At 64.8% G+C, this 112,607-nt stretch carries 105 protein-coding genes and 1 other RNA gene (2 of these 106 only partly in view); 75 read left to right on the top strand and 31 right to left on the bottom strand.

The features are described from left to right. The 4 genes from EN857_RS12145 to EN857_RS12160 form a co-directional block, all read left to right on the top strand. Positions 1-259: the final stretch of an ABC transporter substrate-binding protein gene (locus tag EN857_RS12145; RefSeq protein WP_127391206.1), read on the top strand. The gene continues 1,394 nt to the left of window position 1, outside the view; only the last 259 of its 1,653 coding nucleotides appear in the window; its start codon lies beyond the left edge, outside the window; the stop codon is at positions 257-259. Between the two features lie 224 nt (positions 260-483). Beyond that, positions 484-1,518, top strand: a complete 1,035-nt coding sequence (locus tag EN857_RS12150) for an ABC transporter permease (protein WP_127311412.1) — start codon at positions 484-486, stop codon at positions 1,516-1,518. A 12-nt stretch (positions 1,519-1,530) separates the two neighbouring features. Continuing rightward, on the top strand, positions 1,531-2,688 hold the full coding sequence (locus EN857_RS12155; RefSeq protein ID WP_127284821.1) for an ABC transporter permease: 1,158 nt from the start codon (positions 1,531-1,533) through the stop codon (positions 2,686-2,688). Between the two features lie 100 nt (positions 2,689-2,788). After that, the gene (locus EN857_RS12160) at positions 2,789-5,119 is read left to right on the top strand and encodes an ABC transporter ATP-binding protein (protein WP_127391207.1); all 2,331 of its coding nucleotides are present in this window, start codon (positions 2,789-2,791) and stop codon (positions 5,117-5,119) included. Between the two features lie 12 nt (positions 5,120-5,131). On the opposite strand, the gene EN857_RS12165 is transcribed toward EN857_RS12160, so the two are convergent. Further along, positions 5,132-5,728: a transglycosylase SLT domain-containing protein gene (locus tag EN857_RS12165; RefSeq protein WP_127391208.1), complete on the bottom strand. Its 597-nt coding sequence runs from the start codon at positions 5,726-5,728 to the stop codon at positions 5,132-5,134. A gap of 217 nt (positions 5,729-5,945) precedes the next feature. Between EN857_RS12165 and EN857_RS12170 the strand changes: the two genes are divergently transcribed. Together EN857_RS12170 and EN857_RS12175 are read left to right on the top strand one after the other, a co-directional pair. Further along, on the top strand, positions 5,946-7,484 hold the full coding sequence (locus tag EN857_RS12170) for a trimethylamine methyltransferase family protein (RefSeq protein WP_145968432.1): 1,539 nt from the start codon (positions 5,946-5,948) through the stop codon (positions 7,482-7,484). A gap of 79 nt (positions 7,485-7,563) precedes the next feature. After that, positions 7,564-9,990 (top strand): FAD-dependent oxidoreductase, encoded by a 2,427-nt coding sequence (locus EN857_RS12175; protein ID WP_127391210.1) that lies wholly within the window; start codon positions 7,564-7,566, stop codon positions 9,988-9,990. 26 nt (positions 9,991-10,016) lie between these two features. Here EN857_RS12175 and EN857_RS12180 read toward each other — a convergent pair whose 3' ends face one another. Beyond that, positions 10,017-10,409 (bottom strand): DoxX family protein, encoded by a 393-nt coding sequence (locus tag EN857_RS12180; protein ID WP_127391211.1) that lies wholly within the window; start codon positions 10,407-10,409, stop codon positions 10,017-10,019. A 49-nt stretch (positions 10,410-10,458) separates the two neighbouring features. On the opposite strand from EN857_RS12180, the gene EN857_RS12185 reads away from it, so the two are divergent. Then, on the top strand, positions 10,459-11,094 hold the full coding sequence (locus tag EN857_RS12185; RefSeq protein ID WP_348630822.1) for a hypothetical protein: 636 nt from the start codon (positions 10,459-10,461) through the stop codon (positions 11,092-11,094). A gap of 136 nt (positions 11,095-11,230) precedes the next feature. On the opposite strand, the gene EN857_RS12190 is transcribed toward EN857_RS12185, so the two are convergent. Beyond that, positions 11,231-12,010, bottom strand: a complete 780-nt coding sequence (locus EN857_RS12190; protein ID WP_127391212.1) for a VOC family protein — start codon at positions 12,008-12,010, stop codon at positions 11,231-11,233. A gap of 175 nt (positions 12,011-12,185) precedes the next feature. Between EN857_RS12190 and EN857_RS12195 the strand changes: the two genes are divergently transcribed. The 6 genes from EN857_RS12195 to EN857_RS12220 all read left to right on the top strand — a co-directional run bounded on the left by EN857_RS12195 (position 12,186) and on the right by EN857_RS12220 (position 17,266). Next, positions 12,186-12,920 carry a gamma-glutamylcyclotransferase gene (locus EN857_RS12195; protein ID WP_127311137.1) on the top strand — a complete coding sequence of 245 codons (735 nt, stop codon included), beginning with the start codon at positions 12,186-12,188 and terminating at the stop codon, positions 12,918-12,920. Positions 12,921-13,033: 113 nt separating this feature from the next. Beyond that, entirely contained in the window at positions 13,034-14,398 is a 1,365-nt protein-coding gene (locus EN857_RS12200; RefSeq protein WP_127391213.1) for an NAD(P)-dependent oxidoreductase, read from the top strand. 2 nt (positions 14,399-14,400) lie between these two features. Beyond that, on the top strand, positions 14,401-15,714 hold the full coding sequence (preA, locus tag EN857_RS12205; RefSeq protein WP_127391214.1) for an NAD-dependent dihydropyrimidine dehydrogenase subunit PreA: 1,314 nt from the start codon (positions 14,401-14,403) through the stop codon (positions 15,712-15,714). Positions 15,715-15,824: 110 nt separating this feature from the next. Continuing rightward, the gene (locus EN857_RS12210) at positions 15,825-16,361 is read left to right on the top strand and encodes an Rrf2 family transcriptional regulator (RefSeq protein WP_127312121.1); all 537 of its coding nucleotides are present in this window, start codon (positions 15,825-15,827) and stop codon (positions 16,359-16,361) included. A 5-nt stretch (positions 16,362-16,366) separates the two neighbouring features. Further along, on the top strand, positions 16,367-16,825 hold the full coding sequence (locus tag EN857_RS12215) for a carboxymuconolactone decarboxylase family protein (protein ID WP_127391215.1): 459 nt from the start codon (positions 16,367-16,369) through the stop codon (positions 16,823-16,825). 63 nt (positions 16,826-16,888) lie between these two features. After that, positions 16,889-17,266 carry a DoxX family protein gene (locus EN857_RS12220; RefSeq protein WP_127391216.1) on the top strand — a complete coding sequence of 126 codons (378 nt, stop codon included), beginning with the start codon at positions 16,889-16,891 and terminating at the stop codon, positions 17,264-17,266. A gap of 21 nt (positions 17,267-17,287) precedes the next feature. Here the strand turns inward: EN857_RS12220 and EN857_RS12225 are convergent, their stop codons facing one another. Both EN857_RS12225 and EN857_RS12230 read right to left on the bottom strand, forming a co-directional pair. Next, the gene (locus EN857_RS12225) at positions 17,288-18,010 is read right to left on the bottom strand and encodes an SDR family oxidoreductase (RefSeq protein ID WP_127391217.1); all 723 of its coding nucleotides are present in this window, start codon (positions 18,008-18,010) and stop codon (positions 17,288-17,290) included. After that, the gene (locus EN857_RS12230) at positions 18,007-18,852 is read right to left on the bottom strand and encodes an SDR family NAD(P)-dependent oxidoreductase (RefSeq protein ID WP_127391218.1); all 846 of its coding nucleotides are present in this window, start codon (positions 18,850-18,852) and stop codon (positions 18,007-18,009) included. Before EN857_RS12230 ends, EN857_RS12225 begins: the two co-directional genes overlap by 4 nt. A gap of 103 nt (positions 18,853-18,955) precedes the next feature. On the opposite strand from EN857_RS12230, the gene EN857_RS12235 reads away from it, so the two are divergent. Continuing rightward, positions 18,956-19,828: a helix-turn-helix transcriptional regulator gene (locus EN857_RS12235; RefSeq protein ID WP_127287331.1), complete on the top strand. Its 873-nt coding sequence runs from the start codon at positions 18,956-18,958 to the stop codon at positions 19,826-19,828. Between the two features lie 14 nt (positions 19,829-19,842). Here the strand turns inward: EN857_RS12235 and EN857_RS12240 are convergent, their stop codons facing one another. Further along, positions 19,843-20,472 carry a TetR family transcriptional regulator C-terminal domain-containing protein gene (locus tag EN857_RS12240; RefSeq protein ID WP_127391219.1) on the bottom strand — a complete coding sequence of 210 codons (630 nt, stop codon included), beginning with the start codon at positions 20,470-20,472 and terminating at the stop codon, positions 19,843-19,845. 254 nt (positions 20,473-20,726) lie between these two features. Between EN857_RS12240 and EN857_RS12245 the strand changes: the two genes are divergently transcribed. The 4 genes from EN857_RS12245 to EN857_RS12260 all read left to right on the top strand — a co-directional run bounded on the left by EN857_RS12245 (position 20,727) and on the right by EN857_RS12260 (position 25,272). Continuing rightward, complete coding sequence (locus EN857_RS12245) at positions 20,727-22,055, top strand: aspartate aminotransferase family protein (RefSeq protein WP_127283263.1); 1,329 nt, start codon at positions 20,727-20,729, stop codon at positions 22,053-22,055. A 70-nt stretch (positions 22,056-22,125) separates the two neighbouring features. Next, the gene (locus EN857_RS12250; RefSeq protein ID WP_127283264.1) at positions 22,126-23,376 is read left to right on the top strand and encodes a Zn-dependent hydrolase; all 1,251 of its coding nucleotides are present in this window, start codon (positions 22,126-22,128) and stop codon (positions 23,374-23,376) included. 64 nt (positions 23,377-23,440) lie between these two features. Continuing rightward, positions 23,441-24,892 carry a dihydropyrimidinase gene (gene hydA, locus EN857_RS12255; protein ID WP_127393106.1) on the top strand — a complete coding sequence of 484 codons (1,452 nt, stop codon included), beginning with the start codon at positions 23,441-23,443 and terminating at the stop codon, positions 24,890-24,892. Positions 24,893-24,894: 2 nt separating this feature from the next. Next, positions 24,895-25,272: a hypothetical protein gene (locus EN857_RS12260; protein WP_187331268.1), complete on the top strand. Its 378-nt coding sequence runs from the start codon at positions 24,895-24,897 to the stop codon at positions 25,270-25,272. 23 nt (positions 25,273-25,295) lie between these two features. On the opposite strand, the gene EN857_RS12265 is transcribed toward EN857_RS12260, so the two are convergent. Next, complete coding sequence (locus tag EN857_RS12265) at positions 25,296-25,700, bottom strand: cupin domain-containing protein (RefSeq protein ID WP_127283266.1); 405 nt, start codon at positions 25,698-25,700, stop codon at positions 25,296-25,298. A 130-nt stretch (positions 25,701-25,830) separates the two neighbouring features. Here EN857_RS12265 and EN857_RS12270 point away from each other — a divergent pair, with 130 nt between their 5' ends. The 4 genes from EN857_RS12270 (at position 25,831) to EN857_RS12285 (ending at position 29,821) form a co-directional block, all read left to right on the top strand. Next, positions 25,831-26,622: an ABC transporter ATP-binding protein gene (locus tag EN857_RS12270; RefSeq protein ID WP_127311868.1), complete on the top strand. Its 792-nt coding sequence runs from the start codon at positions 25,831-25,833 to the stop codon at positions 26,620-26,622. Between the two features lie 156 nt (positions 26,623-26,778). Continuing rightward, a complete protein-coding gene (locus EN857_RS12275; protein WP_127393107.1) occupies positions 26,779-27,657 on the top strand; it encodes an ABC transporter permease in 879 nt (292 codons plus the stop codon). Then, positions 27,654-28,808, top strand: coding sequence for an ABC transporter permease (locus EN857_RS12280; RefSeq protein ID WP_127393108.1), 1,155 nt, complete (start codon positions 27,654-27,656; stop codon positions 28,806-28,808). Before EN857_RS12275 ends, EN857_RS12280 begins: the two co-directional genes overlap by 4 nt. 41 nt (positions 28,809-28,849) lie before the next feature. Further along, complete coding sequence (locus tag EN857_RS12285) at positions 28,850-29,821, top strand: ABC transporter substrate-binding protein (RefSeq protein WP_126053856.1); 972 nt, start codon at positions 28,850-28,852, stop codon at positions 29,819-29,821. A 40-nt stretch (positions 29,822-29,861) separates the two neighbouring features. Here EN857_RS12285 and EN857_RS12290 read toward each other — a convergent pair whose 3' ends face one another. Next, on the bottom strand, positions 29,862-30,320 hold the full coding sequence (locus EN857_RS12290; protein ID WP_127394149.1) for an Lrp/AsnC family transcriptional regulator: 459 nt from the start codon (positions 30,318-30,320) through the stop codon (positions 29,862-29,864). Between the two features lie 122 nt (positions 30,321-30,442). Here EN857_RS12290 and EN857_RS12295 point away from each other — a divergent pair, with 122 nt between their 5' ends. Both EN857_RS12295 and EN857_RS12300 read left to right on the top strand, forming a co-directional pair. After that, entirely contained in the window at positions 30,443-31,726 is a 1,284-nt protein-coding gene (locus EN857_RS12295; protein ID WP_135858679.1) for a cystathionine gamma-synthase family protein, read from the top strand. A gap of 144 nt (positions 31,727-31,870) precedes the next feature. Further along, positions 31,871-32,311, top strand: coding sequence for a CHRD domain-containing protein (locus EN857_RS12300; RefSeq protein WP_127391926.1), 441 nt, complete (start codon positions 31,871-31,873; stop codon positions 32,309-32,311). Between the two features lie 106 nt (positions 32,312-32,417). On the opposite strand, the gene EN857_RS12305 is transcribed toward EN857_RS12300, so the two are convergent. From EN857_RS12305 to EN857_RS12315, 3 genes are all read right to left on the bottom strand, one after another. Beyond that, positions 32,418-34,067 carry a thiamine pyrophosphate-binding protein gene (locus tag EN857_RS12305; RefSeq protein WP_127391925.1) on the bottom strand — a complete coding sequence of 550 codons (1,650 nt, stop codon included), beginning with the start codon at positions 34,065-34,067 and terminating at the stop codon, positions 32,418-32,420. Further along, positions 34,064-35,239: a CaiB/BaiF CoA-transferase family protein gene (locus EN857_RS12310; protein WP_127391924.1), complete on the bottom strand. Its 1,176-nt coding sequence runs from the start codon at positions 35,237-35,239 to the stop codon at positions 34,064-34,066. The genes EN857_RS12305 and EN857_RS12310 overlap by 4 nt, the downstream gene beginning before the upstream one ends. 81 nt (positions 35,240-35,320) lie before the next feature. Continuing rightward, positions 35,321-36,253, bottom strand: coding sequence for an alpha/beta hydrolase (locus EN857_RS12315; protein WP_135858681.1), 933 nt, complete (start codon positions 36,251-36,253; stop codon positions 35,321-35,323). 188 nt (positions 36,254-36,441) lie between these two features. Here EN857_RS12315 and EN857_RS12320 point away from each other — a divergent pair, with 188 nt between their 5' ends. Then, positions 36,442-37,452, top strand: coding sequence for a ribonuclease (locus EN857_RS12320; RefSeq protein WP_127391922.1), 1,011 nt, complete (start codon positions 36,442-36,444; stop codon positions 37,450-37,452). A gap of 35 nt (positions 37,453-37,487) precedes the next feature. Here EN857_RS12320 and EN857_RS12325 read toward each other — a convergent pair whose 3' ends face one another. Then, a complete protein-coding gene (locus EN857_RS12325; protein WP_127391921.1) occupies positions 37,488-38,768 on the bottom strand; it encodes a GGDEF domain-containing protein in 1,281 nt (426 codons plus the stop codon). Positions 38,769-39,033: 265 nt separating this feature from the next. Here EN857_RS12325 and ettA point away from each other — a divergent pair, with 265 nt between their 5' ends. The 4 genes from ettA to EN857_RS12345 all read left to right on the top strand — a co-directional run bounded on the left by ettA (position 39,034) and on the right by EN857_RS12345 (position 43,260). Continuing rightward, positions 39,034-40,683 (top strand): energy-dependent translational throttle protein EttA, encoded by a 1,650-nt coding sequence (gene ettA / locus EN857_RS12330; protein ID WP_127283276.1) that lies wholly within the window; start codon positions 39,034-39,036, stop codon positions 40,681-40,683. 35 nt (positions 40,684-40,718) lie between these two features. After that, entirely contained in the window at positions 40,719-41,489 is a 771-nt protein-coding gene (gene tam, locus EN857_RS12335; RefSeq protein ID WP_127391920.1) for a trans-aconitate 2-methyltransferase, read from the top strand. A gap of 201 nt (positions 41,490-41,690) precedes the next feature. Continuing rightward, positions 41,691-42,026: a hypothetical protein gene (locus EN857_RS12340; protein WP_127391919.1), complete on the top strand. Its 336-nt coding sequence runs from the start codon at positions 41,691-41,693 to the stop codon at positions 42,024-42,026. Positions 42,027-42,138: 112 nt separating this feature from the next. Continuing rightward, positions 42,139-43,260: a beta-ketoacyl-ACP synthase III gene (locus EN857_RS12345; RefSeq protein WP_127391918.1), complete on the top strand. Its 1,122-nt coding sequence runs from the start codon at positions 42,139-42,141 to the stop codon at positions 43,258-43,260. A gap of 31 nt (positions 43,261-43,291) precedes the next feature. Here the strand turns inward: EN857_RS12345 and EN857_RS12350 are convergent, their stop codons facing one another. Beyond that, complete coding sequence (locus EN857_RS12350) at positions 43,292-43,876, bottom strand: isoprenylcysteine carboxylmethyltransferase family protein (RefSeq protein WP_135858683.1); 585 nt, start codon at positions 43,874-43,876, stop codon at positions 43,292-43,294. Here EN857_RS12350 and EN857_RS34675 point away from each other — a divergent pair. Both EN857_RS34675 and EN857_RS12355 read left to right on the top strand, forming a co-directional pair. Beyond that, entirely contained in the window at positions 43,871-44,041 is a 171-nt protein-coding gene (locus EN857_RS34675; RefSeq protein WP_189379643.1) for a hypothetical protein, read from the top strand. The two genes, EN857_RS12350 and EN857_RS34675, sit on opposite strands and share 6 nt — an antisense overlap. A gap of 8 nt (positions 44,042-44,049) precedes the next feature. After that, positions 44,050-44,685, top strand: coding sequence for an MOSC domain-containing protein (locus tag EN857_RS12355; protein WP_127391916.1), 636 nt, complete (start codon positions 44,050-44,052; stop codon positions 44,683-44,685). 62 nt (positions 44,686-44,747) lie between these two features. On the opposite strand, the gene EN857_RS12360 is transcribed toward EN857_RS12355, so the two are convergent. The 3 genes from EN857_RS12360 to tsaA form a co-directional block, all read right to left on the bottom strand. Next, positions 44,748-45,710 (bottom strand): D-amino acid aminotransferase, encoded by a 963-nt coding sequence (locus EN857_RS12360; protein WP_127391915.1) that lies wholly within the window; start codon positions 45,708-45,710, stop codon positions 44,748-44,750. 131 nt (positions 45,711-45,841) lie between these two features. After that, the gene (locus EN857_RS12365; RefSeq protein ID WP_127391914.1) at positions 45,842-46,159 is read right to left on the bottom strand and encodes a DUF2293 domain-containing protein; all 318 of its coding nucleotides are present in this window, start codon (positions 46,157-46,159) and stop codon (positions 45,842-45,844) included. Continuing rightward, positions 46,156-46,662, bottom strand: a complete 507-nt coding sequence (gene tsaA, locus EN857_RS12370) for a tRNA (N6-threonylcarbamoyladenosine(37)-N6)-methyltransferase TrmO (RefSeq protein WP_187331271.1) — start codon at positions 46,660-46,662, stop codon at positions 46,156-46,158. The genes EN857_RS12365 and tsaA overlap by 4 nt, the downstream gene beginning before the upstream one ends. Before the next feature lie 127 nt (positions 46,663-46,789). Here tsaA and EN857_RS12375 point away from each other — a divergent pair, with 127 nt between their 5' ends. Both EN857_RS12375 and metF read left to right on the top strand, forming a co-directional pair. Then, on the top strand, positions 46,790-47,797 hold the full coding sequence (locus EN857_RS12375) for a metalloregulator ArsR/SmtB family transcription factor (protein WP_135858686.1): 1,008 nt from the start codon (positions 46,790-46,792) through the stop codon (positions 47,795-47,797). Continuing rightward, positions 47,797-48,714, top strand: a complete 918-nt coding sequence (gene metF / locus EN857_RS12380) for a methylenetetrahydrofolate reductase [NAD(P)H] (RefSeq protein WP_127283286.1) — start codon at positions 47,797-47,799, stop codon at positions 48,712-48,714. Before EN857_RS12375 ends, metF begins: the two co-directional genes overlap by 1 nt. Before the next feature lie 499 nt (positions 48,715-49,213). Here the strand turns inward: metF and EN857_RS12385 are convergent, their stop codons facing one another. After that, positions 49,214-50,134 (bottom strand): DMT family transporter, encoded by a 921-nt coding sequence (locus EN857_RS12385; RefSeq protein WP_127393958.1) that lies wholly within the window; start codon positions 50,132-50,134, stop codon positions 49,214-49,216. 217 nt (positions 50,135-50,351) lie between these two features. Between EN857_RS12385 and EN857_RS12390 the strand changes: the two genes are divergently transcribed. After that, a complete protein-coding gene (locus EN857_RS12390) occupies positions 50,352-51,572 on the top strand; it encodes an alanine racemase (RefSeq protein ID WP_127393957.1) in 1,221 nt (406 codons plus the stop codon). Positions 51,573-51,647: 75 nt separating this feature from the next. Here EN857_RS12390 and EN857_RS12395 read toward each other — a convergent pair whose 3' ends face one another. Continuing rightward, positions 51,648-52,826 carry a lytic murein transglycosylase gene (locus EN857_RS12395; RefSeq protein ID WP_135858688.1) on the bottom strand — a complete coding sequence of 393 codons (1,179 nt, stop codon included), beginning with the start codon at positions 52,824-52,826 and terminating at the stop codon, positions 51,648-51,650. Positions 52,827-53,005: 179 nt separating this feature from the next. Beyond that, on the bottom strand, positions 53,006-53,800 hold the full coding sequence (locus EN857_RS12400; RefSeq protein ID WP_127285026.1) for a GH25 family lysozyme: 795 nt from the start codon (positions 53,798-53,800) through the stop codon (positions 53,006-53,008). Positions 53,801-54,023: 223 nt separating this feature from the next. On the opposite strand from EN857_RS12400, the gene EN857_RS12405 reads away from it, so the two are divergent. Then, a complete protein-coding gene (locus EN857_RS12405) occupies positions 54,024-55,403 on the top strand; it encodes a serine hydrolase (protein ID WP_127394156.1) in 1,380 nt (459 codons plus the stop codon). On the opposite strand, the gene EN857_RS12410 is transcribed toward EN857_RS12405, so the two are convergent. The 3 genes from EN857_RS12410 to EN857_RS12420 all read right to left on the bottom strand — a co-directional run bounded on the left by EN857_RS12410 (position 55,404) and on the right by EN857_RS12420 (position 61,230). Continuing rightward, positions 55,404-56,069, bottom strand: a complete 666-nt coding sequence (locus EN857_RS12410) for a class I SAM-dependent methyltransferase (protein ID WP_128346686.1) — start codon at positions 56,067-56,069, stop codon at positions 55,404-55,406. Continuing rightward, positions 56,069-57,310 (bottom strand): DUF3419 family protein, encoded by a 1,242-nt coding sequence (locus tag EN857_RS12415; protein ID WP_245478198.1) that lies wholly within the window; start codon positions 57,308-57,310, stop codon positions 56,069-56,071. The genes EN857_RS12410 and EN857_RS12415 overlap by 1 nt, the downstream gene beginning before the upstream one ends. A 308-nt stretch (positions 57,311-57,618) precedes the next feature. Then, complete coding sequence (locus EN857_RS12420; RefSeq protein ID WP_127393591.1) at positions 57,619-61,230, bottom strand: hydantoinase B/oxoprolinase family protein; 3,612 nt, start codon at positions 61,228-61,230, stop codon at positions 57,619-57,621. Positions 61,231-61,419: 189 nt separating this feature from the next. On the opposite strand from EN857_RS12420, the gene EN857_RS12425 reads away from it, so the two are divergent. The 5 genes from EN857_RS12425 to rnpB all read left to right on the top strand — a co-directional run bounded on the left by EN857_RS12425 (position 61,420) and on the right by rnpB (position 64,624). Continuing rightward, positions 61,420-61,620: a hypothetical protein gene (locus EN857_RS12425; protein ID WP_127285031.1), complete on the top strand. Its 201-nt coding sequence runs from the start codon at positions 61,420-61,422 to the stop codon at positions 61,618-61,620. Between the two features lie 146 nt (positions 61,621-61,766). Then, positions 61,767-62,486, top strand: coding sequence for a DnaJ family molecular chaperone (locus EN857_RS12430; RefSeq protein ID WP_127311414.1), 720 nt, complete (start codon positions 61,767-61,769; stop codon positions 62,484-62,486). After that, the gene (locus tag EN857_RS12435; RefSeq protein ID WP_127393467.1) at positions 62,483-63,250 is read left to right on the top strand and encodes an N-acetylmuramoyl-L-alanine amidase; all 768 of its coding nucleotides are present in this window, start codon (positions 62,483-62,485) and stop codon (positions 63,248-63,250) included. Before EN857_RS12430 ends, EN857_RS12435 begins: the two co-directional genes overlap by 4 nt. Before the next feature lie 186 nt (positions 63,251-63,436). Then, positions 63,437-64,150 carry a transglycosylase SLT domain-containing protein gene (locus EN857_RS12440; RefSeq protein ID WP_127311416.1) on the top strand — a complete coding sequence of 238 codons (714 nt, stop codon included), beginning with the start codon at positions 63,437-63,439 and terminating at the stop codon, positions 64,148-64,150. Between the two features lie 64 nt (positions 64,151-64,214). Next, an RNA gene (rnpB, locus tag EN857_RS12445) (RNase P RNA component class A) lies at positions 64,215-64,624 on the top strand. 60 nt (positions 64,625-64,684) lie between these two features. Here the strand turns inward: rnpB and EN857_RS12450 are convergent. Further along, positions 64,685-65,800 carry a cystathionine gamma-lyase gene (locus EN857_RS12450; RefSeq protein ID WP_127393468.1) on the bottom strand — a complete coding sequence of 372 codons (1,116 nt, stop codon included), beginning with the start codon at positions 65,798-65,800 and terminating at the stop codon, positions 64,685-64,687. Positions 65,801-66,216: 416 nt separating this feature from the next. Here EN857_RS12450 and mraZ point away from each other — a divergent pair, with 416 nt between their 5' ends. The 23 genes from mraZ (at position 66,217) to EN857_RS12565 (ending at position 93,873) form a co-directional block, all read left to right on the top strand. Next, the gene (gene mraZ, locus EN857_RS12455) at positions 66,217-66,675 is read left to right on the top strand and encodes a division/cell wall cluster transcriptional repressor MraZ (RefSeq protein ID WP_127286719.1); all 459 of its coding nucleotides are present in this window, start codon (positions 66,217-66,219) and stop codon (positions 66,673-66,675) included. Further along, positions 66,672-67,688 (top strand): 16S rRNA (cytosine(1402)-N(4))-methyltransferase RsmH, encoded by a 1,017-nt coding sequence (gene rsmH, locus EN857_RS12460; protein ID WP_128346608.1) that lies wholly within the window; start codon positions 66,672-66,674, stop codon positions 67,686-67,688. Before mraZ ends, rsmH begins: the two co-directional genes overlap by 4 nt. Before the next feature lie 4 nt (positions 67,689-67,692). Continuing rightward, positions 67,693-68,088, top strand: coding sequence for a hypothetical protein (locus tag EN857_RS12465; RefSeq protein ID WP_127286716.1), 396 nt, complete (start codon positions 67,693-67,695; stop codon positions 68,086-68,088). Further along, positions 68,085-69,812 (top strand): penicillin-binding protein 2, encoded by a 1,728-nt coding sequence (locus EN857_RS12470; protein WP_127309915.1) that lies wholly within the window; start codon positions 68,085-68,087, stop codon positions 69,810-69,812. Before EN857_RS12465 ends, EN857_RS12470 begins: the two co-directional genes overlap by 4 nt. A gap of 54 nt (positions 69,813-69,866) precedes the next feature. Continuing rightward, positions 69,867-71,321 carry a UDP-N-acetylmuramoyl-L-alanyl-D-glutamate--2,6-diaminopimelate ligase gene (locus EN857_RS12475; protein WP_127309914.1) on the top strand — a complete coding sequence of 485 codons (1,455 nt, stop codon included), beginning with the start codon at positions 69,867-69,869 and terminating at the stop codon, positions 71,319-71,321. Beyond that, positions 71,318-72,751 carry a UDP-N-acetylmuramoylalanyl-D-glutamyl-2,6-diaminopimelate--D-alanyl-D-alanine ligase gene (locus EN857_RS12480; RefSeq protein ID WP_127309913.1) on the top strand — a complete coding sequence of 478 codons (1,434 nt, stop codon included), beginning with the start codon at positions 71,318-71,320 and terminating at the stop codon, positions 72,749-72,751. The genes EN857_RS12475 and EN857_RS12480 overlap by 4 nt, the downstream gene beginning before the upstream one ends. A 26-nt stretch (positions 72,752-72,777) precedes the next feature. Continuing rightward, entirely contained in the window at positions 72,778-73,860 is a 1,083-nt protein-coding gene (mraY, locus tag EN857_RS12485; protein ID WP_127286005.1) for a phospho-N-acetylmuramoyl-pentapeptide-transferase, read from the top strand. A gap of 8 nt (positions 73,861-73,868) precedes the next feature. After that, positions 73,869-75,269, top strand: coding sequence for a UDP-N-acetylmuramoyl-L-alanine--D-glutamate ligase (gene murD, locus EN857_RS12490; RefSeq protein ID WP_127309912.1), 1,401 nt, complete (start codon positions 73,869-73,871; stop codon positions 75,267-75,269). Next, positions 75,269-76,420 (top strand): putative lipid II flippase FtsW, encoded by a 1,152-nt coding sequence (ftsW, locus tag EN857_RS12495; RefSeq protein ID WP_127392447.1) that lies wholly within the window; start codon positions 75,269-75,271, stop codon positions 76,418-76,420. Before murD ends, ftsW begins: the two co-directional genes overlap by 1 nt. 1 nt (position 76,421) lies before the next feature. Then, positions 76,422-77,549 carry an undecaprenyldiphospho-muramoylpentapeptide beta-N-acetylglucosaminyltransferase gene (gene murG / locus EN857_RS12500; protein WP_127392446.1) on the top strand — a complete coding sequence of 376 codons (1,128 nt, stop codon included), beginning with the start codon at positions 76,422-76,424 and terminating at the stop codon, positions 77,547-77,549. Next, entirely contained in the window at positions 77,546-78,952 is a 1,407-nt protein-coding gene (murC, locus tag EN857_RS12505) for a UDP-N-acetylmuramate--L-alanine ligase (protein ID WP_127286009.1), read from the top strand. The genes murG and murC overlap by 4 nt, the downstream gene beginning before the upstream one ends. Then, entirely contained in the window at positions 78,949-79,914 is a 966-nt protein-coding gene (gene murB, locus EN857_RS12510) for a UDP-N-acetylmuramate dehydrogenase (RefSeq protein WP_135858690.1), read from the top strand. The genes murC and murB overlap by 4 nt, the downstream gene beginning before the upstream one ends. 370 nt (positions 79,915-80,284) lie before the next feature. Beyond that, entirely contained in the window at positions 80,285-81,211 is a 927-nt protein-coding gene (locus EN857_RS12515) for a D-alanine--D-alanine ligase (protein ID WP_127287350.1), read from the top strand. Beyond that, positions 81,199-82,140 carry a cell division protein FtsQ/DivIB gene (locus EN857_RS12520; RefSeq protein ID WP_135858692.1) on the top strand — a complete coding sequence of 314 codons (942 nt, stop codon included), beginning with the start codon at positions 81,199-81,201 and terminating at the stop codon, positions 82,138-82,140. Before EN857_RS12515 ends, EN857_RS12520 begins: the two co-directional genes overlap by 13 nt. After that, on the top strand, positions 82,137-83,444 hold the full coding sequence (gene ftsA, locus EN857_RS12525) for a cell division protein FtsA (RefSeq protein ID WP_127312041.1): 1,308 nt from the start codon (positions 82,137-82,139) through the stop codon (positions 83,442-83,444). The genes EN857_RS12520 and ftsA overlap by 4 nt, the downstream gene beginning before the upstream one ends. 68 nt (positions 83,445-83,512) lie before the next feature. Then, positions 83,513-85,174: a cell division protein FtsZ gene (gene ftsZ / locus EN857_RS12530; RefSeq protein WP_135858695.1), complete on the top strand. Its 1,662-nt coding sequence runs from the start codon at positions 83,513-83,515 to the stop codon at positions 85,172-85,174. Positions 85,175-85,512: 338 nt separating this feature from the next. Further along, the gene (lpxC, locus tag EN857_RS12535) at positions 85,513-86,460 is read left to right on the top strand and encodes a UDP-3-O-acyl-N-acetylglucosamine deacetylase (RefSeq protein ID WP_128346179.1); all 948 of its coding nucleotides are present in this window, start codon (positions 85,513-85,515) and stop codon (positions 86,458-86,460) included. Between the two features lie 216 nt (positions 86,461-86,676). After that, the gene (locus EN857_RS12540; RefSeq protein WP_127286449.1) at positions 86,677-87,546 is read left to right on the top strand and encodes an outer membrane protein assembly factor BamD; all 870 of its coding nucleotides are present in this window, start codon (positions 86,677-86,679) and stop codon (positions 87,544-87,546) included. Positions 87,547-87,554: 8 nt separating this feature from the next. Further along, positions 87,555-89,228: a DNA repair protein RecN gene (recN, locus tag EN857_RS12545; protein ID WP_127393962.1), complete on the top strand. Its 1,674-nt coding sequence runs from the start codon at positions 87,555-87,557 to the stop codon at positions 89,226-89,228. A gap of 284 nt (positions 89,229-89,512) precedes the next feature. After that, a complete protein-coding gene (gene ligA / locus EN857_RS12550; protein ID WP_128346178.1) occupies positions 89,513-91,717 on the top strand; it encodes an NAD-dependent DNA ligase LigA in 2,205 nt (734 codons plus the stop codon). After that, positions 91,717-92,409 carry a TIGR02453 family protein gene (locus tag EN857_RS12555; RefSeq protein WP_127392276.1) on the top strand — a complete coding sequence of 231 codons (693 nt, stop codon included), beginning with the start codon at positions 91,717-91,719 and terminating at the stop codon, positions 92,407-92,409. The genes ligA and EN857_RS12555 overlap by 1 nt, the downstream gene beginning before the upstream one ends. 442 nt (positions 92,410-92,851) lie before the next feature. Further along, entirely contained in the window at positions 92,852-93,580 is a 729-nt protein-coding gene (locus EN857_RS12560) for an AzlC family ABC transporter permease (protein WP_127392274.1), read from the top strand. Next, complete coding sequence (locus EN857_RS12565) at positions 93,577-93,873, top strand: AzlD family protein (protein ID WP_126053910.1); 297 nt, start codon at positions 93,577-93,579, stop codon at positions 93,871-93,873. Before EN857_RS12560 ends, EN857_RS12565 begins: the two co-directional genes overlap by 4 nt. A gap of 247 nt (positions 93,874-94,120) precedes the next feature. Here EN857_RS12565 and EN857_RS12575 read toward each other — a convergent pair whose 3' ends face one another. From EN857_RS12575 to EN857_RS12585, 3 genes are all read right to left on the bottom strand, one after another. Beyond that, positions 94,121-95,965, bottom strand: a complete 1,845-nt coding sequence (locus EN857_RS12575) for an aminopeptidase P family protein (protein WP_127392273.1) — start codon at positions 95,963-95,965, stop codon at positions 94,121-94,123. A gap of 83 nt (positions 95,966-96,048) precedes the next feature. Further along, positions 96,049-96,921, bottom strand: coding sequence for a 50S ribosomal protein L11 methyltransferase (locus EN857_RS12580; protein ID WP_127392272.1), 873 nt, complete (start codon positions 96,919-96,921; stop codon positions 96,049-96,051). A gap of 9 nt (positions 96,922-96,930) precedes the next feature. Continuing rightward, a complete protein-coding gene (locus EN857_RS12585; RefSeq protein ID WP_127392271.1) occupies positions 96,931-97,509 on the bottom strand; it encodes an SCO family protein in 579 nt (192 codons plus the stop codon). Positions 97,510-97,698: 189 nt separating this feature from the next. Between EN857_RS12585 and EN857_RS12590 the strand changes: the two genes are divergently transcribed. The 4 genes from EN857_RS12590 (at position 97,699) to EN857_RS12605 (ending at position 100,150) form a co-directional block, all read left to right on the top strand. Continuing rightward, a complete protein-coding gene (locus EN857_RS12590; protein ID WP_127392270.1) occupies positions 97,699-98,196 on the top strand; it encodes a cytochrome b/b6 domain-containing protein in 498 nt (165 codons plus the stop codon). 60 nt (positions 98,197-98,256) lie between these two features. Next, the gene (locus EN857_RS12595; protein WP_127311565.1) at positions 98,257-98,739 is read left to right on the top strand and encodes a CreA family protein; all 483 of its coding nucleotides are present in this window, start codon (positions 98,257-98,259) and stop codon (positions 98,737-98,739) included. An 84-nt stretch (positions 98,740-98,823) separates the two neighbouring features. Beyond that, positions 98,824-99,465, top strand: a complete 642-nt coding sequence (locus EN857_RS12600) for a DapH/DapD/GlmU-related protein (RefSeq protein ID WP_127392269.1) — start codon at positions 98,824-98,826, stop codon at positions 99,463-99,465. 253 nt (positions 99,466-99,718) lie between these two features. Further along, entirely contained in the window at positions 99,719-100,150 is a 432-nt protein-coding gene (locus tag EN857_RS12605) for a low affinity iron permease family protein (RefSeq protein WP_187331272.1), read from the top strand. A gap of 9 nt (positions 100,151-100,159) precedes the next feature. On the opposite strand, the gene EN857_RS12610 is transcribed toward EN857_RS12605, so the two are convergent. Then, positions 100,160-101,020, bottom strand: a complete 861-nt coding sequence (locus tag EN857_RS12610) for an SDR family NAD(P)-dependent oxidoreductase (RefSeq protein ID WP_127392268.1) — start codon at positions 101,018-101,020, stop codon at positions 100,160-100,162. Positions 101,021-101,152: 132 nt separating this feature from the next. Between EN857_RS12610 and EN857_RS12615 the strand changes: the two genes are divergently transcribed. After that, positions 101,153-101,434, top strand: a complete 282-nt coding sequence (locus tag EN857_RS12615; protein ID WP_126053918.1) for a hypothetical protein — start codon at positions 101,153-101,155, stop codon at positions 101,432-101,434. A 6-nt stretch (positions 101,435-101,440) separates the two neighbouring features. Here the strand turns inward: EN857_RS12615 and EN857_RS12620 are convergent, their stop codons facing one another. Continuing rightward, the gene (locus tag EN857_RS12620; RefSeq protein ID WP_127286176.1) at positions 101,441-102,016 is read right to left on the bottom strand and encodes a TMEM175 family protein; all 576 of its coding nucleotides are present in this window, start codon (positions 102,014-102,016) and stop codon (positions 101,441-101,443) included. Positions 102,017-102,162: 146 nt separating this feature from the next. Here EN857_RS12620 and EN857_RS12625 point away from each other — a divergent pair, with 146 nt between their 5' ends. Beyond that, positions 102,163-103,371, top strand: coding sequence for an MFS transporter (locus EN857_RS12625; RefSeq protein WP_128346177.1), 1,209 nt, complete (start codon positions 102,163-102,165; stop codon positions 103,369-103,371). A gap of 3 nt (positions 103,372-103,374) precedes the next feature. Here EN857_RS12625 and EN857_RS12630 read toward each other — a convergent pair whose 3' ends face one another. Continuing rightward, positions 103,375-104,847: an MATE family efflux transporter gene (locus EN857_RS12630; RefSeq protein WP_135858698.1), complete on the bottom strand. Its 1,473-nt coding sequence runs from the start codon at positions 104,845-104,847 to the stop codon at positions 103,375-103,377. 232 nt (positions 104,848-105,079) lie between these two features. Between EN857_RS12630 and EN857_RS12635 the strand changes: the two genes are divergently transcribed. After that, entirely contained in the window at positions 105,080-105,871 is a 792-nt protein-coding gene (locus tag EN857_RS12635) for a L,D-transpeptidase (RefSeq protein ID WP_127393529.1), read from the top strand. A gap of 59 nt (positions 105,872-105,930) precedes the next feature. Here the strand turns inward: EN857_RS12635 and EN857_RS12640 are convergent, their stop codons facing one another. Then, positions 105,931-107,397, bottom strand: a complete 1,467-nt coding sequence (locus EN857_RS12640; protein WP_127393528.1) for an esterase-like activity of phytase family protein — start codon at positions 107,395-107,397, stop codon at positions 105,931-105,933. A 211-nt stretch (positions 107,398-107,608) separates the two neighbouring features. Between EN857_RS12640 and EN857_RS12645 the strand changes: the two genes are divergently transcribed. After that, entirely contained in the window at positions 107,609-107,923 is a 315-nt protein-coding gene (locus EN857_RS12645) for a hypothetical protein (protein WP_127286181.1), read from the top strand. A 27-nt stretch (positions 107,924-107,950) separates the two neighbouring features. On the opposite strand, the gene EN857_RS12650 is transcribed toward EN857_RS12645, so the two are convergent. Next, complete coding sequence (locus EN857_RS12650; protein WP_128276327.1) at positions 107,951-108,976, bottom strand: LacI family DNA-binding transcriptional regulator; 1,026 nt, start codon at positions 108,974-108,976, stop codon at positions 107,951-107,953. A gap of 196 nt (positions 108,977-109,172) precedes the next feature. On the opposite strand from EN857_RS12650, the gene EN857_RS12655 reads away from it, so the two are divergent. The 4 genes from EN857_RS12655 to EN857_RS12670 all read left to right on the top strand — a co-directional run. Next, positions 109,173-110,201, top strand: coding sequence for a Gfo/Idh/MocA family oxidoreductase (locus EN857_RS12655; RefSeq protein ID WP_127394014.1), 1,029 nt, complete (start codon positions 109,173-109,175; stop codon positions 110,199-110,201). Then, positions 110,198-111,106, top strand: a complete 909-nt coding sequence (locus tag EN857_RS12660) for a sugar phosphate isomerase/epimerase (RefSeq protein ID WP_127394015.1) — start codon at positions 110,198-110,200, stop codon at positions 111,104-111,106. Before EN857_RS12655 ends, EN857_RS12660 begins: the two co-directional genes overlap by 4 nt. Before the next feature lie 119 nt (positions 111,107-111,225). Further along, positions 111,226-112,239 carry a substrate-binding domain-containing protein gene (locus tag EN857_RS12665; RefSeq protein WP_127286432.1) on the top strand — a complete coding sequence of 338 codons (1,014 nt, stop codon included), beginning with the start codon at positions 111,226-111,228 and terminating at the stop codon, positions 112,237-112,239. A gap of 88 nt (positions 112,240-112,327) precedes the next feature. After that, positions 112,328-112,607: the 5' portion of an ATP-binding cassette domain-containing protein gene (locus EN857_RS12670; RefSeq protein ID WP_127286431.1), read on the top strand. Its footprint extends 518 nt past the window's final position; the window shows 280 of its 798 coding nt (coding positions 1-280); the start codon lies at positions 112,328-112,330; its stop codon lies beyond the right edge, outside the window.

Below are 112,607 nucleotides of genomic sequence, written 5' to 3' on the forward strand. Positions count from 1 at the left end.
CTCCGGCGAGGCGTGGAACGAGACGGCCTTTGCGAACGCCGACTGGGATGCCAAGCTCAATGCCGCGCTGGCCGTCGCCGACGCCGCCAAGCGCAAGGAGATGATGAAGGACATCGAGCAGATCCTGCAGGATTCCGGCGTCATCATCCAGCCCTACTGGCGCAAGCTCTACAGCCACTCGGTCAAGGCGGTGCAGAACTACAAGATGCACCCGACCTTCGAACGCGACTATGGCAAGGTCTGGCTCGACCAGGCGTGATCGGACCGATTGGGGAAGGGGCTTGCCCCTTCCCCTCACTCCCCGCACAATGCAGGAACCGGAAGCCGGCGCCTTGAGACGGCGTGGATTCATCCGGCAACGGCGTGCAACGAAAAACAGGGTTGATCGCATCCGAGGGTCCGTTTGAAAGGCAGCCCGGCCGCTAGAGGCCGATCTGGTTCGCAGACAGGCTCCAACCCCAACCAGACCGGCAGGGGGCCGCCATGCTTTCTTTCATCCTCAGGCGTCTTGGCACGATGGCATTGACGATGCTGTGCCTGACACTGATCGTCTTCTTCCTGATCAATCTCAACCCGAACCTGAAGAAGCTGGCGATCAGCCAGACCGAAATGCACACATCTGCCGAGCAGCTCGAGGACTGGCTGGTCAACCACGGCTACCGGCAGAATTTCTTCGTCCGCTATGGCCAGTGGCTGGGCGTGCTGCCCAAGCAGCCGGTGACCGACCCGGCGACGGGCAAGCCGACGCAGCGTTTCGCCTTCTGCAACGATCCGGTCGAGCCGACATTCTCCGGCGTGCTGCAGGGCGATTTCGGCTGTTCGACCAAGTTCAAGACGACCGTGGCCTCGAAGCTGTTCCCGGCGCTCAGCGCCACCGGCATCCTGATGTTATGCGTGCTTGCGGTGATGGTGCCGATCTCGCTCTTGATCGGCATCCTGGCCGGCATGCGCGAGGGCTCGCGCACCGACCGCACGCTGTCGGTCGCCTCGATCGCGTCGACGGCGACGCCGGAATATGTTTCCGGCGTCATCTTCACCGTCATCTTCGCGTCCTGGCTCGGCTGGCTGAACGGCTCGGCCGCCTCGGCTAGCCAAGGCATCACCTTCTATAATTTCACGCTGCCTGTGATGACGCTGGCGATCTACGGCATCGGTTACATTGCCCGCATGACCCGCGCCTCGATGGTCGAGGTGATGACGCAGCAATATATCCGCACGGCCCGCCTCAAGGGCCTCTCCTTCGGCAGCGTGGTGGTCAAGCACGCGCTGCGCAACGCGCTGATCGCGCCGTTCACCGTCATCATGCTGCAATTCCCCTGGCTGCTCACCGGCGTCGTCATCGTCGAGGTGATGTTCCGCTACCAGGGCTTCGGCTACACGCTGGTGGAGGCTGCCGGCAACAACGACATCGACCTTCTGCTCGGCTGCTCGCTGGTCTCGGTGTTCATCGTCTTGATCACGCAGCTCATCTCCGATGTCGGCTACGCGTTTCTCAATCCGCGCATCAGAGTTCAGTAGGGGGCGAAGCGGATGCAGCTCGAATATATCAGTGCCTTCAATGTCGTGCTCGGCGTCATCTCGCGGTTCTGGCCGGTCTGGATAGCGCTCGCCATCGTCCTGGGGGCGAGCTTCGTCTACAAAAAGAAGCTCGGCCTCTACGGCCAGCTCTTCGACAGCGGCGTCGGCATCGTCGGCGTCGGCATCTGCCTGTTCTGGCTGTTCACGGCGATCTTCGCTTCGACCATCTCGCCCTTCGATCCGCTGGCGCAGGTGCCGGTGATGAAGGACGCGCTGCCTGGCGCGATCGAGCCGACCTCGAAACTCATCTACTATTTCGGCGGCGACAAGCTCGCCCGCGACGTGTTCTCGCGCATGGTGTTCGGCAGCCAGATCGTGCTGATCATCGCGCCGGCGGCCACCGGCTTCGCGCTGATGGTCGGCATCACGCTCGGCCTGCCGGCCGGGTACTACGGCGGCAGGATCGACACATTCCTGTCCTTCCTCGCCAATCTGGTGCTCGCCTTCCCAGTGATCCTGCTGTTCTACCTGCTGGTGACGCCCGGCATCATGGACACGCCGATCCCCTATGCGATGGCCGGGCTGTTCTTCCTGTTCCCGATCATCTTCTTCAGCGTCTTGTTCTGGACCCGCTACAAGAACCGCCCCGACCGCCTCTATATCCTGCTAGGGCTGACGCTCGTCATCGGCGGCTGGATCTATGCCGGCCTTGTCTTCGACGCCGATCCGCTGAAGATCGTGCATATCGATCCCAACCAGCTCAACATCTTCGTGGCGGTGGTGTTCGCCTCCAGCCCCGGCGTGTTCCGCATCGTGCGCGGACTGACCATGGATATCAAGACGCGCGACTATGTGGCGGCGGCGCAGACGCGCGGTGAATCGCCGTGGTACATCATGCTGTGGGAAATCCTGCCCAACGCACGCGGGCCGCTGATCGTCGATGCCTGCCTGCGCATCGGCTACACCACGATCCTGCTCGGCACGCTCGGCTATTTCGGCCTCGGGTTGGCGCCAGAGAGCCCGGACTGGGGCACGGCGATCAAGGACGCCAGCCGGCTGCTGCGCTCCTTCATCCACCCAGCGCTGCCGCCGACGATCGCGCTGATGTCGTTCGTGCTGGGGCTGAACCTTCTGGCCGATTCCCTGCGCGAACAGTCGATGAAGGATTGATGGCGGGGGTCGAAGGGCCCCAAGCATGATCCCGAAAGGTGTTACCCGGTTTTCGGACTAGATCATGCTCAACTAGAGAGACCAAGGATTGGAGCGACCCATGAACGAGGCAGTTCGAAATCCCGGCAAGCCGACCCCTGGGCCGATCATCGAGATCGAGAACCTGTCGATCTCCTTCTTCACCCGCAAGGGCGAGATACCGGCCGTCATGGACTTTTCCTGCACGGTCATGCCCGGCGAGGCGATGGGCATCGTCGGCGAGTCCGGTTGCGGCAAGTCGACCGTGTCGCTCGGCATCATGCGCGACCTCTCCAACATCGGAAAGATCGTCGGCGGCAAGATCAAGTTCCAGGGCAAGGACATGGGCGAGTTGTCCGAGGATGAGCTGCGCGCCATCCGCGGCAACAAGATCGCCATGATCTACCAGGAGCCGATGGCGAGCCTTAACCCGGCGATGAAGATCGGCCAGCAGCTGATGGAAGTGCCGCTGATCCACGACAAAGTGTCGAAGGAGGAGGCCTACAGCAGAGCGCTGGAAATGGTGCGCGCGGTGAAGCTGCCGGATCCCGAGCGCATGATGCGCTCCTACCCGCACCAGCTCTCGGGCGGCCAGCAGCAGCGCATCGTCATCGCCATGGCGCTGTTGTCGAAGCCGGCGCTGCTTCTGCTCGACGAACCGACCACGGCGCTCGACGTGACGGTGGAGGCGGGCATCGTCGACCTGGTCAAGGGGCTGGGCGAGAAGTTCGGCACCTCGATGATCTTCGTGTCGCACAATCTGGGTCTCATCCTGGAGACCTGCGACAAGATCACGGTGATGTATTCGGGCGAGGCGGTGGAGACCGGCAAGATCAAGGACGTGTTCGACCGGATGCGCCACCCCTATACGCAAGGGTTGTTCCGCTCGATCCCGCTGCCCGGCGCGGACAAGAATTCCCGGCCGCTGATCTCGATCCCCGGCCAGTTGCCGTTGCCGCACGAGCGGCCGAAGGGCTGCAACTTCGGCCCGCGCTGCCACCATTTCGTCGAGGGCGTCTGCAACGCCGCCGAAATCCCGATGATCGCAGTCGATGGCCATGAGGGCCATTTCTCGCGCTGCGTGCGCTTCAACGAGATCGACTGGGAGGCGCTGCCACCGGGCGCCAAGAAGGTCAATGAGAAGGTCGAGCCCGGCGCGCCCGTGCTCAAGATCCAGGACCTCAAGAAATACTACAGGGTCGGCGGCAGCGAAGTGTTCGGCTCCAGCGAGGGCCGCGTCGTCAAGGCCAACGAGACGATCTCCTTCGAGGCGCGCGAATCCGAGACGGTGGCCATCGTCGGCGAATCCGGCTGCGGAAAGTCGACGCTGGCCAAGGTGCTGCTCGGGCTGGAGACGGCGAGCTCCGGCAGCGTGACCCTCGGCAACAAGGAGATCCAGTCGACCGGCATCGAGAGCCGCAACGTCGAGACGGTGTCGTCGATCCAGATGGTGTTCCAGAACCCGTTCGATACGCTGAACCCCAGCCACTCGGTCGGTTCGCAGATCATCCGCACGCTGGAGAAATTCAATGTCGGCAAGACGGTGGCCGAACGCCGCAAGCGGATGCTGGAGCTGCTCGACCTGGTGAAGCTGCCGCGGGCCTTCGAGACCCGCAAGCCGCGCCAGCTTTCGGGCGGCCAAAAGCAGCGCATCGGCGTGGCGCGCGCCTTTGCCGGCGATGCCAAGGTGGTGGTGGCCGACGAGCCGGTCTCGGCGCTCGACGTCTCGGTGCAGGCGGCGGTGACCGAGCTGTTGATGGACATCCAGCGCAAGAACAAGACGACGATGCTGTTCATCAGCCACGATCTGTCGGTGGTACGCTACATCGCCGACCGCGTCGTCGTCATGTATCTCGGCTATATCGTCGAGCAGGGGACGACCGACCAGATCTTCTCGCCGCCCTACCATCCCTATACCGAGGCGCTGCTGTCGGCGATCCCGATCGCCGACACCAGCGTGGTCAAGAAGCACATCGTGCTCGAGGGCGACATTCCGTCGGCGATGAACCCGCCGACCGGCTGTCCGTTCCAGACGCGCTGCGGCTACAAGAAGCTGGTGCCGGACAATCTATGCGAGACCAAGGTGCCGCCGGTGAAGAACCTCGGCGACGGCCATATGAGCCTGTGCTGGCTTGCCGATGACGTGCTGGCGAAGATGGATCAGGTGATCAAGTTCGACAAGGAGCACGCCGCGCATGAGGGCGTGCCGGAAGATGTGCACGGCGCGGGGCCGGGTTTGACAGGAACGGCGCCCAACCGACCACGTGGCAAATCGTCGACTCCCGAAGCGGACCAGATCGGCGAGGCCGTGGAGCAGGACCAGGCTGGAATGCGAGCCCGTCGCAACAAAGTGCGCGACGAGACTTCCGAAACCGGTGCTAAAAAGCCGAAAGATACGACAAGGCGGCACTAATACCGGAAGGGGCTAGTTTCCACATTGCCGTAGCTGCGCCGCATAGTCCTGCGCCATCTTGTCGGTGGCGCGGGCGTAGTTTTGCACGCCGGCATCGCCGCGATTGCCGCGACCGTAAGCCGTCCAGCCAAGATAATAGGCGAGATAAAGATTGTAGGTGTCGGTGCGGGCGACGCCGTAGGTGTCGGCGGTCTTGGAATGATACCAACCGACGAAGTCGACCGCGTCGGCAAAGCGGGTGCGGCGCGCCGCCCAGTTGCCGGTCTCGCTCTGGTACTGCGACCAGGTGCCGTCGAGCGCCTGCGAGAAGCCCGTGGCCGACGAGACGTGTTTCCACGGGATGAAGCCAAGCAGCTTGGTGCGCGGCGGCCTGGCATTGCTCTTGAAGCCGGATTCCTTGCGCACCGTCGCCATCAGCACCGGCACCGGCACGCCATATTTCTGCTCGGCGCGCTCGGCCGCCGCCTGCCAGTTGTCGAACCAGCCGTCATTCTGGTCGAAGACGGCGCAGACATCGTTGATATGGCTCGGCGGCGTCGCGCAGGCCGAAAGCGCCAACGCCAGCAGCACGGTGAAGGCTACAATTTTACTAAAACTCGACCTACGCATCGGCAGACGAATAGGCCGAAAACATAAAGGGATTCTTGCGGCGTTTCTTAACGGCTGGGGAGCCACCGTCGCCGCTCCGGGCCGGTATTATAATTTCGACTCTCGATGTCGCTTTTGTCGCAATGGAATTCCAGAAATGCCGCCTTGGCTAAAATCACGCCCGCAAACGGCGGATTTCTGACAGCCGCGCTTTCGTGCCGGCGCTCTGATGTGCGGCATGACCGAACCAAGACGCAAGCGCGGCACTGAGCGAACCAGCAACCGGGGGCCGTCCGCGATCCCGCAATTGCCGGCAAGGCGGGTGACCAACCCCTATCCGCCGATGGCGCTGCTCTCGGCCGACCAGATCGAGGCGATCCATGAAGCCTCGATGCATATCCTTGAAAATTTCGGCATCGAGGTGATGAGCCCACGGGCGCTGGCGCTGTTCGAAAAGGCGGGTGCCAGGGTCGATCACGCATCGATGAATGTCCGCATCGATCGCGGCATGGTCGCCGAGGCACTGAAGACGACGCGTGCCAGCTACGCGCTTACCCCACGCAACTCGGCCCACGCCATTCATCTCGGCGGCAACACGATCAATTTCACGCTCGTCGCCGGGCCGCCCAACGTGCACGACATGGAGCGTGGCCGCCGCGCCGGCAATTTGCGCGACTATCAAGACCTCGTGCGGCTGGCGCAGCATTTCAACTGCGTCCACATGCTCGGCAACCAGGTTTGCGCGCCGATCGAACTGCCGGCCAATTCGCGCCATCTCGACACCTACTTCGCCAACCTGACGCTGACCGACAAATGCTTCCATGTCTCGGCGATCGGCCGGGGGAGGGCGCTCGACGGCATCGAGATGATGGCGATCGCGCGCGGGCTGACGCTTGATCAGATGCGCGACGACCCGGGCATCGCCACCATCATCTCGGTCAACTCTCCGCGCCGTTTTGACGAGATGATGGCCGAGGGTCTGATGACCATGGCCGAGTTCGGCCAGTCGGTGGCGGTGACGCCGTTCACGCTGATGGGGGCGATGAGCCCGGTGACGCTGGCCGGCGCGCTGGCGCAGCAGAACGCCGAGGCGCTGTTCGGCGTCGTGCTGACGCAGCTCGTCCGGCCCGGCGCGCCGGTCATGTATGGCGCCTTCACTTCCAATGTCGACATGAAGTCGGGCGCCCCGGCCTTCGGCACGCCGGAAAACACCAAGGCCAACATTGCCTCCGGGCAATTGGCGCGGCGCTATGATTTGCCGTACCGCACGACGCCGGGTTCGGCCTCCAACGCCGCCGACGCGCAAGGCGCCTACGAGACGCTGATGGCGCTATGGGGCGCGGTGCTCGGCCACGGCAACCTCGTCTACCACGCCGCCGGCTGGCAGGAGGGCGGGCTGACGGCATCGTTCGAGAAGTTCATCATCGACGTCGAGATGATCCAGCACATGATGGAGTTTCTGCGCCCGATCGTTGTCGACGAAGGGGAACTCGCGGTCGAGGCATTGGGCGCGGTGCCGACCGGCGGCCATTTCTTCGGCGAGCCGCATACGCTGGAGCGCTACGCCACCGCCTTCTACCAGCCGATGCTTTCCAACTGGCAGAATTACGAAGCCTGGCAGGAAGCCGATGGCCTCGACGCGACCGCGCGCGCAACGCGGCTGTGGAAGAAGGCGCTGGAGGAGTATGCCGAGCCGGCGATGGATCCTGCCGTGCGCGAGGCGCTCGAAGCCTATATGGCGCGCCGCAAGGAAGCGATCGGGCAGGGCGAGCCGTGAGTTCCTTGGCGTCGGCGCGAGGCGCTGCCTTTCCGATTCATCTTATCTTCCCAACTCACTGAAATAACGAGAAAACCCCATGAAATCGCATGCAAAGGTCGTGGTCATTGGCGGCGGTGTCGTCGGATGCTCGGTGCTGTTCCATCTGGCCCGGCACGGCTGGACCGATGTCGTGCTGCTGGAGCGCGACGAACTGACCTCGGGCTCGACCTGGCACGCGGCCGGCGGCATGCACACGATCAATGGCGACCCCAACGTCGCCAAGCTGCAGAAATACACGATCTCGCTCTACAAGGAGATCGAGGAATTGTCCGGCCAGGCGACCGGTGTGCACCTGACCGGCGGCGTGCTCTTGGCTGCGACCGAGGCGCGGCTCGACTGGCTGCGCGGCGTGGTCGCCAAGGGCCGCTATCTCGGCATCGACCTTGAGGAGATCTCGCCCAATGAGGCGGCGGAACTGATGCCGCTGCTCGATCCAAAGCAATTCGTCGGCGCGGTGCGCAACAAGGAGGATGGCCATCTCGATCCGTCCGGCGTGACGCATGCCTATGCCAAAGCGGCCCGGAAACTGGGTGCGGAGGTCGAGCGCTTCACCAAGGTCGAGGACATCGTGCGCCGGCCCGACGGCTCATGGCGCGTCATCACCAACAAGGGCGAGGTGGTGGCCGAGCATGTCGTCAATGCCGGCGGCCTGTGGGCGCGCGAGGTCGGCCGCATGGTCGGCCTCGAACTGCCGGTGCTCGCCATGGAGCACATGTACCTGATCACCGAGGACATGCCCGAGGTCGCCGCCTGGAACCGGAAGACCGGCACCGAGATCATCCATGCGGTCGATTTCGACGGCGAGCTCTATCTGCGCCAGGAGCGCGGCGGCATGCTGATGGGCACCTACGAGAAGGCCAACAAGCCGTGGTCCGAGTTCCAGACCCCGTGGAATTTCGGCCATGAACTGCTGGAGCCGGACATCGATCGCATCGCGCCGTCGCTGGAGGTTGGCTTCCGGCATTTCCCCGCCTTCCAGAACACCGGCATCAAGCAGATCATCAACGGCCCCTTCACCTTCGCGCCGGATGGCAATCCGCTGGTCGGGCCGGTGCGTGGCCTGCCGGGCTTCTGGGTCGCCTGCGGCGTCATGGCTGGTTTCTCGCAGGGTGGTGGCGTCGGGCTGGCGCTGTCCAACTGGATGATCGAGGGCGACCCCGGCGCCGACATCTGGGCCATGGATGTCGCGCGCTACGGCGACTGGGCGACAATGGCCTACACCAATGCCAAGGTGCGCGAAAATTATTCGCGGCGCTTCTCGATCCGCTTCCCCAACGAGGAACTGCCGGCCGGACGGCCGCTGAAGACGACGCCGGTCTATGACGCCCTCTCGGCCAAGGGCGCGCAATGGGGCGTGTCCTACGGGCTGGAGGTGCCGCTCTGGTATGCCCCTGACGGCGTCAGGGACGAGTTCTCTTGGCGGCGCTCGAGCGATTTCGACCATGTCGCGAAGGAAGTGGCGGCGGTGCGCGGCGGCGTCGGCCTGGCGGAGATTTCCAACTTCGCCAAATACGCGGTGACCGGCGAGGGCGCAGCCGCCTGGCTCGACCGCATGCTGGCCTGCAAGCTGCCGAAGCGCGGCCGCATGACGCTGGCGCCGATGCTGAAGAATGACGGCAGGCTGATCGGCGATTTCACGCTGGCCAACATCGACGACGGCGAGTGGTTCATCGCCGGCTCCGGCATCGCCGAGCAATACCATATGCGCTGGTTCGAGGCGCATCTGCCGAAGAACGGTTCGGTGCGCATCGAGGCGCTGGGACAGAAGTTGACCGGGCTGGCGATCGCCGGACCGAAGGCGCGGGATGTTCTGGCGAAAGTGACGCGCGCGGATGTCTCCAACGCCGCATTCCCCTTCATGGCGGTGGCCAGGATGGACATCGGCATGGCGCCCTGCCTGGTCGGCCGCGTTAGCTATACCGGCGATCTCGGCTACGAGATCTGGGTGGCGCCGGAGTATCAGCGCGCCGCATTCGGGGCGTTGACGGCGGCGGGCGAGGAATTCGGCATCGGCCTGTTCGGCTCGCGCGCCCTCAATGCGCTGCGGCTGGAGAAGAACTACGGCTCATGGGCGCGCGAGTACCGGCCGATTTACGGGCCGCTGGAAGCCGGCCTCGACCGTTTCGTCGCTTACGGCAAGGAGGCGGACTTCATCGGCAAGGCGGCAGCGCTGGCCGAGCGCAAGCAGGGCGGCAAGCTGCGGCTGCGCGCCTTCATCGTTGATGCGGCCGATGCCGACGTCATCGGCGATGAGCCGATCTGGTTCGATGGCGCCGTGCGCGGCTGGGTCACCTCGGGCGGCTACGCGCATCACGCGAAAAGGTCGGTCGCCATGGGCTATGTGCCGAGGGAGATCGCCGACGAGGCCGACGGCTTCGAGATCGAGATTCTGGGCAAGCGCCATGGCGCGCGCATCCAATCGGCGCCGCTGTTCGACGCCAATTTCGAGCGGATGCGCGCCTGAAACCAGGCGCGCATCCGTTTCGCAGGTCATGCGTTGCGGCGGTTGTCCAGCGCGAAGGCGCCGGCGCCGGCAAACACCAGATAGAGGAAGATGAAGCAGAACGAGATCGCCGAGTCGCCGCCATTGTTGACCGGGAAGAAGTCGCGCGGCGCATGCGCCATGAAATAGGCGATCGCCATCTCGCCAGCGAGAAGGAACGCCACCGGCCGGGTGAGCAACCCGAGAGCGAGCAGGATGCCGCCGGCGAATTCAAGGATGCCGGCAGCCAGAGGCAACCCGCTCAAGGCGCCGGCGTGCTCGCCGACGGGGAAATTGAACAGTTTCTGGGTGCCATGCTCGATGAATTGCAGCGCAGTCACGATGCGCAGCACGCCGAGCGCCTGTGGCCGGTACTGGGAAAGACCTTCGAAAAGCTTCATCTAAAACTCCATTTTGCCTCCCCGCCTGGCCATAAAATATCGCCCGGCAATGGACCACTCACTTCCGATGCCCTGCCTTCAACAATCGGTGAGTGAAAATGGTTTCATCTCCCAAAAATGTTTCCCTTCATGGTTGCATAAGTATCGCTATGGTTGTATTGATGCCGGTACGCCAACCATGCGAGTTCCCTTCACCATGAAAACAATCGTCATCAGCCTGTTCGCAATCCTTGCAGGCACCAGCTTCGCCATGGCAGCCGACAGCGGCTGTGATGCCTTCAAATGGCCGGTGGCACGCGAGCAGGCACTGTTTGCGGCAGCGCCGGCCGCGCAGTCCGGTGCTGCCCTGACGGTCGGCCAGGCGATGGATTTCACGCTCGCAGCGATCGACACGATCAGCTTTGAAGTGCCTCCGGACCGTGCCCCGGCAGCCGGCACGTTCGGCGCGACCGCAAGCATCGTCGTGCCGCCGGAGGGAGAGCTCCAGGTCAGCCTGTCGGATGAGGCCTGGATCGATATCGTGCAGGACGGCCATGCCGTGAAGTCGGCTGGGTTCAGCGGCGTGAAGACCTGCCCGGGCATTCGCAAGAGCGTGCGTTTCAAGCTGTCAGCCGGTCCGGCCACCGTTCAGCTCAGCGGCAGCGAGAAGGCCGACCTCAAAGTCGCCGTTCTGACGCCGGAGTAACGCACTAGGGTGAGGTCGGCGGGATGGCGCCCTCTCTGTCTTGCCCGTCCTCCGCAGCAGTTGCGGAGGAGGGCCGGACAAGCCGTCCAAGCGGGAGATCGGCCGCTGCTGTCGCTTTCACCAATCGCAATCGGTTTTACCGCGCCGGCGCGATCAGCGCGAAATGCGCGCCTTGCGGATCCGTGCACTGCACGATCCAATCGCCGCCGGGCACCTCCATCGGACCCATGATGACCTTGCCGCCATTGTCGGTCACGCGCTTGGCCGCCGCGTCGATGGCGGCGACGTTGAAGTAGAACTGCCAGACCGGCACCGGGATCTGTTCGGGCTTGTTCATCATGCCGCCGACGGGCTCGCCGACAAAAGCGAAGACCTGGTAGGTGCCCATCGCTGGGCCCATGTCGAAGTCGCCGGCCTTTGTCCAGCCGAACTGCTCGGCATAGAAATCGAAGGCTGCCGTCCAGTCCGTCGTGTAGAGCTCATGCCAGCCGATGTGGCCTGGCGTTCGCGCCGGCACCGGCGGCTGATCGGGCTGGTTCGGCTGCAGGAACATGAAGGTCGCGCCTTGCGGATCGGCAACGACGGCGAAGCGCCCGACGCCCGGAATGTCGTCGGGTGCGCGGTGCACGGTGCCGCCCGCGTCCTTGAGCGACGCGGTCGCGCCGTCGGCATCCTTGCTATGGATATAGCCGAGCCAGGCGGGCGGCATGCCCATCTTGGCGGCATCCTCGGGCAGCGTCATCAAGCCCGCGACGCCGCGCTCGCCGACATTCATGACGATGTAGCGCGGCATGCCGGGCGAGGTATCGAAGGGTTGCCCCTTCCAGCCGACAACGGCTGTGTAGAAGGCCTCGGCGGCGTCGAGGTCGGTGGTCATCAACTCGTACCAGAAGAACGGCATCGGGGATTTCGGCATCGTCATGCTCCTTCGGTTTCCTCGGTTGATCGTCTCGTGACCGATCTTAGGACGATCCCGGCGACAGGAATCCGACATGGGCCGGAAATCGACGGCGGCAAGGCACTGTGCCTGCAATCTTGCGCGCCATGCGGTTTTCGCCTTTGCTTGTCCGTCAATGAGGGGATCACGATCCATGCGGCAGATGTCGCTCACGCCGGAGCTTGTGGCGCTCTGTCATCGGGAGGAAGCCGATCCAGGTCCGGACGGCAGCTGGACGCAATTGAACGACGATGATTTCCGCGCGCTTGCCGAGCGTCTGTCAGGCGAAGCCGACGAAGGGCCGCTGTGGGTGTTCGCCTATGGCTCGCTGATCTGGAAGCCGGCCTTCGATTCCGTCGAGCAGCAGCGCGCCTCGGCCCATGGCTGGCATCGGTCGTTCTGCCTCGACATGGTTCGCTGGCGCGGCAGCGCCGCGCAGCCCGGGCTGATGATGGCGCTGGAACGGGGTGGCCGCTGCGACGGCGTCATCTATCGCCTGCCGGACGGTGACAAGCCGGCCCAGATCGAAAGGCTGCTGCGGCGCGAGATCGATGATCACGAAAGCGTCGCCTCGGTCCGCTGGGTTCCGGTGCGCACCGCGCAAGGGCCGCGCAAGGCGCTAGGCTTTTGGGTCGGGGTGACCGGCAGGGGTACCTCGCTCGGGCAGCCGCTGGAGACGGTGGCGCATGTGCTGGCCCGTGCCTGCGGCCATGTCGGCTCCGGCGCCGAATATCTCTACAACACCGTCAGTCACCTCGAGACGTTCGGCATCCACGACCGCAATCTGTGGCGGCTCCAGGAACTGGTCGCGGACGAGATCAGGTCGATCCATGGCCCGGGCAGCGAAAGCGCCGGGTCATTCGAGCCCTCCGTGCTTGCCATAACATGAGTATAATTATCATGTTTTTATAGAGCCTTTTCAGCGACTTGGCCGAAAATTGACCAATTGATAAAAAAATAAAACGTGCTAGCCTTCCCCAAAACAAAACAAGGGGAACCGGAATGGCGACTGGTCATTTCAAAGAGGGCATAGCCGGCGGCCGGCTGTCGTCCGAACAGTATGCCGACAATTTTTCCGACCTGCATCCGCCGCTCGACCATCACGAGGCGCTGGTCGAAAGCGATCGCTGCTATTTCTGCTACGATGCGCCGTGCATGAATGCGTGCCCGACCTCGATCGACATTCCGCTGTTCATCCGCCAGATCTCGACCGGCAATCCGCTCGGCTCGGCCAAGACCATCTTCGACCAGAACATCCTTGGCGGCATGTGCGCCCGCGTCTGCCCGACCGAGACGCTTTGCGAGGAAGTCTGCGTGCGCGAGGTGGCCGAGGGCAAGCCGGTGCAGATCGGCCGGCTGCAGCGCTACGCCACCGATGTCGCAATGAGCGAGGACAGGCAGTTCTATGCGCGCGCCGAACCGACCGGAAAATCTGTCGCCGTCGTCGGCGCCGGGCCGGCCGGGCTTGCCGCCGCGCACAGGCTCGCGCGCCATGGCCATGACGTGACCATCCTTGAGGCGCGGCCGAAGGCCGGGGGCCTCAACGAATACGGCATCGCCGCCTACAAGAGCGTCGACAATTTCGCCCAGGCCGAGGTCGACTACGTCACCGCGATCGGCGGCATCGACATCCAGAACGGCAAGGCGCTCGGCCGCGACTACCAGCTGTCCGACCTGATCCGGAACTACGATGCCGTGTTCCTCGGCATGGGGCTTGGCGGCGTCAACGCGCTGCGCACCGACGGCGAGGGCAGCGATGGGGTCACCAACGCGGTGGAGTTCATCGCCGAACTGCGTCAGGCCAGCGATCTTTCCGGCCTGCCGGTCGGCCGGCGCGTCGTCGTCATCGGCGGCGGCATGACGGCGATCGACGCCGCGGTGCAGTCGAAGCTGCTCGGCGCCGAGGAGGTGACGATCTGCTACCGGCGCGGCCAGGCGCACATGAATGCCTCCGGCTTCGAGCAGGATCTGGCCGCTGCCAATGGCGTCACCATCCGCCACTGGCTGCAGCCCAAGCGCGTCATCGCCGAGAACGGCAAGGTGTCGGCGATCGAGCTCGAATATACGGCGATGGACGGTGACAAGCTGGCCGGCACCGGCGAGCGGCTCACGCTCGCGGCCGACCAGGTGTTCAAGGCGATCGGCCAGAGCTTTGTCCCGGCCGCGCTGAACGGCAGCGGCGCCGAGATCGAGCTGGAAGGCGGCCGCATCAAGGTCGATGCCGAGGGCCGCACCTCGCTGGCCAAAGTTTGGGCCGGCGGCGACTGCATCTTCGGCGGCGACGACCTCACCGTTTCGGCGGTGGCGCAAGGCCGCGACGCGGCCGAAAGCATCAACCGGGCACTGACCTCTAACGGGAGGGCATGAGCATGGCAGATATCAGGAACAATTTCGTCGGCATCAAGTCGCCCAATCCGTTCTGGCTGGCCTCGGCGCCGCCGACCGACAAGGCCTACAATGTCATCCGCGCCTTCCAGGCGGGCTGGGGCGGCGTGGTCTGGAAGACGCTCGGCGAGGAGGGGCCGCCGGTGGTCAACGTCAACGGCCCGCGCTACGGCGCGATCTGGGGCGCCGACCGCCGCTTGCTCGGCCTCAACAACATCGAGCTGATCACCGACCGCGAGCTGCAGACCAATCTGCGCGAGATCAAGCAGGTCAAGCAGGACTGGCCGGACCGCGCCGTCGTCGTCTCGCTGATGGTGCCCTGCGTCGAGGAAAGCTGGAAGGCGATCCTGCCGGTGGTCGAGGAGACCGGAGCCGACGGTATCGAGCTCAATTTCGGCTGCCCGCACGGTATGTCGGAACGCGGCATGGGCTCGGCGGTCGGCCAGGTGCCGGAATATATCGAAATGGTGGTGCGCTGGTGCAAGGCAAACACCCGCATGCCGGTCATCACCAAGCTGACGCCCAACATCACCGACATCCGCAAGCCCGCGCGAGCGGCCCACGCAGGTGGAACGGACGCGGTGTCGCTGATCAACACCATCAATTCGATCACAGGCGTCGATCTCGACAGTTTCGCGCCGCAGCCGACCATCGACGGCAAGGGCTCGCATGGCGGCTATTGCGGCCCGGCGGTGAAGCCGATCGCCATGAACATGGTGGCCGAGATCGCGCGCGATGCCGAGACCCGCGGCCTGCCGATCTCCGGCATCGGCGGCATCACCACATGGCGCGACGCGGCGGAATTCATGGCGCTCGGCGCCGGCAATGTGCAGGTCTGCACAGCGGCGATGACCTACGGCTTCAAGATCGTGCAGGAGATGATCGCGGGCCTCGAGAACTGGATGGACGAGAAGGGCCACGCCTCGCTCGCCGACATCGTCGGCCGCGCCACGCCCAACGTCACCGACTGGCAGTATCTCAACCTCAACTACGTCGCCAAGGCGCATATCGACCAGGATGCCTGCATCAAATGCGGCCGCTGCCACATCGCCTGCGAGGACACTTCGCACCAGGCGATCACTGCGATGGTCGATGGCGTCAGGCATTTCGAGGTGATCGAGGCCGAGTGCGTCGGCTGCAATCTGTGCGTCAATGTCTGCCCGGTCGAGGGCTGCATCACCATGGAGCCGCTGGCCGTCGGCGCGATGGACGAGCGCACCGGCAAGCCGGTGTCGCCGGTCTATGCCAACTGGACGACGCACCCGAACAATCCGATGGCCAAGGCGGCGGCGGAATAGGGCACGTATGCGACGAGAAAAGCGGCATCTTCGGATGCCGTTTTTCATTTTGCTATTGCAGATAAAAAGTATCCACGATAAATGATATCCATGAACTGGAGCGTGGCATCATGAAACTGGGAGAAGGCGTCGAGGCGGCGATCCACTGCGCCGCGATGCTCGCCGGGGTGGATGGCGCCGCGACGATGCCGGGCGCCGCCTTGGCGGAGGCCTTCGGTGTGTCGCCGAGCTATCTGCTCAAGCATCTCAACATGCTGACGGCCGCGGGCATTCTGGAATCGGTGCCGGGACCGGCCGGCGGCTACCGTCTGGCGAAGCCGTCCGAGCGCATCACGCTGCTCGACATCGTGCTCGCCGTCGAGGGCAGGGAACCTGCCTTCCGCTGCGGCGAGATCCGCCAGCGGGGCCCTGTGCGGCTCGATGCTTCGGCCTATGTGAAGCCATGCGGCATCAATGCCGCGATGCTCAAGGCCGAGCGCGCCTACCGGGCGGCGCTCGCCGAGGTCAGGCTGTCGGCGATCGTGGCTGACTACGTCAGCGAGGCCGATCCGCGCTCGGTCGCGGCGGGATGCGCCTTCGTTGCCCGTTATCAGCGGCCGCAGAAGGTTCATCCAAACCAAGTTCCCCCAAGCAAGAGTGAAAGGTAAGAACCATGAAACAGAGGCTGCAATTCTTCGCCAAGGCGCCCGAGATCATGAAGGCGGTGTCGGCGCTCAACAAGGCGGTCGACGAATGCGGGCTGGAGGTGAGCCTGCTGCATCTGATCAAGCTCAGGGCCTCGCAGATCAACGGCTGCTCCTTCTGCGTCGACATGCACAGCCGCGAAGCGCGGCAGGACGGCGAGAGCGAGCAGCGGCTCTATCTTGTCGCCGCCTGGAAGGAATCGCCGCTGTTTTCCGAACGCGAGCGTGCCGCGCTCGCCTGGACCGAAGCGGTGACGAAGATTTCCGAGAACGGCGTCTCGGACGAGCTCTATGCCCGTACGCTAACGCATTTTTCGGAAGAGGAACTGGTCAAGTTGTCGGTCGCGATCGGCATGATCAACACCTGGAACCGGCTTTGCGTCCCGTTCCAGGCCATTCATCCGGTGCCGGCGGCCAAAGCCGCTTGATCGGAAGGAACAGCGCGCGGGTCCGAGAGCGGACCCGCGCCTTTTTGTTTTAGGATCAATCACATGTTTGCAAATTTTCAGAACGAGATTCTGCTTGCTGCACGACTGCTGCTCGGCGGCGCCTTTGTCTTCGCCGGCTTGCGCAACATCCGGAACAGGGCGTTCCTGACCAAATTGATGACCGAACGCGGCGTGCCGCAGGCGGGGCTGGCGCTGTGGCTCGGCATCCTCCTGCAGGTCGTCGCCGGCGGCCTGATCGTGGCGGGCGTCTGGGCGGCACTTGGGGCTGCTTGCCTTATCCTGTTTCTGGTCGTCGCAACGATCATGTTCGACAATTTCTGGGATCATCAGGGCCCTGAGCGAGCGGCGCGGATCAACGGCTTTGTCGCCAATGTTGCGCTGGCCGGAGGGTTCCTGGCGCTGATGGCGCAGCCGCTTTGAGCGCGGCTGCGATTGTCTCCGTCACGCGGCGTATCGCAGGCCACCGTCGCAGGTCAGCACCTGGCCGGTCATGAAGCCGTTGGAGACCAGGAAAGCGATCGCGTCGGCGACGTCCTCGGCGCGGCCGATACGGCCGACGGGCGTCTTGCCGGCATATTCGGCAAAGACCGCTTGCCGCTGGTCGTCCGGCAGGAAATCCCACCACGGCGTGTCGATAACACCCGGAGCTACGACATTGACGCGCAGCGGCTTCAACTCCACGGCCAGGATCGGCGCCACGGTCAGAAGCATGCCGTTGATGGCGCCGATGCCGGCGATGCCGGGCGCGGCGAGCTGCGCCGAAACGGCCGAAATGAAGGTCACTGATCCGTGGTTGCTCAACGTCGGCAGGGCCGCCTGGAGGCAGGAGAGCTGCGGCCGGATCTTTTCGTCGACGCCGCCGCCTATGTCGGCGAGATCGAGCGTCGCGAACGGCCCAAGCCCCTTGCCGCCGCTTGCCGCCAGGACAAGATGATCGAAAGGCCCAAGGCCGTCGAAGAAATGCCGGACCTCATCCGGCCTGGTCGCGTCGAAGGCGGCCTTGCCGACGCTGCCGCCAAGGGTCCTCCAGGCGTCCCTGAGCTTGTTCTCGTTGCGGCCGGTGATCGTCACTTTCATGGCGGGACCGACCAGCCGCCTGGCCGTGGCCAAGCCGATGCCGGATGAGCCGCCGATAATGACGCAATGCTCGATTTTCTCACTCATGACTGTCTTTCCCTGGTTGTGGCTGAGGCGCGCTCGATCAGTTCGAGGCTCAATGAGTGCAACTGCCGGCGGGCCTTTTCGTCGTAGGCCTGGACGTCGGCGCGGGATTCGCGCTGGCCGTCGAAATAGAGGCCGCTGCGGCCCTCGAGCGCCGGCGACGTCGCAAGATTGAGGATGGCCTCGGCGCCGGTCTCGACCGAGCTCCACGGCGTGATGCCCGCCTGCCGGACCATGGTCGTGTTCATGTAGCTTGCCGGATGCAGCGCGTTGACGGTGACGCCGCTGCCTTCCAGATCCTCGGTTAGATCGACGGTGAACAGGATCTGCGCCAGCTTGCTCTGGCAGTAGGCGCGCACGCCGCTATAGTTGCGGGTCAGCATGACGTCGTCGAAATCGATCGCCTGCTGGCCGGCCGAGGCGACATTGACGATGCGCGCCGGCGCGCTCGCCCTGAGCAGCGGCAGCAGCTCCGAGGTCAGCAGGAAGCCGGCGAGATAATTGACGGCGAAGCGCAGCTCGTAGCCGTCGGCGCTGACCTGCCTTTTCGACGCTTCGCCGGCAGTGCCGATACCGGCATTGTTGATCAGGATGTCGAGTCGGTTTGTTCTGGCGCGCACGGCTTCGGCGAGGCGCCTGACCTCGGCAAGCGACGAGAGATCGGCGACGACAAGCTCGGCATTGCCGCCCGCGGCCTCGACGGCAGCGACGACTGCCTTGCCGCGCGCCGCGTCGCGGCCATGCACCAGGACATGGGCGCCGCTTGCGCCGAGCCGTTCCGCGACCATGCGGCCGACGCCGTCGGTCGATCCGGTGATGAGGACGGTCTTGTCTTTCAAGTCCATGTTCAGAGCCTCCATGTTTTGCTCTGAACGCAAGATGGGGCGCGGCGCGCATCCCAAACAGTTCAAACTTTATCCTGGTATCAATACTGCTATAATAAACCCCATGGATGCGATCTCCCACTCGCCGGAAGACAGCCGCCGGCGCGAGCTTGGCGCCTTCCTGCGCTCGCGCCGCGAAAGGCTTTCGCCCGGGACCGCCGGCATCGCCTGCGGCGCGCGCCGGCGCACGCCGGGGCTGCGGCGCGAGGAGGTGGCGATGATCGCCGGCGTCGGCACGACCTGGTACACCTGGCTTGAACAGGGCAGGGACGTCCGCCCCTCGGTGGAAGTCCTGACGGCGCTGTCGGAGGCGTTGCGCCTCGATGCAGTCGAGAAGCGTCATCTGTTCATCCTTGCCGGCCGCCAGCAGCCGGAGCGGCGCCTGGCGGCGCCGGAAAAGGTCGACGGCGCGCTTCTGCACATGCTGCAAAGCCTCGTCCTGCAGCCGGCCTATGTCGTCGGCCGGCGCTGGGACGTGTTGGCCTGGAATCCGGCGGCGGTGGCCGTGTTCGGCGATTATGGGTTGCTGGAGGGCGATGCCCGCAACATCGTCCACATGGTGTTCACCAGCCCGCACCATCGCCGCCTGCTGGTCGACTGGGAGGAACTCGCACGCGTGGTGCTGGCTTCGTTTCGGGCGGAGAGCGCCAAATATGTCGGCGATCCGGATTTCGACCGGCTGATCGCGTTGATGATGCGCTCAAGCCCCGAGTTCCGCGACTGGTGGCCGCGGCGCGACGTGGCGCGAAAGCTGACCGGCGTGAAGCACGTCCGGCATCCGACCGCGGGTGCGATGGTGTTCGAGCATATGAGCCTGTCGATCGATGACGGTTCCGACATGCGGCTGATCGTCTACACGCCGCTTGCCGAGCAGAACTCGATCGCCAAGCTGCAAAAGCTGCTCGATGCGCTGCCCCCTGAACGGCGCAGCGCCTGACGCCATCCAGACGTTCAGCCCTTCGGCTTCAGTCCATCGATGAACAATTGCTCGAGGAACCGGGCGGCATCCTCGAAGCGGCCGTCGCCGCCGCGGTCGGGGCCGAGCACGGCGCGCACCTGGACGTCGAAATCGGCATAGTGCTGCGTCGTCGCCCAGATCGAGAAGATCAGGTGCCAGGGGTCGGTGCGGGCGATCTTGCCGGCGCGCATCCAGCCCTTGATGACGGCGGCCTTCTCGTCGACCAGCGCTTTCAGCTCGCCTTCCAGCAGCGGCATGATGCGCGGCGCGCCCTGCAGGATCTCGTTGGCGAAGAGCCGGCTTTCGCGCGGGAAATCGCGCGCCATTTCGAGCTTGCGCCTGATGTAGCTGCGCAGCTCGGTGAGAGGGTCGCCGATGTCGTCGAGTTCCCTGAGCGGCGCCAGCCAGGTCTCGAGCAGCCGCTCCATCAGCGTTTCGTGAATGTCTTCCTTGCGGCGGAAGTAGTAGAGCAGGTTCGGCTTCGACATGCCGGCCGCTTCGGCGATCTGGTCGATGGTCGAGCCGCGAAAACCGTTGGTGGAGAAGACCTCGAGCGCTGCTTCCAGGATCAGCTCGCGCTTTTCCTGCTGGATGCGGGTGCGGCGGGGAGCGGAACCTTCCATGGCGGCCGTCACCCCTGCAAACCTTCGCCGCGAGCGCCATCTGGACCAATTCTCTGGACCAGTTTTTCCTTGGCCTGTGGAGCGCGCTTCGGATGCGGCATTTCCGTTAGTAATCCCTTGACCGCCGACATGGCGGTGCTAACGTTTGTCCAATCGGTCAAAATTTGCGTAGCACGAAAACGCAGCTGAGACCAAGTGCTGGGAAGACCAAGCGTTAGCCGCACCGAAACAGGTTACAAGGGGAAGTCTTGGTCATGTCCAACCGGCTGAAAGTCACGCCGAACGATCTCAGCGCATTCTGGATGCCGTTCACGGCGAACCGGCAGTTCAAGCAAGCGCCTCGCATGTTCGTGTCCGCCAAGGACATGCATTACACGACCAGCGACGGCCGCAAGGTGCTCGACGGCACCGCCGGTCTCTGGTGCGTCAATGCCGGCCACTGCCGGCCGAAGATCACCGAAGCGATCCAGCACCAGGCGGCCGAGCTCGACTATGCGCCGGCCTTCCAGATGGGCCACCCGATCGTCTTCGAACTGGCGAACCGCCTGGTCGACATCGCACCGAAGGGCATGGACCATGTCTTCTTCACCAATTCGGGTTCGGAATCGGTCGATACCGCGCTGAAGATGGCGATCGCCTACCACCGCGCCAGGGGCGAAGGCTCGCGCACCCGCCTGATCGGCCGCGAGCGCGGCTATCACGGCGTCAATTTCGGCGGCATCTCGGTCGGCGGCATCGTCAACAACCGCAAGATGTTCGGCACGCTGCTCGGCGGCGTCGACCATATGCCGCACACGCATCTGCCGGAAAAGAACGCCTTCTCGAAGGGCGTGCCGGAACACGGCGCGGAACTCGCCAACGAGTTGGAGCGCATCGTCGCGCTGCACGACGCCTCGACCATCGCGGCCGTCATCGTCGAGCCGGTGGCCGGCTCGACCGGCGTCATCCTGCCGCCGAAGGGCTATCTGCAGAAGCTGCGCGAGATCTGCACCAAGCACGGCATCCTGTTGATCTTCGACGAGGTCATCACCGGCTTCGGACGCCTCGGCACGCCGTTCGCCGCCGACTATTTCGGTGTGACGCCTGACATCATGACGACCGCCAAGGGCGTCTCCAACGGCGTCATCCCGATGGGCGCGGTATTCGTGACGAAGGAGATTCACGACGCCTTCATGACCGGACCCGATCACATGATCGAGTTCTTCCACGGCTACACCTATTCGGGCAATCCGATCGCCTGTGCCGCCGCGCTCGGCACGCTCGACACCTACAAGGAAGAGGGCCTGTTGACCCGCGGCGAAGAACTGGCGCCTTACTGGGAAGACGCGCTGCATTCGCTGAAGGGCGAGCCGAACGTGATCGACGTCAGGAACATCGGCCTGATCGGTGCGATCGAGCTGGCGCCGATCGCCGGGCAGCCGACGAAGCGGGCCTTCTCGGCCTTCGTCAAGGCGTTCGAGCACGGCTTGCTGATCCGCACCACCGGCGACATCATCGCACTGTCGCCGCCGCTGATCATCACCAAGGGCCAGATCAACGAATTGATCGACCATCTGCGGGATGTGCTGAGGTCGATCGACTAGACCTGCTTTGTCCGGTGTGGCGGCGTCGGGAACCGCCGCCCCACCGGGTAGTGAAATGAGAGGACTTTGAATGGCCGCCCCCGGCGAGAATCTGCGAATCAATTCAGACCGTTTGTGGGATTCCATCATGGAGATGGCGAAGATCGGCCCCGGCATTGCCGGCGGCAACAATCGCCAGACCGTGACCGACGAGGATGGCGAGGGCCGGCATCTGTTCAAGCGCTGGTGCGAGGCCGCCGGCCTCGAAATGGGGCTCGACGAGATGGGCACCATGTTTGCCCGCCGTGAGGGCACCGATCCCAGTCTGCCGCCAGTCTATGTGGGCAGCCATCTCGACACCCAGCCGACCGGCGGCAAGTATGACGGCGTGCTCGGCGTGCTCGGCGGGCTGGAAGTCGTGCGCTCGCTCAACGATCTCGGCATCAAGACCAAACACCCGATCGTCGTCACCAACTGGACGAACGAGGAAGGCGCGCGCTTCGCGCCGGCGATGATGGCGTCCGGCGTCTTTGCCGGCGTGCTCGACCAGGCCGATGTCTACGAACATGTCGACAAGGACGGCAAGAAGTTCGGCGAGGAATTGGAGCGCATCGGCTGGAAAGGCGCCGAGAAGGTCGGCGAGCGCAAGATCCACGCCTTCTTCGAACTGCATATCGAGCAGGGGCCGATCCTCGAGGATGAAGGCATCGACATCGGTGTCGTCACGCACGGCCAGGGCCTGAAATGGCTGCAGGTGACGCTGACCGGCAAGGAGGCGCATACCGGTTCGACGCCGATGCCGAAGCGACGCAATGCCGGCCTCGGCATGGCGCGGGTGATCGAGCTGGTGCACGAGATCGCCATGGACTACCAGCCGGACGCGGTCGGCGCGGTCGGCCACATGCAGGCCTATCCGAACTCGCGCAACATCATTGCCGGGCGCACCGTCTTCACCATCGACATCCGCTCACCGGAAAAGGAGGTGCTCGACGCCATGGACGCGCGCGTGCGCGAAGGCATCGACACGATCTGCGATGCGCTCGACATCAAATACCAGATCGAGCAGGTCGGCCATTTCGATCCGGTGACCTTCGACAAGAACTGCGTCAAGGCGATCCGCGATGCCGCCGAACGGTTGGGCTACACGCATCGCAACATCGTCTCGGGTGCCGGCCACGACGCCTGCTGGATCAACCGCGTTGCCCCTACGGCGATGGTGATGTGCCCATGCGTCGACGGGCTCAGCCACAACGAGGCTGAGGAGATATCCAAGGAATGGGCCGGCGCCGGCGCCGACGTTTTGTTCCATGCGGTGGTGGAGACGGCTGTCATCGTCGAGTGAGGTCCGGAATCTAGAATTCAACGCTGCTCGCAAAGAAGCGCGATTAGAACAGGGGAACATGAAAATGACCAAAGTCATCAGGAACGGCACCATCGTCACGGCCGACCGCACCTGGAAGGCCGACGTGCTGATGCAGCACGGCAAGATCGTCGCCATCGGCTCGAACCTGCACGGCGACCATGAGTTCGACGCCACCGGCTGCTACGTCATGCCGGGCGGCATCGATCCGCACACCCATCTCGAAATGCCGTTCATGGGCACCTATTCGGCCGACGATTTCGAATCCGGCACCCGCGCGGCACTTTCCGGCGGCACGACGATGGTGGTCGATTTCTGCCTGCCGGCGCCGAAACAGTCGCTGCTCGAAGCGTTGCAGATGTGGGACAACAAGACCTCGAAGGCGGCCTGCGACTATTCATTCCACATGGCGGTCACCTGGTGGGGAAAACAGGTGTTCGACGAGATGGCGACCGTCGTCGACAGGGGCATCACCTCGTTCAAGCACTTCATGGCCTACAAGGGCGCGCTGATGGTCGACGACGACGAGATGTACGCGTCGTTCCAGCGCTGCGCCGATCTCGGCGCGCTGCCGCTGGTGCATGCCGAGAATGGCGACGTGGTTGCAGCCCTTTCTCAGAAGCTGCTCGCCGCCGGCAACAACGGCCCCGAGGGGCATGCCTATTCACGCCCGCCGGAAGTGGAAGGCGAGGCGACCAACCGCGCCATCATGATCGCCGACATGGCCGGCGTGCCGCTCTATGTCGTGCATGTCTCCTGCGAGCAGGCGCATGAGGCCATCCGCCGCGCGCGCCAGAAGGGGATGCGGGTGTTCGGCGAGCCGCTGATCCAGCACCTGACGCTCGACGAGACCGAATATTTCAACAAGGACTGGGACCATGCCGCGCGCCGCGTGATGAGCCCGCCCTTCCGCAACAAGCTGCACCAGGATTCGCTGTGGGCCGGCCTGCAGGCGGGATCGCTGCAAGTGGTGGCGACCGACCATTGCTCGTTCACCACGCAGCAGAAACGCAACGGCGCCGGCGACTTCACCAAAATTCCGAATGGCACGGGCGGGCTCGAGGACCGGTTGCCGGTGCTGTGGACCACCGGCGTCAACACCGGCCGGCTAACGATGAACGAGTTCGTCGCGGTGACCTCGACCAACATCGCCAAGATCCTCAACATGTATCCGAAGAAGGGCGCCATCGTCGAAGGCGCGGACGCCGACATCCTGGTCTGGGATCCGAAGCGCAAGAAGACGATCACCTCGAAGAAGCAGCAGTCGGTGATCGACTACAACGTGTTCGAGGGCTTCGAGGTGACCGGCCTGCCGCGCTTCGTCTTCTCGCGCGGCGAATTGTCGATCGAGGAGGCGGAGGTCAAGGCCAAGGTCGGCCATGGCGAGTTCGTCGCCCGCGAGCCGAACGCCGCGGTCAACCGGGCGCTGTCGACCTGGAAGGAGATCAGCGCGCCGCGCAAGGTGGAACGCACCGGCATTCCGGCGACCGGGGTCTGAGCGTGCGCGTTTCTCATTTTGCGTTTGCGGCCGCAGCGCTGCTCGTCGCCGGCCAGGCTTCCGCGGCGGCAATCGACCTGTCGAAACCCTATGGCAACAAATCCGGCTGCATCAACAAGAACGGCCAGGAAATCTATGCCGAGGACATGCTGCTGTTGACCGACGAGGCATTCGTCACGGTGGCGAGCGCCTGCACCTTCACCGAAAAGAAGGCACAGGCCGACGGCTCGCTGCTGGTCAAGGCGCAATGCCAGGCGGAAGGCGAGGAGGGCGAGTCACCAGCCCAGTTCACCATCAAGCGCAGCGCCAAGAACGCCAAGAGACTGGTGATCGCCGATGAGGACGGCAATGTCATGGGAGAAGTCTCCCGGTGCAAATGACGGAGAAAGTGTTTCCGTCCGCCTCAGGCGACCAGCGCATCCAGTTCCGGCAGCAGGACGACGCTTTCCTGCTCGTTGGGATCGGTGCGGGCGATGACCGCCGACGAGGGCGCGCCGCTCAGATTGGCGGGCAGATGCGGCACGCCGGCGGGGATATAGAACAGGTCGCCGGCCTTGACGACGATGTGATGCTCAAGGCGGTCGCCATACCAGGTGTGGACCTCGCCGGAGAGCACGTAGATCGCCGTCTCATGGTTCTCATGCATATGCGCCTTGGCGCGGGCACCGGGCGGCATGGTGAGCACGTGCATGCAGATGCCGGACGAGCCGACCGACTCGGTGGCAATGCCGGCGAAATAGGTCAAACCCTGCTTGCCTTCATAAGTGCTTTCGGGGCGGATAAGATGACAAGTCGGTTTGAGCGACATCGGGGAAACTCCGGGCGTCGGGCTGGCGGGACAAGGCCAATGGGGCAGGGTGAGTGGAAAACAACGTCGCGATAAAAGCAATCGGAATCCAGCCGGCGCCGCAGGCACGGGAACGGGCAGGCGCCAGCCAATGACCGGACAGTCGCCAGCCGTCGTTTCGGCAAGCAAGCTAGGCCTCACCTTCCAGACCAATGACGGTCCGGTGCAGGCGCTGTCCAATGTCGACCTCACCATCGGCAAGGGCGAATTCGTCTCCTTCATCGGCCCGTCCGGTTGCGGCAAGACGACCTTGCTCAGGGTCATCGCCGACCTGGAGAAGCCAACCTCGGGAGCGATCTCGGTCAACGGCATGACGCCGGAGCAGGCGCGCGAGAAACGCGCCTATGGCTATGTCTTCCAGGCAGCCGCCCTTTTCCCGTGGCGCACGATCGAGCGCAATGTGGCGCTGCCGCTGGAGATCATCGGCCTGTCCAAGGCAGAGCAGGCGGAGCGCATCAAGCGCACGCTGGAACTGGTCAACCTCGCCGGCTTCGAGAAGAAATACCCCTGGCAGCTTTCCGGCGGCATGCAGCAGCGCGCCTCGATCGCCCGTGCGCTCGCTTTCGACGCCGACTTGCTCCTGATGGACGAACCGTTCGGCGCGCTCGACGAGATCGTGCGCGACCATTTGAATGAACAGCTTCTGGAATTGTGGGAGCGGACCAACAAGACGATCTGCTTCGTCACCCACTCCATCCCCGAGGCGGTGTACCTCTCGACGCGCATCGTCGTGATGTCGCCGCGGCCGGGCCGCGTCAGCGACGTCATCGAATCGACGCTGCCAAGAAAGCGGCCGCTCGACATCCGCGAGACGCCGGAGTTTTTGGCGATCGCCGCGCGCGTGCGCGACGGCCTCCGGGCAGGGCACAGCTATGATGATTGAGCGCCGTCAGGAGCGAGCGCCTGCCCGCGCCTTCGTCATCCCAGGGCGGAGCGCCCGCGATGCGGCGTGCGTGAAGGGAGCGGCCAACCACGCCTTCGGCCTTCGCTTCGCTCCGGCCACCCTCTCCCCGGCGGGGAGAGGAGAGGGGCAGCGCTGATGGACTCCTTCCGCTCGAAAATCATCCCCGTCACAACCATCCTCGCGGCCGTGGTGGTCGCCTGGTACGTTTTCGCCGTCGTCCTCAACGCGCCGTTCCAGCGCGATCTCGACCAACGCGCCAACGAAACCCCCGGCACCGCCGAATTCATCGGCAAGACGCTGTCGCAGCCGAAGCCGACGCTGCCGGCGCCGCACCAGGTTGCGGTGAATTTCTTCGAGAACACCTTCCTGCGGTCCGTCACCTCGAACCGCAGCCTGGTCTACAACGCCTGGGTGACGCTGTCGTCGACGCTGCTCGGCTTTGCCTTCGGCACCGCGCTCGGCATCGTCATTGCCGTCGGCATCGTGCATGTGGCGACGCTCGACCGTAGCCTGATGCCGTGGGTCATCGCCTCGCAGACCATCCCCATCCTGGCCGTTGCGCCGATGATCATCGTGGTGCTGGCGGCGGTCGGCATCACCGGGCTGATCCCGAAAGCGCTGATCTCGACCTACCTGTCTTTCTTCCCGGTGACTGTCGGCATGGTGAAGGGTCTGCGCTCGCCGGAACTCATGCATCTCGACCTGATGCATACCTACAATGCCAGCCGCGCGCAGACCTTCTGGAAGCTGAGGGTGCCGGCATCGGTGCCGTTCCTGTTCACCTCGATGAAGGTCGCGGTGGCGGCAAGCCTGGTCGGCGCCATCGTCGGCGAGCTGCCGACCGGCGCCGTCGCCGGCATCGGCGCCAAGCTGCTTTCCGGCGCCTATTACAGCCAGTCCATCGACATCTGGTCGGCGCTGGTCGCCGGTTCCATCGTGGCGGCGCTGCTGGTGATGGTGGTCGGCGTTGCCGGCCGCCTGGTCGACCGCGCCATGGGCGGGAGGCCGGCATGAGTTGGCTAAAACCATCCTGGCAAGGGCTGCTGGCGATCCTGCTATGCCTGATCGCCTTGGCACTCGGCGCGATGTCGAAGCCGGAAGCGGCGGCGCTGGCGCAACCTGAAGCGTCTTTCGACTATCCCTACCTTGCGACGAAGGGGCTGATGTTCGGCTTGCTGCTGCTGGCAGCTCTTGCCTCGATGGCCAGGCTGTCCACGATCGTCGAGGCCCTGGTGCTTTTCATCGGCGCGCATCTCGCCGCCTGGCTGCTGATCACGGGCATAAACGGCTATGAAGGCACGGCGCTGGCGCCATTCTTCCTGCTGCTCGCCGCGGCCTGGCTGCTGGGATGGCGCTGTGTGGCGGTGCTGTCTTCGCTGCGCCCGGTGGCGAACTGGGTGCGGACCGCCCTGCGGCTGATCATCCCGGCGATCTTCGGCGCCTGGATCCTGATCATCTGGGAAGCGGTGACCCGGGGAGCCGGCATTCCCTTCATCCTGTTGCCGCCGCCAAGCGCCATCGGCGCGCGCATCGCCGGTTCGCTGCCGGTACTCGGCGCCGATGTCCGACAGACCATCTTCAAGGCGGTGATCTTCGGCTATGTCGTCGGCAGCGGCGCCGGCTTCCTCGCGGCGATCGCGGCCGACCGCGTGCCGTTCCTCAGGCGCGGGCTCTTGCCGATCGGCAACATGGTCTCGGCGCTGCCGATCATCGGCGTGGCGCCGATCATGGTGATGTGGTTCGGCTTCGACTGGCAGTCAAAGGCGGCGGTCGTCATCATCATGACCTTCTTCCCGATGCTGGTGAACACGGTCGCCGGGCTTGCCGCTTCCGGCCATATGGAGCGCGACTTGATGCGCACCTATGCGTCGGGCTATTGGCCGACGCTCATCAAGCTCAGGTTGCCGGCCGCCGCTCCCTTCATCTTCAACGCGCTGAAGATCAACTCGACGCTGGCGCTGATCGGCGCCATCGTCGCGGAGTTCTTCGGCACGCCCGTCGTCGGCATGGGATTCCGCATTTCGACCGAGGTCGGGCGGATGAACATCGACATGGTCTGGGCCGAAATCGCAGTTGCAGCACTGGCGGGTTCGGTCTTTTATGGCGTGGTCGCTCTTGTCGAAAGAGCCGTCACGTTTTGGCATCCCTCTGTCCGTGGTGGATAGGGGCGGTGGGTTTAAGGGTGCTAACTTCAGAGGGTAAAAACATGAAAAGACTGATTATTCCTGTCCTGGCCGGCGCGATGTCGCTGGCCGCTTTCCAGGCGATGGCCGCCGACAAGGTGACGCTGCAGCTGAAGTGGGTCACGCAGGCCCAGTTCGCCGGCTACTATGTCGCCAAGGCCAAGGGCTTCTACGAAGCCGAGGGCCTCGACGTCGACATCAAGCCGGGCGGCCCCGATATCGCTCCCGAGCAGGTAATCGCCGGCGGCGGCGCCGACGTCATCGTCGACTGGATGGGCGGCGCGCTTGCCGCGCGCGAGAAGGGCGTGCCGCTGGTCAACATCGCCCAGCCCTTCAAGAAGGCCGGCATGGAGTTGGTCTGCCCGAAGGACGGCCCGATCAAGACCGAAGCCGACTTCAAGGGCCACACGCTCGGCGTCTGGTTCTTCGGCAACGAGTATCCGTTCTACGCCTGGATGAACAAGCTCGGCCTCAAGACCGAGGGCGGCCCGGACGGCGTCACCGTGCTGAAGCAGAGCTTCGACGTGCAGCCGCTGATCCAGAAGCAGGCGGACTGCATCTCGGTCATGACCTATAACGAGTACTGGCAGCTGATCGACGCCGGCTACAAGCCGGAACAGCTCACCGTGTTCAACTACTCGGCCATGGGCAACGATTTGCTCGAAGACGGGCTCTATGCGTTGGGAGACAAGCTCAAGGATCCGGCCTTCGAGGACAAGATGGTGCGTTTCGTGCGCGCTTCGATGAAGGGCTGGAAATATGCCGTGGACAACTCCGACGAGGCAGCCGGCATCGTCATGGACAATGGCGGCCAGGACGAGAATCACCAGAAGCGGATGATGGGCGAAGTCGCCAAGCTGATCGACAATGCCGATGGCAAGCTGATTCCGGAAGCCTATGAGCGCACCGCCAAGGCGCTGCTCGACCAGAAGATCATCACCAAGCAGCCGGAAGGCGCGTACACCACGGCGATCACCGACAAGGCGATCAAGTAGGCCGGCTGAACGCTGACATCCCGATCTCGAGAACGGCGCCTCAGAGGCGCCGTTCCTTTATGGTGTTCATGACGAAGCTGGTCTCGATCGAGGCGACGCATTTCAGTCGCGCGATCTTTTCCTTGATGAAGCGCTCGTACTGCTCGAGGCTTCCTGCCACCACCTTCAGCACATAGTCGCGCGAGCCGGTGACGAGGTGGCATTCCAGCACCTCATCCCAGCCGCGGATCGCTTCCTCGAACATGACGATCTCGTCCTCGTTCTGGCGGCTGAGCCGGATGGTGGCGATGGCGACCATGCCCCAGCCGAAGGCGGCCGGATCGACCAAGGCGGTATAGCCTCTGATGACGCCGGCTTCCTCCAAACGCCGCACGCGCCGCAGGCAGGGCGACGGCGACAACCCGATCCGCTCGGCAAGCTCGTTGTTGGTGATGCGGGCGTCGGCTTGCAGTTCACGCAGGATCTTGCGGTCGAAATCGTCGGCTATCTTCTGCTGCACTTTCGGGCTCTCCAGGCAATTCATTGCGGGAACGCAGCCACGCGAGCCCAAAAATAGCAAGGACTGCATGATGGGGATGGCATAAATTGCGGGGCAACACTCCTCGAAAGCAGGAAATAGCCATGACCGCGCCGCGCCCGTCGAAAACCCACATCGGCAACCACAAGCTCCATCCGGAGACGCTGATGCTGAGCTATGGCTTCGATCCGCAGCTTTCGGAGGGCGCCGTCAAGCCGCCGGTGTTCCTCACCTCGACCTTCGTGTTCAAATCGGCGGAAGAGGGACGCGACTTCTTCGACTACACCTCCGGTCGCAAGGAACCTTCGAGCGGCACGGCTTCGGGTCTGGTCTATTCGCGCTTCAACCATCCCAACAGCGAGATCGTCGAGGACCGGCTGGCGGTCTACGAGGGCACGGACGCCTGCATCCTGTTCTCGTCCGGCATGTCGGCGATCGCAACGACCCTTCTCGCCTATGCCCGCCCGGGTGACGTCATCCTGCATTCGCAGCCGCTCTATGGCGGCACCGAAACGCTCCTGACGCGCACGCTCGCCGGCTTCGGCATAGAGGCGGTCGGCTTCGCAGACGGCGTCGACGAGGTGGCGGTTCGCGCGGCCGCCGATACGGCAATGGCCAAGGGCCGGGTGTCGGTCATCCTGATCGAGACGCCGTCAAATCCGACCAACAGCCTTGTCGACATCGCGCTGATGCGCAGGATCGCCGACGAAATCGGCGCAGGGCAAGGGACGAAGCCGATCATCGTCTGCGACAACACGCTGCTGGGTCCGGTGTTCCAGCGGCCGATCGAACACGGCGCCGACGTTTCGGTCTATTCGCTGACCAAATATGTCGGCGGCCATTCCGACCTGATCGCCGGCGCCGCGATGGGCAGCAAGGCGGTCACCAAGCCGATCAAGGCGCTGCGCGGCGCGATCGGCACGCAGCTCGACCCGCATTCCTGCTGGATGCTCGGCCGCTCGCTGGAGACGCTGTCGATCCGCATGGAACGCGCGAACGACAATGCGCGCCTGGTCGCCGAATTCCTGCGCGACCATGCCAAGGTCGAGAAGGTGCATTATCTGCCGTTCCTGGGCGAGGACACGCCTTCGGGCCGCACCTATCGGGCGCAGTGCGGCGGCGCCGGCTCGACCTTCTCCTTCGACATTCGCGGGGGGCAGAAGGCGGCGTTCGCCTTTCTCAACGCCCTGCAGATCTTCAAGCTGGCGGTAAGCCTCGGCGGAACGGAATCGCTCGCCAGCCATCCGGCGGCCATGACCCATTCTGGTATTCCCTTCGAAGTGCGCCAGCGCATCGGCGTGCTCGAGACCACGGTGAGGCTGTCGATCGGCGTTGAGCATCCGGACGACCTGCTCGCCGACCTGACCCAGGCGTTGGCAGCCGTCTGATCACCGCCTTCGTGGACTCCAAAAAGGGGCGGGTAACCGCCCCTTTTCGGCGCGATGTCAAATCGGCGTTACCGGGCGGAAACATCGGCTCCTCAAGCCGTTGTGGCGGTGCATCCATTTTGGGATGTCACAACGGAGGTTTCCATGCGCATTCAACCCCTCGCGCCGATGCTCTCGGCGCTGGCCATTTCCGCGTCGGTCCTGCTTGCCTTTCCTGCCTTGGCCGAAACGGTGAAATACACGGCGACGCTCGATGGCAGCCAGCAGAGCCCGCCTGTCACCACCAAGGGCAAGGGAACCGCCACATTCACCTTCGACACCGCCAAGAAGAAGCTGAGCTGGAACGTCAAATATTCCGACCTCAGCGGACCGGCGATTGCGGCCCACATCCACGGCCCGGCTGCGATGGGCGCGAATGCGGGACCCGTCATCCCGTTCAAGAAGCTCAAGAGCCCGATCAAGGGATCGGCGACGCTGACCGATGCGCAGGCGGCCGATCTGGAGGCCGGCAAATACTATGTCAACGTCCACACCGCCGCCAACAAGGACGGCGAGATCCGCGGCCAGATCGAGAAGGCGATGTAAGGCGCAAAGGGGCGGTTCATCGCCCCTTTTGTCGTCAGCCGACAGAAAGGGCGGTTTGCCGCCCTTTCGCAGTTGAGCGCAGAAAGGCAGGAGGCTGCCTTTCGGCTTAGCTCTTGTCGCGGATCTGCGTCAGCGTGCGGGTCGGCGTGATTGCCTCGGGATCGAGCCTGATCTCGACGATCGCCGGCTTGCCGCTGGCGCGCGCGCGCTCGAAGGCCGGCGCGAAGTCGGCGGTCTTCTCGACCGTCTCGCCATGGCCGCCATAGGAACGGGCAAGGGCGGCGAAGTCCGGGTTTTTCAGACTGGTGGCGACGACGCGGCTCGGATATTCGCGCTCCTGATGCATGCGGATCGTGCCGTAAATGCCGTTGTTGACGACGATGACGATGATCGGCAGATCGTACTGGACTGCGGTGGCGAACTCCTGCCCGTTCATCAGGAAGCAGCCGTCGCCGGCGAAGGCGATGACTTCGCGCTCCGGGTTCAGCGCCTTAGCGGCGACCGCCGCCGGCGTGCCGTAGCCCATCGAACCGGAGGTCGGTGCCGCCTGCGTGCCGTAGCGGCGGGAGCGGTAGAAGCGATGCACCCAGGTGGCGTAGTTGCCGGCGCCGTTGGTGAGGATGGCGTCTTCCGGCAGGACCTTTCCGAGATGCTCGATGATCGGCCCCATCTGAACTGAGCCCGGGCCGGTCTGCGGCGGCGTCGACCATTCGAGATAGGCGGCATGCGCCTTTTCCGTCTCGGCCGCCCAGGAGGGCTTGGCCGAAGGCTTGCGCTTGGCGAAAGCCTCGACGAAGGCGGCGGGCGAAGCGTTGATGGCTATAGTCGGCCGGTAGACGCGGCCGAGCTCGCCGGCATCGGCATGGACATGCACCAGTGCCTGGTCGGGGTAGGGGCTTTTCAGCAACGTGTAGTCGGAAGACGGCATCTCACCCAGGCGGCCGCCAAGCATGAGCACGACATCGGCTGCCTTGACCTGCGCCGCCAGCTTCGGATTGATGCCGATCCCGACATCGCCGGCGTAGTTCGGATGCAAATGATCGAACAGCATCTGGCGGCGGAAGGAGCATCCTACGGGCAATGACCATGCCTCGGCGATGGCGTGCATCCGCGCCACCGCTTGCTCGTCCCAGCGCGTGCCTCCGAGGATGACGAACGGGCGCTTGGCGCCGGCGAGAAGCTTTTCCAGCGCGTCGAGCTCAGCCTCGCCGGGGCGTGTCTCGACCGGCGTGTGCGGCAGTGCTTCAGGCGCCTCGACGACGCTGGTCAGCATGTCCTCGGGCAGCGAGATGACGACCGGGCCGGGGCGGCCGGAGGTCGCGACGGCAAAGGCGCGGGTGACGAATTCGGGGATGCGCGAGGCATCGTCGATCTCGACCACCCATTTGGCGATGTCGCCGAAGAAGCGCTTGTAATCGACCTCCTGGAAGGCCTCGCGCTCCTTGGCGTGGCTGGCGACCTGGCCGATGAACAGGATCACCGGGACCGAATCCTGCATCGCGATGTGGATGCCGGCCGAGGCGTTGGTGGCGCCGGGGCCGCGGGTGACGAAGCAGATGCCGGGCTTGCCGGTCAGCCGGCCCTGGCAGTCGGCCATCATCGCGGCGCCGCCTTCCTGGCGGCAGACGATGGTGCGGATCGGCGAGTCATGCAGCGCGTCGAGCACCGCGAGATAGGATTCGCCGGGCACGCAGAAGATGCGGTCGGTGCCGTTGGCTTCAAGCGCCTCGACGATCAGTTGTCCGCCGGTTTTCATTTCGCTGATCTCTCCAGTTCGGCCAGGATTTCCTCGGTGTGTTCGCCAAGACGCGGCGAGGGGCGCTCATAGACCAGCGGCGTGCCGGACATCACCATCGGCGCGCGCACCGAGGGCAGGCGATTGCCGTGGCCGTCGTCGAGATCGAGCCGCATGCCGCGCGCAATCGTCTGCGGATCGTCGAACATCTGGCCGATCGTGTTGATCGGGCTCGCCGGCACGCTTGCCGCTTCGAGCTTCGTCAGCAGCGGATCGCGATCAAGGGCCTTGAGCGCCTCGATGATGCGCTCGCGCAGTCTCGCCCGGTTGGCGACGCGGGCGGGATTGGTAGCGAAATCCGGGTTCGACGGCAGATCGTCGAGGCCGACCGCCGCGCAGAATTTTTGGAACTGGCCGTCGTTGCCGACGGCCAGGATGATGTGGCCGTCCTTCACCGGCAGCACCTCGTAGGGCGCGATGTTCATATGCGCGTTGCCCATCTGCACCGGCGACTTGCCGGAGACCAGATAGTTGAGGTTCTGGTTGCCGAGCGCCGAGATCTGGCTGTCGAACAGCGCCATGTCGATGTGCTGGCCCTCGCCGGTCTTCTCGCCATGGCGAAGTGCGGCCTGGATGGCGATCACCGAATAGAGGCCGGTGAACAGGTCGGAAATGGCGACGCCGGCCTTCTGCGGCTCGCGGCCGGCCTCGCCGGTGATCGACATCATGCCGGCCATGGCCTGGATGATAAAGTCATAGCCCGCGCGTGGCGCATACGGTCCGTCCTGGCCGAAACCGGTGATCGAGCAATAAACGAGGCGCGGGTTGATCGTCTTCAGGCTCTCGTAGTCGAGCCCGTATTTCTTCAGCCCGCCGAGCTTGAAGTTCTCGATCAGCACGTCGGCATTGGCGACCAATCGGCGCAGCGTATCGGCGCCCTCGGGCTTGGAGAAGTCGATGGCGATGGAGCGTTTGCCGCGATTGCAGGAGTGATAATAGGCGGCCGACAGGTTCTCGCCGTCATGGCTCATGACGAAGGGAGGGCCCCATTTGCGGGTGTCATCGCCGCCGTCCGGGCTCTCGACCTTGATGACATCGGCGCCGAGATCGGCGAGCAACTGCCCCGCCCAGGGCCCGGCGAGGATGCGGGCGAGTTCGATAACGCGTATGCCTTTCAGCGGAGGCTCGGCCATGGATCACCGTGTTGGGTCGAAAGCGCAGCCTCTATCAATCCCCGCCGCTGCTGTCACGGCCCTTGCGATGGGCCAACCGCCTCACGCTTTGAGAACTTTGTCCGCCCATGCGGCAAAATCGGCCATCACGATGTCCCGGTTCACCTCGTTCAGGCTTTCGTGGCGGGTCTCCGGGTAAACCTTTGAAACCAGATTCGAAAAGCCCATCCCCCGCATGCGCCCGGCGAGGTGGTTGACCGCCTTGCCGTAATCCGAGGCGGGGTCTTTCTCGCCGCCGAGCAGGTTGATGGGGAGGGTGCGGCGCACGCCGGAAAAATTGCCGTCGCTGCCGCCGTAGATCGCCATCTGGACGACGTCCCGCCACATCGACACCGAGGCATCCCAGCCGCAGAGCGGATCGGCGACGTATTTCGCGACCTCGGCCTCGTCGCGCGACAGCCAGTCGAACAGCGTCTTGTGGTTGGGCACGGCCTTGCCCCAGGCCTGGAAGGTCAGCCTCGGCAGCAGCCTTGACGGCACGTCGGAGCCCAGCCGCATCCTTTCCCAGCCGAGGATGGCGAGCGCCAGCTGCCCAAGCAGGCCCTGCGAGAAATTGCCGTTCCAGATCGCGGTGGCATGGACGCGCGCCGAATGACGCAGAAGGAAGTTCAATGCCACCGACGCGCCCATCGAATGGCCGAAGAGGATGACCGGCAGGCCCGGCTGCTCGCCGGCGATCAGGTCATGAATGGCGGTGACATCGGCGATGACCTTGGCGCCGCCATCCGCATCGGCGAACTTGCCGAGCGGTGCGTCGGGCGCTCTGGTCGCGCCATGGCCACGGTGGTCATGCACGTAGACATGAAAGCCGCGCTCGGCGAGGAAATCGGCGAAGCGGGCATAGCGCGCCGCGTGCTCGGCCAGTCCGTGGTTGATCTGGACGACGGCGCGCGGGTGGCCGCTCGCCTGCTTCACATAGAGGTTGAGGTCGGCGCCGGTCGGCGACTTGACCATGCGCTGCTGGCTGAATGGCATTTCGCTTCGTCCCCCCGACGCCCTTCTCGTGCTCACGAGAGTTTTGTTTGCGCTGGCGCCGGTTTTAGGTCAATGCGGCCCGGCTGATTTTGCGCTGTGGGCTTCTTCTCCTGCGGCGCGGGCCATCGCAATTCTGACACGGAGACAGCGGCAGTGTGTGCCGCGACATTTTGAGCCGAGGTGCGGGGATGCGGACAGGTTTTGCTTTTTTGTTGGCTGCCGCCGTCACGGCGCTCGCCGGAGCAGCGCGGGCCGATGTGAAGATGAGCGGCAGCTTCGTGGCCGATGCCGCCTGTCCGGCGACGCAGGCGATCAAGAGCGGCAAGAACCCCGGGAACGTATCGACCGCGGCCGGGCAAAGCTACCAGCTGCTAGCGGGCAACAAGGACGAGCCGACGCATTACCTCATCCTCGTGCCGGGCGCCGATCCGGATCGCCGCTGGGTGAAGATCGGCTGCGGCCATGTCACCGGCGCCAGTGCTGCGGCGACGCCGGCGCCCGTCGAGCAGAACAAGCCGGCGCAGCCTGGCTCCGGCAAGCCGGAATATGTCTTCGCGCTGAGCTGGCAACCGGCCTTCTGCGAGACCAAGTCCAGCAAGCCCGAATGCCAGGCGCAGTCGAAGGCCGGCTTCGACGCCACGCATTTCGCCTTGCATGGGCTGTGGCCGCAGCCGAACGGCAACTTCTATTGCCAGGTGTCGGCAAGCGACAAGGCCAACGACAATCCCGCCCATTGGCAGGACCTGCCGAAGGTCGACCTCGATGCGAGTACCCGCGCCGAGCTCGATCAGGTGATGCCGGGCACCGCCTCCAAGCTGGAGCGCCATGAATGGATCAAGCACGGCACCTGCTACGGCAAGAGCCAGCAAGAGTATTTCTCGGATGCGTTGAACCTGATGCGGGCGGTGAACGCGTCGCCGGTGCGCGATCTCTTCACCAAGCATATCGGCAAGCAGCTGACGTCGGATCAGATCCGCAATGCTTTCGACAGCGCCTTCGGCGCCGGCGCCGGCAACCGGGTCCGTGTCTCCTGCCTGGTCGACCCCTCGAGCGGCAGGCGCATGATCGGCGAGCTGACGCTCGGGCTGTCGGGCACTATCGGCCCCGACAGCACGCTGGGCAGCCTGATGCTGGCTTCCGCGCCGACCTCCAAGGCGGGCTGCCCGAAGGGCACGGTCGACCCGACCGGTTTCCAGTAAGCCGGGCGGGGGCGCTTCGCTCCGCCACCGGCGCCTTACGCCGATCTCGTCCAGATGCCGGGATTTTCGGCCTCGTCGTCGCCCAGTTCGCCGATGACGCGGTCGCGCCCCGCCGATTTGGCCTTGTAGAGACGTTCGTCGGCCAGCGCGAAGATATCGGCCAGCGAGTTGCTGGCCTCGCCAAGGGTGCAAACGCCGACGCTGACGGTCAGCTCGAACCTGCTGGTGCTGGCGGATGCCTTGACCGCATGCCTGATGCTTTCGCCGAGCAGCCTTGCGACGGCGTGCGGCTGCTCGGTCAGGATGGCGAATTCCTCGCCGCCTATCCGGAATACCTTTTGCTCGGCGCCGGCGACGTCGGTCAGCACGGTGGCGATCGACTTCAGCACCTTGTCGCCCTCGGCATGGCCGAAGCGATCGTTGATCGATTTGAAATGGTCGACGTCGACGATCAGCAAGCTGAGCGGCCTTAAGGTGCTCCGGCTGCGGGCGACCGCGGTCTGGCCGTCGGTCTCGAAGCTGCCGCGATGCAGCAGGCCGGTCAGGCCGTCGCGTCCCACATGCTTGACCAGCGCTTCGTAACGCTCGCGATAGGTCAGCGTGTCGAAAATGTCCGAGAGGCCGCGCGGCAGCGCAATGTCGTGGTCCTCGACCCATCTGAGATAGGCGACGAGCATGCCGCTATAGGCCAGCGCCGCCGCCATCTTGGCGAACCAGCCGCCGAAGAAGACCTCGATCGGCGCGCCGGCGACGAAATGGAGTGCGGTAAAGAAGCCGGCCTGATCGAAGGTCAGGACGCAGGCGACAGACACCAGGATGCGGGCGAAGGGTCGAGCGCGAAGATAGCGGCCGAGCTTTTCGTAGAGCAGGATGATCAGAATGGCGTCGATGAACAGCAGCGACGTCCCCCACACCATTAGCCAGCCCATCTGGTCGATGAAACCGATGTCGGGAAGCTTGCCGTCGGGAAGCGGTGAGATCGAATGCAAGCGCAGGATCAGCACCAGGCCGATCATCAGGGCATTGCCGAGCAGCAGGCCATAGATCGGCTGGCGCACCGTCGCCGCGTCTTCCTTGACGTAAAGCAGGAGCAGCATCACCAGCTTGCCCGAGAACAGCACCGCCGAGCCCGGCGAGACCATGCCGAAGGGCAGGGCGACATAGAAGACGCTGGCCAGATAGGTTTCCAGGAAATGCATGACGCCGAGCGCGCAGACGAAGACGCCGAGCCCGATGCGCGCCCTGAAGCGGAACAGCGTGACCATGACGCCGAAATAGAGAACCGCTTCGGCAAGGAGCAGGAAACCGTTCAACACGCCGTCGATCCGTCCTTTTCGCTGAAATCGCCAGCAACCGGCGATTGTCATCCACCTCCGTTTTGCCGGGAAATGATTAATCGGTGCTTGCGCATCGACGCTTGGCGCGCCGAAAAAGGGCGATGGCAACCGAATGCTTGCAGGCAGACGAGCGTTTCCTGATCGGGCCGCGGCGCCGAAAGCGATTGCCGATCGGCACGGCATCGCCTACATAGCGCGCAATCCCATTCATTCCGACATCCAGCAACTCTCAGGGAAAGCGCGCGTGGCTCGCCAGTTCATCTATCACATGTCCGGCCTGTCGAAGGCCTATGGCACCAAGAAGGTGCTCGATAACGTTCATCTGTCCTTCTACCCGGACGCCAAGATCGGCATTCTCGGGCCCAACGGCTCGGGCAAGTCGACCATCCTGCGCATCATGGCCGGGCTCGACAAGGAGTTCCAGGGCGAAGCGTGGCTGGCCGAAGGCGCGACCGTCGGCTACCTCGCGCAGGAGCCGCACCTCGACAACAGCAAGACCGTGCGTGAAAACGTCATGGACGGCGTCGCCAGGAAGACCGCCATCATCGAGCGCTACAACGAGCTGATGATGAACTATTCCGACGAGACGGCGGACGAGTCCGCCAAGCTCCAGGACGAGATGGACAGGCTGAACCTGTGGGACCTCGAGCAGCAGGTCGAGATGGCGATGGACGCGCTGCAGTGCCCGCCGGCCGATTCCGAGGTGACCAACCTGTCGGGCGGCGAGCGCCGCCGCGTGGCGCTGTGCCGGCTGCTGCTGGAGCAGCCCGACCTGCTGCTGCTCGACGAGCCGACCAACCACCTCGACGCCGAGACCACGCAATGGCTGGAAAAGCATCTGCGCGACTATCCGGGCTCGGTGCTGATCATCACCCACGACCGCTACTTCCTCGACAACGTCACCGGCTGGATCCTGGAGCTCGATCGCGGCCGCGGCATTCCCTACGAGGGCAACTACACCAAATATCTCGACGCCAAGGCCAAGCGCCTGATCCAGGAAGGCCGCGAAGACGACGCGCGTCAGAAGTCGATCTGGCGCGAGCGCGAGTGGATCCAGTCCTCGCCCAAGGCGCGCCAGACCAAGTCGAAGGCGCGTATCAAGGCCTATGAGGAACTGGTCGAGCAGTCGCAGAACCGCAAGCCGACCGACACCCAGATCGTCATTCCGTCGAGCGAGCGGCTCGGCAATGTCGTCATCGAGGTCGAAGGCCTGAACAAGGGCTTTGGCGACGAGCTGCTGATCGAGGACCTGTCGTTCAGGCTGCCGCCGGGCGGCATCGTCGGCGTCATCGGCCCGAACGGCGCCGGCAAGACAACGCTGTTCAAGACCTTCACCGGCCAGGAAAAACCGGATGCGGGTACGGTCCGCATCGGCGAGACGGTCAAGCTCGGCTATGTCGACCAGAGCCGCGATGCGCTCGATGGGAACAAGACGGTGTGGGAAGAAATCTCCGGCGGCGCCGAGGTGATCAAGCTCGGCAAGCACGAGGTCAACAGCCGCGCCTACTGCTCGTCCTTCAACTTCCGCGGCGGCGACCAGCAGCAGAAGGTTGGCAACCTTTCGGGCGGCCAGCGCAACCGCGTGCATCTGGCCAAGATGCTGAAGGGCGGTGGCAACGTGCTTCTGCTCGACGAACCGACCAACGACCTCGACACCGAAACGCTGGCCGCGCTGGAAGACGCGCTGGAAGCCTATGCCGGCTGCGCCGTCATCATCAGCCACGACCGCATGTTCCTCGACCGCATGGCGACGCACATGCTCGCCTTCGAGGGCGATGCGCATGTCGAATGGTTCGAGGGCAACTTCGAGGAATATGAGAAGGACAAGCTGCGTCGCCTCGGCGCCGAAGCGGCAACCCCGCACCGCATGACGCACAAGCGGCTGACGCGGTAATATTGGCCGAGGGCGGCGAACGAAGCGGTTCCGAAATGGCCGACTGGTCCGCCGCCCAATATCTGAAATTCGAGGACGAGCGCACGCGGCCCGCGCGTGATCTCGTCGCGCAGGTGCCGGTGGACTTCCCGCGCCGCGTCGTCGACATCGGCTGCGGGCCGGGCAACTCGACCGAGCTTCTGGTCCAGCGCTGGCCGGATGCCGAGGTCAGCGGCTTCGACACTTCGCCCGACATGATCGAGAAGGCGAGGGCGCGGCTGCCGAACGTGACCTTCGGGCTCGCCGACGCTTCCGCCTGGCAGCCGGAGAAGCCGGTCGACGTCATCTTCGCCAATGCGGTGTTCCAATGGCTGCCGGAACATCCTGCCGTGTTCCAGCGGCTGATGGGGTTCTTGAGCCCGCACGGCACGCTGGCCGTGCAGATGCCCGACAATCTCGGCGAGCCGTCGCACCGGGCCATGCGCGAGACGGCGGCCGAGATGCCGTTCGCCGAAAAGCTGAAAGGTGCCGCGCGCGAGCCGCTGCCGCCGGTGTCGTTCTACTACGACCTGTTGTCGCCGCACTCCGACCGGCTCGACATCTGGCACACAATCTACAACCACCCGCTCGCCGATGCCGAGGCGATCGTCGAATGGGTGAAGTCGACGGGGCTGAAGCCGTTTCTCGATCCGCTCGACGCGGAGGAGCGCAAGCTGTTCCTCAAGAGCTACACGGCAAGGATCGCGAAGGCTTATCCGAAGACGGCGAACGGCAAGGTGCTGCTGCGCTTTCCCCGCATCTTCATCGTCGCGCGCCGTCCGATCTAAGTTCTTGTTTCTGCGCAATTCCGGACGGAAGGCTACGGCGAAGTCGCCGAGCCTAACCGCTACACACTTTTCCTGGAATTGCTCTAAGAAGCGTTAGCCGCACCGCGTCCGCGCTCATCACGAGTACTTGACCGGAATTCGTCGCCATGCGCAGTCTTCAGCCTAGATCGTGACCGGTGGTCCAGGTGGCGGGGGTAGACTATGGCGCTGGGGAAGATTGTCCTGGGCGGCTGCGTGGGCGTGGCCGCGCTGCTTGCCTTTTCGATGTCGGCAGAGGCAAAGCGGGCGCGCTGCTACACCACGGATGACGGCTATTTCTCCTGCAATTACAGGACTATCGGCAGCGACGGCAGTTTCCGCATCTCAGCGCCCGGCTATCCCACCTATGTGCTTGAAATCGACGGCCCGGGCTTTGCCTATGGCTATATCAATTTCGGTCGCCGCAACGTGTCGCTGCCTGGGCAGTTCGTGCGCAGCCGCGACGACGGCGCCTGCTGGAACAATCCGCAGACCAACACCAAGGTCTGCGCCTGGTAATTCAAAGCATTCGATTTAAGCTGGCATAAACCGGCCAAATGCGACAAGTGTTGCGCCGGGAGCCCTGGCGCTCACATCAAGCCGCAACGCCCGCGCAGGGGACGGATTGGAAATGCATCGCGTCATCATCAGCGGCATCGGCGCTGAAATCCCTAGACCTGTCATCACCAATGAAGAGCTGGTCGCCAGCTTCAACGCCTGGGTCAACACGGAGAATGCGCGCCGCGAGGTCACCGGCGAGGCGCTGCTGCAGAAGTCGGACAGCGACTTCATCGTCCATGCCTCGGGCGTCCGGACCCGTCATGTGGTCGAGCGCGAAGGCATTCTCGACCCGACCCGCATGGCGCCGCGCATTCCGGCGCGGCCGGACGATGCGCTGTCGCTGCAGGCCGAGTTCGGCATCGCCTCGGCGAGGAAGGCGCTGGATCATGCCGGCCTGCAACCATCCGACATCGACCTTGTCATCTGCTCGGCCTCGCACCAGCAGCGGCCCTATCCGGCGATCGCCATCGAGATGCAGCAGGCGCTGGGCACGAAGGGCGCCGGCTTCGACATGGGGCTCGGCTGCTCTTCCGCCGCGGCTGCGCTGCACATAGCGGCCAACCTCGTGCGGGCGGGCGCGCACAAGCGGGTGCTGGTCTCGACGCCGGAGATCATCACCGGCCATCTCAATTTCCGCGACCGACAGACGCATTTCATCTTCGGCGATGCGTCGGTCGCCATGATCGTCGAGGGGCTTGAGCAGGGCGAGAAGCGGCCGGGGCGCTTCGAGGTGCTGGACACGCGCACCTGGACGCAGATGTCGAACAACATCCGTACCAATCTCGGCTACCACACCCGCACCGCCCAGGACGATCCCTACAGGATCGATCTCGAGGGCAATCTGATCAAGCAGGTCGGCAACAAGGTGTTCAAGGAAGTCACCGTCGCCGGCCACAAATTCATCGTCGAGTTCCTGGCCGAGCACGGGCTGACGCCGCAGGGCATCCGGCGGTTCTGGCTGCACCAGGCCAACGCGCGCATGAATGCCATGATCCTCAAGCTCGCCTTCGGCCATGAGGTCGACCATGACCGCGCGCCGATGGTGCTGGAACGGCTAGGCAACACCGCCGGCGCCGGCGCCATCGTCGCGCTGTCGGAAAACCACGCCGACATGAAGGCCGGCGATTTCGGCCTGATCTGCGCCTTCGGCGCCGGCTATTCGATTGGCGGCGCCTTGCTGAAGATGCTGTGAGGTAGGTGAGGCCGGCCTGCAAACGGCGGCTTCAAACACACTTTGGCGCCAAGTTTGGTGCAAACGGCAGCAGCATCGGCACGCGCCTGGCATAGTCGTCATAGGCCGTACCGAGCTCGCCGCGCAGGAAGCTCTCCTCAAGCCTGGCCTTCACGACGATGCCCACGATGAGGAAGGCGGCGCCGGCCACGCCCCAGACCGTGCCCTTCGCCGCCATGGTGGCGAGTATCGCCACAAGCAGGCCGGTGTAGATCGGATGCCGGACCAGCCTATAGGGGCCGGTATCGACGACGCGGTGATCGGCCTTGGCGGTGACGGTGCCCGACCACAGCTGGCCGAGATGCAGCCTCGCCCACCAGGAGAAGGCGAGGCCGACCGCGACCAGGGCGACGCAGATCCAGGCTTCGGTGAGGGTCGGCATCCAGAGCCGAAGCCTGCCGACATAACCATGCGGCGGCACGAACAGTAGGATCGCGCCGATCGTCCACAGGGCGCGGTAGCGCGCTTCCTCCCGAAAGCCGGCGCGTTTTGCCGCCGGGTCGGCCCAGAAGGCGGCCGCCAGCCAGGACACGACCCAGAACAGCCAGAGCGCCGCGATTGCCGGTGCGGGATGCATGGAAGCCTCCTCCGTGACATCACTATCGGATCGTCATGGCGCGGCGGCAATGCGGCGCAAGGCGAAAATCGGGGTAAGAAGATCGTGATCGGCGAGATCGGCATAAAGGCGCTTGATTGGATCATCAGTGCTTTCGACTGGACCCTGTCCGGCGACATCGGCTAAGTCAGGGCATGCAAGAGACGGCAAGCACACTGGATCTGTTCCCCGCGGCGGAGACCCCTGCCGAGATCGTCCCCGCACGCAAGCTCGCAGCGAAGGTTTCGGCACTTTACGTCGCGCCGTTCGATCATTTCGAGACGCGGGCGGTTGAGGAGCTGCGGCTCGGCTTCGACGGCATAGACGGCGACTTTCATGCCGGCGCCACGCGCCGCTCCGGCGGCCGCGAGCCCTGGTATCCGCGCGGCACCGAGATGCGCAACGAGCGGCAGTTGTCGATCGTGGCGGCGGACGAATTGGCCATCGTCGCGGAGCGAATGGGCCTGGCCGAGATCAAGCCGGAATGGATCGGCGCCAATCTACTGATCGAAGGGCTGCCGCATCTCTCCATGCTTCCGTCCGGCACGCTGCTGTTCTTCAAGGGCGGCGTCACGATCAAGGTCGACGCCCAGAATGGGCCATGCCGCATCGCCGGACGCTCGGTCGCCGAGAATGCCGGCATGGCCGACCACGAGGCCGGCGCGCTGTTGTTCCCGAAAGCGGCGAAGCGGCTGCGTGGCATCGTCGCCTGGGTCGAGAAGCCGGGCACGATCAGGACCGGCGAGGAGATCTCGGTGCGGGTGCCCGAGCAGTGGATCTATCGAGCCTAGCATCCGCTGAGATTCAGGTGAGGCCGGCCTGACCTCAATCGCTGCGCACCTTGGGCGGCGAGCTAGGGATATCGCACCGGGCTCGACCAGGCCGGGTCCTGGTGCTTCTTCCAGTAGAGCCCCATCAGCCGGCTGGTGATCGGGCCGACCTTGCCGTCGGCGACCGGGGCGTCGTCGATCGCCGTCACCGGCATGATGCCGCCAGCGGTCGAGGTGATGAAAACCTCGTCGGCTGCTTTCAGGGCGGCGACGCCGACATCGACCGCTGCAGCGGAAAGGCCGGCCTCGGCGCAGAGGTCGAAGACGGTGCGGCGGGTGATGCCGGGCAGCACGCCGACCGCCGGCGTCGACAATTTGCCGTCCTTGACCAGGAACACGTTGAAGCCCGGGCCTTCGGCGACATTGCCGTTGAAATCGAGGATCAGGGCGGTCTCGGCGCCGCGGTCATAGGCGTCGTAGAGGCCACGCACCAGGTCGAGCCAATGGTAGTTCTTGATCGACGGGTCGATCGAGGCCGGCGGGATGCGCACCTTGTCGCTGATCGCGACATGCAGGCCGCGGCGCAACTGTTCGGCATTGGCGACCGAGCCGAACGGCACGGCGAAAGCCATGAAGCGGTTCACCGCCTGGCGCGGGTCGCGGCTGAAGGTCGGCGAGGCGCCGCGCGTGCACAGCATCTCGACATAGGCGGCGCGGTGGCCGGACAGCGCGACGCAATTGTGCAGGATCTCGGTGACACCGTAGCGGTCGAACGGGATCGTCATGCGCAGCTTCTCCAGTCCGCCGAAGAAGCGGTCGAGATGCAAGTCCAGCCGGAAGAAGCTGCCGTCCCAGACATGGACGGTGTCGTAAGTGGCATCCGAATGCAGGAAGCCCCAGTCGAGCACCGAGATCTTGGCCTGCGACATCGGCAGGTATTGGCCATCGAGGAAGGCAACGCCCTGGGGATAGGCATGCGGATCGACGTGGCGATCGGACAGCAAGGGCAGCGCTCCGGTGGGTGTCCTTGCAGCGTTCTGGCTCATCGCATTCGTCCCCGCTCGATAGTCGAGGGCAGGCTAGCGCGCCGCCCCGAATGAAATAGAGCCAGCCAACCGGTGCTGTTTGGCCTCGTCAGAGGCTCAAGTGGCGCCGACAGTGCGCCCGTGGCGCTGCTTCATTCGTCGTCCTCGTCTTCCGACTCGAGCAGGCGCGTGGCGCGCCAGCGGGTCAGCACGATGTTGGTCTGTTCGATGACGAAGAAGCGCGCGGAGTCGCGGTCATAGCCCTCGGCCAAGAGCTTCTCGTAGTCGGTGTGGACGTGGCGGATATGGGCGATCGTCGCCAGCCAGACGGAGATCGACGCCGGCAGATTGTGCAGACGCGCCGAGCCGGCGTCGGCGCGGATCTTCTCGATGTCGGCGTAGGGTGCCAGCGGCAACAGCGTGGTCAGCGCCTTGGCGATGGCGCGGCGGCGATTGGTCGGCGCTTTCATCGCTCGTCGCGTCCGGCAATGACTGCCTCGGCAAATGCATCGGTCGAGGCGAAATAGGGTTTGACGTCGATGACCGGCGTACCGTCGAGCACGTCTATGGCATCGAGATCGAGACGTCCGGCTTCGATGTCGAGCGCGACGAGCTTTGCCACGTGCAGCCCGATCGGATTCGGCCGGGCAGGGGAGCGCAGCGAAAAAACGCCTTTCGGCTCAGCCGCATGACGAGGTTTCTGCAAAATCAGATTCCGTGGCGCCTGATCGAACCAGGACAGGATGATGACATGGCTGGCGCGATCCAGCCCGGCAAGGCCCTCGCGATAGGCCGGGTCGATCGTCAGCACCGCGGGCTGTCCCGCCTCCCGCGCGGCCCGCATGTTCTTCGGGCAGGTCTCGCGGCTCGTCCATGGCGAGGCGATGCGGCCGATGAAGACGACATGGCCGTCCGACGACATGGCGGCTGGATCGGCTTCCAGTTGCCTTTCGCCCTCGCGTGTCTCGAACATGCTTTTCGCCTCGCTCATCCCTGGATCATGCATGCGTCATTTTCTTGTCAGGAAGCGACATTGGCCTTGCATGGTTGTCAAAATCGACATAAACATATGTTTATATCTTGTTCAAAGAGAAACACGCATGCACGTCGCGCTCGATACGATGGTGGATACATTGAAGGCAGCGGCCGAATCCAGCCGGCTGCGCATCCTCGCGCTCCTGTCGCGCGGCGACCTTACCGTTTCCGATCTTACCGAAATTCTCGGCCAGTCGCAGCCACGCGTGTCGCGCCACCTCAAGCTGCTGCTGGAGGCGGGGCTGATCGGGCGCTACCAGGAGGGGTCGTGGGCGTTCTTCCGGCTTTCCGACACGGACGCCGCGCGCGATTTTGTCCTCAGGCTCGTTTCCGGCATCCGCGGCGCCGACCCGCAGGTGGAGCGCGACCTGGAGCGGCTGGCGGCGGTCAAGCGCAAGCGGCAGGACCGCGCCGCCGAATATTTCTCCGAGAATGCCGCGAGTTGGGATCACATCCGCTCGCTGCATGTGCCGGACCGCGCGGTGGAGGCCGCTCTGCTCAAGCTCGTCGGCAAGCGGCCGTTCCAGTCGATGCTCGACCTCGGCACCGGCACCGGGCGGCTGCTCGAGATCTTTTCGCCGCTCTACCGGCGCGGCGTCGGCATCGACATGTCGCGCGAGATGCTGACGGTGGCGCGCGCCAATCTGGACAAGGCGGGCATCGCCAACGCGCAGGTGCGGCAGGGCGACATCTTCGCGCCGCCGGTTGAGCGCGACGCCTTCGATCTCGTCACCATCCATCAGGTGTTGCATTATCTCGACGATCCCGCCCGCGCCATCCGCGAGGCGGCGCGGCTGCTGCGCCCCGCGGGCCGGCTGGTGATCGTCGATTTCGCGCCGCATGCGCTGGAGTTTCTGCGCGACCAGCACGCGCATATGCGGCTCGGCTTTTCCGACCGGCAGATCGCCGAGTGGTTCGCCGAGGCGGGCCTGGCGGTCGAAGACAGCCAGGAGTTCGAGCCGCGCGGCCAGGCCGAGGCCCGGCTGACCGTCAAGCTGTGGCTCGGCCGCGACCGCCGCATGCTGATCGCCGATCCTTCCAACGACACTCTTCCGGCAAGGGAAACCGCCTGATGAACCAGTTCCGCTTTTCCCGCCGCCCCGACATTGGCGACAAGGTCCGGGTTTCGTTCGAGTTCTTCCCGCCTAAGACGGACGAGATGGAAGCCAGGCTTTGGGACACCGTCACCCGGCTGGAGCCGCTCAAGCCGAAATTCGTCTCGGTGACCTACGGCGCCGGCGGCTCGACGCGCGAGCGCACGGCCCGCACCGTCAAGCGCATCCTCAACGAGACGACGTTGACACCGGCAGCGCACATGACCTGCGTCGACGCCGCCCGCGATCAGGTCGACGCCGTGGTGCGCGAATTCGCCGATATGGGCGTCACCCGCTTCGTCGCGCTGCGCGGCGATCCGGCGGCGGGCGTCGGCACCGCCTACAGGCCCCATCCGGACGGCTATGCCAATGGCGCCGAGCTGGTCGGCGCGATGAAGAGCGCCGGCGATTTCGACATCTCGGTCTCCGCCTACCCGGAAAAGCACCCGGAAAGCCCCGACTTCGCCACCGACTTCGACATGCTGAAGCGCAAGGCCGACAATGGCGCGACCCGCGCCATCACCCAGTTCTTCTTCGACAACGATCTCTACGAGCGCTATGTCGAGCGGGCGCGGCGGGCAGGCATCTATATTCCGATCGTGCCGGGCATCCTGCCGGTGCACAATTTCACCCAGGTCGCCAATTTCTCGGCGCGCTGCGGCGCGCTGGTGCCGGCATGGCTGGCCGAGCGTTTCGAGGGGCTTCAGAACGACCCGCAGACGCATGCGCTGGTGGCCTCGGCGGTGGCGGCCGAGCAGGTGCTCGACCTCGTCGAACGTGGCGTCAGCGACTTCCACTTCTACACGATGAACCGCGCCGATCTGGTCTTTGCCATCTGCCACATGATCGGCATCCGCTCGCATGAAACGGAAGCGGCGGGTTCTGCCGCGGCCTGATCTGTCGTCGTGACGTGAAACGCAAAAGGCCGGGTGAAAACCCGGCCTTTCGAAATGGATTGACTGTCAGCTGCTGATTTCTTCCGCTCTGGCGGTTACGGAAGAACGCCTATGATTAGGGCGCCGATGAATGCGAACGCTGCACAAATCATCAATGCGTTGATTGGCCTCGTCAGTCCCATGTCATAGCCTCCTCTTAAGAGCTATGGCAGGAGTCTAGGGTCATTTGTGCCACAGGCAAGCGGAAAATGTGCTGCAATGCGACGTGAATGTGGAATTTGCGACCTGGCTTTTGCCGTTAGGCATTGAAACTCTTCGGCAAAAGCGAGCTCAGGGCTTGTGAATAAATTATGGCGGCCCTGCGGCGGAAGCTGGGCATGGCAGCGCTACCAGGGTCGACTCGGACGGCCTTGCAGCATCGGCGTCCGGTAGGAATGCGCGATGCGGGAGTCAATCAAAGGATCTAGATCGCCGTTTCGTTCTAACGAACAACGCGCCTTCAGCGTTGGCCGAACAAGCGCCCGTCTATGGTGATCAGGCCAAGTCCGATCAATGCCATGCCGCCCATTTCGAACAGTTCGAGTCGCTCGCCAAGGAACAGGAAGCCGAGCAGCATGGCGCTGACCGGCACGATGAGCGTGACCAGCGAGGCGTTGGTGGCGCCGGCCGAGGCGACGAGGTTGAAATAGAGAATGTAGGCGAAGGCGGTTGAGAGCAGAGCCAGCCCCAGCACCGCCGCCCAGACTGGCGGCGAGGCCGAGAACAGACCGGCAGGGCCATGGGCGATGAGCACGACCGGGATCATGATGATGGTCGAGGCGGTCAATTGTCCGGTGGCGATCACCGGCGAGGGCACGCCCTTGAAGCGGCGGGCAATCATCAGCGCGACGGCGTAGGATAGCGAGGCGCCGATCAGCGCGAACTTCGCCCAGACCGGACCGCCAAGCCCGGCGAGCAGGCCGGGACCGATCATCACCGCCGTGCCGGCGATGCCGAGCGCAATGCCGGCAAGCTTGTTCCAGGACAGTTTCTCGTCCGATGTCAGCGCATTGGCGAGGACAAGGGTCCAGAACGGCGTGGTGGCGTTGAGCACCGAGGCGATACCGGCGCCAAGTTCTGTCTGGCCGGCGAAGATCAGCGAGAAGGGGACGACGTTGTTGGCGAGCGCCAGCAGGAAGAACAGGCCTGCATGCGGGAAGGCGAGGCGGAACGACGGGCCGCGCACGGCGAGATAGAGCTGGAGCGCTGTCGCCGCGATGGCGACGCGAAACAGCACCAGAACAAGGGGCGAAAGCTCCGAGACGGCAATGCGGGCGAAGAAGAACGAACCGCCCCAGATTGCGCCGAGCAAAAGCAACTGTCCCCAGTCAGCGAGCGTCATCGGACCGCGTGCCGTGGCGGTGGCTGCTGCTGTTGCCATATGCCTGCCCTCCCGGACCGTCGGAATGCCGGTCCTGTCGAATGTCCTTCAAGCCATATGCGGTTCCGAAGCAAGGGCCACCCGAAACCTGACGGCTGGCCTAGCTCCTCCCGCAACAGGCGTAACCCAGCAGCGTTAACAAGCCGAGACACAGAATTGTTTTCTTTAGCCGCTAGCTTGGATTAATTGTGCGCAGCCTAGTTCGAAGGATTCGTCCATGCAGCGATTCGAGAATGCCCGCGAGGCGGCGTTGGCGCTTCGCCCGGACGATCCGGTCTATTGCTTTCGCCCTCAGGTGTTGAAGGCCGACGCCCTGCAGTTCATGGGCATGTTTCCCGGCAAGACGGCCTATGCGGTCAAGACCAATGGCGAGCAGATCGTGCTGAAGGCGCTGGTCGAGGCCGGCGTCACCGCTTTCGACGTGGCTTCGCCCGGCGAGTTCGCCGCCGTGCGTGCCGTCTCGCCCGATGCCGAGATGCTCTACATGCATCCGATCAAGGCGCAGTCGGACATCAAGTTGGCGCTGGAGAAATACGGCATTCGCGTCATCTCGCTCGACCATGAGGACGAGATCACCAAGCTGACCAGGGTGGTGCGCGCGCTCGACATCGATCCCGGCGCAATCACCGTCTTCGTGCGCATCCAGACGAAGGGGTCGGCGGCCTACGAACTGTCGAAGAAGTTCGGCGCCGGTCCGGCCTATGCGGTGGAACTCGCAGAGCGGCTCAACCGCACCGGCTACAAGGTCGGCCTCTGCTTCCATGTCGGCAGCCAGATCGAGGATCCCGACACCTATGAGCGGGCGCTGGCCTCGGCCGACTGGGTGCGCAACCGGCTGACCTTCGACATTGCCGGGCTCGATGTCGGTGGCGGCTTTCCGGCCGAGTATGGCCATGATCCCAACCGCAAGCAGGTCGAAATGCCATCGCTCGGCCAGATCATGTCGCGGCTGTCGGGAGACATCAAAGAATACCAGTTCGACGAGATGCCGCTGGTAGCGGAGCCGGGACGGGTGATCGTGGCGCGCTGCCTGTCGCTGATCGTGCGCGTGCTCTTGCGCAAGGGCAAGCGGCTCTACATCAATGACGGCATCTGGGCGTCGCTGTCGGATTCATGGACCGGCAAGATCACACTGCCGGCGCGTTTCATTCCGGACCCCGCGATCCGTTCGCGCAATGGCGAGGAGAAGAACATCGTGCCGTTCAAGGTCTGCGGCGCGACCTGCGATTCCGTCGATATCCTGTCCAGGCCGTTCTGGCTGCCGGAGACGGTCGACACCGGCGACTGGATCGAGATCGGCCATATCGGCGCCTACTCGCTGTCGCTGAGGACACGCTTCAACGGCTTCTTCCCCGACACTTTCGTCGAGGTGACGACACCGTTCGACGAGGGCGACGCGCCGCAGGGATTTGCGAGTTTGGAGACGATGGCGAGTTAGGCAGTAGGCAGTAGGCAGTAGGAGGTTCTCCAGTCTCTGCTTCAGTTCCTATTGCCTACTGCCTAATCCCTCATCTTACAATCTCGCCAGAAGCTCCGGCGTCGGCCAGCCGTCCACCGGCAGGCCAAGCCGCATCTGTTCCTTGCGGATTGCCTCGCGGGTGTTGGTGCCAAGGATGCCGTCGACGGTGCCGACGTCATAGCCCTTGGCTTCAAGCTTCGTCTGCAGCGCCTTCATCTGATCGCCGCTGAGGCCGGGTTCGGGATTGCGTGGATTGAGCTGCGGGGCGCCCGCCAGCCGGGCGGCGAGGTTGGCCGCGGTCAGCGCGTAGGTGAAGGACTGGTTCCATTCGAGATAGACATCGAAATTGTCGTAGGTGAGGAAGGCCGGTCCCTTGCGGCCCATCGGCAGGGCCAGGCCGGCCTTGAGGCCATTGTCGACAAGCGGGGAGCCGTCCGGGTTGGTGACGCCCCATTGCGTCCATTGCGATAAAGGCAGCTTGTTGGTGCGGCCGGTCTGGTCCCAGGGCATGTCGTCGGGCGCCCGGACTTCCTCGATCCAGGGCTGGTCGCGCTTCCAGCCGCGCGACAGCACCTTGTTGGCCGTGGTCATGATCACGTCCGGTACGCTGTGGCGCAGGTCGACGATGCCGTCGCCATCGCCGTCGACGCCGCGGGCAAGGTAGTCGGTCGGCAGGATCTGCGTCTGGCCGATCTCGCCGGCCCAGGCGCCGGTCACGTCGGCCGGCAGCACGCCGCGATCGATCAGCGTCAGCAAAGGCACGAGCTGGGGGCGGAAAAGCTGCGGCCGGCGGCAGTCATGCGAGAGCGTCACCAGCGCGCTCAGCGTGTGGAAATCGCCCTGGACGGCGCCGAAGTCGGTCTCGAGCGCCCAGAAGGCGGCGATGACGGGCGCCTGGACGCCGAATTCCTGGTCGGCGCGGGCGAAGACGTCGGCGTATTTCTTCAGATTGGCCGCGCCCTGCTTCAGGCGGTAGGTCGAGATCATGCGGTTGGAGAATTCGGTGAAGGTCTGAGTGAAGACGCCCTGGGCGCGGTCGCGCGCCAGGACCTTGTCGTCGAGGCTCGCCTTTTCCAGCGCGCTCAGGCCGACGGCGCCGACGCCGGCCGCCTTGGCTTCCGCCGCCACGCCCTGTTTCCAGGTGTTGAAATCGTCCCCGCACTCCTGCGCCGCCGCCGGCCAGGCAAGAGCGCCGACAAACAGCGCCGCCAAGATTTCAACACGCAATCGCATCGCTTCCCTTTCGAAACCGGCGCACGCCCCGCCGAACCCGAACCGGTTCTGGCCAGGACCATGCGTGAATTCAAAGCTCAGGAGCGTCCTCGGGCACCCGCCTGGTACGCCGCTCCGGACTGCCAGCAGCTCAATACATCGCCGCTGGTCGTGTCGAAAAGCAGGCAGGACGGCTTATGTCAACGGGTGTTCTGCCGCAGCCACCTGTTCCAGGCGGCTTCCGAGCCGTTGAAAACGTTGATATCGGATTTGCCGGTCATGCCCGGAACGATGCCGGTTCCGGTATATTGCCAGAAGGTGAAGGGGTGGCTGCCGTACTTCTGGCGCGGATGGCCGGCGACCGAGCGCAGCCAGTAAGGGTAGCCGCGGAAGTTCGCCAGGCCGTTGTCGTCGAAGAAGTCGATCGAGGTGTAGATGATCGGCTTCTTGCCGTAGTGCCGCTCGACCATTTCGAGGAAAGTCGTCATTTCCGCGCGCACGGTGGCCGGGTCGGGACGCAGCCGGCAGGTCGGCGATTTCGGGTTCCATTCCATGTCCAGCACCGGCGGCATCGCGGAACGGTCTTTCGGGACATTGGCGATGAACCAGCGCGCCTGGGTGGCGGCGGGCGTGCAGAAATAGAAGAAATGATAGGCGGCGCGCGGAATCGCCGAGGCCTTGGTGCGCGCCCAATGCTCGTTGAAATACTCGTCGAAGCGGTCGCCGCCTTCGGTCGCCTTGATGAACGCGAAGGAAATGCCGCTCGCCTTGGCCGCCGGCCAGTCCACGGATGTCTGGTATTTGGAGACATCGGTGCCGTGGATGGCGTAGTTCCACGGCGCGCCGCTGTCCCACTCGTGCGGCTTGGAGTCCTCGAAGCGCGGCGCGCGCACCGCAACCATCGGACTGCTCGAGGACATCACCGGCGTGAGGTCGTCGACGGTCGAGCAGGCGCCCAGCAGCGTCAGCATGATGAGAGCCGCAAGACGGCGCATCGCTACTCCTGAGCCGGGTTCAGCCGGCCGCTGATGGGTCGTTGCAGATGGCCCCCTTTGTCAGGCCCGCCGGACGATCGCCCCACAGGATCGTCCAGCCCTCTCCGTTGATCGCCGATCATGGTTGATATTCGGTTGACGGCGCTCGACAACAGCCGCGATTTTGAGGCAGCAATGGCGGCAAATCGATGGCATAAATCGGGCGCCACACGCAGGGGGTGAGATGCGGATCGTCGTCAAGATCGTCAAATGGCTGTTCGGCCTGGTCGTGCTGGCGATAGTCGCGCTGGTCGCCTGGCTCTATGTCGCGCCGCCCGAATTGATCCGCGTCGGTTCCGGCTATTCGGCCAAGATCGTGTGCTCGAACGTCTTCATCGCCGGGCGCGACGCCAACGAGGTGCTCGCCGTCGACGTCCAGGCGCCGGGTCATCCGCTGCTCAGGCTGATGAAGGTGTCGGTCGACAAGGAACGCGGCATGGTGTCGGCAGGCCTGTTCGGCGTGCTCGGCAAAAGTGTCGCCGTCGCGCGCGACGGACTGGGCTGCGCTACGGTTCCGGACGGCAACACCGGCAAGGCGAGGCAGACGGCGATCTACGCCGAGCCGGCCGCTACCAGGCAGGATGCGCTGTGGCCGGAGGGCGAGCGGGTGGACGCCCCGCAGAATCCAGAAATCGCGAAAATCGTCGACGACGCGGCCATGGCCGGCGCCGGCATGCGCGCCGTGGTCGTGGTGAAGAACGGCCATATCGTCGCCGAGCGCTATGGCGAGGGCTTTTCGGCAAAGACGCCGCTGCTCGGCTGGTCGATGACCAAGACGGTCAATGCCGCAATCGTCGGCACGCTGGTCAAGGACGGCAAGATGGCGATCGACAACAAGGGCCTGTTCGCGCCGTGGAAGGCGGACGGCCGCGCCGCCATCAGCCTCGCCGACCTGATGGCGATGTCGAGCGGGCTGGAGTTCAACGAGGATTACGGCGACGTCGCCGATGTGACGCGCATGCTCTATCTCGAACCCGACATGGCCGGTTTCGCCGAAGCCAAGCCGCTGACCGGCGAGGTGGGCAAGGTGTTTTCCTATTCGAGCGGCACGGCGGTGATGCTGTCGCGGCTGTGGCAGGACGCCGTCGGCGACAAGGCGAAGGCGCTAACCTGGCCGCGGAAGGCGCTGTTCGAGCCGCTCGGCATGCACAGCGCCGTGCTCGAGACCGACGAGCAGGGCAGCTTTGTCGGCTCGTCCTATCTCTACGCGACGGCGCATGACTGGGCGCGCTTCGGCCAGTTCCTGCTGCAGGGCGGGGTCTGGAACGGCAATCAGCTCCTGCCCGCCGGCTTCGTCGACTGGATGCGGGAGCCGGCGGCGGCCTCGAAGGTCTACGGCAAGGGCCAGGTATGGATCGAAGGGCCGGGCGATGAGGAGAACCCCGGAGCCGGCGCTGCGGCCGGCCTGCCCAAGGACACCTATTGGATGGAGGGGCATGACGGACAGACGGTCGCCATCATCCCGTCGGAGCAGTTGGTGGTGGTGCGGCTTGGCCTGACGCCGGCCAAGCTTGGCTATCGACCGCAGGCGATGCTGGGAGCGCTGGTCAAGGCGCTGCACTGACTACTTGGCTGCGCCTATCACCCCAAGCCAGGCGTAGCCGCGATAAAGCGTTCTGAAATGGAAGCTTGCGCCGGTTCGCCGAGATTCCGATTCCAGGACTTCGCGCAGCGTCTCACGCGGCGTGACGTGGAATTTCTTGAGCCAGCCGCGCAGCAGCGCGCGGAACCAGCGCGGCAGGCCTTCCTGCTGGCCGAAATCGACGACATGCAGCGAACCGCCGGGCGCAAGCGCGGCGAGCGCCTCGGAAACCGTCTTTTCCCAGCCGGGGATCATCGACAGAGAATAGGACACGAACACGCGGTCGAAACGCGCGACGCCAAACAGTGCGCCGGCGTCGAAATCGGTGGCGTCGCCGCGCTTGAGCGTGACGCGGGCGGACAGGTTTTCGCGAGCGATGGCCGCGCTCGCGGTCTCCAGCATTTCCGCCGAAATATCGAGGCCGAAGAAGCGCGCCTCGGGATAGCGGCAGGCGGCAAGGATGATGTTGCGGCCGGTGCCGCAACCGAGCTCGAGCACCGTGCCTCCGGGCGGCACGTCCAGCCCTGATATCAGCCGGTCGCGGCCGAGCAGATAGTATTTGCGGGTCAGGTCATAGATATGGCGCTGCCAGCGATAGACGCCGTCCATCAGCTCGGCATGGCTGGCGGGCAGTTCGGTGGTGCTCATCAGCGCTTCACATAAAGGTGGAAGCCGCCATAGATGGCCGAACGGTCGCGCGCCGAGAAGTCGCGCGAGGCCTCGGCCTCGTAGCTCCACTGGTCAAGCAGCGAGTTGGAGACGCGACCGGGCAGCAGGCTGGGCTCGGCCGCCGTACGGAAGATGACACGGGCGCCGGCCGATGCCGTGCGGGTGATCTCCGCCCACAGCGCGTTGAGCTGGTCGTCGGTCATCCAGTCCTGCGCGTCGAGCAGGATGAAGCGGTCGACCGCGCCCGCATCCTTGCCGGCGAGGAACTCGATCAGGTTGGTGTGGTTGATGGCGACGCGGTCGATGTTGTCGCGGATCACCTTGTAATTGCGCTTCTCCAGATAGGCGGGGAGTGCTGCCTCGCCGGGCTCGGGATAGCGGCGGGCAAAGGCCTGCCAGGCGAAATAGTTGGTGTTCAGCGGGAAATCGCAGGCGAGCTTTTCCAGCCTGGCCTTGAGCACGCTCGCCATCGTGCCGTCGCCCGAGGTGATCAGCGAATCGTACTGCGCCGGCGGAATGCCGAGACCGAACAGCGAAGCCTTGCGCGATGTCGCCCATTTCAGCAGCGGCTTTTCGAAAACCGGCGCCAGTTCCTCGTTGAAGAAGCGGCGCTGCTCGCCGATGTTGCTGGCCTGCATGATGCCCGCGGGGTCGACGCCAAAGAACTTGCCGACGCGATGGCCCATGGCGATGAACAGGCCGAGCAGGCCGGTCTGGTAGAAATTGCGGTCGAAGACCTCGATGCGCCGGCGGCCGCGCCAGTTACGGCGCTCCCAGTAGTGGCGGCTGACCGGATCGAGATGCGGGGCGATGAAGCGGTCGTAGGCTTCCGAATTGTGGCTGGTGTCGGTGGCGCCGAAGAAGCGGAACAGGTCGCCCTGCGAGGGCAGGCGGCGCACCGCCTCGAGCTTCATGCGGTTCAGCGCGATATGGGCGGCGTTGAGGTCGACGGCGTCGATCCGTTCGGGCGAACGAGTGAGATATGCAAGGATGTTGCAGCCGCCCGAGGCGATGGTGACGATGCGGTGGCCGGCGCCGAGCTGCATGGCCTCCATGTCGACATCGGGGTCTTCCCAGATCTGCGGATAGACGAGGCCGGAAAACAGGAAGGCGAAGAGCCGCTCCGACATGCCGGCCTTCGACAGCGGGCGATTCTGGTAGACGGCTTTTCCAACTTCCTTGCCGCGGCGAAAAACCAGATCTCCGGAAACGTCCGTCATGGCAAGGTGATTCCCCGTTTGCTTTGGCGCAAGCGGGTAGCGCAGCGTTATGACAGGCCGGTGACAGACGGAGGCCTCGATAATTCTACTGCGGCGGTCATCTGACGCGACTTTCTGCGCTTACTACAGCGCCGCGCGTCCACAAGGACGCGCAAAGGAAGCTGTAGCATCTTTGTTTGCGCATGATCCTTTCCGAAATCGATTTCGATTTCGGGGTCATGCGCGAAGCTCACGGACTTGTGTCCGCTCCGCTCCGGTTCTCGAAAGCCACGCCACCTGACTTGCCGTGGCGAATTCTCGAAGCCTCCTTATGCCTTGCCGAACCCTCCAGGCGTCGGCGTGGTGACGATGACGGCCTCGCCGGCGTCGAGCACGGTCTGGTCACAGGCCTTCAGCACGTCGACAGCGCCGCTGTTGCGACGGACCTTGGTCGAGCCCGCTTCGCCGTCGCCGCCGCCGTCCAGGCCCTGCGGCGGCCGGTTGCGATGCGATGACAGGATCGCGCATTCCATCTTTTCGAGGAAGCGGATGGTGCGCTTCGTGCCGTCGCCGGCATCCCACTTGCCCTTGCCGCCGGAGCCTTCGCGGATGTGGAAATCCTCGAGCAGCACGGGGAAGCGCAATTCCAGCACTTCCGGGTCGGTGAGGCGGGAGTTCGTCATATGGGTATGGACGCCGGAGGTGCCGGCAAAGCCGCGGCCAGAGTTCATCCGCCCGGCGGGCGAGCCGGAGCAGATCGTCTCGTAATACTGGTACTGCTTGTTGCCGAAGGTGAGGTTGTTCATCGTCCCCTGCGCATTGGCCATCGCGCCCATGGCGCCGAACAGCGCATTGGTCACATGCTGCGAGGTCTCGACATTGCCGGCGACGACGGCCGCCGGATAGGCGGGCTTCAGCATGCAGCCGTCGGGAATGACGATGTTGATCGGCCTGAGGCACCCCGCATTCATCGGGATCATGTCCTCGACCATGACGCGGAAGGCATAGAGCACGGCGGCGCGGGCGACGGGTTCCGGCGCGTTGAAATTGTTCTTCTCGACCGGCGAGGTTCCGGTGAAGTCGACGATCGCCTCGCGCTTTTCCCGGTCGACCGAGATCCTGACCTTGATCACCTGACCGGTGTCGGTCGGATATTCATACTCGGAGGTGTCGGGCAGCCGTTCCAGCACGCGACGCACGCTTTCGGCAGCGTTGTCCTGGACGTGGCCCATATAGGCCTCGACGACATCGAGGCCGAAATGCGCGACCATCTTGCGCAATTCGGCCACGCCCTTCTCGTTGGCGGCGATCTGCGCCTTGAGGTCGGCGATGTTCTGGTGCGGATTGCGCGCCGGGTAGGGGTGGTCGGTGAGCAGCGCCTCCAGCTCCTTCTCGCGGAACCGGCCGCGATCGACGATGCGGAAATTGTCGAACAGCACGCCTTCCTCGTCGACCGTGGTGGCCAAAGGCGTCATCGATCCGGGTGCGGTGCCGCCGACATCGGCGTGGTGGCCGCGCGAGGCCGCCCAGAACAGGATCTCCTTGCGCGCGTCATCGAACACCGGCGTCACCACGGTGATGTCGGGCAGGTGCGTGCCGCCATTGTAGGGCGCGTTGAGGGCGAAGACGTCGCCCGGATGGATGTCGCCGGAATTGAGGCGAATGATGGTCTCGACCGAGCGGTCCATGGAGCCGAGATGCACCGGCATGTGCGGCGCGTTGGCGACCAGCGCGCCATGGCGGTCGAACACGGCGCAGGAGAAATCCAGCCGCTCCTTGATGTTGACCGAATAGGCGGTGTTCTGCAGCGTCACGCCCATCTGCTCGGCGATCGACATGAAGAGGTTGTTGAAGACCTCCAGCATGACCGGATCGGCTTCGGTGCCGAGCGCCGCCTGGCGGCGTTTCTTCTCGGTCCGTCGCAACAGCACATGGTTCCTGGCGGTGATCTCGGCCCGCCAGCCCGGCTCCACGACGATCGTCTGGTTGGGCTCGATGATCAGCGCAGGGCCAGCGACCCAGTTTCCGGGGGCGAGCGCCTCGCGGTGAAAGATGCCCGCCTCTCGCCATTCGCCTTCGGTGAAGATTTTGCGAGTCCTGGAAGGACTTGCGGCCAGATCCTCTGTTGTCGATTCAGTTTCATCACGGCCACCCCCGCCGGTATCGGTGCCTTCGACGCCGACGGTCTCGACGATCATTGGCTTGTCGTCATAGACGAAGCCGAACTGCGCCTTGTGGGCAGCCTCGAAATCGCGTCTGGCCTGGAAGATCGAACCATCGGCGAAATTCACCGGCAGCGCGGTGTCGGTGCCGTCATAGCGGATCTGCAGCACCGGCCGGGAGGCGACGGCTTCCTCGGCAATGCCTTGTGCCGCGAGCTCGGCGATGACGGCTTTCCTCAAGGTCGCGATGAGCGCGTCGATCTCCGTCCTGGATTCGTCGGCGAGCGGCTTGAGCAGCGCCTGCTGGCGCGAGGCAAAGACCGACGACAGGCCGATGCCATAGGCCGAAAGCAGGCCGGAGAAGGGATGGATCAGCACCGCTTCCATGCCGAGCGCATCGGCGACCAGGCAAGCATGCTGACCGCCGGCGCCGCCAAAGCAGTTCAAGAGATATTCGGTGACGTCATAGCCGCGCTGCACCGAGATTTTCTTGATGGCGTTGGCCATGTTCTCGACGGCGATGGTGACGAAGCCTTCGGCGACAGCTTCCGGCGTGCGGCCATCGCCGATCTCAGTGGCAAGCGCGGTGAATTTTTTGCGCACGGTGTCGACGTCGAGCGGCTGGTCCTGGCCGGGACCGAAGATCGCCGGGAAGAAATCGGGCTGCAGCTTGCCCAGCATCACATTGGCGTCGGTCACGGCGAGCGGGCCGCCGCGCCGGTAAGCGGCAGGGCCGGGATTGGCGCCTGCGGAATCCGGACCGGCGCGGAAGCGGCCGGCCTCATAATGCAGGATCGAGCCACCGCCGGCGGCAACGGTATGGATGCGCATCATCGGCGCGCGGATGCGCACGCCGGCGACCTCGGTGTCGAAGGCGCGCTCATATTCGCCGTCATAGTGGGCGACGTCGGTCGAGGTGCCGCCCATGTCGAAGCCGATGACTTTGCCGAAGCCGGCGAGCATCGCCGTCTCGACCATGCCGACGACGCCGCCAGCCGGGCCGGACAACAGCGCGTCCTTGCCCTGGAACATGTCGGCGGCGGTGAGGCCGCCTGACGACATCATGAACATCAGGCGGGGGCCGGCGCCCAATTCGCCTGCCACCCTTTGCACGTAGCGCGACAGGATCGGCGACAGATAGGCATCGACCACGGTGGTGTCGCCGCGGCCGACCAGCTTGATCAGCGGCGACACTTCGTGGCTGACCGAGACCTGGCCGAAGCCGAGCTTGCGACAGACTTCCGCGACGGCCTTCTCGTGGTCCGGATATTTCCAGGCATGCATGAAGACGATGGCGACTGCATCGATGCCGTCGGCCCTGGCCTGTTCGATCGCCGGGCGGCAGGCGGCGATGTCGAGCAGGCGTTCGACGCGGCCGTCGGCGCACACGCGCTCGTCGATCTCGATGACGCGCTCATAAAGCTGCTCGGGCAGCACGATCTCCTTGGCGAAGATATCCGGACGCGCCTGATAGGCGATGCGAAGCGCGTCGCGAAAACCCTTGCTGATGAGCAGGAGCACGCGGTCGCCCTTGCGCTCCAGCAGCGCATTGGTGGCGACAGTGGTGCCCATCTTGATGTCTCCGATCAGGCCTGACGGAATGGCGGCGCCGGATTTCAGCCCAAGCAGGTCGCGAATGCCCTGGATGGCGGCGTCCGCATAGGCTTCGGGATTTTCGGACAGCAGCTTGCGGGGGTGCAGCCCGCCTTGCGGGTCGTGGCCGATGACGTCGGTGAAAGTGCCGCCGCGGTCGATCCAGAAATCCCACTTTTCAGTCATCGCGGCTCCCGGCATTTTCCCTGCGCAATCTGGTGCTTGGCCTGTCCTGTTAGTGTGCAATGCTGCGGCCGGCAACCGCCCGGATGATGTTACATGCGGAAATGCAACGTTACGAAACTCCAGGCCGGCTGATGCATTTCCCCTTCGACTGCTCACCACAATGTGAGCGTCAGGTGAAGGAGAGATATCATGAACAAGCTCATTCTGGCGTCCCTTTCGGCGCTAGCGTTGCTTGGGGTTGCGGCGTGCAGCGACAGCGGCACCGACAACACCACCACCCAGAGCACCAATCCGCCGGCCGCCGAGGAACCGATGAAGCCGGCGGCTCCGGCTGCTCCTGACGCAACGAAGCCTGCCGAGCCGGCTCCGGCAACACCCCCTGCGCAGTAATCTGATGCGTTGACGAAGAAGGCCGGCTTCACGCCGGCCTTCTCTTTTGGAATCGGGCGCCTTGTTGGGCGCCGTCGTCAAATCGGTTGGGCCTGCGGCACTGTCTTCGCTTGATAGCGGCGGCCGGTTCGCACTAAGAAGCCCTCATGTCGATTTGGGACCGCCTTGGCGACTTCATCGCTCGTGTCACCGCTTCAACGTCATCGGGTGTCGCCGATGTCGTCGAAGCCGTGCGGACGGTTTTCTCCGGAGATGCCGATCTGCGCCGCCGCGTCGCCTTTTCGGTGGCGATGATCGCGCTCTCGGCCAAGATGGCCAAGGCCGACGGCGTCGTCACCCAGGATGAGGTGCGCGCCTTCCAGGAAATATTCGAGGTGCCGCCGAAAGAGACGCGGAACGTGGCGCGGCTCTATGACCTGGCCAAGCGCGACGTGGCCGGTTTCGAGATCTACGCGCAGCGCATGGCGCAGCTTTGCGGTTCCGGCCATACGAACTGCATGATGCTGGAGGACATACTCGACGGCCTGTTCCACATCGCCAAGGCCGATGGATTGATCCATGAGCGCGAAGGCCAGTTCCTGCACCGCATCGCCGAGATTTTCCGTATCGACGAGGCGCATTACCAGAGCATCCTGGCCAGGCACGTCAATCTCGGCGCCGGCGACCCCTATGTCGTGCTCGGCATCGAACGGGGAAAGCCCTTCGATGAGGTCAGGAAGCGCTACCGCAAGCTGGTCTCGGACAATCATCCCGACCGGCTGATCGCCCGCGGCCTGCCGCAGGAGTTCATCAAGATCGCCACGACCAGGCTCGCGGCGATCAATGCCGCCTATGAGATGATCGAACGGGGCCTCAGGCACGTATGAGCGGTTTCCTGCCCGACCAGCCGAGCGCCGAGGTCAGGGTATCGCCGAATTTCGGCCCGCGGCGCGATACGCCCAGACCCGATATGATCGTGCTGCATTACACCGGCATGGCCACCGGCGCGGGCGCCGAGGCGTGGCTGTGTGATCCGGCCAGCGAGGTCTCTTCCCACTATCTCGTCCATGAGGACGGCCGCGTCGTGCAGATGGTGCGCGAAAGCGACCGCGCCTGGCATGCCGGCAGGAGTTCATGGTTCGGGCGAACGGACATCAACTCCTGCTCGGTCGGCATCGAGATCGTCAATCCCGGTCATTCGCTCGGCTATCCCGGCTTTCCCAGGCGGCAGATCGATGCGGTGACCGACCTGTGCGCAGGCGTCGTGCAACGCCATGCCATCGCGGCACAGCGCGTGCTCGCCCATTCCGACGTGGCGCCGGGTCGCAAGGTCGATCCGGGCGAAAAATTCCCCTGGAAGACCCTGTTTGCGGCCGGCATCGGCCATCTCGTTCCGGCGGCGCCGATTCGGCGGGGCGCGGTGCTCAAGGCCGGCGACATCGGGGGCGATGTCGAGGCGTTGCAGTCGATGCTGTCGCTCTATGGCTATGGCGTGGAGATATCGGCTGCTTTCGACCGCCAGACCGAAATCGTCGTCGAGGCTTTCCAGCGGCATTTCCGGCCGCGGCTGGTCGATGGCGTGGCCGACGGCTCGACAATCCGGACGCTGCAAAGGCTGCTTGCTTCCGTGAAGGCAATCCCGGCCGCATAGTCCATCTCGCATCGCTAAATTACAATCTGTCACTTAAAGTGACTTGCGCCGCCTTGTTTGCCGCCAAATCGGTCGTCAAAGGCGATCTGTGCAATTTATCGGACGTCTAACCTCCCGAGATGTTCCGATATTGATTTGGTGTCGCCGCGTGAAGTTCTTCGCGCGGTTCTAACAGAACAGGACCACATGCAAAATTTGACCGTCTTGACGGCAGCCGTTGCTGCCGGTGTAATGACTTTTGCCATCGGCGCCGCGAATGCCGCACCCCAGAGCCTGCGGGCCGACAACGGCTTTGTCGCCGCAGCCAGCAAAACCGCGCCGAAAGCCGCAGAGGCCCCGAAAGCAAAAAAGACGACCACCGCGAAGGTGCAGAAGGTCGCCCCGGTGAAAGCCAGGAAAGCGACGGCCAAGCGGCGTGTGCAGCGAAACAGGAAGACGATCGACCTGACCACCACGGCGTCGATCCGCCCGAGCACCGCAGCAGAGTCCACCGCGGCGGCGGCGAGCGCCGACGGCGGCCAGTACTCGGCGATCATCGCCCGCTATGCGGCGGCGGAAGGCGTGCCGGTGTCGCTGGCCAAGGCGGTCATCAAGATCGAGAGCAATTACCGGCCCAACATCGTCGGCAGCGCCGGCGAGATCGGCCTGATGCAGATCAAGCCGGCAACGGCGCGGATGATGGGTTACAGCGGCTCGGTCAAGGGCCTGTTCAATCCCGACACCAACATCAAGTACGGCATGAAATACCTTGCCATGGCGCGAGGCCTCGGTGGCGGCACCACGTGCGGCACGATCCTGAAATACAATGCCGGCCACGCCGCGACGCGGATGAACCCGGTGTCGGCCGCTTACTGCAGCAAGGTCAAGGTGCAGATGGCCGCGCTCGGCTCTCCGGTCTGACGAAGCTGGCATAAGTCTGCTTTTTCGTTTGCGTTTTCAGGCGCGAACCCCTTTATACGCCGTGCCAGCTGGCCGGGCGGCCGCACCCGCGAAGCCGAAAGGCTGCGGGTGAGGAAAGTCCGGGCTCCATGGAGACACGGTGCCGGTTAATGGCCGGCGGGGGCGACCCCAGGGAAAGTGCCACAGAAAGCAAACCGCCACGGCGTTCGGCTCTGCCGGATCCGGGGCAAGGGTGAAAGGGTGGGGTAAGAGCCCACCGCGCGACTGGCAACAGGAGCGGCAAGGTAAACCCCACCGGGAGCAAGACCGAATAGGGGCGGTGCGAGGGAAACCTCGAGGGCTGTTTCCGGCCCACCGCCCGGGTAGGTTGCGTGAGGCGCATGGCAACATGCGCCCAAGATGAATGGCCGCCACGTTCCCGTGCCGCAAGGCGCGGGGGCCATACAGAACCCGGCTTACAGGCCAGCTGGCAATTTCTTTCGCAGTGAAATCCCTTGAGATCAGTGGGTTGCGCCTGCCGGCGCACGCCCTGATTCAACCATCAAGTCTGTCGAGCGATGCCTCGATCGCTTGCCAAAGCTCTTCCACCGGCTCGCAGCCAATGGACAGGCGCACGAAGCCGGACGGCACGGCGTCGCCTCTTTTGGAGCGCCGTTCGGCCGAGGTGTGAACGCCGCCGAAAGAGGTTGCCGACTGCATCAGCGCGCAGTTGTCGATGAACTCCTCGGCCTTCTGCTCCGAAGCGAGTTCAAAGGAGATGAGGAAGCCGAAGCGCTCCATCTGCGCCCGCGCCAGATTGTGCGAGGGATCGCCGTCCAGGCCTGGAAAGCGCAGGGCGCCCACCGCATGGTGATTTTTGAGTCGCTTCGCGATCGTTTCCGCTGAAGAGCACATGCGGTCGAAGCGCACCTCCAGCGTTTCGAGCCCGCGATGCACGAGCCATGCTTCGAACGGTCCGGGAATGCCGCCGGCCATCTCGCGCCAGTCCCTCACCTTGGCGACGATGTCCGGATTGCGGCTCGCGACGTGGCCGAACAGCACGTCGGAGTGGCCGTTCACCGCCTTGGTGTCGGCGGAGACGACGATATCGGCGCCGAGGTCGAGCGGGCGCTGGCCGTAGGGCGTCATCGTCGTGTTGTCGACGACGAGGAGGGCGCCTTGCGCGTGGACAGCGTTGGCGACGGCGGCGATGTCGCAAATGTCGAGCCGCGGGTTCGACGGGCTTTCGGCGAAGACCAACCGGTAGCCGTCGAACCCGCCGTCGAGGAAGGTTGGGGTCGGCCTGGTGTCGCAGGCGACGCCGAACGGCTTCAGGAAGCGTTCCGCCAGCGCGCGCGTGGCGTGATAGCCGTCGGCAGGCAGAAGGACGCGATCGCCCGATTTCAGCAGCGCGAAGAACACCGACGAGATCGCCCCCATCCCCGACGGGAAGGCGAGGCAATGCGCGTCTTCCAGATGACCGAGCGCGTGTTCGACGGCGCGCCAGGTCGGATTGTCGTAGCGGCCATACTGGTCGAAGCCCGCTTCTTCGCCAGGTGTGTGGAAGATCGAGGCCATGGTCAGCGGCAAGGGGATCGGATCGCCCTTGGCGAAATCGCGGCTGCGCAAGTGGGCAAGGGCGGCGGCACGTGACTTCGCCGTTTCGGACATCGACCATTCACCTCCTGTTGGCTGCCAAAGGCAGCGGAGCATTGGCGCGACGCTATGCGTGGGCGCGGCCCGCAGCAAGCCGCGTCCCTTGGGCCACAGCCCTCTAAACGCTTCGTTAGGCTTAATAGACGATAAAGATAAGACGTGCCGTCAGGCTGCTCTTTCTGGTTGTGGCGAGCGCGTTTGTGAAGCTCGTTCCCGTTGACGCCCATAGTGCCCCATGATATCCCATTCCGATACCAAAGCCTTCGTTCCGTGTCAGGGTGAAGCGTACGCCAATCGGGCAGCCGCTGGGCCTGCGCGTTTGCGAGCTTTCGCCTCGTTGAACGAAGCGGAATTTCGGCAAGGGACGCGCTGCGGCGGCGCGGACGGGATGATGGAAAGGGGTGCGGCGGCGGAAGCGGCTGTGGCGCGTGATGGACCGGTTTCTGTCGAACACGGTGAGCAGGATCGATGCGAAGGGACGGGTCTCCGTTCCGGCGCATTTCCGCGCCGTCGTTCAGAAGCGGGGCTATTCGGAGTTCTATGCGCTGCGCTGCCTGGATCTTCCGGCGATGGATGTCGGCGGTCTCGACCTGCTCGACCGCTACGAGCAGCGCATCGCGCAGGAGGATCCCTTCCTGCAGGCGGCGGACGACATGTCGTTCTTCTGCCATGGCGATGGTACGTTCCTGAAGCTCGATCAGGACGGGCGCATCACGATGACCGATTTCATTCGCGAGCACACCGGCATTTCGGCGGAAGCGGCGTTTGTCGGCCGCGGCAATTTCTTCCAGATCTGGGAGCCGGGACGGCTTGCCGCCTATGGGGCGCAGGCGCGCGCCCGGCTGTTGCAGCTTCGGCAGGGGACGAAGCCTGGGGAGCGACCGGAATGATGGCTGGCCACGGCGAGGATATCAACGCCGTCGGCGGACCGGCCCGCCACATTCCGGTCCTTCTTGCCGAAGTGCTGGAGGCGCTGTCGCCCAAGGCCGGCGATCTGATCGTCGACGGCACCTTCGGCGCCGGCGGCTATACCAGGGCCATCCTGGCAAGCGGTGCCTCGGTCGTGGCCATCGACCGCGATCCCGATGCCATCGCCGCTGGGCGCTCGCTGGAACAGCAATCAGGCGGCAGCCTGACTCTTGTCCAGGCGCCGTTTTCGATGCTCGATGAGCATGTCGAAAGCGCCGACGGCGTGGTGCTCGACATCGGCGTCTCCTCCATGCAGCTCGACCAGGCCGAGCGCGGCTTCTCGTTTCGCGCCGACGGACCGCTCGACATGCGCATGGCGCAGGCGGGCCTCAGCGCCGCCGATGTCGTCAACAGCTTCAAGGCGGGCGACCTTGCCCGCATCTTCGGCTTCCTCGGCGAGGAGCGCCATGCCGGCCGCATCGCCCGCATGATCGAGAGCCGGCGCGAGAAGCGGCCATTCGAGCGCACGCTCGATCTGGCCGACGCGATCGAGACGCATATCGGCCGCGCGCCGAAGGACAAGATCCATCCGGCGACCCGCGTCTTCCAGGCGTTGCGCATCTTCGTCAATGACGAGCTAGGCGAACTGGCCAAGGCGCTGTTCGCGGCCGAGCGCGCGCTGAAGCCGGGCGGCCGGCTCGCCGTGGTGACCTTCCATTCCCTGGAGGACCGCATCGTCAAGCGTTTCATCGCCGATCGGGCGGAGGCCGCGAGTGGCTCGCGCCATATGCCAGAGGCGCAGGCGCGTCCGGCGACGTTCAGGAAGTCGGGAGGCGGTGTGACGCCTGGCGAGGCCGAGATCGCCGCCAATCCCAGGGCGCGTTCGGCCAGGCTGCGCGCGGCTATCCGCAGCGAGGCGCCGGCGCGCGCTGGCGATTTTTCGATTTTCGGCCTTCCAAAGCTTCCCGCCGTCGAGCGGCCGGGGGAGAGGTAAGCACGTGTTTCGTACCAGCGACATAGTCCTGATCGCCGTCATGGTTTCGGCGGCGGCGTTGACCTACAAGACCAAGCGCGAGGCCGAGGAGCAATTGGCTTCGGTGCAGAAGATCGAGGCGCAGATCCGCTACGAGGAGGACACGATCGACCTGCTCAAGGCCGACTGGAGCCTGCTCACGCAGCCTTCGCGCCTGCAGAAGCTCGCCGAAATCTACAAGTCGCAGCTCGGGCTGGAGCCGGTCAATGCGCGCCAGATCGTCAATCTCGACGATCTGCCGGCAAAGCCGGTCACCATCGAGGACCTCTCGTCGCAGCGGCTGGGCGGCATGGCCGACAATTCCGACAATGGGCCCAAGGGGGCCAAGGACCCGGTCGTGACCGGAGGCATCGTGCAATGATCGCCAAATTCTCGACGCTCGGAAGTCTGCTGAAGCGCCGCAAGAAGCAGGGCGACGACGGCTCGATCGTCGTCGAGGGCGCCCGCAAGGCGACCGGCGGCAGGGCCAGGACCCGCATCGTGATGACGATGGCGGTGTTCTTCGGCATCTATTCGGCCATCGCCGGCAGGTTGGTCTATCTCGGCTTCCAGAGCCCCGACATGTCGGGCGGGCCGCAGAACCGTGTCACGGCCTCGCGGCCTGACATCGTCGACCGCAACGGCGAGGTGCTGGCGACCGACATCAAGACGGCCTCGCTGTTTGCCGAACCACGCCGCATCGTCGACGCGGATGAGGCGATCGAGAAGCTGTCGACCGTGCTGCCCGAGATCGACTATGAGCAGACCTACCACAAGCTGAAGAGCGGAGCCGGCTTCGTCTGGCTGCAGCGGCAGCTGACGCCGAAGCAGCAGTCCGACATCATGCAGCTCGGCATCCCCGGCTTCGGTTTCCGCACCGAGAAGCGCCGCTTCTACCCGAGCGGCGAAACCTCGTCCTACATCGTCGGTCTCACCAACATCGACAATCAGGGCATCTCCGGCATGGAGAAATATATCGACGACCAGGGTCTGACCGACCTGCAGGCGTCGGGCCTGGCCGTGGCCAGGGACCTGAAGCCGGTGCAACTGTCGATCGACCTGCGCGTCCAGAACGTCGTGCGCGACGAGGTGGCCAACGGCATGGAGCGGTTCCATGCGATTGCGGCGGGCGCCGTCGTCCTCAACGTCAAGACCGGCGAAGTGATGGCGATGGCCTCGGTGCCGGATTTCGATCCCAACAATCCCTACAATGCCCAGGACAAGGACCGGTTGAACCGCATGTCGGCCGGCCTCTATGAAATGGGCTCGACGTTCAAGAGCTTCACCACCGCCATGGCGCTGGATTCCGGCAAGGTGACGCTGGAAAGCCGGTTCGACGCTACGCGCCCGATCAGGATCGGCCGCCAGACGATCCACGACTTCCACAGCAAGGGCCGCGTGCTGTCGGTGCCGGAGGTGTTCATCTATTCCTCCAACATCGGCTCGGCCAAGGAGGCCGAGGCGGTCGGCATCGAGGGACACCGCGAATTCCTGCATCGCCTGGGCGTGCTCGAGAAGATGCAGACGGAACTGCCGGAAGTGGCGCGGCCGACCGAGCCCAAAGTGTGGAAGCAGGTCAATTCGATCACCATCGCTTTCGGTCACGGCGTGTCGACGACGCCGCTGCAGACGGCGGTGGGCTGCGCCGCGCTGATGAATGGCGGCTTCCTGATCGAACCAACTTTCCTGCCGCGCACGGCGCAGCAGGCGATGGAAGTTGCCAAGAAGGTGGTCAGTGAAAAGACCGTCGAAGGCATGCGCTATCTCTATGCGCTGAATGCCGAGAAGGGCTCGGGCAAGAGCGCCAGGGTGCCGGGCTACCGCGTCGGCGGCAAGACCGGCACGGCAGAGAAGGTCGTCAACGGCCGCTACTCCAAGGAGAAGAATTTCAACGCCTTCGTGGCCGCCTTCCCGATGGACGATCCGCAATACATCGTGCTGACGATCGCTGACGAGCCGAAGCCGGAAAAGCCCGGCATGGGAGCGACCGCGGCCTCGAATGCGGGCGTCATGGCGGGAAACATTATCCGCCGTTCGGCTGCCATGCTTGGCGTGAAGCCAGATTTCAGCCATGAAAATGGTGCAACGCTGGTTTCCTATCAGTGATTCTTGGGGCGCGCCGGCAACTGCGCGCTATTTTGTTGCTATGAACGGGACCCGATGCAGCTGAAAGAACTAGCCGGTATCCTGCCTGTCGAGGGAACAGCTTCCCCCGACCTGGAGGTCACCGGGATTTCCTCGGATTCCCGCACGGCCAAGACCGGCGTCGTCTTTTTCGCGCTCGCCGGCAGCAAGGCCGACGGCGCTGCCTACGCCGCTGATGCCGCAAAGCGCGGTGCTCTGGCCATCGTGGCGGGCAAGGGAAGCGCCATTTCCGGCCTATCCGTTCCGGTCTTTTCCGTCGACGACCCGCGGTTGGCATTGGCGCTGAGCGCCGCCCGCTTCTACGGCAAGCAACCTCAAACGATGGTGGCGGTGACCGGCACCAGCGGCAAGACCTCGGTCGCCGCCTTCACCCGGCAGATCTGGGAGCAGGCCGGCCTCGCCGCCGCCTCGATCGGCACCACCGGCGTCGTGGCGCCAGGGCGCAATGAGTATGGTTCGCTGACGACGCCGGATCCGGTGGCGCTGCACCTCCTGCTCAAGGAATTGGCCGATGCCGGCGTCACCCATGCGTCGATGGAGGCTTCCAGCCACGGCCTCGACCAGCGCCGGCTCGACGGTGTCAGGCTTGCCGCCGGCGGTTTCACCAATCTCGGCCGCGACCATATGGACTACCATCCGACGGTCGAGGACTATCACCGCGCCAAATTGCGCCTGTTCGACACGCTGCTGCCCAAAGGCGCGCCGGCCGTCATTTTCGCCGACGATCCATGGTCGGAACCGACGGTCCGTGCGGCAAAGGCCGCAGGGCTCGACGTGCTGACCGTCGGCCGCCATGGCGATTTCCTCAGACTGAAGCGGGTCGAGCACGAACGCCACCGGCAGCGGGCCGAGGTCGAGGTCGACAGCGTGCTCCACGAAATCGACCTGCCGCTGGCCGGCGACTTCCAGATCGCCAACGCGCTGGTTTCGGCGGGACTTGCCATTTCCACTGGAACGCTTGTCGCCAAAGCCCTGATGGCATTGGAGAAATTGAAGGGCGCGCCGGGTCGGCTCGACCTCGTCGGCACGACTGCGAACGGCGCACCGGTCTATGTCGACTATGCCCACAAACCGGATGCGCTGGAAAACGTGCTGGCCTCGGTGAGGCCGTTCACCACCGGCCGGGTCATCGTCGTGTTCGGCTGCGGCGGCGACCGCGATCGCGGCAAGCGGCCGATCATGGGCGAGATCGCCACGCGGCTCGCCGACGTCGTCATCGTCACCGATGACAATCCGCGCTCGGAAGTGCCCGAAACGATCCGCGCCGCGATCCTTGCCGCCGCGCCCGGCGCCATCGAGATCGGCGACCGGCGCAAGGCGATTCACGAGGCGGTGGCCATGCTCCACGCCGGCGACACGTTGATCGTGGCCGGCAAGGGGCATGAGGAAGGCCAGACCATCGGCACCGAGACACTGCATTTCTCGGATCACGAGGAAGTTCGCGCGGCGCTCAGGGAGAGCGCCGCATGAGCCTGCTCTGGACCTCCGATGCGCTGGTCGATGCAATGGGCGGACGGCCGATCGGTGTCATGCCGCAAGGCATATCGGGCATTTCGATCGACAGCCGCAGCCTTGAGTCGGGGGACGCCTTCTTCGCCATCAAGGGCGAGACGATGGACGGCCATGATTTCGCGACCGCCGCCGTCAAGGCAGGCGCCGGCGTGCTGGTGGTCGCCGAAGGCAAGCTGCCGTCGCTCGGACGGCTGACGGCGCCGATGATCGTCGTTGAGGACGTGCTGGTGGCGCTGGAAAGACTGGGCGTCGCCGCGCGCGCCCGCTCCAAGGCCAGGGTCATCGCCGTGACCGGCTCGGCCGGCAAGACCACCACCAAGGAAGCGCTGCGTCATGTGCTGTCGGCGGTCGGCAAGGTGCATGCCTCGGCGCAATCCTTCAACAACCACTGGGGTGTGCCGCTGACCTTGGCGCGGATGCCCGAGGATTGTGACTACGCCGTGTTCGAGATCGGCATGAACCATCCGGGCGAAATCCGGCCGCTGGTCAACATGGTCCGCCCGCATGTCGCGATCGTCACGCTGATCGCCGCCGCGCATCTCGGGTTCTTCCGCAACCTCGACGAGATCGCCGAGGCCAAGGCCGAGATCTTCGAGGGGCTGGAGCCGGATGGCGCGGCCCTGCTCAACCGCGACGATTCCCGCTGGAAACTGCTCGACAAGATGGCGAAGGCGGCAGGGGTCGAGCATGTCTTTGGCTTCGGCGAGAATGCCCGCTCGACCTTTCGGCTGGTCAAATGCGAGCTCAATGCCGACCATTCCGTCATTGCCGCCAAGATCGGCGGGCGGGAGATCGTCGCCCGCGTCGGCGCGCCCGGCCGCCATATGGCGCAGAATGTGCTGGCCGTGCTGGGCGCCGCGCAGCTGGTCGGGGCCGATCTCGACAAGGCGGCCGCGGCGCTGGCCGATCTGTCGGCCGAGCGCGGTCGCGGCAAGCGCCATATATTGCGCCATCCGAAAGGACCGATCACGCTGATCGACGAGAGCTACAACGCCAATCCGGCGTCGATGGCCGCCGCCATGGCGCTGCTCAACGCGACGCCGGTATCGGGCGAGGGCAGGCGCATCGCCGTGCTCGGCGACATGCTCGAGCTCGGCAGCCATTCGGCGAAGCTGCATGCCGCGCTTGCCGAGCTGATCATCGGCACCGGCACGCAAACCGTCTTTCTCGGCGGTCCCGAAATGCGGGCGCTCGCCGACATACTGCCGAGCGACGTGAAGGCCGAATACCGCGCCGGCGCCGAGGAACTGAAGCCGCTGTTGCTGTCGGCGCTGCGGCCTGGCGACGTGGTGATGGTCAAGTCGTCGAAAGGCATCGGGTTTTCAAAGCTGGTCGAAGCGTTGCTCGGCAAATTTCCGGCGCAAGCCACAACCATTGAACAGACCTAGGGGTCGGGTCCGGGGGACAGAATTTCATGTTCACATTGCTCGTCGATTTTGCGGACAAGATTTCTGTCTTCAACGTCTTCCGCTACATCACCTTCCGCACCGGCGGGGCGCTGATCACCTCGGCGCTGATCGTCTTCATCTTCGGACCGACCATCATCAATTCGCTGCGGCTCCGGCAGGGCAAGGGCCAGCCGATCCGCGCCGACGGTCCGCAGACGCATTTCAAGAAGGCCGGCACGCCGACCATGGGCGGGCTGATGATCCTGTCGGGCATCATCGGATCGTCGCTTTTGTGGGCGAACCTCTCCTCGATCTATGTCTGGGTGGTGCTTCTGGTGACCATCGGCTTCGGCTCGATCGGCTTCTATGACGACTATCTGAAGGTCACCAAGCAGTCGCATCTCGGCTTTTCCGGCAAGGCGCGGCTGGCGATCGAATTCGTCATCGCCGGAATCGCTGCCTGGGTGATCATGCACAACGGCCAGGCGCCGTTCTCCTCGTCGCTCACCTTTCCCTTCGCCAAGGAATTTATCATCAACCTCGGCTGGTTCTTCGTGCCGTTCTCCTGCTTCGTCATCGTCGGCGCCGGCAACGCGGTCAACCTGACCGACGGCCTCGACGGGCTGGCGATCGTGCCGATCATGATCGCGGCGGCCTCCTTCGGGGTCATCGCCTATCTCTCCGGCAACGCGGTGTTCGCCGAATATCTGCAGATCCATTTCGTTCCCGGCACCGGCGAACTGGCGGTGGTGCTTGGCGCGGTGATCGGCGCCGGCCTCGGCTTCCTGTGGTTCAACGCGCCGCCGGCCGCCATCTTCATGGGCGACACCGGCTCACTGGCGATGGGCGGCCTGATTGGCACGGTCGCGGTCGCCACCAAGCACGAGATCGTGCTGGTCATCGTCGGCGGCCTGTTCGTGGTCGAGATCCTCTCGGTCATCATCCAGGTCGGCTACTTCAAGATGACCGGCAAGCGGGTGTTCCTGATGGCGCCGATCCACCATCACTTCGAAAAACTCGGCTGGACCGAAAGCCAGGTGGTGATCCGCTTCTGGATCATCGCGGTGATCCTGGCGCTGGTCGGCCTCTCCACCCTCAAGCTCCGATAGGCCGCCGCTTGATCCCCGCCTCATCCTTTTCAGGCAAGCGCGTTTCGCTCTTCGGGCTCGGCGGTTCGGGGATCGCCACCGCGCACGCGCTGATCGCCGGCGGGGCCGACATCCTTGCCTGGGACGACAATCCGGACAGCGTCGCCAAGGCCTCGGCCGCCGGGATCGCGACCGGCGACCTGCGCGGCGCCGACTGGTCGCGCTTCTCCGCCTTCGTGCTGTCGCCCGGCGTGCCGCTGACGCATCCGAAGCCACACTGGACAGTGGAGCTGGCGCGCGGCGCCGGCGTCGAGGTCATCGGCGACATCGAGCTGTTCTGCCGCGAGCGCGTCCTGCGGGCGCCGGCGGCGCCTTTCGTCGCGATTACCGGCACCAACGGCAAATCGACGACCACGGCGCTGACCGCCCACATCCTGAAATCGGCAGGTCGCGACACGCAGATGGGCGGCAATATCGGTCGCGCCATCATGACGCTCGATCCGCCGGCAGAGGGGCGGCACTATGTCGTCGAATGCTCCTCCTATCAGATCGACCTCGCGCCCTCGATCAATCCGACGGCCGGCATCCTGCTCAACCTGACGCCCGATCACCTCGACCGTCACGGCACCATGGCGCACTACGCCTCGATCAAGGAGCGGCTGGTGGCCGGCAGCGAGACGGCAATCGTCGGCGTCGACGACTCCTGGTGCGCGCAGATCGCCGACCGGCTGGAGCGGGCGGGCAGGGAGGTCATCCGCATTTCCAAGCGGCTGCCGCTGACCGACGGCTATTTCGCCGATGGCAGCAACCTTATGGAAGCCGTGCATGGCCGCTACAGCCGCGTCGCCTTTCTGGAAGGCATCGGCTCGCTGCGCGGCCAGCACAATGCGCAGAACGCGCTGGCCGCGGTCGCCGCCTGCCTCAAGGTCGGGCTGGACCTCGGCGAGATCCAGGCGGGGTTGGAAAGCTTTCCGGGGCTGGCGCATCGCATGGAGCAGGTCGGCCGCAAGGACCATGTGCTGTTCATCAACGATTCCAAGGCGACCAATGCCGATGCGGCGGCTCCAGCCCTGTCGAGTTTCAGCCGTATCTACTGGATAGCCGGCGGCCTGCCCAAGGAGGGCGGCATCGAGCCGCTGCGCGGCTTCTTCCCGCGCATCGCCAAGGCCTATCTGATCGGCGAGGCGGCGCCCGCCTTCTCGGCGACGCTGGGCGAGGCGGTGCCCTACGAGATCTCCGGCACGCTGGCGGCGGCGGTCGAGCATGCCGCCCACGATGCCGCCCTTGACGATGGCGGCGAGGCGGTGGTGCTGCTGTCGCCCGCCTGCGCCAGTTTCGACCAGTTCAAGAATTTCGAAGTGCGCGGCGAAGCCTTCAGGCAAGCTGCGAGCGCTATAGATGGCGTGAAACCCATCGGAGGGCCACGTTAATGCAAAGCCGTCTCGACAAAAGTCCGGTAGCCACCTGGTGGTGGACGATCGATCGCTGGTTCCTGGCGGCGTTCCTGTCGCTGATGGGTCTGGGCATCGTGCTCTCCTTCGCGGCGAGCCCGGCGGTGGCCGAACGCATCGGCCTCGACAGCTTCCACTTCGCCACCAGGCAGATCATTTTCACCGTGCCTGCGCTCGGCGTGATGCTCGCGGTCTCGTTCCTGGAATCGCGGCAGATCCGGCGCATGGCGCTGGTGATCCTGTGCATCATGCTGGTGCTGATGGTGGCGGTGCTCTATGTCGGCGTCGAGGTCAAAGGCGCGCGGCGCTGGGTCTCGCTCGCCGGCCTCTCCATCCAGCCGTCGGAATTCCTGAAGCCGGCCTTCGTCATCGTCTGCGCCTGGCTGTTCGCCGAGCACAAGCGCCAGCCCGACATTCCCGGCAATCTGTTTGCCCTGCTGCTCCTGGTGCTGGTCGTCTCGCTGCTGGTCGCCCAGCCCGACCTCGGCCAGACCATGCTGGTGACCGGCACCTGGGGGGTCATGTTCTTCATGGCGGGCCTGCCGTGGCTGTGGATCATCGCGCTCGGCGTCACCGGCGTCAGCGGCCTGTTCGCCGCCTACACCGTGTTTCCGCACGTCGCTGCCCGCATCGACAAGTTCCTGACCGGCGAGGGCGACACCTTCCAGGTCGACATGGGGCGCGAGGCGCTGATCAACGGCCATTGGTTCGGCGTCGGTCCGGGCGAAGGCACGGTCAAGCGGGTCATTCCCGACAGCCACGCCGACTTCGTCTTTTCGGTCGCCGGCGAGGAGTTCGGGCTGGTGATGTGCTTCTTCATCATGTCGATCTTCGCCTTCATCGTGCTGCGCGGCCTCAACACCGCGCTCAAGGAGCATGACGACTTCACGCGCTATGCCGTTGGCGGTCTGGTCACGGTCTTCGGCCTGCAGTCGGCCATCAACATGTGCGTCAACCTGCAGCTGATGCCGGCCAAGGGCATGACGCTGCCGTTCATCTCCTATGGCGGCTCCTCGCAGATCGCCATCGCCATCTCGATGGGCATGGTGCTGGCCTTGACGCGCAGACGGCCCGAGAAGCGCAAGCAGATGGGTTTTTCCTTCCCGCAGCGCGCCGTGCCGGCGGAGTGAAATGTCGCGGGGTGTGATTCTTCTGGCGGCGGGCGGCACGGGCGGACATCTCTTCCCGGCCGAAGCGCTGGCGCATGAGCTCAACGAGCGCGGCTGGAAGGTGCATCTGGCCACCGATCATCGCGCCGAGCGCTATTCCGGCCAGTTCCCGGCCGTCAACATCCATCCGATCCAATCGGCGACCCTCGGCTCGAAGAACCCGCTGGCGGTGCTGTCGGCCTTGTGGGCGATCTGGCGCGGCGTGCGGCAGGCCTCCGCCGTCATCACCAGGATCAAGCCGGAAGCCGTCGTCGGCTTTGGCGGCTATCCGACATTGCCGCCGCTTTACGCAGCGACACGGCGCAAGGTGCCGTCATTGATCCATGAGCAGAACGCGGTGATGGGCCGCGCCAACAGGGCGCTGGCCGGGCGCGTCGACGCCATCGCCGGCGGCTTCCTGCCGGAGGACGAAAGTGCTGCCGGCGCCAAGACGGTGACCACCGGCAATCCGGTCAGGCCGCAGATCCTGGAGGCGGCGAAGACGCCTTACGTGGCTGCGACCGGCGAGGAGCCGTTCCGCTTCCTGGTGTTCGGCGGCAGCCAGGGCGCGCAGTTCTTTTCCGACGCGGTGCCGACGGCTGTCGGACTCTTGCCGGAGGCTCAGCGCAAGCGGCTGGCGATCACCCAGCAGGCGCGGGCCGAGGACGTGGCGCGAGTCAAGGCGGCCTACGCCGCGCTGGGCGTCGACGCGCAGGTGTCGCCCTTCTTCACCGACATGGCGGCGCGGATCGCGGCGGCACATCTGGTGATGTCGCGCTCCGGCGCCTCGACCGTGTCGGAAATCGCTGTCATCGGCCGGCCGGCGCTGCTGGTGCCCTATCCGCACGCGCTCGACCACGACCAGGCGGCGAATGCCGCGGCGCTGGCCGCCGCCGGTGGGGCCGAGGTGCATGCGCAATCCACGCTGTCCGCCGAGCGCATCGCGGCGCTCGTCGGCGGGCTGATGGGCGATCCCGACAGGCTGTCGGCCATGGCCGCGGCCGCCCGGTCGGCCGGAAAACCGAACGCGGCGCGGTTGCTCGCCGATCTGACAGAGGCTATTGCGTCCAAAAAAACCGTTTCGGACTTCAGGAAGGGGACGCAAGCATGAAGATGCCGCAGACCATCGGCCTTGTGCATTTCATCGGCATTGGCGGCATCGGCATGAGCGGCATTGCCGAGGTGCTGCACAATCTGGGCTACAAGGTGCAGGGTTCCGACCAGGCCGACGGCGCCAATGTGCAGCGGCTACGCGACAAGGGCATCGAATGTTTCGTCGGCCACAAGGCGGAAAACCTTGGCGATGCCGAGGTGGTTGTCGTCTCGACCGCGATCAAGAAATCCAACCCCGAGCTCAAGGCCGCGCGCGAGAAGCTGCTGCCGGTCGTGCGCCGCGCCGAGATGCTGGCCGAACTGATGCGCTTCCGCCAGGCGGTGGCGATCGGCGGCACGCATGGCAAGACCACCACGACGTCGATGGTGGCGACGCTGCTCGAGGCCGGCGGGCTCGACCCGACGGTCATCAATGGCGGCATCATCAACGCCTATGGCACCAATGCCCGCATGGGCGACGGCGAATGGATGGTGGTCGAGGCCGACGAGAGCGACGGCACCTTCCTGAAGCTGCCGGCCGATATCGCCGTCGTCACCAACATCGATCCCGAGCACCTCGACCACTACGGCAGTTTCGACAATGTCCGCGAGGCGTTTCGCCAGTTCGTCGAGAATGTGCCGTTCTACGGCTTCGGCGTGATGTGCACCGACCATCCGGAGGTGCAAGCGCTGGTCGGCCGCATCGAGGACCGGCGCGTCATCACCTATGGCGAGAACGCGCAGGCCGACGTGCGCTTCACCAATCATCGCATGGCGGGCGCGACCTCCGAGTTCGACGTGGTGATCCGCGACCGCAAGGGGCGTGGCCAGACGACGATCGCCGATCTGCGCCTGCCGATGCCCGGCCGCCACAATGTCTCCAACGCGACGGCGGCGATCGCGGTCGCGCATGAACTCGGCCTGTCCGCCGAGGCGATCAAGAAGGGCCTGTCGTCGTTCGCCGGCGTCAAGCGGCGCTTCACCCATACCGGCACCTGGAATGGCGTCGACATCTTCGACGACTACGGCCACCATCCGGTCGAGATCACGGCAGTGCTGAAGGCGGCGCGCAGCGCCACCAAGGGCCGCGTCATCGCCATTGCGCAACCGCACCGCTACACCCGCCTGCACGACCTGTTCAATGAGTTCTCCGTCTGCTTCAACGACGCCGACACGGTGATGGTGGCGCCGGTCTATGCGGCAGGCGAGGAGCCGATCGAAGGGGTGACGTCGGACGCGCTGGTGTCGCGCATCCGCGCCGGCGGCCATCGCGATGCGCGCTATGTCGAAGGCCCGGCGGCGATCGCGCCGGCCATACGTGACCTCGCAAAGCCCGGCGACTTCGTCGTCTTCCTCGGCGCTGGCAACATCACGCAGTGGGCCTATGCGCTGCCCAAGGAACTCGGTGGAAGCGTCTCATGATGCGCGGCCAGCCCCTGATCGACAAGCTTGGCGACCGGCTGGCCGGCCTGCGCGGGCGCGTCACGCCCAACGCCGAGATGGACAAGATCACCTGGTTCCGCGCCGGCGGCCTGGCGGACGCGCTGTTCCAGCCGGCCGACGAGGAGGACCTCGCCGCCTTCCTGCGCGCCGTGCCGGAGGAAATCCCGCTGACCATCGTCGGCGTCGGCTCGAACCTCCTGGTGCGCGACGGCGGCATTCCCGGTTTCGTCATCCGGCTCTCGGCCAAAGGCTTCGGCGAGGCGGAAGTCGTTTCGCCGACCACGATCAGGGCCGGCGCCGCAACGCCCGACAAGCGCCTCGCGGCCGTCGCCTACGAGGCGGGGATCGGCGGCTTCCATTTCTACCACGGCATTCCCGGCGCCGTCGGCGGTGCGCTGAGGATGAACGCCGGCGCCAATGGCGTCGAGACGCGCGAACGCGTCGTCGAGGTGCGGGCGCTCGACCGCAAGGGCAATCTTCACACGCTCAGCAATGCCGACATGGGCTATGCCTATCGGCATTCGGCGGCGCCTTCGGGGCTGATCTTCACCTCGGCGCTGTTCGAGGGGCATCCGGAAGACGAGGCGACGATCAAGGCGGCGATGGATGCGGTGCAGAGCCATCGCGAGACGGTGCAGCCGATCCGCGAGAAGACCGGCGGCTCGACCTTCAAGAATCCGGAGGGCACCTCGGCCTGGAAGGAGATCGACAAGGCTGGCTGCCGTGGCTTGATGATCGGCGGCGCGCAAATGTCGCCGATGCATTGCAATTTCATGATCAACACCGGCACCGCGACCGGCTACGACCTCGAATATCTCGGCGAGACCGTGCGCGCGCGGGTGCTCGAGAATTCGGGCGTCCGGCTGCATTGGGAAATCAAGCGCCTCGGCGATTTCCGGCCGGGCCACGCCGTGCAGGAATTCCTGGGACAACTGCTCTAGTCTAAGCCTCGCCGGCATTCAGGCGAGCCGGCCGAAGCTGGATCGCAGCGGATCTCCGCCGTGTGTCGAAGCTCAAGTAATACTTTAACTTCGGCTTCCGCAATGGCCTCCGAACCGTTGCCGCAAAGACTCTATGGCACACTTTTCGCGGCCGTTTTTACGGAAAGTGAATCTCTCGGAATCTTAAGGACTTGCCAGTGAATCAACTCTCTGATTCTCTGGCCTCAAGCGTTTCCTGATTTGAGTCGTTCGACGCGTCGGTCGCGTTTTCCGTCTGGGGGGCAACCTGCCGGAAGACTCGGACTCACTGTGCGGGAATGCTGGTGTGGAAATGTCAGTCGCGGCCCGCCGTGAGAGGGGATGACGGGAGATGAAGAACAAGCATGTGGCCGTCTTGCTCGGTGGTTTTTCGTCGGAGCGGCCCGTGTCCCTGTCCTCGGGGAAGGCATGTGCGGATGCGCTCGAGAATGAAGGCTATCGCGTCACCCGGGTCGACGTTGCGCGCGATGTCGGCTCCGTGCTTGCCGCGCTCAAGCCTGATGTTGCCTTCAATGCGCTGCACGGTCCGTTCGGTGAGGACGGCACCATTCAGGGTGTCCTCGAATATCTCGAAATCCCCTACACGCATTCCGGCGTGCTTGCCTCGGCGCTGGCCATGAACAAGGAGCAGGCCAAGAAAGTCGCCAAGGCAGCCGGCATCCTAGTGGCGGAATCGAAGGTGGCCAACCGCTTCGCCATCCAGAACAAGCATCCGATGAAGCCGCCCTACGTGGTGAAGCCGGTCAACGAAGGATCGAGCTTCGGCGTCGTCATCGTCCATGAAGGGCAGTCGCATCCGCCGCAGGTCATCGGCTCGTCCGAGTGGAAATATGGCGACACCGTCATGGTCGAGCGCTACATCCATGGGCGCGAGCTGACCTGCGCCGTGATGGGCGACGTCGCGCTCGGAGTCTGCGAGATCATCCCGACCGGCCATTCCTTCTACGATTACGATTCGAAATACGTGGCGGGCGGATCAAAACACGAAACCCCTGCTAAAATTTCACCGAATATTTACCAAAAAATACAGACACTGGCGCTTAAGGCTCACCAAGCTATCGGTTGCCGGGGCGTCTCCCGGTCGGACTTCCGTTACGACGACCGTCACTCCGAGAACGGCGAGGTTGTCTGGCTCGAGATCAACACCCAGCCGGGCATGACGCCGACGTCTCTGGTGCCTGAAATCGCCGCTCATGCGGGGCATTCGTTCGGCGAACTGTTGAGTTGGATGGTGGAGGACGCTTCGTGTCTGCGTTGAGGTGGGGACAGGGCAAGGGGGCGGGTGTCGGGCCGGCGCCGTTCGGCCTTTCGCTGTCGTTCGACCATTTCGTGCTGCCGCGCATGCTTCGCCGGCCGGCGCGCCTTCTGACGCGTCTTGGCGGGGGTGAATTCACCGCGCCGCCTTTTTCCGCGGCAATCCTTTCGGCTGTGCTGATCGCGTCGAGCAGCGCCTATGGCGCCTATCTTGGCGGACAGGTCGACGGCGTCGTCCAGGGCATAACCGCGCGCACCGGTTTCGCGGTCGATCAGATCAAGGTGGTCGGCAACCACGAAACCTCCGAGATCGACATACTGGACCGGCTGGAGCTCGACGGCTGGACCTCGCTGATAGGCTTTGATGCCGAGGCCGCGCGCGAGCGGATCAGGACGCTGCCCTGGGTCGAGGTCGCGGCGGTGCGCAAGGTCTATCCGCATACGCTGGAGGTGCGCGTCGAGGAGCGTGAGCCTTTCGCGCTTTGGCAGCAGGGCGATTCGCTTTCGGTCATCGAGCGTGACGGCCAGGTCATCGCGCCGTTCTCGGGCGGGAAGCAGGCGCTGCTGCCGCTGATCATCGGCACCGGCGCGCCGGCCAAGGCGCCGGATTTCCTTGCCGAGGTGAAGCGCTATCCCGAACTCGCGGCGCGGGTCAAAGGCTATATCCGCATCGGCGAGCGGCGCTGGGACCTGCGGCTGGAGAACGGCATCACGGTCAAGCTGCCTGAGGACGGCGAAGACCGGGCGATCGCCGATCTGGTCAGGATGGACCACGACAACGGGCTCTTGAGCCGCGACATCGCCGCCGTCGACATGCGCCTGTCCGATCGCCTCGTCGTGCAGCTGACGCCGGAGGCGGCGACGCAGCGCGAAGCGGCGCTCAACGAAAAGCCGAAGAGCCTGACGAAGCGCAAGCCGGAGACGAAAATATGAGCTGGCTTGGCGGCAACAGCGATGCCTCCTCGCGCCGGTCGGGCACCTTGACGGTGCTCGATGTCGGTTCGAGCAAGGTTTGCTGCGTGGTGGCGAAGCTGAAGCCGCGCGACGACGGCAAGCTCTTGCGCGGGCGCTCGCATCGCATCCAGGTGATCGGCATCGGCCACCAGAAATCGCAAGGCGTGAAGTCGGGCGTGGTCGTCGATCTCGACCGCGCCGAACACGCCATCCGTCTGGCCGTCGACGCCGCCGAGCGCATGGCCGGGCTGACGGTGGATTCGCTGATCGTCAACATGACCGCCGGGCGGCTGAAGAGCGAGGCCTTCTCGGCCACCATCAATCTCGGCGGCCATCAGGCCGACGAGGCCGACATCAAGCGGGTGCTTGCCGCCGGCGCCAAGCAGGCGCTGAAGGCCGAGCGCGAGGTGATCCACTCGCTGCCGGTCGGTTTCTCGCTCGACGCCGAGCGCGGCGTGCGCGATCCGCGTGGCATGGTCGGCGATGCGCTTGGCGTCGACATGCACGTGCTGACGGGCGATGCGGCGCCGTTGCGCAACCTGGAGCTCTGCATCAATCGCTCGCATCTGTCGGTCGAGCGCATGGTGGCGACGCCCTACGCCAGCGGGCTCGCGGCACTGGTCGACGACGAGCTCGAAATGGGCGCGGCCTGCATCGACATGGGCGGCGGCACGACGACGATCTCGGTGTTCTCGGAAGGCAAGTTCGTTCACGCCGACGCCATCGCCATCGGCGGCAACCATGTGACGCTCGACATGGCCAAGGGCCTGTCGACCTCGCTCGACGCCGCGGAGCGCCTGAAGGTCATGCACGGTTCGGCGCTGCCGGGCAGCGCGGACGACCGTGACCTCGTCTCGATCCAGCCGATCGGCGAGGAAGGCGAGCTGCCTGTGCAGGTACCGCGCTCGATGATGACACGCATCATCCGCGCCCGCATCGACGAGACGCTGGAATTGCTGCGCGACCGGTTGAACAAGTCGGGCTACGGCAACGCCGTCGGCAAGCGTGTCGTGCTCACCGGCGGCGCCAGCCAGCTTGCCGGCCTGCCGGAAGCGGCACGCCGCATCCTCGGCCGCAATGTGCGCATCGGCCGGCCGCTCGGCGTGGCCGGGCTGCCCGAGGCGGCGAAGGGGCCGGCGTTCTCGACCCCGGTCGGGCTCTTGATCTATCCGCAGATGGCGAGCTTCGAGAGCCATTCTGTGAAAGGAATTTCCGGTCTCAGGATGACCGGGACGGGCGGAAAACTGCATCGCATGAGTCAGTGGTTGAGAGACAGTTTCTAAAATTGACGGGGACAGCCCCATAGGCGGCCGCAGCGGCGAAGCGGCGGGAAAGGCAAAGGACGGAGACAATGACCATCAATCTGCAAAAGCCGGACATCACCGAGCTGAAGCCACGCATCACCGTGTTCGGTGTCGGCGGCGGCGGCGGCAATGCCGTCAACAACATGATCACCGCCGGCTTGCGCGGTGTCGAGTTCGTGGTGGCGAACACCGACGCGCAGGCGCTGACCATGTCGAAGGCGGAGCGGCTGATCCAGCTTGGCGCGCATGTGACCGAGGGGCTCGGCGCCGGCTCGCAGCCGGAGGTCGGCCGCGCGGCTGCTGAGGAATGCATCGACGAGATCATCGATCACCTGTCCAACACCCATATGTGCTTCGTCACCGCCGGCATGGGCGGCGGCACCGGCACCGGCGCTGCTCCGGTCGTCGCCCGCGCCGCGCGCGAAAAGGGCATCCTGACGGTCGGCGTCGTCACCAAGCCGTTCCATTTCGAAGGCCAGCGCCGCATGAAGACGGCGGACCTCGGCATCGAGGAACTGCAGAAATGCGTCGACACGCTCATCGTCATCCCCAACCAGAACCTGTTCCGGCTGGCCAATGACAAGACCACCTTCGCCGATGCCTTCGCCATGGCCGACCAGGTGCTCTACTCCGGTGTCGCCTGCATCACCGACCTGATGGTCAAGGAAGGCCTGATCAACCTCGACTTCGCCGATGTCCGCTCGGTGATGCGCGAGATGGGCAAGGCGATGATGGGCACCGGCGAGGCTTCGGGCGAGGGCCGCGCGATGGCCGCGGCGGAAGCCGCCATCGCCAACCCGCTGCTCGACGAGACCTCGATGAAGGGCGCCAAGGGCCTGCTGATCTCGATTACCGGCGGCCGCGACCTCACCCTGTTCGAAGTCGACGAAGCCGCGACCCGCATCCGCGAGGAGGTCGACCAGGACGCCAACATCATCCTCGGCGCGACTTTCGACGAAGAGCTGGAAGGCGTGATCCGCGTCTCGGTGGTCGCCACCGGCATCGACAAGTCGGCAGCCGAAATCGCCGCGGCGCCGATCTCGATCCGCGCGGCGCCGCAGAAGCCGGTCAGCCGTCCGGCCACTCCGGTCGCGGAAAGCCGTCCGGCGCCCGTGCAGCAGCAGGTCTATGAGCCGCGCGCCGTCGATCCGGTCGCCGAGGCGATCCAGCTCGCCGAGGCCAATGCGGCGGCGATGGCGCAGGCCCGCCCGGCGCCGATGGCGCATGCGGAAGAGTTCCGTCCGCAGAGCAAGATCTTCCAGGCGCCGCCCGCCCAGCCGCAGCCGGTCGTCCAGCAGGTGGTGCAGCAGCCCGCGCCGCTGCGGGAAATGCCGCAGCCGGTTGCCGCCGCGCCGCAGCGCATGCCGCGCGTCGAGGACTTTCCGCCGGTCGTGAAGGCCGAGGTGGAAGCCAAGAGCCGTCCTGCCGACCATGAGAATGGTGGACCGATGGGACTGCTGAAGCGCCTGACCAACGGGCTGACCCGCCGCGAGGAAGAGCCTGCGCGGCTGCAGCCGGCGCAGCCGCGCGAGCCGAAACTGCGCCAGGCGGCACCGGAAGTGCGCCGTCTCGCCAGCCAGGACCCGCAGCTCTACGCGCCGCGCCGCGGCCAGCTTGACGACCAGGGCCGGCTGACGCCGCAGAGCCGGGCCGTGCAGGAAGACGACCAGCTGGAGATTCCGGCATTCCTGCGGCGCCAGGCCAATTGACCGTTAACGGTTCGTAACAGTTGTTAACAGGCAGACAAGTGATTGTCTGCCTGTTAACGTATAAAGCGATGTAAAAACAAGGTGTTGCAAGCGCCGCTTCGCACCGGATCGCGGTTACAGTGGGTAAGAAACCGTGATTTGGACTCTCCCAGCCGGACCACTATCTTCGCCCGGAGCACTATCGGCTTGCCGGGATTCGGGGAGTTGGCCCAGCCTGCCGATCATATCAAGAGCCGCACGGCCTTGTTTATTTTGCCGCATCTATGCGCACACCGGGTGATCCATCCGGCAGCAGAATACGCCAAGAACCGATGAAGCGGACGCAGGCAGTATGGGCCATGGGGTTTGTCTTGCACGACTATCAGACGACACTTAAATCGCGCGCGACGCTGACCGGCACCGGCGTTCACAGCGGCAAGCCGGTCACCGTCAATTTCCTGCCAGCGGATGCCGATACCGGCATCGTCTTCCAGCTTTCCAACGGCGGCGAGAGCCGCGAGTTCCGCGCGTTGGTCTCCGAAGTCGGCGCGACCGATCTTTGCACCATGCTTGGCGATCCGGCCGGCGAGCACATCGGCACCGTCGAACATCTCATGGCCGCGGTTTTCGGGCTCGGCGTCGACAATCTCGTCATCGAGATCGACGGCCGTGAGGTTCCGATCCTCGACGGCAGCGCCGTGCCCTTCGTCGAGGCCTTCGACCAGGCGGGTATCGAGATGCTGCCGGTCAAGCGCCGCTATATCAGGGTGGTCAAGCCTGTCCGCATCGAGAACGGCGCCTCCTGGGCCGAGTTCAGGCCCTATGACGGCACGCGCTTCGAGATCGAGATCGATTTCGAAAGCCCGGCAATCGGCCGCCAGCTGTTCGCTTCCGACATCAATCCCGACATTTTCCGCCGCGACATCGCGCGCGCCCGCACCTTCGGTTTCATGAAGGACGTCGAGCGGCTGTGGGCGGCCGGCTATGCGCTGGGCTCGTCGCTGGAGAACTCGCTGGTGATCGGTGACGACAACCGCGTCATCAACATCGGCGGCCTTCGCTACGCCAATGAGTTCGCGCGCCACAAGACGCTGGACGCGATGGGCGACCTGGCGCTCGCCGGCGCCCGCTTCATCGGCTGCTTCCGCTCCTATCGCGGCGGCCACCGGATGAATGCGGCGGCTTTGCGTCGGCTCTTGTCCGACCGGTCCGCCTTCGAGATCGTCGAAACGACGCGCCGCGAGCGTGGCCGCAGCGCGGAAATGATTGCCGTCAGCGCGCCCCTCTACGCGCCCTGGATGATTTGATTCTTAACGATTTTCTGGCTTTGTATCGGCCGGTCGGTGTTGCATGGATGCATCACCGGTTGGTGAAATCGTGCCATTCTCAGGTCGGTGCCGAACCGCCACAAAAATGTGCGATTGGCCGGAGATAGCGTTGCCGGGCAAGGCGGTTATGGTTTATGGCTGCTGCCCCAGAGCGAAATGACGACTGAAATGACGCCGAAAGGGCGGAATCCAATCATGTTCTTCAAGCGAGTTGGTCAATCGAAAGCACCGCACCGGGTCGTTTTCCTGGCGCTTTCGGTGGTTGTTCCATCGCTCGTCCTGTCGGCCTGCATGTCCTCCGAGAAGGATGTCGACCTGTCGACCTATGTCGACCAGACCGAGCCCGCGGACGTCCTCTACAATCAGGGCCTCGCCAATCTGAATGCCGGCCGGCTGGACGAGGCGAGCAAGAAGTTCGACGCGGTCGACCGCCAGCACCCGTATTCGGAATTCGCCCGTAAATCGATGGTGATGGGCGCTTTCGCCGACTATCGCGCCGGCCACTACGACGAGGCGATCGGCTCGGCCAAGCGCTACCTGACGCTTTACCCGTCGACGGATGACGCCGCCTATGCCCAGTACATCATCGGGCTGAGCTACTACCGCCAGATCAAGGACGTCACGCAGGACCAGAAGGAAGCGCGCCTGACCGTGCAGACGATGCAGGATCTGGTGACGCGCTGGCCGACCTCCGAATATGTCGACGACGCCAAGGAGAAGGTCCGCTTCGCCAACGACCAGCTCGCCGGCAAGGAGATGCAGATCGGCCGCTACTATCTCGAGCGCCGCGAGTATATCGCCGCGGTCAAGCGCTTCCGCACCGTGGTCGAGAACTATTCCAACACCCGCCATGTCGAGGAGGCGCTGGCGCGCCTGACCGAAAGCTACTACGCGATGGGCCTGACATCGGAAGCGCAGACCGCCGCCGCGGTGCTCGGCACCAATTATCCCGACAGCCAGTGGTACAAGGATTCCTACAAGCTCCTGCAGAGCAACGGGCTTGAGCCGCGCGAAAATGCGGGGTCGTGGATCTCCAAGGCCGGGAAGCTGATCACCGGCGCCTGACATCCGCCATGCTGTCCAGGCTGTCGATCCGCGATATCGTCCTGATCGAGAAGCTGGACATCGACTTCTTGCCCGGCCTCTCGGTGCTGACCGGCGAAACCGGCGCCGGCAAATCCATCCTGCTCGACGCGCTGTCGCTGGCGCTCGGCGCGCGCGGCGACGCGGCACTCGTGCGCCATGGCGCCACGCAAGGCCAGGTCATCGCCGTGTTCGACGTGCCGCGCAACCATCCGGCCCGCGCGCTGCTCGCCGACAACGCCATCGAGGATGACGGCGACATCATCCTGCGCCGCGTGCAGACGGCCGACGGCCGCACGCGCGTTTTCGTCAACGACCAGCCGTCCAGCGTCACGCTGATGCGCGATATCGGCCATGCGCTGGTCGAGATCCACGGCCAGCACGACGAGCGGGCGCTGGTCGATCCGGGCGCGCACCGCGAATTGCTGGACAGTTTCGGCGGCCATCTCGGCGCCGCGCGCGCGACGGGCGAAGCCTGGCGTTACTGGCGCGGCTGCGAGCAGGACCTTGCCAAGCATCGCGCCAAGGTCGAGGCCGCGGCGCGCGAAGCCGACTATCTGCGCGCCTCCGTCGCCGAACTGGCGAAGCTCGATCCGCAGCCGGGCGAGGAGAGCGAGCTTGCCGAACTGCGCGCCATGATGATGCGGGCGGAAAAGATCGCCTCGGAAATCCATGACGCGCAGGATGTGCTTTCGGGACCGTCCTCGCCGCTGCCGCAGCTGGCCAGCCTGCTCAGGCGCCTGCAGCGCAAGGCAGGAGAGGCGCCGGGCCTGCTCGACGATGTGGTGAAGTCGCTCGACGAGGCGATGCTGTCGCTCGATGCCGCGCAGTCGGGCGTCGAAGCGGCACTGCGCGCCACCGAATATGATCCGCAACGGCTGGAGAAAGCGGAAGAGCGGCTTTTCGCGCTGCGCGCCGCCTCGCGCAAGCACAGCGTGGCGGTCGACGATCTGGCGCAGTTGCGCGACACGATGGCCGCCGACCTCGCCGACCTCGACGCCGGCGAGGAACGCTTGCACGCGTTGGAGAAGCAGGCGGCCGCGGCGCGCGAGGCCTACGACATCTCGGCCGCGCAACTGTCCTCGCTTCGCCATGCCGCCGCCGTCGGCCTGACCAGGGCGGTGATGGCCGAATTGCCGGCGCTCAAGCTCGAACGCGCCGAGTTCATCGTCGAGATCGCGAGCGATGCCGAAAGCCGGATGGAAGAGGGCATCGACCAGGTCGAGTTCTGGGTGCGCACCAATCCGGGCACCAGGCCCGGCCCGATGATGAAGGTCGCCTCCGGCGGCGAGCTGTCGCGCTTCCTCCTGGCGCTGAAAGTTGCGCTGGCCGATCGCGGCTCGGCGCCGACGCTGGTCTTCGACGAGATCGACACCGGCGTCGGCGGCGCCGTGGCCGATGCCATCGGCCAGCGGTTGGCCAGGCTGTCGAAGCGGGTGCAGGTGCTGTCCGTCACCCACGCGCCGCAAGTGGCGGCACGCGCGGCAACGCATTTCCTGATCTCCAAATCCGGCGGCACCGACAGGGTCGCGACCGGCATCGCCGAGATGGACCGGCCGGCGCGCCAGGAGGAGATCGCGCGCATGCTGGCCGGCGCCACGATCACCGACGAGGCGCGCGCGGCGGCAGAGCGTTTGCTGCGCGAGAACACGGCCGCAGCCTAGGCTGCGTCGATATTCAGGTGAGGCCCGCCTGCGAACGGCGGCTTCCTGCGCTTCCGGTGCTCACGTACCCAAAAGTACGCTCCGCTCCGGTTCTCGGAAGCCACCATTCTCGACTCGGCCTGACCTGAATCTCAACACATCCTGGTGCTTGATTCTCTGTGCCTGGAATCTGAGTCAGGATATGGCTGCATCCTGCTGTTCGGGAATGATTTTTGCGCAAGCCGACTCCCGGTCGGCGAATCCTGATTTATAGTGGCGCGCCAAAACTCAGGGACTTGCCAAGCATGTCGGAAAAACCAGTCGATTCGCTGAGCGAAAGCGAGGCCGCGGACGAGCTGAAGCGGCTGGCGGCGGAGATCGCCGAGCACGACCGGCGCTACCATACCGAGGACGCGCCGATAATCTCCGACGCGGAGTACGACGCGCTGACGCGCCGCAACCTCGCCATTGAGGATCGCTTCCCTGACCTGGTGCGTGAGGATTCGCCGTCACAGCGGGTCGGCGCGCCGCCGGCGGAGGGCTTTGCCAAGGTTCGCCATGCCGTGCCGATGCTCAGCCTCTCCAAGGCCTATACCGACCAGGACGTCGCCGACTTCATCGAGCGCGGCCGGCGCTTCTTCGACCGGGACAAGGATCTGGACATCGCCTTCACGGCCGAGCCGAAGATCGACGGGCTGTCGGCCTCGCTGCGCTACGAGCGCGGCGTGTTCGTGCAGGGCGCAACGCGCGGCGACGGCGCCGTCGGCGAAGACATCACCGCCAACCTCAAGACGATCGCGGATATCCCGAAAACCCTGAAGGGCTCGGGCTGGCCCGATTTGATCGAGATACGTGGCGAGGTCTATATGACCTATGCCGAGTTCGAGGCGCTGAAGCAACGTTCAGCGGCTGCCGGCGGCCAGGACTACGTCAATCCGCGCAACACCGCTGCCGGGTCGCTGCGCCAGAAGGATCCCTCGGTCACCGCCAGCCGCAACCTGAAGTTCTTCGCCTATGCCTGGGGCTACACGACGGCGGATCCGGCTCCCACCCAATATGATTCGGTGCAGAAATTTGCTGCGTGGGGGTTCAAGGTCAGCCCGTTGATGGTGCGGGCGAAATCGATCGAGGAACTGATCGCGCACTATCATCGGATCGAGGAGCAGCGCTCGTCGCTGGGCTACGACATCGACGGGGTTGTCTACAAGGTCGACCAGCTGGAATTGCAGCGCCGGTGGGGGTTCGTCACAGGCGAGCCGCGCTGGGCCGTCGCGCACAAATTTCCGGCCGAGCAGGCGATGACGACCGTGCAGAAGATCGACATCCAGGTCGGTCGCACTGGCACGCTGGCGCCGGTGGCGCGGCTGGCGCCCGTCACCGTCGGCGGCGTCGTGGTCGAGAACGTCACGCTGCACAATGAGGACTATATCAAGGGTCTCGACAGCAACGGCCTGCCGATCCGCGACGGCATCGACGTCCGCATCGGCGACACTGTGGTCATTCAGAGGGCAGGGGATGTCATTCCGCAGATCGTCAGCGTCGTCATCGACAAGCGCCCGTCGGATGCCGTGCCTTATGAATTCCCGCATACCTGCCCGATCTGCGGTTCGCCGGCGACGCGCGAGATCAACGAGAAGACCGGCAAGGAAGATTCCCGCCGCCGCTGCACCGGCGAGCTGATCTGCGCGGCGCAGGCCGTGGAGGGATTGCGCCACTTCGTCTCGCGCGGCGCCATGGATATCGAGGGGCTGGGCGCGGAAAACATCGATCTCTTCTTCAACGCCGGATTGATCAAGACGGCCGCCGATATCTTCACGCTCAAGGATCGTCGCCCCGACGTCACCAGGGCGCTGGCCGGGCGGCGCGAGGAGCAGGCGAAGCTGCGTGAGGCCGCATCGGGCAAGACGCGCAAGAATGTGCGCAGCGCCGAGGATCGCAACTATGAAGGCCTCGACAAGCTGTTCGCGGCCATCGACGCGCGCCGTGAGCCGGAGCTCGACCGCTTCATCTTCGCCCTCGGCATCCGCCATATCGGCGAGACGACTGCCGCCGTCCTTGCCCGGACCTTCTCGACCATGGAGGTGCTGATCCGCGTCGGCAAGGAGACGGCAAAGGCCGACGATCCGCACAGTGTTTTCCCCTCGATCAACGGCATCGGCGACACGGTGATCGGCGCGCTGCGCGATTTCTTCGGCAATGAACGCAACGACGACGTGCTTGAGAAGCTGCTCGAGCAAGTCAAGCCAAAGCCGTATATCGTCACGGTCTCGGCCGACAGCGAGGTCGCCGGCAAGACGATCGTCTTTACCGGTTCATTGGAAAAGATGACGCGCTCCGAAGCCAAGGCGATGGCCGAACGGCTTGGCGCCAAGGTGGCGGGCTCGGTGTCGGCGAAAACCGATCTGTTGGTGGCTGGTCCGGGCGCGGGCTCCAAGCTGAAGCTTGCCAGTGAACTCGGCGTCGAAGTCATCGACGAGGACACATGGTTGCAACGGGTTGGCAAGGCGTGATGGCCGGCCCGTTCAAGGGGTTTGGCCAAAAGGCCATTCCGTTCCTCAAGGCGCTCGACTTCCACCAGAACCGCGAGTGGTTTCACGAGAACCGCGACCTGTACGAGAGCGAGCTGCACGAGCCGTTCTGCGATCTCGTCGAGACGCTGACCGAGCGTTTCGCCGCGGCCGGACTTGGCCTGCGCGGCGACCGCAAGAAGTCGCTGTTCCGCATCAATCGCGACGTGCGTTTCTCCAAGGACAAGCGGCCCTACAACCGGCATCTGTCGGCCATCCTGTCGCCCGACGGCACCAAGATGGAGCAGGGCGTGTTCTACGTGCATATCGGGCTCGAGCGGTGCTTCTCGGGCGTCGCCTGGTGGCAGCCCAGCCCTGAGCTGCTGCTCGCCATGCGCAACGCCATCGCGACGAAGCCGGAGAAGTATCGCGCGCTGGTGGCGGCCTTGAAAAAGAACCGTCTCGAATTCGAGACCGAGGATCGCATGAAGCGCACGCCGCGCGGCTTCGAGCATGTCACTGACAGCGACTTGGCCGAAGCCATCCGCAACCGGCACTTTTACGTCCAGCAGGCAATTGACCCGGCCGGCATCCATTCGCCGGCGCTGGTCGACGAGCTCGTCGATTTTACCTTGCGGGCCAAGCCACTGCTCGACTGGGGCAGGGCCATCCAGGGCAAGGCGGTGCAGGCCTAGTTTCGCCTTGAGCGGTATTTACGGAGCCATTGTGATCTTCGGTCGATATGCCGTTCTGACAGCAGCACTATTCGGCCCCGCCGGCTGCATCGTTGGCGAAACTTTTGATGTCGTTTACCTACACCGGGACACAGACGGCAAGGATGCCTCGTGCTCAAGCGGCACGTATGGCGTCAGCATGTCCGGACGAAGCAAGAATCCTCCACTTAATGTCACGCGATGTGTCGCGGCTTGTGAGAAGGCCGGTTTTGTCGTTGTCGGAAGCTTCCCTCGCCCTGATCTCTCGATTGAGACAAAGGGGATTGGCAACATTCCGGAAAGTGAATGCATGATATCGCATAAATCCTGACGGCGATCATTTCCGCTGATCGTTCGGCTCAAGCGAATTGGTGTGACAAGGAAGGCGACGCTCCCTACATCAGGCCGTCAAAGGGAGCCATCCATGTCGGCGGAAGCGATTTCCGAAAGCAATGCGAAGAGCGATTTCTGGGACGGCGTTCGGCTCTCCATGCCGGTCGTGGTCGCTTCGGCGCCATTCGCGCTGCTGTTCGGGGCAATCGCCGTCGACAATGGTTTCTCGGTCCTTGAAGCCTTCCTGATGAGCGCCCTGATCTTCGGCGGCGCCAGCCAGATGGTCGGCATCGAACTGTTCGGCCAGCATGTCGCGCCGTGGCTGATCGTGCTGTCGATCTTCGCCGTGAATTTCCGCCACGTGCTTTATTCCGCCGGCCTTGGCCGGCGCATCGCGCACTGGCCGGTGGTGCAGCAGGCGCTCGGCTTCTTCATCATGACCGATCCCCAATACGCCGTGTCGGAGGCGAGGGCGCAATCCGGCGAGACCGTCGGCTTTGCCTGGTATCTCGGGCTCGGCCTGCCGGTCTATGTGTTCTGGGTGATCGAAAGCGCGCTTGGCGCGGTGTTCGGCAAGCTCATTCCCGACACGCATGCGCTGGGCATCGACTTCCTGCTGCCGATCTATTTCCTCGGCCTCGTCATGGGCTTCCGCAAGCGGCCGCTGTGGCTGCCTGTGGTCGTAGCGAGCGCCGTTGCCTCCACCATCGCCTACAAGACGGTAGGCTCGCCCTGGCACGTTTCCATCGGCGCCGTCGCCGGCGTGCTGCTCGCCGTCATCCTGCCGCCGCATCACAGCGGCGTGGGGGAACGGCCATGAGCACCACCTTCTGGATCATCATCGCTGGTGCTGTCGCCACCTATCTCACCCGCGTCGGCGGGCACCTGGTCATCTCGCGCTTCGACAACGTCCATCCGCGCGTCGAGGCTGGCTTGAACGCCGTGCCGGCGGCGGTGCTGACCACGCTGGTCGCGCCGGCGGCGCTTGGCGCCGGTCCCGCGGAATGGGCGGCGCTGATCGTCGCCGCGGCCGTGTCGCTGCGCGGCGGGTTGATGTCGATGTTTTTGGCCGGTGCCGCCGTGCTGATACTGGCCAGGCAGTTCGCAGGGTAAGTTTCTGGTCCGAGCTGACTGCCGGTTCAATTTCGTTGTGCGCGTCGGTGCCGCCCCTCATTGCCCTGCCGGGCATTTCTCCCCGTATAGTGACGGGGAGAAAGAAGCCCTCATCGACGGTTTCGCCAATCGCTGACGTTGCAAGATAGCGCCGACGTCACAGTCAGCCCCTTCTCCCCGTCACTATACGGGGAGAAGGTGCCGGCAGGCGGATGAGCGGCAGTGCTGACCTTCCAAGTTGTTGGATTCAGATCTTGGCGTCGTGCGGCAGCGGCGCGGTCGCCTTCTCCAGCCAGGCCAGCGTCTCGCCGTCCAGCATAGGGCCGATCTCGGCCAGCACCCGGGCGTGATAGGTGTCGAGCCAATGCAACTCGTCGCGTGTCAGCAGATCGGTGCGAACTAGGCGCTTGTCGATCGGCGCCAGCGTCAGCGTCTCGAAGCCGTGCATTGCGATGTCGCCGCCTTCTACCTGCTCGGCGGCCGTGACCAGCACGAGGTTCTCGATGCGGATACCGTAGGCGCCTTCCTTGTAGTAGCCAGGCTCGTTGGAGAGCATCATGCCGGCGAGCAGCTTCTCGGTGCCGGTGCGGGCGATGCGCTGCGGGCCTTCATGGACGGCAAGGTAGGAGCCGACGCCATGGCCGGTGCCGTGGGCGAAGTCGCAGCCGTGCTTCCACAGCGCCACGCGCGCCACGGCGTCGATTTCCGAGCCGCGCGTGCCGGCGGGAAAGCGCAGCATGGAAATGCCGATCATGCCCTTCAGCACCAGGGTGAAGCGCTCGCGCATCTCCTCGGTGGGTTGGCCGACCGGCACGGTGCGGGTGATGTCGGTGGTGCCGTCCTGATACTGGCCGCCGGAATCGAGCAGGAACAGTTCGCCGTCGGCGAGCTTGCGGCTGGTGGCGCGGGAGACACGGTAGTGCATGATGGCGCCGTTCGGCCCGGCGCCGGAAATGGTGTCGAAGGAGACGTCGCGCAGCGGCATCTGGGTTTCCTCGCCGGTCTGCCGGCGCACCTCCTCGAGTCTGGTGACGACCGCGATCTCGTCGAGCGTGCCCGGCTGTTGCCGGTCGAGCCAGCAGAGCAGCTTGGCCACCGCCGCGCCGTCGCGGCGGTGCGCGGCGCGGCTGCCGTTGATCTCGGCCTGGTTTTTGGTGGCGCGGGGGATGCGGGCCGGATCGGGCGCTGAAACCACCGAACCGCCATTGTCCTCGACCAGCATTCTCAGCCTTTCGGCCGCCAGAACAGGGTCGAGCGCGATCCTGGCGCCGCCCTTGGCCAGCGCGACAACGGCGGCTTCGAATTCGCCGGGCTCGTGCAGGTCGGCAAGCTGGGTGAGATAGGCGGCGACCATGCGCGGGAATTTGCGCTGATCCATGAAGAGCTGATGCTTGCCGTCGGCGGCAAGGATCGCGAAACCCAGCGCCAGCGGCGTGTGCGGCACGTCGCCGCCGCGGATGTTGAAGACCCAGGCTATCGAGGACGGGTCGGTGAGCACCGCATGGGTCGCGCCGTCCTTGTCGATCGCTGCCGCCAGCCGCGCCAGCTTATCCTTGGCCAGGTCGCCGGCGAAACCGATCGGATGGATTTCGACCGGCGCCACGGGCGGCTCGGGCTGGTCTTTCCAGATGATGTCGATGGGATTCTGGTCGAGCGGCACCAGGGTCGCGCCGGACTGCTCGGCCGAGGCCTTCAGGGCCTTGACTTCGCTCAGCGTGTGCAGCCATGGGTCGAAGCCCAAGCGTGCACCCTTGCCGAGATTGTCCTTGATCCAGGTGGCAGGCGGGTTGTCGATGAGGCTCTCGATGGCGAAGATGTCGAGATCGACTTCGCTGCGCACCTGCAGCGTGTAGCGCCCGTCGACGAAGACGAAGGCGCGGTCGCTAAGGACGATGGCGACGCCGGCCGAGCCGCTGAAGCCGGTCAGCCATTTCAGCCGCGCCGACCGGTCGGCGACATACTCGCCCTGGTGCTCGTCCGCGCGGGGAACAATGAACCCGTCGAGGCCGTTCTCAGCCAGCCATTGCCGCAGCAGCGCCACGCGCGGCTTGCCGACAGACGGATCGCCCGCCGAGTCGAAGGTCTGGAACATGATGGGCCTCCTCTGTCGACGCGACCGTAGCGCATGGCCCCGAAAACCGGAATCGATTTCCGGAGGGACGGATTGGTCCAGTTTCAGCGCTTGAGATGGATCGTCACCCAGCCCTCGCGGTGCAGGGTGCGAACGTGGCGGAAGCTCTGGCCGACATAGGCCGAGACCACGGCATCGCGCTGGCGATCGAGAATGCCGGACAGCACGAGCGAGCCGCCGAGCCTGATGTGCTTCGCCATCTCCGGCGCCAGCCGCATCAAAGGCCGCGCCAATATGTTGGCGACGATGAGATCGAACGGCGCGCGCCTGCCGAAGATCGGGTGGTGGAAGCCCGGCGCGGTCACGGTTTCGACCAGCGCCTTGACATGGTTAAGGCGGGCATTGGCGGCGGCGACCTTGACGGCGACCGGGTCGATGTCGGTCGCCAGCACCGGGATATGTGCCAGCCTCGCCAGCGCGATCGCCAGCACGGCGCTGCCGGTGCCAAGGTCGAGGGCGTTGCGCGGCCGCTCGCGCCGCACGACCTTCTCCAGCATTTCGAGGCAGCCGGCGGTGGTGCCGTGATGGCCGGTGCCGAAGGCAAGGCCGGCCTCGATCTCGATGGCGAGGTCGCCGCTGTGGCGCCTGTCGCGGTCATGCGCGCCATGGACGAAGAAGCGGCCGGCGCGCACCGGCTTCAAGCCCTCCAGCGAGCGCGCCACCCAGTCGATTTCGGGCAGCGTTTCGCGTTCGATAGGCTTCGTCAGCGCGAGGCCGGCAAGGATGTCCTTCAGTCGCGCCTCGACCGCATCGACGTCGCCATCAGCATAGAGCGAGACTTCGTGGATGTCGCGGTCCTCGTCGACCTCCAGCACGGCAAGCGGCAGGCCCTCATCCTCGAAGGCCGCATCGAGCGCGGCGAAGATGCGATCGGCCTCGATCTTGCCGGCGGTGAAATGGAGCCGCGTTTGCGCCATCGGACGGTGTCAGCCTTCGTTCGCCAGGCGCTTCAGCTTGGCAACGGCCGCGTCAGCACTTTCGCCATAGGCGATGGTGCCGGAGAACTCGCCCTTGCCATTGAGCAGCAGCACCGAGGCGGTGTGGTCCATCGTGTAGTCGCCATCGCCGGTGTCGACCTTCTTCCAGTAGATGCCGAAGGATTTGGCCATGGCATGGACCTTGTCGGGGTCGCCGCTGATGCCGACGATGCGGTCGGAGAAATTACCGACATAGGCCTTGATGATCTCGGGCGTGTCACGCTCGGGGTCGACGGTGACGAAATAGGCGTTCAGGTTCTTGCCGCCGTCGCCAAGCGTCTTCAGCCAGCCGGACAGTTCGAAGAGCGTGGTCGGGCACACTTCGGGGCAATGGGTGAAGCCGAAGAAGACGACGCTGGGATGGCCCCTGAAGGCGGCTTCGGTGATCGGCGCGCCCTTCTGGTCGACCAGCGCGAAGGGCGCGCCGTAAGGCTCGCCGCTATAGTGGCCGCGGTACCAGTCGAAGGTCAGCCAGCCGATGCCGGCCGCCATCAGGACGAGAATGCCGACCAGGATTGAACGCATCATCGGGAAATGTCCGTCGTGATCTTTCATTGGGCGCCCAATCGGACGCCTTGTTCGAGCAGTCTTAGCGGGTAGAGGCGGCGGAGGCAAAGATGCCGCGTTGCCGCAACCGATGCATATTGCCAATCCTTAATTTGACCGGGTTTTCCGCCGACCTACCTTCGAGACAGACACGCCAGCGATGGACCGGACATGCAAGCAGCCTCCTATTCGAAGATCCAGATCTGGCTGCATTGGGGCATCGCGGCGCTGATTCTGATCCAGTTCCTTGCCCATGACGGCATGGAGCATGTCTGGCGTGCCTTTCGCAGAGGGCAGCAGGCTGCCGCAGGGGACATACCGCTGGCCTACATGCATGTCGTGCTCGGCCTTGCGGTACTCGTTCTTGCGACGTGGCGGCTTTGGCTGAGGGCGACGCGCGGCGTGCCGCCGGTCTCGGGCATGGAGCATCCGGCGCTGCGGCTGCTGGCCAAGGCAGCGCATCTCTTGATCTATGCGCTCATCTTCATCGTGCCGCTTTCGGGCGCCGCCGCCTGGTTCCTGCAGCTGCCGGGAGCCGGGCTGGTGCATGTGGTGGGCAAGAACATCCTGCTCTATGTCGTGCTGCTGCATATCGCCGGCGCGCTGGTCCAGCACTTTGTCCTCAGGAGCGACGTGCTGCGGCAGATGTTGAGGTTCCGCCAGGCCTAGCTTGTAAACAAGCCACCTCAGTCCCACCTGAGACCGGCAACTCGAACCGAGGAGGCTCCCTTGCGAAAACTGATCGGCGGCGCGCTTGCCGCATGCCTTGTCGTCGGCGCGGCGGCGGCCGAGGAGGTCGGCAAGGTCGGCGTCGACTGGGTCGGCAACGACATCATGGTCGAGGCGATCAAGGATCCGAAAGTCGAGGGCGTCACCTGCCACGTCGCGTATTTCGATCGCAGCGTCATCGATCGGCTGCACAAGGGCAACTGGTTCGAGGATCCGTCCGATTCGTCGATCTCCTGCCGCCAGACCGGACCGATCACCATCGGTGACATCGACATGGGCGAAAGCGGCGAGGAGGTGTTCAAGCAGGGCATCAGCCTGATCTGGAAGAAGCAGGTGGTGAACCGCATCTACGACAAGAAGAACGAGACGCTGATCTATCTCTCGCATTCACGCCAGGTGCAGAACGGTTCGGCCAAGATGTCGGTCACGTCGATCCCGCTCTACGGCCAGAACGTGGTTTGGACCAAGGGCAAGCCGCAATAAGCGGGGCAGACCCTCTCGGGCTGTTTGACGGCGCGACATTGCTCCCGCCTTGCAGCAGCAACTGCGCGGGGGTAAAGCCGCCGCATGGACCGTGCCGAAGACCTCGTCCTGAAAGATCCGGAACCGCGCATCCATCCGACCGCGGAACTGAAGGCATGCAAGCTCGGCCGCTACGCCTCGATCGGCGAACGGGTGGTCCTGCGCGAGGTGACGGTCGGCGACTTCTCCTATTTCGAACGCCACGCCGAAGCGATCTACACGACGATCGGCAAATTTTGCTCGATCGCCGCCAACAGCCGCATCAATGCGCTCGAACATCCGATCGAGCGGCTGACGCAGCACAAGGTCAGCTACCGGCCGAACGAGTATTTCCGCTGGCTGGGCGTCGACGCGGCCTTCCGGGAGCGGCGGCAGGCAAGGTCCGTCAGTATCGGCCACGACGTCTGGATCGGCCATGGCGCGGTGATCATGCCGGGCATCACCATCGGCAATGGCGCCATTGTCGGCGCCAACGCGGTGGTGACGCATGACGTGCCGGCCTACACGATCGTCGCCGGCGCGCCGGCCAGGTCGCTGCGCCAGCGTTTCAACGCCGGCATCGCGGCCCGCATCGAACGCCTCGGCTGGTGGGACTGGCCGCCCGAGAAACTGGCCAAGGCCGTTCCCGACATGCAGGCCATGCCGATCGAGGCCTTCCTCGACCGCTGGGAAAACGACGCGACCTGATCCTGGGGAACAAAACCCCTTCCGCCATGCGGGGGTGGCGCAGCGGAAGGGGCTGGAGGTAAACCGCCGTGAAGCGGACGGAGCAGGCTTTTCTTGCCTGCTCCCGCACTGTGACAACAAAGCCATAAGGTGTTTTTTCTTGAGCGTGCGCTTTCCGCGTGTGCCGGATTGCACGTGCGGATCGGTTCAGCGGGAACCGGGAGCGTGCGTTGTCTGTTTCTCTCGGAGTTCGCACGACGGTCGAGAGATTCCGATGATCGAGAGACTTTTCACCAGGATTGCCAATTGGGTGGCTCATGTGGCCGGCCTGCCGCCCACCTTCGCCGCCTGCATTCTGATCGTCGTCATCTGGGCCGCGAGCGGGCCATTCTTCGGCTTTTCCGATACCTGGCAGCTCGTCATCAACACCGGCACCACGATCGTCACCTTTCTGATGGTGTTCCTTATCCAGAACACGCAGAACCGCGACGGCGCGGCGATCCAGGCCAAGCTCGACGAGCTGATCCGGGTCAGCCGCGCCCACAACCACTTCATCGGCATCGAGCACCTGACGGAATCGGAAGTCGAGGAGATCCGCGCCAAATGCGAGCAGGCGGCGAAGCGCCACGATCGAAAGATCGCCGACGCCGCCGCCAAGAAGGCGGTAACGCCGAAGCCCGGCTCGAAGAAGCAGGCTGCCGCTTGAGCCCGACCGTCAGCCGTTCATGAAGGTCGCGAAGGCGTCCTTGTGGTCAGGGTGCCAGCGTGAAAGGGCAGGGCGGTTCTCGATGATGTCGCCAATCGCCCAGGCCATGCGCTTTTCGTCCGTCGGCCGCGCCACCTCATTGTCGGGGCAAAGGATGTAGAAATCGCCGCGCTTGAGCGAGGCGAGCATGAAGTCGATGACCTGCTCTCCCGTCCAGGCGCCGGCCGGCTTCTCGGTCGCGCCTTCGGTCAGGCCGGTATAGGTGAAGCCCGGGATGAGCAGGTGGGCGGAGATCCTGGCGCCGGGCTCGTTGCGCAGAGCGTGCGCCAGGCCTTCAGTGAAGGTCTTCACGCCGGCCTTGGAGACGTTGTAGGCGAGATTGCCGGGCGGCGTGGTGATGCCCTGCTTGGAGCCGGTGTTGATGATCAGGCCGGGTTTGCCCGAGGCCAGCATGGCCGGCGCGAAGGCCTCGACGCCATGCACGACGCCCCAGAAATTGATGGCGAGAAGCCGCTTCCAGGCATCGCGGTTTTCCCACGGTTTGCCGGGATTGTTGCCGACACCGGCATTGTTCATCAGCAGCGACACGTCGCCGAAGGCGCCTTGCGCCGTTTCCGCCAGTCGATCGACTTCGTCGGCCGCGGAAACATCCGTGGCGACGGCAAGCACGTCGCCGCCGATCGCGGCGACCGCCCGGCTTGCCTCGTCGAGGCGCGCCCCGCCGATATCGGCCAGCACGATCTTCATGCCCATGGCCGCAAACCGCTTCGCGGCGGCAAGGCCGATGCCGCTGGCGGCGCCGGTGATGACGGCCACGTTGCCGGAGGCGAGGGCGGGGAGGGCGGACTGGAATTCGGCGTCGGTGGTCATGGCAGGGTCCTTGTTCGAGGTTGCGCCGAACTTAACGCCGGATCAGGCTCAGGCAAGTCCGCTTCGATGTCGGCGGGTTGACCGCATGGGCGGCCGCCGCGCATGCTGCCCGCCATCGAAGGAGACTGCCGATTGACCGACTGGGCCGAAATCCTGAAGGAGCAGACCGCCACCGGCGACCAGATGGGCCGCGAGGTGCCGAAGATGCTGGCCAATCCCGACATCAGCGAGGCGCAGGTTAAGACACTGTTCTCGGCTTTGGAGAAGCAGGCCGACTTCGTCGAGAAGCTGCGCATGGCGCTGGAGAAGTTCGACCATGACTTCCCCGTCATCAAGGCGGCCGAGCGGCTGGAGGAGCGCTATGCCGACCTCGCGGCGTCGGTGGCCGAAAAGTTGAAGGCGATGCGGACGTAGCGTCGTCTATTTTTCGATAAGCTTCTCGAATCGCCGATCCGGCACGAACCAGGTTATCGCCACCGCCACATAGAGGGCGACGCCGATCCATTGGTTGACGAAGGTGAGCAGCACGCCAGCTATGTAGATCGCCAGCGAGATCTTGCCCTTCCTGTCTTGGCCCACCGCCTTGGCGAAGGTCGTGTCCGCTCCGTGCAGGTGGCGCAGCTTGGTGACCAGGATCGTGTAGGCGACGGCGCAGAGCGCCAGGTCGGCGCCGTAGACGGCGACCGGGACCGGCGCGAAATGGTTCTCGCCCATGAAAGCGGTCGTCACCGGCATCAGCGACAGCCAGAACAGAAGGTTGAGGTTCGCCCACAGGACGTATCCGTCGACGCGCTGCACGGTGTGGAACATGTTGTGCAGATTGTTCCAGTAGATGCCGACATTGATGAAGGACAGGACATAGCTGAAGAAGACCGGCCACAACGGCGCAAGGGCGGAAAAATCCTCGCCATGCGGCACCTTCAGCTCCAGCACCATTATGGTGATGATGATAGCGACGACGCCATCGGTGAATGCTTCGACCCGTCCTTTGCCCATCGATTCTCCCCTTGAACAGGCGAAGGGTACGAGAGGATTTCGCGCGGCGCCATACTGACCATCCTGTCAGGAGCGTATTGGGCGAGCGGAACGGCCGTCACCACCTGCACGTTAGGCGGGCATCCCCCTAAAAGAAGGACGTCGACATGACGACCTACGCTCAAGCCATCACGCGCGACAATGAACTCGGCGGCGGCGGCGCGACCACCGCCGTCGCCGCCATGATCGCGGCGCTGTTTGCCGGCAGCACGGTGCTGACGCCGCTCTACATCATCTACAAACAGGCCTTCGGCTTCTCCCAGATGACGTTGACGCTGGTCTATGCCGTCTATGTCGTCGGCAATCTGGCGGCGCTGCTGGTGTTCGGACGGCTATCGGATGCCATCGGCCGCCGCCCGGCCGCCCTGGCGGCGATGACGACCGCCCTTGTCAGTGCGCTGGTCTTCCTGTTCGCCGAGAATGTCGCCTGGCTCGATATCGCCCGCATCCTGAGCGGTCTTGGCATCGGCGTCGGCGCGGGAACAGGCACCGCCTGGATCGCCGAGTTGATCGACAGCGAGGACAAATCGCGCGCCGCAACCATCGCCACCAGCACCAATTTCGTCGGCCTCGGCCTCGGCGCGCTGGTGTCGGGGGTGCTTGCCGAATACGCGCCCTGGCCGCTCAAGCTGACATTCGTCCTCTATCTGGCGCTGCTTGCCCTGGTCACGCTCTTGATCTGGCGCACGCGGGAAACCGTGCTGCGGCCAGGGCGGCTCTCGGATGTCTCGATGCGGCCACGGCTGTCGGTGCCCGCCGACATCCGCGCGGCCTTCGTGGCGCCGGCGGTGACCGGCTTCGGGGCCATGGCGCTGGTCGGCTTCTATGCTGCGCTGGCGCCGAGCGTCCTGGCCCAGCAGCTGCATGTCACGAACCACGCCGAGGCCGGCGCGCTGTTCTTCGAGCTGTCGATGGTGGCGGCCGCGACCATCCTGCTGACGGTGCGACTGTCCAGCCGCATCACCATGCTGGCGGCGCTGGCGCTGATGACCCCAACCGTGGCGCTGGTCGTTGCCGCGCAAGTCTATGCGTCCATGGCAATCATGATCGCCGCAACCGGCTTGTGTGGCGTGGCGGCGGCGCTCGGCTATCGCGGCGGCCTGCAGGTGGTGAACCAGATCGCGCCGGACGACCGGCGCGCCGAAGTTGTGTCGGCCTTCTTCATCTGCTGCTTCTGCGGCAACGCGCTGCCGGTCATCGGCATCGGCATCCTGTCGAACTGGACGAGCGCGACGGCAGCAAGCCTGGCCTTTGCCGGGATGATCACGGTCTTTGCGCTGGTGGCGCTGGGGTTCGGCGCGAAATACGCGCGCTAGGGTTCAGCCGTCCGGCGTCTCGGGCGCCATGTTCGCGCGCTGGCGCGGCACGCCGAGACCAGTGTCCGGCGGTTCGCCGGCGGCCGGCCTGCCCTCGATCATGTGCAGGGTGCGCCAGCCGCCGAAACGGTAGTAGGCGGCGGCCAGCGCCAGTGAAGTGATCGAGCCGGCCGGAAAGCTCCACCAGAGCGCCTCCTCGCCGATCACGCTCCGGAAGAAATAGGCAAAGCCGGTGCGCACGATCAGCACCGAGATCACCAGGATGATCAGCGGCGGCATCACCGCGCCGGTTGCGCGCACGGTGGCGAACAGCACGATGGTGACGCCGAACAGGATGAACGACCAGGACGCGACATTGTTGATGTGGGCGGCTATGTCGATGGCCGCGCCGTCGGTGCTGAGGAACAGGCTGAGGATCAAACGGTCGAAGAAAAACAGCAGGAAGACCAGCGCGCCGGTCAGCACCAGGTTGAAGCCGACGCCCGAAGCCGCGACCTTGCCGATGCGATCCCAGCGCCCGGCGCCGACATTTTGCGCCGCCATCGAGGAGACGGCGGCGCCGATGGCGAGCGCCGGCATCTGGATATAGGTCCAGAGCTGCGCGGCGATGCCGTAGGCGGCGGCGACCTGCGAGCCGTAGGAATTGACGATGCCCATGACCGTCAGCGCCGCGGCGGAAATCACGATCATCTGCAGGCCCATCGGCACGCCCTTGAAGACGACGATCCTGAGCAGCGCCGGATCGGGCCGCAGCAGGGCGAGGTTGGCGCCGGTGAGCCTGAGCGGATGCTTGCGGGCATAGAGCACGATCAGGATGGCGATCACGCTCACCGTCTGGCCGATCAGCGTGGCGGTGGCGGATCCGGCGATGCCGAGCTCCGGGAACGGCCCGAGGCCGCGGATCAGCAGCGGGTTGAGCACGATGTCGAGGACGACCGCCAGCGCCATGAAGACGAACGGCGTGCGCGAATCGCCGGCGCCGCGCAGCACCGTCATGACGAAGGACAACAGGTTCATCATCGGCACGGCGACGAAGATGATGCGCAGGTAGGAGCGCGCCAGCGGCAGCGCGTCGGCCGGCGTGCCCAGCGTGTTGAGGATGGCGTCGACCCAGATCCAGCCGCAGACGGCGAACACCACCGAGACGAGGAAGAAGAAGGTGGCGCTGGTGCCGACGATGCGCCGCGCCTCCGGCAGCTCGCGGGCGCCGACCGACTGCGCGACCAGGATGGTGGCGGCCATGCCGATGCCGAACACCGTGCCGAGGATCAGGAACAGCACCAGATTGGCGTTGGAGGTCGCGGTCAGCGCCGCCTCGCCGAGGAAGCGGCCGACCCATACCGCATTGATCGAGCCGTTGAGCGACTGCAGCACGTTGGAGCCGAGCACCGGCAAGGCGAACAGCAGCAGCGTGCGCGGGATCGGGCCGCTGGTGAGGTCGCCGGTGCGCCGGCGGGCAGGCGTCTTGTCGTCCATGGTGGGCTGCTCGGCGCTGGTCTTTGGGTGCGGTCGGCGATGATCGCCGATTTGAGGGGACAGGTCGATGCGGCGCCGGAAAATTCCGCCTGAGCGAAAATCGATTCACACTTTCGGCATCATGCTCTGGCGTGCCTCGATCCAGTCATGTTCTCAAAGCTTGCGGAATGGGCTATTGATCCCGGGTGCGTGGGGCCGCACTCCTTAGATCCTATCGATAGCCGGGGGGATGATGTCCGATAGTCCGCTGTTTTTTGAGCGCCTGAACCGGCGCGCGTTTCTCGGTGCGTCCGCTCTGGGAGCTGCCTCCGTGGCTCTTTCGGCCTGCACCACCACCGACGTGGCGCCACCGGCGGCAGCGCCGCCGCCGCCAAGCGATTCGGCGTTCGGCGCTGCCGAGAGCATGTATGCGGCACGCGTCGACGAGGGCTATCAGCTGCCGGCAATCCCGGTGGACAAGCTCGATCCGAGGTTCGTGCGCCAGATCGTGCCCGATCCGACCGGAGAGAAACCCGGCACGATCGTCGTCGATACCTCCGAGCATTTCCTCTATCTGGTGCGCGACGGCGGCGAGGCCATCCGCTATGGCGTCAGCCTCGGCAAGGCCGGTTTCGGATGGACCGGCAGTGCCGTGGTTCAGGCGCGTAAGAAGTGGCCGGTCTGGACGCCGCCGCCGGAAATGATCCAGCGCCGGCCTGAACTGGCGAAATACAAGGACGGCATGCCGCCCGGTCCGCAGAGCCCGCTCGGCGCCCGCGCGCTCTATCTCTTCCGCGACGGCAAGGACACGATGTACCGGCTGCACGGCACGCCGGAGTGGGATTCCATCGGCAAGAACGCTTCGTCCGGCTGCGTGCGCTTCATGAACCAGGACATCATCGACCTCTACGGCCGCGTCAATGGCGTCGCGCAGGTCTTCGTGCGCCCGAACCTGTCGCCCGCCGGCAAGCTCACGGCGGTGTCGAACAGGACCGCCGAGCCGATCGATGCCGGCGTGCCGAGGGACGCGGAGATCTTGAAGTAGATCGTCGACAAATGGCCTGAAGGCGGACGCGCCCGGCGCGTCCGCCTTTCTGTCGTTAGCTAGTTCGTGGCGAGGTTCGGCAGCGTCACTTGATAGACCAGGAACATGGTGTCGACATCGGCGCCGTCCCCGGCCTTGTAGGACGCGCCGACCTGGAAGCCGTCCTGGGTCAGGAAATCGTTGTCGTTGGCGACGAACAGGAAGTAGTCGTCGGGCAGCTTGGGATCGAGCACGCTGACCAGCGACATCGCCTCCCACTTCTCCGAGAGATTGTCCTTGTCGTTCGGCTTGCCATTGTGCAGGCCGAAGCGGCCAAGCTGGGCCTTGTCGTTGATGTCGATGAACGGCGTGACCTTGGCCGGGGTAACCGACGGATCGAGCACGCCCTTCGGCGCCAGCGGCTTGTCGGCGGCGTCGAACGGGCCGCCGGCGATGTCGGTCGCGCCGGACAGGTCGACGATGTTGATCTTGCGATAGAGCGACTCTTCGCCCTTCACACCCTGGCCGTTGCCGCTGTCGCGCGTCAGCATCAGGAAGCTCGTGTTGGAGAGCGCGACGATCTCACTCTGCGCCGCCACCTTGGTCTTGCCCTTGGCGTCCTTGAACACGGGCAACGGCACGACATATTCATGCGCCAGCTTGAGATGGGCGAGGTCGGATGCGTCATAGACCAGCGCCCTGGTGTTCTGGCGCGTCGAGCCGGAATCGCCGCCATCCTGGCGCGGCGCCGACTGCAGCACGGCGATCAGGAACTTGCCGTCCGGCGTCAGCGACATGCCTTCCAGGCCCTGGTTGTTCTGGCGGCCGGTCTCGGGATCCTTCGGATCGGGCTCGGCGGCGCCCGGGCCCGGATTGTCGGAGGCGAAGTTCGGCTTGCCGTGGCGCATTGGCACCAGGGCCGCCGGCGGCTGGGTGGCCGACATCAGGCGGCCCTCGGCCGAGAAGCGATAGATGTTAGGGCCGTACTCGTCGGAGATGAACATGCTGCCGTCCGGCAGGCGCACGATGGCTTCGTCATCCAGCGCCAGCTTGCCATTGTCGGCCTGCGGCAGGATCGGCATGTCGCCGGCGGCGGGGCGGACGCCGTTCAGCGGGTCGAGGCCGGTGGCGTCAACGCCCTTGTCGTCGGTGAGCAGCAGGGTGTCGGCGAGCGTCGCATTGACGCCCGACTGTTCCTGGCCGGCTGCGGGCGCGGCGCCCGGAGGGGTCGGGGCAAGCTCGATCGAAACGGTGTTGAGGCGGGCCCGATAGTCGGTGGTGCCGACGACGTTGTAGCCACGATCCGGCAGCAGCCAGAGCGAGCCCTTGTAGGCGTTGCCGTCACGCGCCCAGCCCTTGGTGTCGATCGCCATGCCGGAACCGGAGCCGAAGGTCTCGCCGAACTTGTCCTTCTGGTTGGCGGGGATGCGGCCGACGCCGACCAGGCCCTTGTTGACATAGGCGACGCCATCGGCGAGCGCCGGGGTGAGGGCTGTGAACAGCGCAAGTGCCGCGCCAAGTGCAACGGTCCGGTTGAGATGTTTCATGGATATCCCCTTGTGACAGAGCATGCCGGAGCGGGTGTCGCATCGACATGCCGCCGGCACCTTCCGCCAAGCGGTCTAGGACTCGAACATGATACCTGCGTGACAGGCCGCGCCGGCGCGTGCCCCGGAACCATTTTCCAATCGCAACCGTTGCAGGCGAGCCCAGGCATCGCCTGCGATGGTCGGTCGAGCCATGGGCTCAGGAGGACATATGGGTTTCGATCAGTATCACGAGCCGGCGGAGGAATTGACGCAGAAGGTGCGGACATTTGCCCGCATGATCACTTCGCTGATCGAGGAGGCGGAGGCGATCAGCTGGTACGAGCAGCGCATGTCGGTGGAAAAGGACGCGCAGGCGCGCGCCATCATGAAAAATGCGCAAGGCGAGGAGTTCAAGCATTTCGGCATGAATCTCGAATTCCTGCTGCGTCAGAAGAAGGACTGGCGGGCAGAGCTGAAGGAAATCCTGTTCACGACCGGCGACATCGTAAAGGCTGGCGAGAAGGGCGAGGAGAAAGTGGACTGAGGTCGATGCGGCTACACTCGGCGACTATCAGTCGCTCTCTCGCGCGATCAGTTCCAGCGGCCAGACCTCGCGCATGATGCGCGTGCCTTCCGGACCGGCGAAGGCGGGGAGCGATGCAAGCAGCATCTCGGCCAACCGCCGGCCCATGGGCTGCAGCGCCGGGCGGAAGGCGGTCAGCGCCGGCGAGAAATAGCGGCAGAGCGGCGTGTCGACGATGACCGTCACGGCGATGTCGTGGCCGGGCCGGATGCCCATCTCGGCCAGCGCCTTGCAGCCGCCGAGCGCCATAGCGTCGTTGTTGTAGATGATCGCCGTAGGCCGGTCCTTGGAGAGCATCACGCGCGGTGTCACCTGGTAGCCGCCGCCCTCGTTGATGAAGCCGTCGGCGATCAGGCCGGGATCGACCTCGATGCCGTGCCGCTTCAGGGCCTTGCGGTAGCCGTCGAGGAACAGGTAGCCGAAATTGAGATTGAGGGCAGGGCGGACCGCGGCGATGCGGCGGTGGCCGCGCGCCACCAGCCGGTCGACGGCGTCGCTGCCGGCCTTCTCGAAATCGAGGTCGAGGGAAGGGTAGGACTTGCCGCCGGAACGGCTGCGGCCGAGCGTGGCGAAGGGGAAGCCTCTCTCGGTCAGATAGTCGATGCGCTCGTCCTCGCGCCGCGTCCAGGCCAGCACCACGGCGTCGGCGCGGCGCGTCTCGACGACGCGGCGCAGGCGCTCCTGCTGGTAGTCGCCCGGCGCGCCCATGACCACGATCAGGTCGAGGCCGCTTTCGGCGAGCCTGCCCTGCAGGCCGGTGAGGAACGGGATGAAGAAGGGCTCGCCATATTGCTGGTCGCCGGGATGCGGCTGCAGCATGAAGGCGATCGAGTGGGTGGCGCCTTGCCGGAGGCTGCGGCCGGACTGGTTGGGCGCGTAGTTCAGCTGCTTGGCGGCTTCCAGCACGCGCTGGCGTGTGTCGGCATTGACATCGGCGCGGCCGTTCAGCGCCCGCGACACGGTGCCGATCGAAATGTTCAGGTGACGCGCAAGGTCGTGGATGCTGGACGCCAAGGACGGTTCTCCCCCTGCCTTGGCTAGCACCGGCTGCCGCTCAGGCCAAGGCTTTGGGATGATTTTCGCAAACAGCCGATTGACATTCTACGCTATCGGGTGTGTTCTCGTAAACGTTTACGGAAAAACGTTTACGGTGACGCCGTGGATGCCGTGACGATCGGCCTGGAGGGGTCGAGCGGAGGAGGAGCGCTGGATGAAGGTCGTCCTGGCCGGCTGCGGAGCCATGAGCAAGCAGTGGCTCGATGCCGCGAGGCAGATCGACGGGCTGACGATTGCCGGCCTTGTCGATCTTGATGCCGAGCGGGCGCAGGCGAGGGCAAGCGAATACGGGCTTGCCGGGGCCGTCATCGGCACCAGCCTCGATGCCGTCCTCGACGAGACCAAGCCTGACGCAGTGTTCGACGTCGTCGTTCCCGCCGCCCGCCGTGACGTCGCGCTTTCGGCCTTTGCCCACAATTGCCATCTGCTGACCGAAAAGCCGCTCGCCGACAGTCCGGAAAATGCGCGCGCCATCATCGAGGCCGCGCGCCGGGCGGGGCGCGTCCATGCCGTCGTGCAGAACCGCCGCTATGTCGCCAATGTCCGGCGCATCCGCCGCTTTCTCGACTCGGGCGCCATCGGCAAGCCGACCAGCATCCATGCCGACTTCTTCGTCGCGCCGCATTTCGGCGGCTTTCGCGAGGAGATGTCCCATGTGCTGCTGCTCGACATGGCGATCCACACCTTCGATGCCGCCCGCTACATGGCCGCCGGCGAGCCGGCCAGCGTCTACTGCCAGGAGTGGGAGCCGGCCAGTTCCTGGTACCGGCAGGGATCGTCGGCGAGCGCCGTCTTCGATTTCGGCGGCGGCAAGGTCTTTACCTATGCGGGCAGCTGGTGCGCCGACGGCTTCCGGACCAGCTGGGAAGGGAGCTGGCGCATCGTCGCCGAGCGCGGCAGCCTGCTCTGGGACGGCTTTGATGGGCTGAAGGCGGAGGTGGTGGCTGCGGGCCGCGACGGCCTGTTCGACAAGACCCAGCCAATCGAGGTGCCGCCACTCGACGCATCCGACCGCGTCGATGGCCATCTCGGCATCATCAGGGATTTCATGCACGCGATCGAAACCGGCGCCGAGCCGGAAACGCGCGGCACCGACAACATCAACAGCCTGGCCATGGTCTTCGGCGCGATCGAAAGCGCCGAGACCGGACGCCGCGTGGCGATCGCCAGGGATGCGCAATGATGCCAAACCCGCTCCTCGACATCAGGATCGGCACCATGGTCAGGGCCAATCTCGACGACCCGGCCGCCTACATCAAACAGATCCTGCCGCTCGGCTTCGAGAGCATCCAGCCCTTCTTCTGGCAGACGCTGGGCGGCAAGGACCTGCCGCGGCTCGCCGGCCAGATCCGCGAGGCGATCGGCGATGCCGACGTCACCGTCTCGTCGATCGGCGTGTTCGGCAATCCGCTGGAGAGCGGCGAGGTCGATCGCGGCGTGCTCGCCGCCTGGGAGACGGTGATCGATCATGCGCATCTGTTCGGCGCTTCCACGGTCAGCGGCTTCACCGGCCGTATTCGCGGCAAGCCGCTGACCGACAGCCTGCCGCGCTTCCGCGAGGTCTGGGGGCCGCTGGCGAAGCGCGCCGCCGACAAGGGCGTGCGCATCGCCTTCGAGAATTGCGCGATGGATGGCAACTGGGCCAGCGGTGACTGGAACATCGCCCACAATCCGGATGCCTGGGAGCTGATGTTCAACGAATTGCCGGATGACAATCTCGGCCTCGAATGGGAGCCCTGCCATCAGCTCGTCTACCTGATCGACCCGATGCCGCAGATCCGCAAATGGGCGCCGCGCATCTTCCATGTCCACGGCAAGGACGCCACCGTGCGCTGGGACGTCATCCGCGAGCACGGCGTGTTCGGCCGGCTGCCCTTCGTGCAGATGCGCACGCCGGGCTTCGGCGACAGCGACTGGACGCGGGTGATCAGCGAATTGCGGCTGGCCGGCTACAAGGGCGCCATCGACATCGAGGGCTGGCACGACCCTGTCTATCGCGACGACCTGGAGATCACCGGGCAAGTGCGCGCGCTGGATTATCTCAAGCAATGCAGGGGAGGTGCCAGCTACCTGCCAAATCCGATGTGAGGCCAAAGTTGATGTGAGGATTGGCCGGCGGGAGGAGCCGGCCGGCCAGTTTTGCGGCGCACTGCCGAAGCGAATGTCGAAAACCCTCGCTTGGCGAGGAAACAAAGGGAGGAACGTGCATGAGCATCGCGTTTAGAACGACACTTCTGCGCACGACCGTCGTGGCCGCAGCCACGGCGCTTGCCGCCGCCATCTCCACCTTGCCGGCGCAGGCGCTGGATGCCCAATGGTGCAAGGACGTCCACATCCGCTTCTTCGTCGGCGGCGCGGAGGGCGACGCCTTCGGCACCATCGTCTACAATGGCGCCAAGCAGGCGGCCGCCGATCTCGGGCCTAAGGTCGACTACATCTTCTCGCAGTGGGATTCCGAGAAGATGGTGCAGCAGTTACGCGAGGCCGTCGCCGTGAAACCCAACGGCATCGCCATGATGGGCCATCCGGGCGACGCCGCGATCATGCCTCTGGCCGAGCAGGCGCACAAGGACGGCATCAAGATGATGTACCAGAACGTTCCGGTGCCGAAGGTGGTGGAAGCGTTCGGCGGCGGCTATGTCGGCGCCCAGCAGGAGCAGCAGGGCCGTGCACTCGGCGCCGAGGCCATCAAGCTCGGCAAGCTCAAGTCCGGCGACAAGGCGATCATGATCGGCCCGTTCGAGAACGAGGCCCGCGGCGCGCGAGAGCGCGGCACGGTGGCCGTACTCAAGGAGGCCGGCATCAGTGTCATCCAGCTGCCGTCACCGCCGAGCGGCGAATGGGCATCCGACCCCAATCTGGCGATTCCGGTGATCACCGCGGCCCTGCTCAACAACCCTGATATCAAGGCGGTCGGCTATCCCGGCGGCCAGATGCTGGGCAATGTCGCCACCTACATGCAGGCGGCGGGAAGAAAGCCCGGCGAGATCTTCAATTTCGGCTTCGACACCAGCCCGCAGATCGTCGAGGGCTTCAAGGGCGGCTGGGTGCAGCTGACGGCCGACCAGCAGCCCTTCCTGCAGGGCTACCTGCCGATCCTCAGCCTCTGCCAGCAGGTAGTGCTGGGTCTGGCGCCGATGAATGTCGATACCGGCGCCGGCTTCGTGACGCCGCAGAATTACGAGATCGTCGCCGAGCTGGCCAAGCAGGCGCTGCGCTGACCTCCCAAGCCGTCGGCCGGGATTTCGCCCGGCCGGCGGGGCCGCCGGCGAGGAGACCGGCAAGACAGACAATCCGAGCGAGGATCGCATGGGCGAACGCATCATCGAACTGCGCGACATCAAGAAGTCGTATGGCCAGGTCTATGCGCTTGGCGGCGTCAACCTCAGCGTCGACCGCGGCGAGGTGGTCGGCCTGATCGGCGACAATGGCGCCGGCAAGTCGACGCTGATCAAGATCCTGTCAGGCGTGGTCAAGCCGACCAGCGGCGAGATCCTGGTGCGCGGCAAGCCGGTCAGCGGATGGAGCGCGGCGCGCTCGCGCGATGCCGGCATCGAGACGGTGTTCCAGGACCGGGCGCTGGCGGTGC

Origin of the sequence: Mesorhizobium sp. M4B.F.Ca.ET.214.01.1.1 (genome assembly GCF_004791545.1) — a bacterium.
GTDB classification, from domain to species: domain Bacteria; phylum Pseudomonadota; class Alphaproteobacteria; order Rhizobiales; family Rhizobiaceae; genus Mesorhizobium; species Mesorhizobium abyssinicae.

What these genes read in the sequence shown, in the direction of transcription:
- EN857_RS12150 (WP_127311412.1), top strand. Translation starts at nt 484, where the DNA reads ATGCTTTCTTTCATCCTCAGGCGTCTTGGCACGATGGCATTGACGATG.
- EN857_RS12155 (WP_127284821.1), top strand. Translation starts at nt 1,531, where the DNA reads ATGCAGCTCGAATATATCAGTGCCTTCAATGTCGTGCTCGGCGTCATC.
- EN857_RS12160 (WP_127391207.1), top strand. Translation starts at nt 2,789, where the DNA reads ATGAACGAGGCAGTTCGAAATCCCGGCAAGCCGACCCCTGGGCCGATC.
- EN857_RS12165 (WP_127391208.1), bottom strand. Translation starts at nt 5,728, where the DNA reads ATGCGTAGGTCGAGTTTTAGTAAAATTGTAGCCTTCACCGTGCTGCTG.
- EN857_RS12170 (WP_145968432.1), top strand. Translation starts at nt 5,946, where the DNA reads ATGACCGAACCAAGACGCAAGCGCGGCACTGAGCGAACCAGCAACCGG.
- EN857_RS12175 (WP_127391210.1), top strand. Translation starts at nt 7,564, where the DNA reads ATGAAATCGCATGCAAAGGTCGTGGTCATTGGCGGCGGTGTCGTCGGA.
- EN857_RS12180 (WP_127391211.1), bottom strand. Translation starts at nt 10,409, where the DNA reads ATGAAGCTTTTCGAAGGTCTTTCCCAGTACCGGCCACAGGCGCTCGGC.
- EN857_RS12185 (WP_348630822.1), top strand. Translation starts at nt 10,459, where the DNA reads ATGGACCACTCACTTCCGATGCCCTGCCTTCAACAATCGGTGAGTGAA.
- EN857_RS12190 (WP_127391212.1), bottom strand. Translation starts at nt 12,010, where the DNA reads ATGCCGAAATCCCCGATGCCGTTCTTCTGGTACGAGTTGATGACCACC.
- EN857_RS12195 (WP_127311137.1), top strand. Translation starts at nt 12,186, where the DNA reads ATGCGGCAGATGTCGCTCACGCCGGAGCTTGTGGCGCTCTGTCATCGG.
- EN857_RS12200 (WP_127391213.1), top strand. Translation starts at nt 13,034, where the DNA reads ATGGCGACTGGTCATTTCAAAGAGGGCATAGCCGGCGGCCGGCTGTCG.
- preA (WP_127391214.1), top strand. Translation starts at nt 14,401, where the DNA reads ATGGCAGATATCAGGAACAATTTCGTCGGCATCAAGTCGCCCAATCCG.
- EN857_RS12210 (WP_127312121.1), top strand. Translation starts at nt 15,825, where the DNA reads ATGAAACTGGGAGAAGGCGTCGAGGCGGCGATCCACTGCGCCGCGATG.
- EN857_RS12215 (WP_127391215.1), top strand. Translation starts at nt 16,367, where the DNA reads ATGAAACAGAGGCTGCAATTCTTCGCCAAGGCGCCCGAGATCATGAAG.
- EN857_RS12220 (WP_127391216.1), top strand. Translation starts at nt 16,889, where the DNA reads ATGTTTGCAAATTTTCAGAACGAGATTCTGCTTGCTGCACGACTGCTG.
- EN857_RS12225 (WP_127391217.1), bottom strand. Translation starts at nt 18,010, where the DNA reads ATGAGTGAGAAAATCGAGCATTGCGTCATTATCGGCGGCTCATCCGGC.
- EN857_RS12230 (WP_127391218.1), bottom strand. Translation starts at nt 18,852, where the DNA reads ATGGACTTGAAAGACAAGACCGTCCTCATCACCGGATCGACCGACGGC.
- EN857_RS12235 (WP_127287331.1), top strand. Translation starts at nt 18,956, where the DNA reads ATGGATGCGATCTCCCACTCGCCGGAAGACAGCCGCCGGCGCGAGCTT.
- EN857_RS12240 (WP_127391219.1), bottom strand. Translation starts at nt 20,472, where the DNA reads ATGGAAGGTTCCGCTCCCCGCCGCACCCGCATCCAGCAGGAAAAGCGC.
- EN857_RS12245 (WP_127283263.1), top strand. Translation starts at nt 20,727, where the DNA reads ATGTCCAACCGGCTGAAAGTCACGCCGAACGATCTCAGCGCATTCTGG.
- EN857_RS12250 (WP_127283264.1), top strand. Translation starts at nt 22,126, where the DNA reads ATGGCCGCCCCCGGCGAGAATCTGCGAATCAATTCAGACCGTTTGTGG.
- hydA (WP_127393106.1), top strand. Translation starts at nt 23,441, where the DNA reads ATGACCAAAGTCATCAGGAACGGCACCATCGTCACGGCCGACCGCACC.
- EN857_RS12265 (WP_127283266.1), bottom strand. Translation starts at nt 25,700, where the DNA reads ATGTCGCTCAAACCGACTTGTCATCTTATCCGCCCCGAAAGCACTTAT.
- EN857_RS12270 (WP_127311868.1), top strand. Translation starts at nt 25,831, where the DNA reads ATGACCGGACAGTCGCCAGCCGTCGTTTCGGCAAGCAAGCTAGGCCTC.
- EN857_RS12275 (WP_127393107.1), top strand. Translation starts at nt 26,779, where the DNA reads ATGGACTCCTTCCGCTCGAAAATCATCCCCGTCACAACCATCCTCGCG.
- EN857_RS12280 (WP_127393108.1), top strand. Translation starts at nt 27,654, where the DNA reads ATGAGTTGGCTAAAACCATCCTGGCAAGGGCTGCTGGCGATCCTGCTA.
- EN857_RS12285 (WP_126053856.1), top strand. Translation starts at nt 28,850, where the DNA reads ATGAAAAGACTGATTATTCCTGTCCTGGCCGGCGCGATGTCGCTGGCC.
- EN857_RS12295 (WP_135858679.1), top strand. Translation starts at nt 30,443, where the DNA reads ATGACCGCGCCGCGCCCGTCGAAAACCCACATCGGCAACCACAAGCTC.
- EN857_RS12300 (WP_127391926.1), top strand. Translation starts at nt 31,871, where the DNA reads ATGCGCATTCAACCCCTCGCGCCGATGCTCTCGGCGCTGGCCATTTCC.
- EN857_RS12305 (WP_127391925.1), bottom strand. Translation starts at nt 34,067, where the DNA reads ATGAAAACCGGCGGACAACTGATCGTCGAGGCGCTTGAAGCCAACGGC.
- EN857_RS12310 (WP_127391924.1), bottom strand. Translation starts at nt 35,239, where the DNA reads ATGGCCGAGCCTCCGCTGAAAGGCATACGCGTTATCGAACTCGCCCGC.
- EN857_RS12315 (WP_135858681.1), bottom strand. Translation starts at nt 36,253, where the DNA reads ATGCCATTCAGCCAGCAGCGCATGGTCAAGTCGCCGACCGGCGCCGAC.
- EN857_RS12320 (WP_127391922.1), top strand. Translation starts at nt 36,442, where the DNA reads ATGCGGACAGGTTTTGCTTTTTTGTTGGCTGCCGCCGTCACGGCGCTC.
- tam (WP_127391920.1), top strand. Translation starts at nt 40,719, where the DNA reads ATGGCCGACTGGTCCGCCGCCCAATATCTGAAATTCGAGGACGAGCGC.
- EN857_RS12340 (WP_127391919.1), top strand. Translation starts at nt 41,691, where the DNA reads ATGGCGCTGGGGAAGATTGTCCTGGGCGGCTGCGTGGGCGTGGCCGCG.
- EN857_RS12345 (WP_127391918.1), top strand. Translation starts at nt 42,139, where the DNA reads ATGCATCGCGTCATCATCAGCGGCATCGGCGCTGAAATCCCTAGACCT.
- EN857_RS34675 (WP_189379643.1), top strand. Translation starts at nt 43,871, where the DNA reads ATGCATGGAAGCCTCCTCCGTGACATCACTATCGGATCGTCATGGCGC.
- EN857_RS12350 (WP_135858683.1), bottom strand. Translation starts at nt 43,876, where the DNA reads ATGCATCCCGCACCGGCAATCGCGGCGCTCTGGCTGTTCTGGGTCGTG.
- EN857_RS12355 (WP_127391916.1), top strand. Translation starts at nt 44,050, where the DNA reads ATGCAAGAGACGGCAAGCACACTGGATCTGTTCCCCGCGGCGGAGACC.
- EN857_RS12360 (WP_127391915.1), bottom strand. Translation starts at nt 45,710, where the DNA reads ATGAGCCAGAACGCTGCAAGGACACCCACCGGAGCGCTGCCCTTGCTG.
- EN857_RS12365 (WP_127391914.1), bottom strand. Translation starts at nt 46,159, where the DNA reads ATGAAAGCGCCGACCAATCGCCGCCGCGCCATCGCCAAGGCGCTGACC.
- tsaA (WP_187331271.1), bottom strand. Translation starts at nt 46,662, where the DNA reads ATGTTCGAGACACGCGAGGGCGAAAGGCAACTGGAAGCCGATCCAGCC.
- EN857_RS12375 (WP_135858686.1), top strand. Translation starts at nt 46,790, where the DNA reads ATGCACGTCGCGCTCGATACGATGGTGGATACATTGAAGGCAGCGGCC.
- metF (WP_127283286.1), top strand. Translation starts at nt 47,797, where the DNA reads ATGAACCAGTTCCGCTTTTCCCGCCGCCCCGACATTGGCGACAAGGTC.
- EN857_RS12385 (WP_127393958.1), bottom strand. Translation starts at nt 50,134, where the DNA reads ATGGCAACAGCAGCAGCCACCGCCACGGCACGCGGTCCGATGACGCTC.
- EN857_RS12390 (WP_127393957.1), top strand. Translation starts at nt 50,352, where the DNA reads ATGCAGCGATTCGAGAATGCCCGCGAGGCGGCGTTGGCGCTTCGCCCG.
- EN857_RS12395 (WP_135858688.1), bottom strand. Translation starts at nt 52,826, where the DNA reads ATGCGATTGCGTGTTGAAATCTTGGCGGCGCTGTTTGTCGGCGCTCTT.
- EN857_RS12400 (WP_127285026.1), bottom strand. Translation starts at nt 53,800, where the DNA reads ATGCGCCGTCTTGCGGCTCTCATCATGCTGACGCTGCTGGGCGCCTGC.
- EN857_RS12405 (WP_127394156.1), top strand. Translation starts at nt 54,024, where the DNA reads ATGCGGATCGTCGTCAAGATCGTCAAATGGCTGTTCGGCCTGGTCGTG.
- EN857_RS12410 (WP_128346686.1), bottom strand. Translation starts at nt 56,069, where the DNA reads ATGAGCACCACCGAACTGCCCGCCAGCCATGCCGAGCTGATGGACGGC.
- EN857_RS12415 (WP_245478198.1), bottom strand. Translation starts at nt 57,310, where the DNA reads ATGACGGACGTTTCCGGAGATCTGGTTTTTCGCCGCGGCAAGGAAGTT.
- EN857_RS12420 (WP_127393591.1), bottom strand. Translation starts at nt 61,230, where the DNA reads ATGACTGAAAAGTGGGATTTCTGGATCGACCGCGGCGGCACTTTCACC.
- EN857_RS12425 (WP_127285031.1), top strand. Translation starts at nt 61,420, where the DNA reads ATGAACAAGCTCATTCTGGCGTCCCTTTCGGCGCTAGCGTTGCTTGGG.
- EN857_RS12430 (WP_127311414.1), top strand. Translation starts at nt 61,767, where the DNA reads ATGTCGATTTGGGACCGCCTTGGCGACTTCATCGCTCGTGTCACCGCT.
- EN857_RS12435 (WP_127393467.1), top strand. Translation starts at nt 62,483, where the DNA reads ATGAGCGGTTTCCTGCCCGACCAGCCGAGCGCCGAGGTCAGGGTATCG.
- EN857_RS12440 (WP_127311416.1), top strand. Translation starts at nt 63,437, where the DNA reads ATGCAAAATTTGACCGTCTTGACGGCAGCCGTTGCTGCCGGTGTAATG.
- EN857_RS12450 (WP_127393468.1), bottom strand. Translation starts at nt 65,800, where the DNA reads ATGTCCGAAACGGCGAAGTCACGTGCCGCCGCCCTTGCCCACTTGCGC.
- mraZ (WP_127286719.1), top strand. Translation starts at nt 66,217, where the DNA reads ATGGACCGGTTTCTGTCGAACACGGTGAGCAGGATCGATGCGAAGGGA.
- rsmH (WP_128346608.1), top strand. Translation starts at nt 66,672, where the DNA reads ATGATGGCTGGCCACGGCGAGGATATCAACGCCGTCGGCGGACCGGCC.
- EN857_RS12470 (WP_127309915.1), top strand. Translation starts at nt 68,085, where the DNA reads ATGATCGCCAAATTCTCGACGCTCGGAAGTCTGCTGAAGCGCCGCAAG.
- EN857_RS12475 (WP_127309914.1), top strand. Translation starts at nt 69,867, where the DNA reads ATGCAGCTGAAAGAACTAGCCGGTATCCTGCCTGTCGAGGGAACAGCT.
- EN857_RS12480 (WP_127309913.1), top strand. Translation starts at nt 71,318, where the DNA reads ATGAGCCTGCTCTGGACCTCCGATGCGCTGGTCGATGCAATGGGCGGA.
- mraY (WP_127286005.1), top strand. Translation starts at nt 72,778, where the DNA reads ATGTTCACATTGCTCGTCGATTTTGCGGACAAGATTTCTGTCTTCAAC.
- ftsW (WP_127392447.1), top strand. Translation starts at nt 75,269, where the DNA reads ATGCAAAGCCGTCTCGACAAAAGTCCGGTAGCCACCTGGTGGTGGACG.
- murG (WP_127392446.1), top strand. Translation starts at nt 76,422, where the DNA reads ATGTCGCGGGGTGTGATTCTTCTGGCGGCGGGCGGCACGGGCGGACAT.
- murC (WP_127286009.1), top strand. Translation starts at nt 77,546, where the DNA reads ATGAAGATGCCGCAGACCATCGGCCTTGTGCATTTCATCGGCATTGGC.
- murB (WP_135858690.1), top strand. Translation starts at nt 78,949, where the DNA reads ATGATGCGCGGCCAGCCCCTGATCGACAAGCTTGGCGACCGGCTGGCC.
- EN857_RS12515 (WP_127287350.1), top strand. Translation starts at nt 80,285, where the DNA reads ATGAAGAACAAGCATGTGGCCGTCTTGCTCGGTGGTTTTTCGTCGGAG.
- ftsA (WP_127312041.1), top strand. Translation starts at nt 82,137, where the DNA reads ATGAGCTGGCTTGGCGGCAACAGCGATGCCTCCTCGCGCCGGTCGGGC.
- ftsZ (WP_135858695.1), top strand. Translation starts at nt 83,513, where the DNA reads ATGACCATCAATCTGCAAAAGCCGGACATCACCGAGCTGAAGCCACGC.
- lpxC (WP_128346179.1), top strand. Translation starts at nt 85,513, where the DNA reads ATGGGGTTTGTCTTGCACGACTATCAGACGACACTTAAATCGCGCGCG.
- EN857_RS12540 (WP_127286449.1), top strand. Translation starts at nt 86,677, where the DNA reads ATGTTCTTCAAGCGAGTTGGTCAATCGAAAGCACCGCACCGGGTCGTT.
- recN (WP_127393962.1), top strand. Translation starts at nt 87,555, where the DNA reads ATGCTGTCCAGGCTGTCGATCCGCGATATCGTCCTGATCGAGAAGCTG.
- ligA (WP_128346178.1), top strand. Translation starts at nt 89,513, where the DNA reads ATGTCGGAAAAACCAGTCGATTCGCTGAGCGAAAGCGAGGCCGCGGAC.
- EN857_RS12555 (WP_127392276.1), top strand. Translation starts at nt 91,717, where the DNA reads ATGGCCGGCCCGTTCAAGGGGTTTGGCCAAAAGGCCATTCCGTTCCTC.
- EN857_RS12560 (WP_127392274.1), top strand. Translation starts at nt 92,852, where the DNA reads ATGTCGGCGGAAGCGATTTCCGAAAGCAATGCGAAGAGCGATTTCTGG.
- EN857_RS12565 (WP_126053910.1), top strand. Translation starts at nt 93,577, where the DNA reads ATGAGCACCACCTTCTGGATCATCATCGCTGGTGCTGTCGCCACCTAT.
- EN857_RS12575 (WP_127392273.1), bottom strand. Translation starts at nt 95,965, where the DNA reads ATGTTCCAGACCTTCGACTCGGCGGGCGATCCGTCTGTCGGCAAGCCG.
- EN857_RS12580 (WP_127392272.1), bottom strand. Translation starts at nt 96,921, where the DNA reads ATGGCGCAAACGCGGCTCCATTTCACCGCCGGCAAGATCGAGGCCGAT.
- EN857_RS12585 (WP_127392271.1), bottom strand. Translation starts at nt 97,509, where the DNA reads ATGATGCGTTCAATCCTGGTCGGCATTCTCGTCCTGATGGCGGCCGGC.
- EN857_RS12590 (WP_127392270.1), top strand. Translation starts at nt 97,699, where the DNA reads ATGCAAGCAGCCTCCTATTCGAAGATCCAGATCTGGCTGCATTGGGGC.
- EN857_RS12600 (WP_127392269.1), top strand. Translation starts at nt 98,824, where the DNA reads ATGGACCGTGCCGAAGACCTCGTCCTGAAAGATCCGGAACCGCGCATC.
- EN857_RS12605 (WP_187331272.1), top strand. Translation starts at nt 99,719, where the DNA reads ATGATCGAGAGACTTTTCACCAGGATTGCCAATTGGGTGGCTCATGTG.
- EN857_RS12610 (WP_127392268.1), bottom strand. Translation starts at nt 101,020, where the DNA reads ATGACCACCGACGCCGAATTCCAGTCCGCCCTCCCCGCCCTCGCCTCC.
- EN857_RS12620 (WP_127286176.1), bottom strand. Translation starts at nt 102,016, where the DNA reads ATGGGCAAAGGACGGGTCGAAGCATTCACCGATGGCGTCGTCGCTATC.
- EN857_RS12625 (WP_128346177.1), top strand. Translation starts at nt 102,163, where the DNA reads ATGACGACCTACGCTCAAGCCATCACGCGCGACAATGAACTCGGCGGC.
- EN857_RS12630 (WP_135858698.1), bottom strand. Translation starts at nt 104,847, where the DNA reads ATGGACGACAAGACGCCTGCCCGCCGGCGCACCGGCGACCTCACCAGC.
- EN857_RS12635 (WP_127393529.1), top strand. Translation starts at nt 105,080, where the DNA reads ATGTCCGATAGTCCGCTGTTTTTTGAGCGCCTGAACCGGCGCGCGTTT.
- EN857_RS12640 (WP_127393528.1), bottom strand. Translation starts at nt 107,397, where the DNA reads ATGAAACATCTCAACCGGACCGTTGCACTTGGCGCGGCACTTGCGCTG.
- EN857_RS12645 (WP_127286181.1), top strand. Translation starts at nt 107,609, where the DNA reads ATGGGTTTCGATCAGTATCACGAGCCGGCGGAGGAATTGACGCAGAAG.
- EN857_RS12655 (WP_127394014.1), top strand. Translation starts at nt 109,173, where the DNA reads ATGAAGGTCGTCCTGGCCGGCTGCGGAGCCATGAGCAAGCAGTGGCTC.
- EN857_RS12660 (WP_127394015.1), top strand. Translation starts at nt 110,198, where the DNA reads ATGATGCCAAACCCGCTCCTCGACATCAGGATCGGCACCATGGTCAGG.
- EN857_RS12665 (WP_127286432.1), top strand. Translation starts at nt 111,226, where the DNA reads ATGAGCATCGCGTTTAGAACGACACTTCTGCGCACGACCGTCGTGGCC.